Genomic DNA, 111,916 nt, shown 5'->3' on the forward strand with positions numbered 1-111,916 from the left:
CTCCGCAGGTGGCGGTGAAGGCGGCGGTAGCGGTGAGAACGGTGACCGTCCTTCCGGTGGCGGTGGTCACGGTGGCGGTGACGGTGGTGGCGAGGGTGGCGGCTCCGGTGGTGGCGGTGGCGGTGAGGGCGGTGGCAGCGGTGAGAACGGTGACCGTCCTTCCGGTGGCGGTGGTCACGGTGGCGGTGACGGTGGTGGCGAGGGTGGCGGCGGTGGCGGTGAGGGCGGCGGCAGCGGTGAGAACGGTGACCGTCCCTCCGGTGGCAGCGGCCACGGTGGCGGCGAAGGCGGTGGCGGTGAAGGCGGCGGCAGCGGTGAGAACGGCGACCGCCCCCAGGGCGGCGGTGGCGAACCCGGCGACGGCGAGAACGGCGGCCGTGGCCGTGTGACCATCGGCGGCTCCGAGACCGTGCGCGGCGGTGTGAACCTCCCCGGTGCCTCCCACATCGGCGACGTCGCCACGCACCTGTCGCCCGCCGCGCCCGGCGCCGACACGGACGGCGGCTTCTCCGACGGGACGTTCATCAGCGGCTCCGGGGCGGGCTGACCCGTCCCATGCTCTGCCACGCCTGTCGCGTCCACGTGCGGCGCGACTTCCCGTACTGCCTGCACTGCGGCACGCTCCGTCGCGGTGCGGCACCGACGTCGTACGCCGCGCCGCACCTGCGCGGCCTCGACGACCCGGACCTGCTCGTCCCGCTCACCGGCCCGGTCACCACGCTGGGCCGGGGCGCGGACAACGACGTGGTCCTGCCCGACGCCAGCGTGTCCCGCAGCCACGCCCGGATCGTCCGCACCGAGTCGGGCTTCCGGGTCGAGGACCTGGACTCGTTCAACGGCACCGCCGTGGCCGGCGTCGACCTGCACGGCGGCGCGGCCCACCTCGCCGACGGCACCGAGCTGTCCGTCGGCGACGTACGCCTGCTGTTCGAGCAGCCCCGCGAGGCCCACATCGGCCAGCGCACCCAGGTCGTCGGCACTCAGCTCACCCAACTCCCCACCGCCGTACAGGAGGAGGCGCCGGAGGCGAACGGGCCGCTCACCGCGCGCCCCCGCCGCCGTTCCGGCTGGGCGCTCAAACAGGTGCCCTCCGACCGCGGCGAGGCCCGCTGGGTGCTGAACAACACCCGCACCGGCATGTACCTGGAGCTGGACGAGCGCGAGGTCTTCCTCTGGCACGCCGTCGACGGCGAGAACACCGTACGGGACCTGCTGTTCGCCTACGCCGACCGCTACGGCGAGCTGGCCCTGCCCCGGATCGAGGCCGCGCTGGCCGCCTTCGCGGACGCGGGACTGCTGCGCGGCCTGCCCGGCCGCTCGGAGGAGGCCGAGCTCAAGGGCTGGCGCCGGGCGGGGCGGGCCCTGTACCGGGCGCTGCTGAAGCTGGAGGTCTCGGTGCCCGGCCTGGACCGGGTCGTCACCCGCGTCTACCACGCCTTCGGCTGGCGGTTCTTCACCCGGACCGGCGTGACGCTGGTCTGGCTGTCGGTGGTCGGCGGGCTCGGCGCGTTCTTCGTCGCACAGGGCAGGCAGCACCTGCTGGACTTCGGCGGGGCGGGCGTCTGGGGCCCGGTGCTGCTCGCCGCCGGATACATATCCGCCCTCGTGGTCCACGAGTTGACGCACGCCCTGGCCGTGAAGTCGTACGGCCGCAAGGTCCGGCGCGGCGGCTTCCTGCTCATGATGGGCATGCCGTTCGCGTTCGTGGACACCAGCGACATGTGGTTCGGCACGCGCCGGTCGCGGGTCGTGGTGGCGCTGTCCGGTCCGCTGTCCACGGCCGCCCTGGCCGGCTGGTGCGCGACGGGAGCGGCCCTCCTGCCCGCCGGACCGGCCTCGGCCGTCCTCTTCCACCTCGCCTTCGGGCTGTACCTGAACACCCTCTACAACTTCAACCCCCTGATGCCGCTGGACGGTTACCAGGCCCTCACCGACGCGCTGCGCGTGCCGCGCCTGCGCGAGGAGGCGAGCGCCTACTTCCGCAAAGGGCTCTGGCAGGACCTGCGCGCGGGCAAGCGGCCCGGACCGCGCCAGGCGGGCATGGCCGCCTACGGCCTCGCGATCGTCGTCGGCACCTACGGCTTCCTGGTCCTCGCCCTGCTGGCCTGGCACTCCCGGATCGGGGACCTGTTGGCGGGGCGGGTGGCCGCGCCGTGGGACGCCGTGATCGAGGGGGCCGTGGTCGCCCTGGTCGCGTTCCCCGTGTGGGCCGCGCCGGTGCGCTGGCTGATACGGCGCGTGCGGCGCCGGCAGGACAAGGCCGGGCAGCCGGCGGCGGCGGTCGCCACGGCCGTGGAGGGGACGGCATGACACAGCACACGCCCGGCACGGAATCCGAGTGGACCGTGCCCGGCTACCAGGCCGTACGCCTCCTCGGCGAGGGCGCCGGAGGCCGGGTCGTCCTGGCCCGGCACACCGCGACCGGCGTACCCGTCGCGATCAAGTACCTGAGCCTGCGCCTGCGGGACGACCGCGAGTTCGTCGCCCGCTTCCGCGCCGAGGCCCGGCTGCTGGGCGAGTTGCGGCACCCGTGCGTGGTGGCGCTGTACGAGTACGTCGAGGCGCGCCGCGGCGCCGCGATCGTGATGGAGGCCGTGGACGGCGTCAGCCTGCGCGCGCTGCTGCGCCGGCACGGGTCGACCGGTCCCGAGGCCGCCCTCGTCCTGCTCAAGGGCTCCCTGCTGGGGCTCGGCGCGGCCCACGCGGCCGGGGTGGTCCACCGCGACTACAAGCCGGAGAACGTCCTGGTCCGCGCCGACGGCACCAGCGCGCTCGCCGACTTCGGCATCGCCGTCCGCACCGGACGCGAGACCGAGGCCGCCGGCACCCCCGCCTACATGGCGCCCGAGCAGTGGCGCGGCGAACCCGCCGGACCGGCCGGCGACGTGTACGCCGCCGCGGCGGTGTTCTTCGAGTGCCTGACCGGACGGCGGCCGTTCCCCGGCGACGACGTGACGGCGCTGCGGCTCCAGCACCTGCGGGCCCCCGTCGCGCTGGACGACGTACCCGCGCCGGTCCAGGGGCTGCTGCGCGAGGGCCTGGCCAAGGACCCGGCCGAGCGGCCCGGCGTCGAGGAGTTCCTCGCCGACCTCGAACGGTCCGCCGTCGAGGGGTACGGCGCCGACTGGGAGGAGCGCGGACGGCGCCGGCTCGCCGAACTCGCCGCGCTGCTCTCCCTGTTGTTCCCGTTCACCGCCACGGCCACGCTCGACGGGTCGGCGCGGGCCCTGACCCTGCTGGGCCGGGTGAAGCGCGGTGGCTGGAAGGCCGCGGCGGGGGCCGCCGCGCTGGCGGTCGTCGTCGGCGGGGTGACGTCCGCGACGGCCCGGCCGCACGACACGGCGACGACGGCGGCCAGTTCGGTGCCGTCGGTCTCCGGCGCGCCCCTGCCGTCCGGCACGCTCGGCACCTCGGCGGCCGCGACGCCGACCTCCGCGCCGCCCACGACCGGTACCCCGTCCTCCGGCACCCCGTCCGAGAGCCCGACGACCACGCCCTCCGAGAGCACCGCCGCGCCGGTGGGGTCACCCACGCCGACGACCCCGAGCACCGTCGCGACCACGCCCACGGACTCGCCCGGCACCATCACGATCACCATCGGCTCCTGGCAGCGCGGGTCGGCCCCGGGCACGCTGATCGCCCAGGCCACCGTCGACACCACCGGCACCGGGCCCCTGACGGTCACCGCCGACTTCTACGTCGACACGCCCGCCGACCCCTACGGCAGCCAGACGCAGCCGCTGTCCGGCAGCACGCACTACCCGGTGACCTTCACGGCCGACTTCTCGAACCACCCGTGCCGGGGCACCTGGATCGTCTCCCTCACCAGCACCCCGGCGCCCGCCGGCGGGCCCCGGACGGCGTCGCTCGACGCGCCGCCGTGCTGAGCGCCGTACCGAGCCGGAACGAGAACGGATCGACATGACGACAGTCACCACGGTCGCCGGGCGACCCCTGTCGGACTGGTCGCGGGACACGCGCCACGGCACCTGGCACGCGCTGCTGCCGGCCCGATCCGGCGACCCCGCGCTCGGCGTGCTGCGCGTCGACCGCGCCCTGCTCGCCCCGGAGGGCACGCGCGAGCGGCTGGCCGTCGCGGTACTCGCCGTGGGCAGGCTCCGCCTGCCCGGCGTCCTCGGCACGGTCGACCTCGTCGCGGAGGCCGGGGAGGTGTGGCTGCTCACCAGCCGCCCACCGGTACCCACGGTGGCCGACCTGCTGGACGCCACCGGCGCTGCCACAGGCGACGCCTCCGGTCCGGACGCCGGCAGCGTGGCCAGCGTGCTCAACGAGACCGCGCAGACGCTGCTCGCCCTGCACGCGGCCGGCCTCACCCACGGGGCGCTGGGCACGGACACCGTCGTCTGCGCACCGGACGGCGTCGCCCTGCTCGCCGAGTCCGCGCTGGGCACGGTCCTCGGCGACGCGCGGGCCGCCGCCGGGCGCGAGGCCGACGTCCTGGCCTGGGCCGCCCTGGCCCGCACCCTCGCCGACGCGTGGACGGGCGCCGGCACCCCCGCGGCCGACCTGTTCGCCCGCTGCTCCGCCACCGCCGAGTCCGAGGGCCTCGCTGCGGCCCGGGACGCACTGGTGGCCGGCCGCGCGGCGCTCCCGGCGGACTTCCTGCGCCGTACGGCCCTGCGCGCGGCGGTGACGGCGACGACTCCGGAGCTGACCGCGGCGCCGACGGTGGTCGAGCCGACGGCGGTCGAGCCGACGGCGGATGAACCGGGAGCGCCGGTCCAGAGCGACCGTCCTGAGGACCGGGGTCCCGGGGCTGCGGGCCCCGACCCCACCGTCCTCGTTCCCGCGGCGGACCAGGGCGCCCCGGCCGACGCACAGCTCACCATGCCCAGCCGTGCCCGTCGCGCCCGTACCCCCGACCCCGCCCTCCCGGACGAGCAGGCCACCGTCCTCGGCAAGCGTCACCGGACCGGGCCCGTCCACCCCGCACCGGAACAGCACGACCTCGTACCGACCGCCACCGGAGCGGACGCCGACGAGATTCTGCTGCGGTTCGGTCCGGGTGTTCCCGTCGAGGGGCAGGAGGCGCTCAGGGGCCGGTGGAGCGCCGCGGCCCCGCCGCCCGACCCGCGCGAGCGAAGACGCCGGGGCTGGATCGCCACGACCGCGCTCCTCACCGTCGTGGCCGTCCTGCTGTGGCTGCTGCTGCGTCCGGACCCCGCCCCCACCGTCACCGCCGTCGAAGTCCAGGCACCCACCGGGAAGTTGCACTGCGGTCAGACCGCCGACATGGTCGGCGTGGTGCGCACCGACGGCCGCGGCGGCCCCGTGACCTACCGCTGGCTGCGCAGCGACGGCCACGACACCGGCGAGTTGGTCCGTACGGCCCACAGCGGCGAACGCCGGGTCACCGTGCACCTGCGCTGGACGGTCCGCGGCCCCGGCACCTTCCACGGCACCGCCCGTCTGCGCGTCGCGCACCAGCGGACCCCGGTCGAGGGGGAGGCGACCTTCACCTACGTCTGCTCCTGAGCCCGGCGACCTACGTGTCGGATTCTCGCCAGCGGCCGTCCCCGCCCGTGGTCGATGCTGGACGCATGCAGACAGGGATGCACCTCGAACGGGAGCGCTGTGTACGTGCCGTCCAGTCCAAGGACGCGCGGTTCGACGGATGGTTCTTCACGGCCGTCCTGACGACCCGCATCTACTGTCGGCCCAGCTGCCCCGTCGTACCCCCCAAGCCCGAGAACATGACGTTCTACCCGAGCGCGGCCGCCTGCCAGCAGGCCGGCTTCCGGGCCTGCAAGCGCTGCCGGCCCGACACCAGCCCCGGCTCCCCGGAGTGGAACCAGCGCGCCGACCTGGTGGCTCGCGCGATGCGGCTGATCGCCGACGGCGTGGTCGACCGCGAGGGCGTGCCCGGACTCGCCGCCCGCCTCGGCTACAGCACCCGCCAGGTCGAACGCCAGCTGCTCGCCGAGCTCGGCGCCGGCCCCCTCGCGCTCGCCCGCGCCCAGCGCGCCCAGACCGCCCGGCTCCTCGTCGAGACGACCCCGCTGCCGATGGCCGAGATCGCCTTCGCGGCCGGCTTCTCCTCGATCCGTACCTTCAACGACACCGTGCGCGAGGTCTTCGCCCTCTCCCCGAGCGAGCTGCGCAGCCGGGTCCCGCGGCGGTCCGCCCCGAGCACCACCCCGAGCGCCACCCCGGGGACGCTGTCCCTGCGCCTCCCCTTCCGCGCCCCGCTCAACCCCGACAACCTCTTCGGGCACCTGGCGGCGACCGCCGTACCGGGGGTGGAGGAGTGGCGGGACGGCGCCTACCGGCGGACGCTGCGCCTGCCGTACGGCCACGGCATCGTGGCCCTGACCCCCCGGCCCGACCACATCGCCTGCCGTCTCACCCTCAGCGACCTGCGCGATCTCACCGTCGCCATCAGCCGCTGCCGCCGCCTGCTCGACCTCGACGCCGACCCGGTCGCCGTCGACGACCAGCTGCGCACGGACCCGCTCCTCGCGCCGCTGGTCGACAAGGCGCCGGGCCGGCGCGTGCCACGTACCGTGGACGAGGCCGAGTTCGCGGTGCGCGCGGTGCTCGGCCAGCAGGTCTCCACGGCCGCCGCCCGTACCCACGCCGCCCGCCTGGTCACCGCGCACGGCAAGCCGGTGGACGATCCGGAGGGCGGTCTGACCCACCTCTTCCCGGCACCGGAGGCGCTCGCCGGCCTCGACCCGGAGCGGCTGGCGATGCCGCGCACCCGCCGGGCCACGTTCACCACACTCGTCGGTCGGCTGGCCGGCGGCACCCTTCATCTGGGGGTGGAGAGCGACTGGGCACAGTCCCGCGCCCAGCTGCTGTCGCTGCCCGGCTTCGGTCCCTGGACGGTGGACGTCATCGCCATGCGCGCGCTCGGCGACCCCGACGCGTTCCTCGCCACCGACCTCGGCATCCGGCGGGCCGCCCAGGAGCTGGGCCTGCCCTCGACCCCGGCCGCGCTCACCGCCCGCGCGGCGGCCTGGCGGCCCTGGCGGGCGTACGCGGTGCAGTACCTGTGGGCGACCGACAGCCACCCGATCAACTTCCTGCCCGTGTAAGGACGTAGGACACCCGATGAGCCCGACGAAACAGCACACCGTCACCGACAGCCCGTACGGCCCCCTGACCCTCGTCGCCGACGACGGCGTCCTGTGCGGCCTCTACATGACCGACCAGCGACACCGCCCGCCCGAGGAGACCTTCGGCGAGCGCGACGACACCCCGTTCGCCGCGGCCGAGGCGCAGCTGGCGGCCTATTTCGCGGGCGAGTTGACGGAGTTCGGCCTCGAACTGAGGCTGGAGGGAACGCCGTTCCAGCGCCGCGTCTGGGAGGGGCTGACGAAGATCCCGTACGGCGAGACCCGGACCTACTGCGAACTCGCCGAGTCCCTGGGCAATCGCAACGCTTCCCGCGCCGTCGGCCTCGCCAACGGCCGCAACCCGGTCGGCATCATCGTGCCCTGCCACCGGGTCATCGGCTCCACGGGCAGCCTCACCGGCTACGGCGGCGGCCTGGACCGCAAGCGCCGCCTGCTGGACTTCGAGCGGGGTACGGCACTGTTCTAGCCCCTGCCCAGGCGCTGTCCGTGCTCTGTCCGGGCCCTGCCCAGGCTCTATGCGGCGTACTCCGTGGACAGCTGGGACAGCAGCGCCGGCAGCGCCGTGCCGATCGGCTCGCGCACGACCTCCTGTGCGCGGTCGTCGTACGGCGTCGGCTCGGCGTTGACGATGATCAGTCGGGCGCCGTGGTCGGCGGCGACACCCGCGAGGCCGGCGGCGGGCTGGACCTGGAGGCTGCTGCCCACGGCGATGAACACCGTGCAGGCCTTGGTTATCGCGAGGGCCTCACCGAGGACCACGGGATCGAGCCGCTGGCCGAACATGACGGTGGCCGACTTGAGGATCCCGCCGCACTCCAGGCACGCGGGGTCCTCCTCCCCGGCCTCGACCCGCGCGAGCGCGTCCTCCATGGGCCCCCGGGCATGGCACTGGGTGCACACGAACTGCCGTGCGGTGCCGTGCAGTTCCAGCACCTTGCGGGCCGACAGGCCGACGAGCTGATGCAGCCCGTCCACGTTCTGGGTGATCACCCGGACCGGGATCCCGGACTTCTCCAGCTCGGCGACGGCCCGGTGCGCGGCGTTCGGCTCGGCCTTCAGCGTCCTGTTCCTGCGCCGCATCTGCCACGACCGCCGCCGGATCTCCGGATCGCCCATGTAGTACTCGTACGTCACGAGCTTCTCGGCCTCGGGATCCTTGCGCCACAGCCCGTTGGGACCGCGGTAGTCGGGGATGCCGGAATCGGTGGAGATCCCTGCGCCACTGAGGATGGCGACGAGTGGCCTGTTCATAGGCCCGAGAGTAGGACGTGTGCCTGCTCGGAGCGAGCGGATATCCGAGCGAGCGGATGCCGGGGCGTGCCCCACCTGTCGGCTCCGCCGGACGGCCGCGGTTCATGTGTCGTTGCGTCGGTACACCGTCACCCTGCGGCCCCGGACCTGCTCGTCCGCCACCGGCGTGAAGTACTTCCTCAGTACCGAGGTCTTCATCCGGTCTCGCTTCGCCGACACCGGTCTCGCGACCTTCGGTGCGTCCGTCACCAGGAGGATCCGTCGCTGGGCCAGCATCGCGGCGCGGATCCGGGCCGGGCCGGCCTCCACGCCCTTGAGGGTTCCGGACTTCCGCGGGCTCTCGGCCAGCGCTACGTCCCCCAGGCCGGTGAAGGCGTGCGGAGAGACCGACTTGGTGTCGCGGCGCGCTGCCGGTACGAAGAGGACCGCGTCTCCGGGCTCCTTGAGCCGCCGTACGTCCGCCGCCACGGCCAGGACGTCGTCCACCCGGCTCGCCGCGGAGCGCTTGGCCAGCGACTGGGGCAGCAGTGCCGTCATCGCCACGGCGATGGTCACGGGGAGGATCCACGGGGCCGCCCTCGGGAAGCGCGGCGCGGCCGCCCGTATCGCCGTGCCCAGTGCCGTACCGATCAGCAGCGCCAGACCCAGCAGACTGAACAGGACGTACCGGTCCAGGAACAGCGGCTGGACCAGGGAGAGGCCGATCAGGATGAGCTGAGGCACCACGTCGGCTTGTACAACGGTCTCGCCCGGCTGGGGCTGTACGCCTCGCTGGCCGCGGGCATCGCCGCCCTGCTCGGCGCCCTGGCGCTGGCCACGCACGCGGCCGCGCTGGCCCTGACGTACAAGGTCGACGTACTGGGCGCCCTCAAAGGCGAACTGCCCGCGCGAGCGGCGTCCATCAGCGTCTACCTCGTCCGTGTCCCCGCGCTGCTGCTCGCTCTCGGTATCGCCACGGATGTCACCCTCGCGAGCCGGGACGTACTGACACGCCAGGAGAACCGGGACATCTACAGCACCGTGGGCGACGCGGTCTCGATCCGTCTCAACGGCGCTTTCGCCATGCACATGGACCAGTTGGCCGCGCGTTGCCGATGGGGGCGGGTCCGGCGGTGCCGGGCTCAGGCGGCGCGGTGGCCGTTTTCCAGTTCGGCCGTTCCGGAGCCGTCCGTCAGGGTGTCCAGGGCGGCCAGGACGCGGCGGCCCAGGGCGCCCGGCAGGTGGTCGGTGATCTCCTCGCGGGCCACCAGGCGCCAGGACAGGAGTTCCTCCTCCTGCAGCCTGATCGCCGCGAAGTCGTCCTCGCCGAGGACGCCGCCGTCGTACAGGTACGCCACCAGCGGCGGCCGCCCCGTGCCGTGCACCCAGTCCACCGCGAGGAGCCGCCCGAGCTCACGGTCGAGGCCGATCTCCTCGGCCGTCTCCCGGCGCGCGCCCTGGCGCGGGGTCTCCCCGTCGTCGGACTCGATGGTGCCGCCCGGCAGCGCCCACCCCTCGCGGTAGTTGGGCTCGACGAGCAGCACCCGGCCCTCGGCATCGCGGAACAGGGCGGCGGCCCCGGCGAGCACGCGGGGGAGGCCCGCGATGTACGTGGCGAAGTCTTGAGTGGTGGTCACCCGGGAAGAGTAACCAGCCCGTGCGACGCCGACGGGCCCTAGACCGCCGTGTGCGTCGGCTGGAGCGCCGCCCCCGCCAGCCGCAGTGTCCGTTCCGCCAGGTCGCTGATCCGTACCCCGTCGAAGCCGAACACGGCGCTGCGGACCGTGTCCTCCAGCGGATCCTTCCACTGCGCCGGGATCGCCTCCGCGCCCGTCAGCACCCCGGCCACCGAGCCCGCCGTAGCACCGTTGGAGTCCGTGTCCAGGCCTCCGCGCACGGTGAGGGTGATGGTGCGGGTGAAGTCGCCGTCGCCGTAGAGCAGCCCCGCGGTGAGGACGGCGGCGTTCGGGATGGTGTGGATCCAGCCCAGCCCGGCCGTCTCCTCGGACACCGTGGCCAGCGTGTCTTCCCAGCTCATCCGGGTCTCGTGCAGCGAGATGACCCGGCGCACGGTACGCGCCAGACGGCTGCTCGCCGGTACGACGGTGAGCGCGGTGTCGATCGCGTGCCGGATCGTCGGCGCCGCGAACGCCGCCGAGATCAGCGCCGCCGCCCACATCGCGCCGTACACGCCGTTGCCGGTGTGCGACAGCACGGCGTCCCGGCGGGCCAGCGAGGCGGCACGGCCCGGGGCGTCCGGGCAGGTCCAGCCGTAGACGTCGGCGCGGATCAGGGCGCCGATCCACTCCTGGTACGGATTGTCGAAGGTGGCCGTCAGGGGTGGCTTCAGTCCGTTGGCGAGATTGCGGTAGGCGGCCCGCTCCGCCGTGAAGGTCTGCAGATACGGCAGCCGCAGCAGCCACAGGTCGCCGACCTGCTCGGTGCTGAAGCCGAAGCCGTGGGTCTCCAGGAGGTGCAGGCCGAGAATCGCGTAGTCGACGTCGTCGTCGCGGCAGCTGCCGTGGATGTGGCCGCGCACGCACTGGCGCCACTCCGGGCGCAGCTCGAAGCCGTCGTTCTCGTCGGCGGGCTCGGGGAGGTAGTCGGTGAGCGGCAGGGCTGCGGCCTGCCGCAGATAGCGGTCGATCCGATCGCGCGTCCACAGGTCGCCCTGCTCGACCGGTTTGCCGAGCATGTTGCCCGCGATCCGGCCGAGCCAGCCCCCCAGGATGCGGTCGGCGAGCTCTGGCTCAGTGCCCACAGGGGTCATAGCAGAAGGTTTACCCAATTCCGGGCGCCCGTGCGCGCGGTTCGGCGCTCGGGCGCACAACGGGTTCGCGGGCCCTTCCCAGGGTTCGGGCGGGGCATGACGGCGGGGGCGTGCTCCGGTTAAGGTCGCAGCGGCGCGACTGGCCCTGACGTGCGCAGGGCCCGGAGAGCAAGGGGTAAGCAAGGTGGCGGACGCTGCAGTGAACGAGACCCGACGGGTGCTCATCGCCGCGGACAAGTTCAAGGGCTCGCTGACGGCCGTGCAGGTCGCCGAGCGGGTGACGGCCGGGTTGCGCCGGGTCGTGCCGGGCCTGGAGGTGGAGTCGCTGCCGGTGGCCGACGGCGGCGACGGGACCGTGGACGCGGCGGTCGCCGCCGGGTTCGAACGGCGGGAGGTCCGGGTCGCGGGGCCGCTGGGGCAGGAGGTCACCGCCGCGTTCGCGCTGCGCGGCGACACCGCGGTGGTGGAGATGGCCGAGGCGAGCGGGCTGCAGCGGCTGCCGGCCGGTGTCTTCGCGCCGCTCACCGCGTCGACGTACGGCTCGGGCGAGCTGCTGCGCGCCGCGCTGGACGCCGGCGCGCGGACGATCGTGTTCGGCGTCGGCGGCAGCGCCACGACGGACGGCGGGGCCGGGATGCTCTCGGCGCTCGGCGCGCGCTTCCTGGACGCGGACGGCGAGCCGGTGCCGCCGGGTGGCGGCGGGCTGGCGGAGCTGGTGCGCGCGGACCTGTCCGGTCTGGATCCGCGACTGTCCTCGGTCGATCTGGTGCTCGCGAGCGACGTCGACAATCCGCTGACGGGGCCGAAGGGCGCGCCGGCGGTGTACGGCCCGCAGAAGGGTGCCTCGCCGGACGACGTGGCGGCGCTGGACGCCGCGCTGGCTCACTTCGCGACGGTGCTGGAGGCGGCCGTCGGTGCGCGTGCGGCGGAGTTCGCGGCCTCGCCGGGGGCCGGGGCGGCGGGGGGTATCGGGTACGGGGCGCTGCTGCTGGGGGCGCGGTTCCGGGCCGGCATCGAGGTCATGCTGGACGTGCTCGGGTTCGGGCCGGCGCTGGAGCGGGCCGATCTGGTGATCACCGGTGAGGGGTCGCTGGACGAGCAGACGCTGCACGGGAAGGCTCCGGCGGGGGTCGCCGCGGCGGCTCGGGCCGCGCGCAAGGAGGTCGTCGCGGTGTGCGGGCGCCTGGCGCTGTCCGCGGAGGTGTTGGAGCGGGCCGGGATCGGGCGGGCGTACCCGCTCACCTCGGTCGAGTCGGACGTCGCCCAGTGCATCGCGGATGCGGGGCCGATCCTGGAGCGCGTCGCCGCCCACATAGCCGAGGACCACTTGCGCTGAGGCCCACTCTCTCCCACCCATCCCCCCACCCACCGGCCTTGGCCAACTGACAAGCGCCCGTCGCGCAAGGGCGCGGAGCACCCCGTACATCCAAAAGGGGCCCCGGACCGTTCCCGGTCCGGGGCCCCTTTGGTGTGGCTTCAGCGGCCGGCGTTACGGCAGCTGCGCGGCCCGCGCCTCGCGGCGGTTGTCGCGGAAGTTGTTCACTCGGCGGGCCGTGGCGAACAGGGGGATCACCGCGCCCATGACCAGCTGCAGGGCGCAGCCGGTCTGGAGGAGGAGCTGTCCGCTGGGGGCGTCGAAGGCCCATGCGGCCAGGAGGCCCATGGACAGGACGATCCAGGCGAGCATCGCCCCGGCGAGCCGGCCCCGCGGCTTCGGGTACTCGACCCGGCTGACCATCAGCCACGCCGTGCCCAGGATCGCCAGGAGTGTCGCCACGAAGGGGAGCTCCAGGAGCACGATGGAGACCACCGTCAGCGCTCCGAACGGGCTCGGCATGCCCTGGAACATGCCGTTGGTCGGTGTCACGCAGGAGAAGCGCGCCAGACGCAGGACGACGGCCAAGAGCACCACGATTGCCCCGAGCGCCGCCATTCTCTGGTGTGCGTCGTCCGCCACCATGCCGTAGACCAGGACGAAGTACGCGGGCGCCAGCCCGAAGCTGATCAGGTCGGACAGGTTGTCCAGCTCCGCGCCCATCGGCGAGCTGCGCAGCTTGCGCGCCACCAGGCCGTCGAACAGGTCGAAGACCGCCGCGCAGAGCATCAGGATGACCGCGGTGGCGGCCGAGTGGCGGGCCATGCCGGCCGACGCGTCGTCGCCCGTGAGGTGCGGGATCAGGATGCCGGTGGTCGTGAAGTACACCGCCATGAAGCCGCACGTGGCGTTGCCGAGGGTGAGGGTGTCGGCTATTGAGAGGCGGAGAGAGAGGGGCATCTCCTCCTCGTCGTCCACCTCGTCGGCCTCGGGCACCCAGCCCGCCTGTGTCTCCGGATCAATCACGGTCAATGCGAGTCACCCCAGCCACGGTCTTCTGACCGACCTCGACCGCGACCTCCACGCCCTCGGGCAGGTAGAGGTCGACACGCGAGCCGAAGCGGATCAGACCGATCCGGTCGCCCTGCTCGACCTTCGTGCCCTGGGGGATGTAGGGCACGATACGGCGGGCCACCGCGCCGGCGATCTGGATCATCTCGATGTCGCCGAGTTCGGTGTCGAAATGCCAGACTACGCGCTCGTTGTTCTCGCTCTCCTTGTTGAACGCGGGAACGAAGCCACCGGGGATGTGTTCGACGGACGTCACGGTGCCCGCGAGGGGCGCCCGGTTGACGTGGACGTTGAGCGGGCTCATGAAGATCGCGACGCGGGTGCGCCCGTCCTTCCACGGCATGATGCTCTGCACCACACCGTCGGCGGGCGAGATGACCCGGCCCGTGGCGATCTCGCGCTCGGGGTCGCGGAAGAACCACAGCATGCCCGCCGCGAGCGCGGTGGCGGGCACGGCGACGGCCTTGGCCGCGCCGGAGCGGCGTGCGCGGGCCAGGCTGAGGGCTGCGGTGGCGACGGTCGGGAGAAGCCACGGCGATGCTCCGCGCGCGAGGCGTACGCCGACCCGGCTGTCTCGTGGTGCAGAGGTTTGGCTGTGGGGCATGGATGACCTTCGTAGCGGATGATGCCGCGCAATGACGGGGGACGGCGGCTTTCCCGGGATCGTACCGGTCGCGGGCCGCAACTCGGCAAGCCAGGAAGCCGAGTCGGAAGCCGAAACGTGCCTACGGGGTGTGATCTTCTTCTCGAAGAAAACACCCCGTATCCACACAATCAGCCCTGGAACCGATACTCTTCGAGCAGTCGGCGCCCGATGATCATTTTCTGGATCTCGGCGGTACCTTCACCGATCAGCAGCATCGGCGCCTCGCGGTAGAGGCGCTCGATCTCGTACTCCTTGGAGAAGCCGTAGCCGCCGTGGATCCTGAAGGCATCTTCCACGACCTCCTTGCAGTACTCGGAGGCGAGGTACTTCGCCATCCCCGCTTCGAGGTCGTTTCGTTCCCCGGAGTCCTTTTTGCGAGCCGCGTTGACCATCATGGCATGCGCGGCCTCGACCTTGGTGGCCATCTCCGCGAGCTTGAACTGGATGGCCTGGTGCTGGGCGATCGGCTTACCGAAAGTGTGACGCTGCTGGGCGTACTGGACGCCGAGCTCGAACGCACGCTGCGCGACACCGCAGCCACGGGCCGCCACGTTGACCCGGCCGACCTCCACGCCGTCCATCATTTGGTAAAAACCTCGGCCGGTGACGCCGCCGAGCACCCGGTCGGCCGGAATGCGCAGGCCGTCCATGATGAGCTCGGTGGTGTCGACACCCTTGTAGCCCATCTTGTCGATCTTGCCGGGGATGGTCAGACCCGGGCGGACCTCGCCGAAGCCGGGCTCCTTCTCCACCAGGAAGGTCGTCATGGACTTGTGCGGGGCCGTGCCCTCGGGGTGTCCTTCGTCACTTCGGACCAGAACGGCCACCAGTGACGAGGTGCCACCGTTGGTCAGCCACATCTTCTGACCGTTCAGGACGTACTCGTCGCCGTCCTTGACCGCCTTCGACGTGATCGCCGACACGTCCGAGCCGAGGCCCGGCTCCGACATCGAGAAGGCGCCGCGGATGTCGCCGGCCGCCATGCGGGGCAGGAAGTGGTCCTTCTGCTCCTGCGTGCCGTGCTGCTTGAGCATGTACGCCACGATGAAGTGCGTGTTGATGATGCCGGAGACCGACATCCAGCCACGGGCGATCTCCTCGACGCACAGGGCGTAGGTGAGGAGCGACTCGCCCAGGCCCCCGTACTCCTCGGGGATCATCAGACCGAAGAGGCCGAGTTCCTTCAGGCCGTCCACGATCTGCTGCGGGTACTCGTCGCGGTGCTCCAGTCCGGTCGCGACCGGAATGATCTCCTTGTCGACAAAGTCCCGAACGGTGGAGATGATCTCCTGCTGGACGTCGGTCAGACCAGCGGTCTGGGCGAGACGGGCCATGGCCTACTTCTCCGTCTTTTCCGTGGGTGCGTTCAGTTCCGGGCGGCCCGGCTGCTCGCCGCCGCGCTCCTTGATGTACGTCTCGGTGGGCACCATGACCTTGCGGCGGAAGACGCACACCAGGGTGCCGTCCTGCTTGTAGCCCTTGGTCTCGACGTAGACGATGCCGCGGTCGTTCTTCGACTTCGACGGCCACTTGTCCAGCACCGTCGTCTGACCGTAGATCGTGTCGCCGTGGAAGGTCGGCGCCACGTGCTTGAGCGACTCGATCTCCAGGTTGGCGATCGCCTTGCCCGAGATGTCCGGCACGGACATGCCGAGCAGGAGGGAGTAGATGTAGTTCCCCACGACGACGTTCTTGCCGAAGTCCGTCGTCTTCTCCGCATAGTTGGTGTCCATGTGGAGCGGGTGGTGGTTCATCGTGAGGAGACAGAACAGGTGGTCGTCGTACTCGGTGACCGTCTTGCCGGGCCAGTGCTTGTACGTCGCCCCGACCTCGAACTCCTCGTAGGTGCGTCCGAACTGCATCGCGCTCAGGCCTCCGGGATCTCGAACGTGCTGGTGCGCCGCATGCCGGCGGCCCGGCCCTTGCCCGAGATGACCAGGGCCATCTTGCGGCTGGCCTCGTCGATCATCTCGTCGCCGAGCATCGCGGAGCCCTTCTTGCCGCCCGCCTCGGACGTGTAGTAGTCGTACGCGTCCAGGATCAGCTCGGCGTGGTCGTAGTCCTCCTGGGAGGGCGAGAAGATCTCGTTGGACGCCTCGACCTGGCCCGGGTGCAGCACCCACTTGCCGTCGAAGCCGAGCGCGGCGGCGCGCTGGGCGACCGCGCGGTAGCCGTCGATGTTGCGGATCTGCAGGTAGGGACCGTCGATCGCCTGGAGGTTGTTGGCGCGGGCGGCCATCAGGATCTTCATCAGGATGTAGTGGTAGGCGTCCGCCGGGTAGCCGGGCGGCTGCTCGCCCACGACCAGGGACTTCATGTTGATGGACGCCATGAAGTCGGCCGGGCCGAAGATGATCGTCTCGACGCGCGGCGAGGCCTGGGCGATCGCGTTGACGTTGTTGAGGCCCTGCGCGTTCTCGATCTGCGCCTCGATGCCGATCTTGCCGACTTCGAAGCCCATCGTCTTCTCGATCTGCGTCAGCAGCAGGTCCAGGGCGACGATCTGCTCGGCGTTCTGGACCTTCGGCAGCATGATGCAGTCGAGGTTCTGGCCGGCGCCCTCGACCACCGTCACGACGTCGCGGTACGTCCACTCGGTCGTCCAGTCGTTGACGCGCACGACGCGCGTCTTGCCCGTCCAGTCACCCTCGTTGAGGAATTTGACGATGGTGTGCCGCGCCTCGGGCTTGGCCAGCGGCGCGCACGCGTCCTCCAGGTCCAGGAAGACCTGGTCGGCGGGGAGGCCCTGCGCCTTCTCCAGGAAGCGGGGGTTGCTTCCCGGGACCGCGAGGCAGGAGCGTCGCGGACGCAGACGGTTGACGGGCGTGGTCATGCGGGGACCTCCAGGGGGTCGAGCTTGTTCGCTTTCCGGATCTCGTCGACGATGCGCCCGATGATGCCGGTGATGTCGAAGTCCTTCGGGGTGAAGACCGCGGCGACTCCGGCGGCCCGCAGCTCTTCGGCGTCGCCATTCGGGATGATGCCACCGGCGATCACCGGTATATCTGTGGCACCCGCCACACGGAGGCGTTCCAGCACGTCCGGCACGAGCTGGGCGTGCGAGCCGGACAGGATGGACAGGCCGACCGCGTGCACGTCCTCGGCGAGGGCCGCGTCCACGATCTGCTCAGGGGTGAGCCGGATTCCCTGGTAGACCACCTCGAAGCCGGCGTCACGGGCCCGCACGGCGATCTGCTCGGCGCCGTTGGAGTGCCCGTCCAGGCCGGGCTTGCCGACCAGGAAGCGCAGCTTGCCGGTGCCCAGGTCGCGGGCGGTGGCGTCCACCTTGGCGCGGACCTCGGCCAGCGCCGAGCCCGCCTCCACCGGGACGGCGATCGGCGCGGACGACACGCCCGTCGGAGCGCGGAACTCGCCGAACACCTCCCGCAGCGCGCCCGCCCATTCGCCGGTCGTGACACCGGCGCGAGCGCACTCCAGGGTGGCCTCCATGAGGTTGTCGGTGCCCTTGGCGGCCTCCTTCAGCCGGTCCAGCGCCTTGCACGGGCGCGGGTGGTTGAAGGGCGGCTGGTAGCGCGTGTCGCGCCAGCGGCCGATCGCCTCGACGACCTGCGCCTCCACGGCCGGGTCGACGGTCTGGATCGCGGTGTCCAGGTCGGCGGTCAGCGGGTTCGGCTCGGTCGTCTCGAAGATGTTGACGCCGACGATCTTCTCCTGGCCGGACTCGATACGACCCCGGCGCTCGGCGTGCGAGGAGACCAGCTGCGACTTGAGGTAGCCGGACTCGACGGCGGCCATCGCGCCGCCCATCTCCTGGATCCGGTCGATCTCCGCGAGGGACTCCTCGACCAGCTCGGCCACCTTCGCCTCGATGACGTGGGAGCCCTCGAAGATGTCCTCGTACTCCAGCAGGTCGCTCTCGTGCGCCAGCACCTGCTGGATGCGCAGGGACCACTGCTGGTCCCAGGGGCGCGGCAGGCCGAGGGCCTCGTTCCAGGCGGGCAGCTGGACGGCACGCGCGCGTGCGTCCTTCGACAGCGTCACGGCCAGCATCTCCAGGACGATGCGCTGGACGTTGTTCTCCGGCTGCGCCTCGGTCAGCCCGAGGGAGTTGACCTGGACGCCGTACCGGAAGCGGCGCTGCTTGGGGTTCTCGATGCCGTACCGCTCGCGGGTGATCTTGTCCCAGATGCGGCCGAACGCCCGCATCTTGCACATCTCCTCGACGAATCGGACGCCCGCGTTGACGAAGAAGGAGATCCGGGCGACGACGTCGCCCATGCGCTCCTGCGGCACCTGGCCGCTGTCGCGCACCGCGTCGAGGACGGCGACGGCGGTGGACATCGCGTACGCGATCTCCTGCACCGGTGTGGCCCCGGCCTCCTGCAGGTGGTAGCTGCAGATGTTGATCGGGTTCCACTTCGGGATGTGGGAGACCGTGTACGCGATCATGTCCGTCGTCAGGCGGAGCGACGGTCCCGGCGGGAACACATGGGTGCCCCGGGACAGGTACTCCTTGACGATGTCGTTCTGGGTCGTGCCCTGGAGCTTGGTGATGTCCGCGCCCTGCTCCTCGGCGACGACCTGGTAGAGCGCCAGCAGCCACATGGCGGTGGCGTTGATCGTCATCGAGGTGTTCATCTGCTCCAGGGGGATGTCCTGGAACAGCCGGCGCATGTCACCGAGGTGCGAGACCGGCACGCCGACCCGGCCGACCTCGCCGCGGGCGAGGATGTGGTCGGGGTCGTAGCCGGTCTGCGTCGGCAGGTCGAACGCGACCGACAGGCCGGTCTGGCCCTTGGCGAGGTTGCGCCGGTACAGCTCGTTGGACGCCTCGGCCGTGGAGTGGCCGGCATACGTGCGCATGAGCCACGGCCGGTCCTTCTCCCGCTTCGCCTCGGCGGGCTGACGCTCAGTCATCTGTGACCTCGGGGTGCTCGGGGGGCGCTCAGATGTTGCGGAAGCGGTTGATGGCGTCGATGTGCTTGGCGCGCAGTTCCTCGTCGCGCACGCCGAGGCCCTCCTCGGGGGCGAGGCACAGCACGCCGACCTTGCCCTGGTGGAGGTTGCGGTGCACGTCGAACGCGGCCTGGCCGGTGTCCTCCAGGGAGTACACCTTCGACAGCGTCGGGTGGATCTTGCCCTTCGCGATGAGGCGGTTGGCCTCCCAGGCCTCACGATAGTTGGCGAAGTGGGAGCCGATGATCCGCTTCAGCGACATCCACAGGTAGCGGTTGTCGTACTCGTGCATGTAGCCCGAGGTCGAGGCGCAGGTGGTGATGGTGCCGCCCTTGCGGGTGACGAAGACCGAGGCGCCGAAGGTCTCGCGGCCGGGGTGCTCGAAGACGATGTCGATGTCCTCGCCGCCGGTGAGCTCCCGGATGCGCTTGCCGAAGCGCTTCCACTCCTTCGGGTCCTGGGTGTTCTCGTCCTTCCAGAACTTGTAGCCCTCGGCGTTGCGGTCGATGATCGCCTCGGCGCCCATCGAGCGGCAGATGTCCGCCTTCTGGTCGCTGGAGACGACGCAGATCGGGTTGGCGCCGCCGGCCAGCGCGAACTGGGTGGCGTACGAGCCGAGGCCGCCGCTGGCGCCCCAGATCAGGACGTTGTCGCCCTGCTTCATGCCGGCGCCGTTGCGGGAGACCAGCTGGCGGTACGCGGTCGAGTTGACCAGGCCCGGGGCGGCGGCCTCCTCCCAGCTGAGGTGGCCGGGCTTCGGCATCAGCTGGTTGGACTTGACCAGGGCGATCTCGGCGAGACCGCCGAAGTTGGTCTCGAAGCCCCAGATGCGCTGCTCGGGGTCGAGCATCGTGTCGTTGTGGCCGTCGCTGGACTCCAGCTCGACGGACAGGCAGTGCGCGACGACCTCGTCACCGGGCTTCCAGGCGTTGACGCCCGGGCCGGTGCGCAGGACGACGCCCGCGAGGTCGGAGCCGATGATGTGGTACGGCAGGTCGTGGCGCTTGGCCAGCTCGTTGGTGCGGCCGTAGCGCTCCAGGAACCCGAAGGTGGACAGCGGCTCGAAGATCGAGGTCCACACCGAGTTGTAGTTGACCGAGGAGGCCATGACGGCCACCAGGGCCTCGCCCGGGCCGAGCTCGGGCACGGGGACCTCGTCGAGGTGGATCGACTTGCGCGGGTCCTTGTCGCGGGTCTGAAGACCCTCGAACATCTCCGTCTCGTCCTTGTGCACGGTGATCGCGCGGTAGGACTCGGGGAGCGGCAGGGCGGCGATGTCGGCCGGCGTCGATTCCGGCGACTGGATCGCGGCGAGGATGTCCTTCACGGTCACGGTGTTGCCTCCGGCGATGAGCGCCCTGAGGGAGGGGCGCTGAGGGTTGCGTCGGTGCTGCTGAGGGTGGTGATGAAGGTGCCGTCGGTTCGGCTGGGTGGTGCTTCGGCAGCGCTTTGTGGCGCGGGAGGTTGCCTGTGACGCAGGCGTCCGGGCGCGCAGGCCATCGGCTTGCGGGGACAGCCGACGTGCGAATGGTCTCTGCACGCCGGCCGCCCGGACTCCTTCAACGTATGACACCGCGTGTCACCTCGCAAGGCACTGAGTGCCAGAACTTGCTCTCAGGTGAAATCTTTACGTAACAAATGAGCGATGATCGATCGAACAGGCTCTTAAATCTGCTCGAAAAGGTGCTCTGACATGCCAAAACGGCCACCCGGTGGGGTGGCCGTCATCACAGCGCGGCGTAGGGTCGCGCGGGGTGGTCGAGGGGCGTCTCAGCGGTCCTTGAGCGCCTGCTCGATGGTCCGCATCACCTCGTCGAGCGGGGCGTCGGTGCGGGCCACCGTCACCAGCACGTCGCCCATCTCGGAGACCGCCGCCGGGGTGGTCGCCGCGGGCTTGGGGGCCGAGGAGCGCCCGGCGCCGATCCCGTTGCCGAAGGTCTTGCGGACGATCGCGAAGGCGTGGTCGAGCTGCGCCTCCACGTCGCCCTGGCCGCCGGCCCGCAGCCAGCGCCGCAGGACGTGGTTGTGGGCGGTGACGACCGCGGACGCGGCGACCTCGGCCAGCAGCGGGTCGTCGTTGGCGTCGTCGTCGTGGGCGTGCTCGTCGAAGTGGCCGAGGAGGTAACGGGTGAAGAGGCGCTCGTAGCGGGCCACCGACGCGATCTCGGCCTCGCGCAGGGTGGGCACCTCGCGCGTGAGCTTGTAGCGGGCGACCGAGATCTCCGGCCGGGCCGCGTACATCCGCATGACTTCCTTGATGCCGCGGCACACGGTGTCGAGCGGATGCTCGTGCGCGGGGGCGGCGTTGAGCACGGCCTCCGCCCGGATCAGGGTGTCGTCGTGGTCCGGGAAGATCGCCTCTTCCTTGGAGCGGAAGTGGCGGAAGAAGGTGCGGCGCGCGACCCCGGCCGCGGCCGCGATCTCGTCGACGGTGGTCGCCTCGTACCCCTTGGTAGCGAACAGCTCCATCGCGGCGGCCGCCAGTTCTCGGCGCATCTTGAGCCGCTGGGCGGCGGCGCGACCGCCTGCGGCACTTTCCGGCGCGTCGGGCGTAGCTGGTGTACGGGAGGACTTGGCGGGCTGGGACATGACCCGAACGTACTGCATGTGCGCAGCGTGATGCGCATGTCCAGGGTTTCCCCCGCCCGGGTGGGGCGGGGGTCCGCCGCTGGGGCCGAGCAGCCCGCCCCAGTCCGCGTCGTCGTCGAACCAGTCGCCGGATGCCTCAGCGGCGCGCATATTCGCGGAAGCCGCGGCCGGTCTTGCGGCCGAGGCAGCCCGCGGCCACCAAGTGCTCCAGGAGCGGCGCCGGGGCGAGGCCCGGGTCGCGGAACTCGCGGTGCAGGACCTTCTCGATCGCCAGGGAGACGTCGAGCCCGACCACGTCCAGGAGCTCGAACGGGCCCATCGGGTAGCCGCCGCCCAGCTTCATCGCCGCGTCGATGTCGTCGAGGGACGCGTAGTGCTCCTGCACCATCTTGATCGCGTTGTTCAGGTACGGGAACAGCAGCGCGTTCACGATGAACCCGGCACGGTCGCCGCAGTCGACGGCGTGCTTCTTGATACGGCCGCAGACCTCGCGGACCGTGGCGTGGACGTCGTCCGCCGTCAGGACCGTGCGGACGACCTCGACCAGCTTCATGGCCGGCGCCGGGTTGAAGAAGTGCATGCCGATCACGTCCTGCGGACGCGAGGTGGCGCGGGCGCAGGCGACGACGGGCAGCGAGGACGTCGTGGTGGCCAGGACCGCGCCCGGCTTGCAGACCTTGTCCAGCGTCGCGAACAGCTGCTGCTTGATCTCCAGGTCCTCGGCCACGGCCTCGACGGCCAGGTCGACGTCGGCGAAGGCCTCGTAGGAGCCCGCCGGGGTGATCAGGTCCAGGGTCTGCGCGGCCGCCTCGGCGGTCATCCGGCCCTTGTCCACGGAACGGGCCAGGGACTTGCCGATCCGGGCCTTGGCGGTCTGCGCCTTCTCCTCGCTGCGCGCGGCGAGGACCACCTGGTAGCCGGCCTTGGCGAAGACCTCGGCGATGCCGGAGGCCATCGTGCCGGAACCGGCGACACCGACCGAGCGGACGGTGCGGCCCGGGGTGAGGGAGGCGCCCTCCAGCGGGGTCAGCGCGTCCCGCACGACGGTGGCGCTGCCCGGGGCCTCGTACGAGTAGAAGCCGCGACCGGACTTGCGGCCGGTCAGGCCCGCCTCGCTGAGCTGCTTGAGGATCGGCGCGGGGGCGTGCAGCCGGTCGCGGGACTCGGCGTACATGGCCTCCAGGACCGTACGGGCGGTGTCGACGCCGATCAGGTCCAGCAGGGCCAGCGGGCCCATGGGCAGGCCGCAGCCGAGCCGCATCGCCGCGTCGATGTCCTCGCGGGAGGCGTACTTGGCCTCGTACATCGCGGCGGCCTGGTTGAGGTAGCCGAACAGCAGACCGTCCGCCACGAACCCGGGGCGGTCGCCGACCGCGACCGGCTCCTTGCCCAGCTCGATGGCGAGGTCGGTGACCGCGGCGACGGCCTGGGGCGCGGTCAGCACGGAGGAGACGACCTCGACGAGCCGCATGGCCGGCGCGGGGTTGAAGAAGTGCAGTCCGAGCACGCGCTCGGGGCGCGCCGAGTCGGCGGCCAGGCGGGTCACCGAGAGGGCGTTGGTGCCGGTCGCGAGGATCGTCTCCGGACGGACGATGCCGTCCAGCTCGCGGAAGATCTGGTGCTTGATCTCGTACGACTCCGGGGCCACCTCGATGACGAGGTCGGCCTCGGCCGCGGCCCGCAGGTCGGTGGAGGTACGGATCCGGGCGAGGGCGTCGGTGCGCTCCTGCTCGGTGAGCCGGCCGCGCTGCACGGCACGGGCGGTGGAGGACTCCAGGACGGCGACCGCGTGGGCGGCGGCGGCCTCGCTGATGTCGATGCCGACGACCTCGCGGCCGGCCTTCGCGAGGACCTCGGTGATGCCGGTGCCCATGGTGCCGAGACCGACGACGGCAATGGTCTTGAGGTGGGACAGAGAGGTGTCGGACAGGGGAGTGGCCATCGCGGGACTCCAGAAATGAGGGGTGGTGACGACAAGAACGGCGCGCCGAGCGCGAGATCCGCACGGGTGCGCCGAGGGCGCACGCCGAGCGTGCTGAGTGCGGGTGTTGTTGCCGGGCTGCTTGCGCACACGCCCGGTGCCGTCCGCCGCGGGCGCGCACACGCCCGGGAAACGGCCTGGACCGACCGGCTCTGTCCCGGAGCCGAGCCGTACTGGTGGTACACGTGAGGTACCGAACCGACCTGCACTCACGACGGCTGCGTCACCAAACCGTCGTAAGCAAGCGCGAGTGGGTGACTCGCTCGAATGAGCTTAACCGGTGGGTAACGAGCGCGCTAGTCCCGAGTTTGTGATGAAGCTCCCCGGCTTCGCGCGACACCCCTAATCTGGGCTTCGTGGACGAAGAGTTGCGATCGCTCACGGAGCGTCTACGACAGGAGTCGCGCGGCACGTCGGCGTACGAGCGGCTGCTGGCGACCGAGGACCCCGACGAACTGGCGGACGTGCTCACGGCGGCCGGACAGCCGCTGTGGGCCAGGGAGTTGGCGGCGTTCCGGCTGGGCGTGGCCGGCGACCGGCGCGCCTTCGAGTCCCTCGTCCTGCTGCTCAACCACCGCGACCCGCCCCGCTGCGCCTCCGCGGCCCACGCGCTGGCCCGGCTCGGCGACCCCCGCACCGCCCGCGCGGCCGCCGCCCTCGCCACCAACGAACTGCGCGTCGCCTACGCGCTGCACCCCGTGCGGCTCCTGGTCGTGCTGCGGGCCCCCGAGTCCGTGCCGGCGCTGATCACCACCCTGGAGCGGCGGCTGCGCCCGCACGACCCCTATCGCCGGGTGGCCCTCGCCTGTGTGGAGGGGCTCGGCACGCTCGGCGACGCCCGGGCCCGGCGCGTCCTGAACGAGGCGCTGGCCCACCCGACGCTGGCCGAGGCGGCGGTGCACGCGCTGACGCGGATCCCCAGGCCGCGGTGACGCGTCAGCCGAGTGGCTCCTTGACGTAACGGACCTCGGGCACGTCGATGCCCTCCACCTCGAAGGGCTCCTCCGCGCCGTCCGCGCGGAAGCCCGCTCGCTCGTAGAAGCGCCGGGCGCGCGTGTTCTCCTTCAGGACCCACAGGAACATGCGCGGCTGCACGAGGCACTGCCGGACGGACCGCTCCAGCAGGGTCCGGCCGACCCCGCTGCCGAGGTGCGCGGTGTCGACGTAGATCGCGTACAACTCGGCGTCCTCGGTGCGCACTTCGCCGTCCCGGTACGGTCCGTGCGCCGCCCAGCCGACGATCTCGCCGTCCCGCTCGGCGATCAGGTTCACCACGCCGTTCGTGGGGCGCGGAGAGAAGTGGGAGCGTCGCCACTCGGCGTCCCGCGCCACGCTGAGTCCGTCCAGATAGGACTGCGGCATCATGCCCCGGTAGGCGTGCTGCCAGCCACGGATCCGTATCTCGGAGACGCGGTCGCAGTCGGCGGGGGCCATCGGCCGCACCGTCAGCCCGGTCATGCGCCGACCACCGCGAACGCCTCGACCTCCATGAGGAACTCGGGTCGGACGAGCCCCGCCACCTGTACGGCCGAGGACGCCGGCAGCCGGTCCTCGGGTATGTGCGCGGCGCGGGCCGCGCGGAGGGCCGGCAGGTGGGCCATGTCCGTCACGAAGTAGGTGAGTTTGACGACGTCGGCGAAGCCGGCCCCAGCGGCGGCCAGGCAGCGCCTGAGGTTCTCGAAGACCTGGCGGGCCTGGGCCGCCGGGTCGCCCGCGCCGACCAGTTGTCCGTCCTCGTCCAGGGCGAGCTGGCCGGAGACGGCGACGAAACGGCCGGTGGCCGCCACGACATGGCTGTACTGGGCGGCGGGGGCGACCCCGTCGGGGGCGGGGATCCTGGTCGGCTCACTCATGCGCCCATCGTGGACCATGGTCCGACGACGCGGCCAACGCATTCGAGGCGGCCGACACCCCCGAGGGGCCGTCAGGCGGTGGGTGGTCAGCCGTGGTGGCCCAGCAGGCCGTGCAGGGCCGAACCACGGGACGAGGTGGACGCCGCCTTTCCGGTCAGCGGCTTCGGGTCGGGGGTCCGCACGCAGACCGCGTCGGCCTCGCCGCCGTCGCCGCGCGGCACCGTGCCGTCGGTCAGGTAGGCGGCCAGGTATTCGTCGAGGCAGGCGTTGCCGCTCAGCGTGATGCCGTGGTTCCCGCCGCCCTGCTCGACGACCAGGCTGGAGCCGGCCAGCAGCCGGTGGACCGCCGCGCCGCCCGGGTACGGGGTCGCCGCGTCGTCCGTCGCCTGGAACAGCAGCACCGGCGGCAGCTCGGCGTTGGCGATGTTCAGCGGCTGCCGCGACGGGGTCGGCCAGAACGCGCACGGCGCGTTGTACCAGGTGTTGTTCCAGCTGATGAACGGCGCCTTCTCGTGCACCGCCCAGGCGTCCTTGCGCCACTGGTTCCAGTCCCGCGGCCAGGAGGCGTCACGGCACTGCACCGCCGCGTAGACGCTGTAGCCGTTGTCGCCCGCGGTGTCGACGGCGCCGAACCGGTCGTACGCCTGCACCAGGAGGTCGGCCTTCTTGTCCCGGCTGTAGGCGGCGAACGCCTCGGCGAGGTAGGGCCAGTAGCCGTTGTAGTAGCCGCCGGGCATGAACGTGTCGTCCAGTTCGGAGGCCCCGACCTTCCCGCCCGCCGGCCTCTTGGCCAGCGCCGCCCGCATCGCGTACCACTTGGCCTCGACCTGGCTCGGGTCGTCGCCGAGGTGGTACGTCGCGTCGTACTGCGCGATCCAGGTCATCAGGGCCCGGTGGCGGTCGTCGAAGGCGTAGTCCTGGCCGATGTTGTCGTCGTACCAGACGCCGGTCGGGTCGACGATCGAGTCCAGGACCAGTCGGCGCACCCGCTGGGGGAACAGCTTGGCGTAGACCGCGCCGAGGTAGGTGCCGTACGAGTAGCCGAAGTAGTTGACCCGCTCGGCGCCGAGCGCCGTGCGGATCGCGTCGATGTCCCGCGCGGAGCTGACGGTGTCGATGTACGGCAGGACGCTCGCGTACTTCTTGCCGCAGGCGTCGGCGAAGGCCTTCACGCGCGTGAGGCCGGCCTGCTCCAGCTCGTCCGTGTCCGGCACGGAGTCGGGGCGCACCGCCTTGAAGTACTGGGGTTCGCAGGTGAGGGCAGGCGTGCTCCTGCCCACGCCGCGCGGGTCGAAGCCGATGACGTCGTACTGCGCGGCCACGTCCTTGGGCAGCGCGGCCGCGACGAATCCGGCGAGGGTGCGGCCGCTGCCGCCGGGGCCGCCGGGGTTGACCAGCAGCGGGCCCTGGTAGGTCTGGGCGGTGTGCGGGACGCGGGTCAGGGCGAGCGTGATCTGCCGCCCGCCGGGGTTCGCGTGGTCGAGCGGCACCTGGAGCGACGCGCACTGCAGCGTCGGATAGTCGGTCGTGCCGCACTTCTGCCAGGCGAGCCCAGCGGCCCCCGCGGTCTGCGCGGTCGGTGCGGTCCTTCGGATGACGGCGTCGGCGGGCGCGGCCGTGAACGACCCGGCCACGACGACGGCGGCACCGCACAGCACGGCTGCGCGTGATCTCATGGGTCCTCCCGGGACGGAGGGTGATCGGACCGCGAAGGTCACGGTCCTCGCCGCATCGTCCCGAAAAGAGGGCCGGGAAAAACCGTTCTGTCAACACTTGACCCAATTGGGCCGGAAGATGCCCCCGAACGCTCTCAGATCAGCGTGAGTTGGGTAGGTTCGGAGGTTCCGTCGGCGGGCGCCGGTGCCGCCGTCGGTTGCGTGGCCTCCGGCGGGCGGATCCGCCGCGGCATCCCCGGGCGCGAGGGCCCGATGCCGTACTCCTGGGCCAGCTCGTGGACCTGACGGGTGATCCGGCGCTGGTACCACTTGGGCGCGTAGGCGCCGTCCGCGTACAGCCGTTCGTAGCGGCGCACCAGGTAGGGGTGGTGTCGGCCGAGCCAGGCCATGAACCACTCCCGGGCGCCCGGCCGCAGATGCAGCACGAGCGGGGTGACGGAGGTGGCCCCGGCGGCCGCGATCGCCCGTACGGTGGCCCGCAGTTGGGCCGGGTCGTCGCCGAGGAAGGGGATCACCGGCGCCATCAGCACGCCGCAGCCGATGCCGTGCTCGCCCAGGGTTCGTACGACCTCCAGGCGCCGCTCCGGCGCGGGCGTGCCCGGCTCGACGGTGCGCCACAGGCCCGGGTCGGTGAAGCCGACGGAGACCGAGATGCCGACGTCGGTGACCGCGGCGGCCTGCTTGAGCAGGTCGAGGTCGCGCAGGATCAGCGTGCCCTTCGTCAGGATCGAGAAGGGGTTCGCGTGGTCGCGCAGGGCGGCGATGATGCCCGGCATCAGGCGGTAGCGGCCCTCGGCGCGCTGGTAGCAGTCGACGTTCGTGCCCATCGCGATGTGCTCGCCCTGCCAGCGGCGGGAGCCGAGCTGGCGGCGGAGCAGTTCGGGCGCGTTCACCTTGACCACGATCTGGGTGTCGAAGCCGATCCCCGTGTCGAGGTCGAGATAGCTGTGCGTCTTGCGGGCGAAGCAGTACACGCACGCGTGCGAGCAACCCCGGTAGGGGTTGACCGTCCAGTCGAAGGACATGCGTGAGACGCCCGGTACCCGGTTGATGATCGAGCGGGCCCGGATCTCGTGGAAGGTGATTCCGGCGAATTCGGGCGTGTCGAAGGTGCGGGTGGTGACCGCGTCCGCGCCGAACAGCGCGGCATCGGCCGCCCGGCTGTGACCGCCGGACTCCACGGTGAGGTTTTCCCAGCGCATGACGCCTCCTCGGTAGCGCTGGCCACAGAATAGAACATACGTTCCCATGATCGTGCGACCTCGATTTGGGCGGCCGGGTCGCGGGGTGGTTGGCTTTGCCCAACCCCGAGAGTTCAGGTCCCTTAAGGAGTCCCATGGCGCAGGTCGAGGCCACTACGGAGCGGGTCGTCGCGGCGGACGCGGAGAAGGTGTTCGACGCCCTCGCCGACTACAGTGGCACGCGCGCGAAGCTGCTGCCCGAGCACTTCAGCGAGTACGAGGTGCGCGAGGGCGGCGACGGCGAGGGCACCCTCGTGCACTGGAAGCTTCAGGCCACCAGCAAGCGGGTCCGCGACTGCCTCCTGGAGGTCACCGAGCCCACCGACGGTGAACTGGTCGAGAAGGACCGCAACTCCTCCATGGTCACCACCTGGCGCGTCACCCCCGCCGGCGAGGGAAGCTCCCGGGTCGTGGTGACCACCACCTGGACCGGTGCCGGCGGCATCGGCGGCTTCTTCGAGCGGACCTTCGCCCCCAAGGGCCTCGGCCGGATCTACGACGCGGTGCTCGCCAAGCTCGCCGCCGAGGTCGAGAAGTAGCCCAAAGGGCAATCGGGGAAGGTGCGTTGATCCCCTCACCGGTTCGAGTGGATCTCCGCGCCGACCGACCTCGTGCCGTAACTCGTCGTGCCTGCCCGCAGTTGTCGATTTACGCGTGATACGCGTGGATTTAGGCGGAAATCGTGCGGCAGCGCGACGAGGGGAGCGGTACGTGGGCGGGACGACCCTGGTGGAGTACGAGCCGGCGGTGGCGCCACCTCCTGAGGCCCCCGTCCCGCCGGCCGGGCCGGCCGGCGAACTCGGCGCGCGCCGGATCGTGTTGGTCTTCTTCGCGCTGATGCTCGCGCTGCTGCTGGCCGCCCTGGACCAGATGATCGTCGCCACCGCGCTGCCGAGGATCGTCGGCGAGCTGCACGGCCTGGACCGGATGTCCTGGGCGATCACCGCGTACCTGCTCACGGCCACCGTGGGACTGCCGGTCTACGGCAAACTCGGCGACCTGATCGGCCGCAAGGGCGTCTTCCAGTTCGCGATCCTCGTCTTCGTCATCGGCTCCGCGCTGGCCGGACGGGCGCGGACCATGGACCAGCTGATCGCCTTCCGCGCGGTCCAGGGCGTCGGCGCGGGCGGACTCATGATCGGCGTACAGGCGATCATCGCCGACATCGTGCCGCCCCGCAGGCGCGGTCGCTTCCTCGGCCTGATCGGCGCCGCGTTCGGCCTCGCCTCGGTCGCCGGACCGCTGCTCGGCGGCTACTTCACCGACCACCTCTCCTGGCGCTGGTGCTTCTACGTCAACGTGCCCTTCGGGCTGGTCACCCTGGCCGTCGTCACACTGGTGCTGAAGCTCCCCAAGCCCGCCGTCCGGGGCCCGCTCGACCTGCTCGGCATCCTGCTGCTCGCGGCGGCCTCCACCTGCCTGGTGCTGCTCACCAGTTGGGGCGGCACCGAGTACGCCTGGGACTCGCGCCCGATCCTCTGCCTCGGTGCGGGCGCGCTGGCCGCCACCGTCCTCTTCCTCGCCGCCGAGCACCGCGCCGCCGAACCCCTCATCCCGCTCCGGCTGTTCAGGGACTCCGTCTTCGTCGTCACCGGACTGGTGGGCCTGGTCATCGGCGTCGCCCTGTTCGGCGCCGCCAGCTATCTGCCCACCTTCCTGCAGATGGTCGACGGCGCCTCCGCCACCGAGTCCGGCCTGCTGATGCTGCCCATGATGGCCGGGATCGTCGGCGCCTCGATCGTCGCCGGACAGCTCATCACCCACACCGGCCGCTACAAGGTCTTCCCCGTCCTCGGCGGACTGCTGTCCGCCATCGGCATGTGGCTGCTGTCCCGGCTCGCCGTCGACACGCCCCGGCTGCACTACAGCGTCTGGATGGCCGTCCTCGGCGCCGGCATCGGCATGGTGATGCCCGTCCTGATCCTCGCCGTGCAGAACTCCGTCCGCCCCGCCGACCTCGGCACCGCCACCAGCGCCAACAACTACTTCCGGCAGATCGGCGGCAGCGTCGGCGCCGCCGTCTTCGGTACCCTCTTCGCCGGCCGGCTCGCCGACGCCCTGCACGACCGTCTTCCCGCGCGCGCGGGCACCCGGCTCCCGGACCCCGAGTCCCTCACCCCGCGGCTCGTCCACGCGCTGCCCCCGCAGCTGCGCGACGCCTACATCCGCGCCTACGCCGACGCGATGCCCCGGATCTTCCTCTACCTCGTCCCGGTGCTCGTCCTCGGCCTGCTCATCGCCTTCTTCCTCAAGGAGAAACCCCTGGTGCCCCACAACGCCCCCGTCGCCGACCAGGAGACCGTGCCGGGCAACGCCGCCATCCCGCAGGCCCGCCCCCAGCCTTCGGCCGGGGGGACCCCGCTCTCCCCTCGCTCGCCCCTCGCCGCCGGAAGCCCCGTCTGCGGGATGGTGCAGCACCCCGACGGGACCGTGGTGCCCCGCGCAGCCCTCACCCTCATCGACGTCGCCGGGCGGCAGATCGGGCGGGGCGCCAGCGGCGAGGACGGGCGGTACGCGCTGTCCACGCCCGGCTCCGGGTCGTACGTGCTGATCGCCGCGGCGGGCGGCCACCAGCCGCAGGCGGTCTCGGTGACCGTCGGCGAGCGGCCCGTCGAGCTCGACGTCGTCCTCGGCGGCGCCGGACGCCTCGCGGGCACCGTGCTCACCGCCGACGGCTCGCCCGTCCGGGACGCCACCGTCACGCTCACCAACGTGCACGGCGAGGTCGTCGCAAGTACCCGCAGCGGGCGCGAGGGCGGCTATGTCATCACCGAACTGGTGGCCGGGGAGTACACCCTCGCCGCCGGCGCGCCCGCCTTCCGCCCGGCCGCCCTGCCCGTCACCGTGCAGGCGTCCCGGGAGACCCGGCAGGACGTCGAACTCGCGGGCGGCGCCGTGCTGCGCGGGACCGTGCGGGCCGGTGGCGGACGGCCCGTCCAGGACGCGCGGGTGACCCTGCTCGACGCGGCCGGCAACGTCGTGGACACGCTCACCACGGGCACCGACGGAACCTTCCGGTTCGTCGACCTCTCCTCCGGCGAGTACACCGTGATCGCGGCCGGATACCCGCCGGTGGCCACGGTTCTGCACGTGGCGGGCGGCGGACGCACGGAACGGGACCTGCTGCTGGGGCACCACGACTGACGCAGCCTGACGCAGCCTGACGCAGCCTGACCCAGCAACCGGCTCACCGCCCTGGCGGGGCGCGGACCTGCGGGCCGAGGCGATCAAGTGAAACCAATTCCAGGATTGCCACACATCGCAACCGGACGTCCCCGTACGGTAGTGACGGGCGGCACAGATCTATGCGGAGCCGTGGGGAGAGAGGGCCTTGGCCATGGACCGTGGCAACGAGAGGGACGTACCTCCCAGCCGCGGAGCTGGGGACGGCGCGGGGGACGCCGCGACGGCCGGGCGTATCCCGCTGGCCGTGGTCGTCGTGGACCGGGACGGTCTGGTGTCCCACTGGAGCAGCGGCGCACGCCGGCTGTTCGGCGTGACGAGGGAGGACGCCGTGGGGCGTCCGGCGGGCGATCTGCTGCCGGTCTCCGGCGCGCTGCCCGACGGCCTCGACGCCGAACCGCGGCCGGACGCCTACGGACCCTACGAGGCGTACGACGGCCTGGGCCCCGATCTTGAGGCCTCGCTCGGCGGACGGACCGCCTACGCGACGGCGGGCCGGGCCCGGATCTCCGAGGACTCCAAGGACAGGGACGAGACCCGGCTCGACGTCCTGTGGTGGGCCTATCCGCTGGTCGGCCCGGGGCCCGAACGGCTGCTGGTGCTCGCCGCCGACGCCGCGCGACTGCGTGTCGAGCGCGGCTACACGGAGGAGGCCGTCGAGCGGATCGCGCCAGGCTTCGCCCGTTACACCGAGCTGCCCGCGTTCGACGAACTCGCCCGTCGGCTGCCCGAGATCCTGCCCAACATGGGCCCGGGCCTGAGCGGCCGCGTCGTCTCCCAGGTGCTTGAACTAGGCTACCCCGTCCTGGAGTTCAGTCAGTACGACCGGGTGCCGGTGACACCCGACTGGGGCGTGCCGCGCCGCGCGGGACGCCCGCGCCCGCACACCGTGCCGCAGCAGCGGACCGCGGTCGACGTCCCGGTCGGCGCCGAGCACGACCTGGAGTACGTGGCCGTGCGCGAGCGGCTGGAGTTCCTCAACGAGGTCAGCTCCGGCATCGGTTCCTCGCTGGACCTGGGGGAGACCATCCGCGAGGTGACCAGCGCCGCCGTGCCCCGCTTCGCGGACTTCGCCGGCACCCATCTGCGTTCGGCGGTGCTGGCGGGCGAGGGCTTCCCGGACGGCCCGCCCGACGCGACGACCGTGATGCACCGCGTCTGGGTCGAGCACAACGACGAACCCGGCCGCTGGGACGACACCGTGCCGGTCGGCGAGACCTTCGCCTTCCCCGAACACACCCCGTTCTTCCAGTGCATGGTCACCGGCGAGCCGGTCCTCATCCCGAGGATCAGCGAGGAACTCGGCAACCGCATCTCCGGCGAGTTCGAGAAGCGTGACCTCAGGCCGCTGATCAACGGCCGCTCCCTGCTGATCGTCCCGCTCAAGGCGCGCAACGTCGTCCTCGGCTTCATGGTGCTGATGCGCCGCCCGGACCGCGAGCCCTTCGACGGCATGGACCGCACCACGGGAGCCGAACTCGCCGCCCGCGCCGGTCTCGTGCTGGACAACGCCCGCATGTACACGTACCAGGAGAACGTCGCCGAGACCCTCCAGGACAGCATGCTGCCGCAGGTGAGCCCGCGCATGGCCGGGTGCGACGTCGCCACCCGGTATCTGCCCGGCACCCGGCTCGGCCGGATCGGCGGCGACTGGTTCGACACGATCAAACTGCCCGGCTCGCGCACCGCGCTCGTGGTCGGCGACGTCATGGGCCACGGCCTCAACGCGGCCGCCATGATGGGCCAGTTGCGCACCGCCGTGCAGACCATGGCCACCATGGAGACGCCGCCCGCGCAACTGCTGCGCAACCTCGACGACCTGGCCCGGCGGCTCGGCGAGAACTACCTCGCCACCTGCCTGTACGCGGTGTACGACCCGATCCGCGGCGAGGTACAGCTCTCCAACGCCGGACACATCCCGCCCGTCCTGGTGCGGGCCGAGGACGGCCGCAGCGAACTGCTCGACCTGCCGACCGGCGCCCCGATAGGAGTGGGCGGCGTCGCCTTCGAGTCCGCCGTCGTCCGGGTCTCGCCCGGGGACCGGCTGGTGCTGTGCACCGACGGACTGGTCGAGGTGCGCGGGGCCGACATCGGCGACGGACTCGCCGCGCTCTGCGAGTCCGCCGCGCACCCCGCGGCCTCGATGGACGCCGCATGCGACACGATCATCCGGGCCCTCAACACGCACGGCGGACGCAAGGACGACGTCGCGCTGCTCATGGCCCGGCTCAACGGCATCCGGGCCGGCGATGTCGCCGAGTGGCAACTCGCCCGGGACGCACGCGAGGTGGGCCAGGCCCGTCGGCTGGTCCGCGCACAACTGCTGGAGTGGGGTCTGTACGACGCCGTGGACACGGCGGAGTTGCTGGTCAGTGAGGTCGTCTCCAATGCCGTACGGCACGGGGGCGGTGACCGGATCGGGCTGCGGCTGGTGCGCACCGACGCGCTGCTGTGCGAGGTCACGGACGACGAGCCGGCACTGCCCACCCTGCTCGGCGCGGGCACCCACGACGAGTCGGGCCGCGGTCTGCGGGTGGTCAGCCGGTTGGCCCGCGAATGGGGCGCCAGCGCCGCCGGACACCACAAGACCGTCTGGTTCGAGCAGGCCCTGACGCCGTCCCGCGGGTTCTGAGAGAGGGCGCGCGGAGCGTGTGTGCGCGCCTCCTGGCGTGCGCTGGCCGGAACTTCTGGTGAAGGAGGGCGCCTTCCTCTTGCCGTGCTCTCCGGGACCGCGATACTCCGAGCACGGAACCGACTTGGGGAGGGGCATGAACATTTCGGAGGAGTACCGCAATGCCTGGGAGAGCTTTTGGCGGGATACCTCGGACGCGCCGGGTGAGGCGATCTGGGACTCGGATCCGTCGCTGACCGCCGTACCGCACAGCGAGTTGCTGCTGCCGTTCGCGGACACCACGCGCACCATCGTCGACCTCGGCTGTGGCAACGGCACACAGACGCGCTATCTCGCCACCCGGTTCGCGCGCGCCGTCGGCGTCGACCTCTCGCACGCCGCCGTCGAGCACGCCCGCCGCGCGGCCGCCGATGACGGCGGCGACGAGGCCGTCGAGTTCGAGCAGCTCGACCTGACCGACGCCGAGGCCGTGCGTGCCCTGCACAGCCGCGTCGGCGACAGCCACGTGTACATGCGTGCGGTCATCCATCAGAGCGAACCGCAGGCGCGGGCCCTGGTGGCCGGGGCGGTCGCCGAGATCATCGGCTCCGGGGGCCGGGCCTTCGTCGTCGAACTCACCTCGGGCTCGCGCCAGGTGCTGCGCCGCGCGGCGGCCGACCCGGACGGGCCGCCGCCCAAGCTGCGCCGGGTGTTCCACCACGGGCTCAAGCCGGCCGGCGCGGACGACGAGGAGATCCCGAAGCTGCTGCGCGAGGCCGGACTCGACATCCTCGCCACCGGCGAGACGACCCTGCCGCAGACGGAGTACCTGGCGGACGGCACCCGCATAGACCTGCCCGCACGCTGGTTCGTCCTGGCGGGCGCCGGCGCGGCAGGCTGAGCGACGGCGCGGCCGGGAGCGCGGTCCTGGTCCGAGGGTGGCGCACCGCGTAGCGTGCGGTTTTATGAAAATCCTCATCAGTGCGGACATGGAGGGGGCCACGGGCGTCACCTGGCCGGCCGATGTGCTGCCCGGGACGCCCCAGTGGGAGCGGTGCCGGGCGATGTTCACCTCGGACGTCGATGCCGCGGTGCGGGGGTTCTACGACGGCGGCGCCGACGAGGTCGTCGTCAACGAGGCTCACTGGACCATGCGCAACCTGCTGCTGGAGCGGCTGGACGAGCGGGCGGCGATGCTCACCGGGCGGCACAAGTCGCTGTCCATGGTGGAGGGCGTGCAGCACGGGGACGTGGACGGCCTCGCGTTCGTCGGCTACCACGCGGGCGCCGGCATGGAGGGCGTCCTCGCCCACACCTACCTCGCGAACTCCATCACCGGGGTGTGGCTGAACGACGTACGGGCCAGCGAGGGGCTGCTCAACGCGCACGTGGCCGCCGAGTACGGGGTGCCCGTCGTGCTCGTCACCGGGGACGACGTGGCCTGCGAGGACGCGCTCGGGTACGCGCCGGAGGCGCTCAAGGTCGCGGTGAAGGACCATGTGTCGCGCTACGCGGCGGTGTGCCGTACGCCGGCCAGGACCGCCGCCGACATCCGCGCGGCGGCGAAGGAGGCGGCCACGCTGGCGGTGCGTCAGGAGCCGTTCGCCGGGGGCCCGTTCACCATCGCGCTGGAGTTCGACGCCGAGCACCTCGCGCTCGCCGCCACCGTGGTGCCGGGCGTGGAGCGGATCGGGGAGCGGAGGGTGGCGTACACCAACGGCACCATGTACGAGGGGATCCGGACCTTCAAGGCGGTCACCACGATCGTCTCGGCCGCCGTGGAGGAGCAGTATGGCTGACGATCTGGCGCTGGACGAGGTCGTGCGGTTCACCTCCGACCTGATCCGGATCGACACGACCAATCTGGGCGACGGGGAGTGCCGGGAGCGGCCGGCCGCCGAGTACGCGGCCGAGCGGCTGGCCGGGGCGGGGCTGGAGCCCCTGATGCTGGAGCGCACCCCGGGGCGGACCAACGTCGTCGCCCGGATCGAGGGCACCGACCCGTCCGCCGACGCGCTGCTCGTGCACGGTCACCTCGACGTGGTGCCCGCGCGCGCCGAGGACTGGCGTGTGCACCCGTTCTCCGGCGAGATCCTGGACGGGGTCGTGTGGGGCCGGGGCGCGGTCGACATGAAGAACATGGACGCGATGATCCTCGCGGTCGTCCGGTCCTGGGCCCGCGAGGGCGTACGGCCCCGGCGTGACATCGTCGTCGCGTTCACCGCCGACGAGGAGGCCAGCGCGGCGGACGGCTCCGGGTTCCTGGCGGACGAGCACGCCGGGCTCTTCGAGGGCTGCACGGAGGGCATCAGCGAGTCGGGTGCGTACACCTTCCACGACGGGAGCGGCCGTCAGCTCTATCCCATCGCCGCCGGCGAGCGCGGCACCGGCTGGCTGAAGCTCACCGCCCGCGGGCGGGCGGGGCACGGCTCCAAGGTCAACCGGGAGAACGCGGTGACCCGGCTGGCCGCCGCCGTCACCCGGATCGGCGAGCACGCGTGGCCGCTCCGGCCGACCCCGACGGTGCTGGCCGCCCTCACCGAACTCGCCGCCGTGTACGGCGTCGAGGCGGATCCGGCCGACCTGGAGGGGCTCCTGCACAAGCTCGGCCCGGCCGCCCAGCTCGTCGAGGCCACGCTCCGCAACAGCGCCAACCCGACGATGCTGGAGGCCGGTTACAAGCTCAACGTGATCCCCGGGGAGGCGATCGCCTACGTCGACGGGCGCTATCTGCCCGGCGGCGAGGAGGAGTTCCGCGCCACCCTCGACCGGCTGACCGGGCCGGACGTGGACTGGGAGTTCGCGCACCGGGAGGTCGCGCTCCAGGCACCGGTGGACACGCCGACGTACGCCAGGATGCGGGCAGCCGTAGAGGAGTTCGCGCCCGAGGGCCACGTGGTGCCGTACTGCATGTCGGGCGGCACCGACGCCAAGCAGTTCTCCCGGCTGGGCATCACCGGCTACGGCTTCGCGCCGCTGAAGCTGCCGGAGGGCTTCGACTACCAGGCCCTGTTCCACGGCGTCGACGAACGCGTCCCGGTCGACGCGCTGCACTTCGGCGTCCGCGTCCTCGACCGGTTCCTGCGGACGGCCTAGGGTCTGTCCTCCGGTTCGGTTCGCCCGGTGGCGGCGATGACGGATCACCGGCCGTGTGCTGGGCATGATCCGGGAGGACAGTGCCCCGGAAGGTGGGAGACGACGTGCGGACCCTGGCGTACGGTTCCTGGCCCTCGCCCATCGACGCGGCGCTGGCCGCCGCGCACGACGGGCACCCCGAGTGGGTGGGCTTCGTCGGCGACGAGACGTGGTGGACCGAACCCCGGCCCGAGGAGGGCGGCCGTCGCACGCTCGTGCGGTGCCGCGCGGACGGCACCGAGGAGTCGGTGCTGCCGGCGCCGTGGAACGTGCGCAGCCGGGTCATCGAGTACGGCGGGCTGCCCTGGGCCGGCACGGTGGTGGACAGCCGGCCCCTGGTGGTGTTCACGCACTTCGCCGACCAGCGGCTGTACCGGTACGAACCCGGAGGCCGGCCGCGCCCGTTGACGCCCGTGTCCGAGGTGGGCGGTGGACTGCGCTGGGCGGAGCCGCTGTTGGACCTGGAGCGCGGTGAAGTGTGGTGCGTCCTGGAGGAGTTCACGGGCGAGGGACCCGGGGACGTGCGCCGCGTCCTGGCGGCGGTGCCGCTGGACGGATCGGCGGCATCGGATCGGGACGCCGTGCGGGAACTCACCGACGCACGGCACCGGTTCGTGACCGGCCCGCGGATCTCGCCCGACGGGCGCCGGGCCGCCTGGCTGGCCTGGGACCACCCGCGGATGCCCTGGGACGGCACGGAGCTGGTCCTGGCCGACGTGGGCGCCGACGGCAGGCTGCACGGGGCGCGGACGGTCGTCGGCGGCCCCAAGGAGTCCGTCGCGCAGGTCGACTGGTCGGCCGACGGGCGGCTGCTGTACGCCAGCGACCGCAGCGGCTGGTGGAACCTGTACCGCGACGGCCGGCCGCTGTGCCCGCGCGAGGAGGAGTTCGGCGGACCGCTGTGGAAGCTCGGCCACCGCTGGTTCGCCCCGCTGGACAACGGACTGATCGCCGTCGTGCACGGCCGCGGGGCCACTGCCCTCGGGATACTGGATCCCGAGACCGGCGAGGTCGTCGACGCGGCCGGCCCCTGGACGGAGTTCGCGCCCACCCTCGCGGCCCACGGCGAACGGGTCGTCGCCGTCGGCGCCAGCCCGCGCACCGCCCACGAGGTCGTCCAGCTCGACACTCGCACCGGCCGGGCCCGGGTGACCGGCGCCCGGCACACCGACCCGGTCGACCCCGCCCACTACCCGGAACCGCAGATCCGCGTCTTCACGGGCCCCGCCGGACGCGAGGTGCACGCCCGCGTCTACCCGCCGCACCACCCCGGCTGCGTCGCCCCCGGCGACGAGCTGCCGCCGTACGTCGTGTGGGCGCACGGCGGACCCACCAGCCGGGCGCCCCTGGTGCTGGACCTGTCGATCGCCTACTTCACCTCGCGCGGCATCGGGGTCGCCGAGGTCGACTACGGCGGCTCGACCGGGTACGGCCGGGAGTACCGGGACCGGCTGCGCGAGCAGTGGGGCGTCGTCGACGTCGAGGACTGCGCGGCGGTGGCGCAGGCCCTCGCCGCCGAGGGCACCGCCGACCGCGCCCGGCTCGCGATCCGGGGCGGCAGCGCGGGCGGCTGGACCACCGCCGCGTCCCTGACCACCACCGACGTCTACGCCTGCGGCACGATCATCTACCCCGTCCTCGACCTCACGGCCTGGGCCTCGGGGGAGACCCACGACTTCGAGTCGCGGTACCTGGAGAGCCTGGTCGGACCGCTCGCCGAGGTCCCGGCACGGTACGCGCAGCGGTCGCCCGCCGCGCACGCCGACCGGATCACCGCGCCCTTCGTCCTGCTCCAGGGCCTGGACGACGTCATCTGCCCGCCCGCTCAGTGCGAGCGCTTCCTCGCCCGGGTCAAGTGCCGGCAGGTGCCGCACGCGTACCTCGCCTTCGAGGGCGAGGGGCACGGGTTCCGGCGGGCCGGCACCCTGGTGCGCGCGCTGGAGGCAGAGCTCTCGCTGTACGCTCAGGTGTTCGGGCTGACCCCGCCCGGAGTACCGACGCTGGAGCTGGCCCCGTGAAACCCCTCGTACGACCGTCCCGGCTGGCTCCCGGCGCCCGGGTGGCGGTCGTCGCCCCCAGCGGACCCGTCCCCGAGGAGCGGCTGCAGGCCGGACTCGACGTGCTGCGCGGCTGGGACCTCGACCCCGTCGTGGCCCCGCACGTGCTCGACCGGCACGGCACGTTCGCGTACCTGGCCGGGACCGACGCGGACCGCGCCGCCGACCTGCAGAACGCCTGGTGCGATCCGTCCGTGGACGCGGTGCTGTGCGCCCGGGGCGGGTACGGGGCGCAGCGGATCGTGGACCTGCTCGACTGGACGGCGATGCGGGCGGCCGGGCCGAAGGTGTTCGTCGGCTTCAGCGACATCACGACGCTGCACGAGGCGTTCGCCACCCGCCTGGGACTCGCCACGCTGCACGGGCCGATGGCGGCCGGGATCGACTTCATCAAGAACGCGCGGGCCCAGGAGCACCTGAAGGCCACCCTCCTCGCCCCGGAGACGGTCCGGGTGATCGCCTCCGGCGGCACGGCCCTGGTCCCCGGCCGGGCCCGGGGCGTCACCCTCGGCGGCTGCCTGGCCCTGCTCGCGTCGGAACTCGGCACCCCGCACGCCCGGCCGTCGGCGCGCGGCGGGCTGCTGTGCCTGGAGGACGTGGGCGAGGAGACGTACCGCCTGGACCGCTACCTCACCCAGCTCCTGCGCGCGGGCTGGCTGGACGGGGTGCACGGCGTGCTGCTCGGCTCCTGGGAACAGTGCGACGCCCTGGACCGGGTGCGCGCCCTGCTCGTCGACCGCCTCGGTCCGCTCGGCGGCGTGCCCATGGTGGAGGAGTTCGGCTTCGGGCACTGTGCGGGGGCGCTGACCATCCCCTTCGGCGCCGCGGCCGAACTGGACGCGGACGCGGGCACGCTGACCCTAGACGAGCCGGCACTGCGCTGACCCGCCCGCCGCGCAGGACCGGTGCGGCGTAGGGTGGCCGGATGCCGCACACCACGTCCCGCTTCCTCGCCGAAGGCCCCCGTGTGGGCATACGCCACTTCACCTACGCGGACGGCGCCGAGTTCACCGCCCGGGCCCGGGAGTCCAAGGACCTGCACCACCCGTGGCTCTTCCCGCCGGCCACCGAGGAGGCCTACGCCGCGTACGCGGAGCGGCTGATCGAGGACCCCGAGCGGGCCGGGTTCCTGGTCTGCGAGAAGGACGACGGGGCCGTCGCCGGGTTCATCAACATCAACAACATCGTCCGGGGCGGCTTCCAGAGCGGGGCCCTCGGCTACGGTGCCTTCGCGCACGCGGCCGGGCGCGGGCTGATGCGCGAGGGCCTCGACCTGGTGATCGGGCACGCCTTCGGGCCGATGCGGCTGCACCGGCTGGAGATCAACGCGCAGCCCGGCAACGCCGCCTCCGTCGCCCTCGCCCGCGGCGCCGGCTTCCGGCTGGAGGGCTTCTCGCCGAACATGATCTACATCGACGGGGCCTGGCGGGACCACGAGCGGTGGGCGATCACCGCCGAGATGCGGGCTTGACGTTGATCTTCATGGTGTCGAGGTCGGTGACGGTCGACTTCAGACCGGTGAAGCCGTAGCCCAGTGTGCGCAGCGCGGTCTCGGCGCGGTCCTCCGCGATCGCCGCCGCCATCTCCTCGCCGTCGGCCGCGTCCGACACCACCACGTACCGCATCGAGAAGTGCTTCAGCGGCGACGGCTCGTAGGACAGCGAGCCCTCCTCGGTGAACCGCATGCTCGTCAGCCCGTGGTCCGCCGCCTCGGCCAGCAGCCGTGCCCGCGCCTCGTCGGTCAGCCCGTCCCAGGTGCCCCGGACGATGACCCGGTAGGTGTGCCGCTCGCTCATGCGCCGTTCCGTTCTTCACGCGATCCGATGGACGATCGACTCTACGGCCGGGTGTTGCGGCCGCACACCGAATTACTCCCCGCCCCGCCGCGTCGCGCCCCGCCCCACCGGCCCGCCCGGAGCCCGCCCGCACGGCGGCCTTTGCGCAATCCTGACCGGCAGATCCCCTGGCCGGTTCGCCGGGCAGCGGTTTCCATGGTGATCGTGACGACGATCCGACGTGAGGTACTGACGCTGCCGGCAGCGGAGTTGGGCACGGACAACCCCCTGCCCGCGCTGCGGCCGCTCGACGAGGTCCACCGCATCGAGGACCGGGACCGGGAGGACCTGCCGCGCGACATGGCCCGGCAGCTCTCCTGCGCCCCGCTGCGCAGCCTGCTGCCGGTCCGCGTGCGGGACGGCTACGGCAGGACCCGCGCGCCCCGCCCCGTCGACGCGCTGGTGATCGAGAACGACCGGCTGCGCGCCACCGTCCTGCCCGGCCTCGGCGGCCGGATCGCCTCCCTCGTCCACCTGCCGACCGGCCGCGAACTCCTCTACCGCAACCCGGTGTTCCAGCCCGCGAACTTCGCCCTGAACGGCGCCTGGTACTCCGGCGGCGTCGAATGGAACATCGGCGCCACCGGCCACACCACCCTCTCCTGCGCCCCGCTGCACGCCGCCCGCGTCCCGGCCCCCGACGGCGGCGAGATGCTGCGCCTGTGGGAGTGGGAGCGGCTGCGCGACCTGCCCTTCCAGGTCGACCTGTGGCTGCCGGAGGGATCCGACTTCCTGTACGCCGGCGTCCGCGTCCGCAATCCGCACGAGCGGCCGGTGCCCGCCTACTGGTGGTCCAACATCGCCGTGCCCGAGGACCGCCGGGTCCTCGCCCCCGCCGACGAGGCGTGGCACTTCGGGTACGAGCGCAGGCTGCGCCGGGTGCCGGTCCCCTCGGACGACGGCATCGACCGCACCCACCCGATCGACAGCCCGTACGCCGCCGACTACTTCTACGAGGTGCCCGACGGACGGCGCCGCTGGATCGCCGCGCTCGACGCGGACGGGCACGGGCTGGTGCAGACCTCCACCGACGTGCTGCGCGGCCGCAAGCTGTTCATCTGGGGCGCCGGGCCGGGCGGTCGGCGCTGGCAGGAGTGGCTCACCGAGCCCGGCACCGGCGGCTACTGCGAGATCCAGGCCGGGCTCGCCCGCACCCAGCTGGAGCATGTGCGGCTGGAGGCGGAGAGCGAGGTGTCCTGGCTGGAGGCGTACGGACCGCTCGACGCGCCCTCGGCGGGGGAGTGGGCCGAGGTCGTCGGCGCGGCCGAGGAACGGCTGGCGGCGGTCCTGCCGCGGGCCGCCGTCGAGGCCGCCCACGCGGCCTGGAAGCCGTACGCCGACACCGAACCCGGCGAGACGCTGGCCACCGGATCCGGCTGGGGCGCGCTCGAAGTGCTGCGCGGCGGCTGGAAGCTGCCCGGCACCCCCTTCGACGAGGCCACGCTCGGCGACGCCCAGGAGCCCTGGCGGGAGCTGCTGCGCTCCGGGTCGCTGCCCGAACCGCGCCGGGTGCGGCCGCCCGGGGAGACGCTGGTCGCCCCGCACTGGCGGGACATGCTGGAGACCGCGCCCGCCACCCCGCTCACCGAGTACCACCTCGGCGTGGCCCAGTGGCACGCCGGTGACCGCGCCCAGGCCGTGCGCAGCTGGGAGCGGGCCCTTGCCCTCGCCCCCTCGCTGTGGCCCCTGCTGCGCTGCCTGGCCGTCGCCGACCAGGCGTCCGGCCACCACGAGCGGGCCGCCGACCGGTACACGGAGGCCTTCGACGACCTGTGCCACGAGCGGCGCGACGACGGCGAGCTGTGGACGGCCGCCACCGCCGCCCTGGGCCGCGAGACGCTGGAGGCGCTGCTCAGGGTCCGGCGTGCGGCGGACGCGCGGTCCGTGTGGGAGCGGCTCCTGCCCGCGGTCCGGCGGCGGGGCCGGTTCCGGCTCCTGGAGGCCGAGTTGCTGCTCGCGGAGGGCCGGTCCGAGGCGGCCCGGGCCGTCTTCGACGACGGCTTCGAGGTGGCCGACCTGCGCGAGGGCGCGGAGACGGTCGGACGGCTGTGGGCCCGCCTGAGCGACGCGCCGCTGCCCGACCGCTACGACTTCCGCATGCGGCCGGACGCGCCCTGAGACGTAGGGGAGTTGGTACCGCTCCGGGCGAACCGGACGCCCGCCCCATCACGTCGCCGACAGCACCCGGGACATCCGGGACCGGCGGGAACATCCGGGGCCGGCGGGGAGGGACCGTCATGGGGGAACCGACGCAGAACTGCCCGCAGTGCGGGGCGCCCCAGCCCGTCGACGAGGGCTACCCGGCGTGGTGCGCCGCCTGCGACTGGAACGTGGCGCCCGAACTGTTCGTCTACGGCGTCGGCGGCACCGCGACCCTGCGCCGCGAACTCGCCGGCCGCGGTGCGGCCGCCGTGTTCGAGGAACTGGCCCGCGACGGGACGGTGGGACGACGCCCCCGGCTGACAGCGGCTCATGTCGCCTCGTACGCACTGGCGTTGCTCGTGCACGGCTCCTCGTCGGCGCTGCTCGCCCTCGGCGCCTGGCTGATCGCCCGCGGCTGGCCGAACCCCCTCGCGGTCGTCGCCGGCGCCGTGCCGGTCCTGCTCTTCCCGGTACTGCGGCCCCGGTTCCCCCGGCTCACCACGGCCCTGCCCCGGCTGCACCGCGCGGACGCGCCCCGGCTCTTCCGGCTCGTCGACGCGGTCGCCGGTGAGCTGGGCACGCGGGGCGTCGACGTGGTGGTCGTCGACCCCTGGTGCAACGCCGCCGTCACTTCCTACGGCGTGCGTCGCCGCGTCCTGCGCCTGGGGCTCGGGCTGTGGTACGTGCTCACGCCGCAGCAGCGGGTCGCGCTCCTCGGGCACGAGCTCGGTCACTTCGCGAACGGCGACACACGGCACGGCCTCACGGTGGGCACCGCGCTGCACACCCTGCGGGTGTGGGAGTACCTGCTGCGCCCCGAGCGCGCCCGCCACCATCCGGTCCGGGCCCTGCTCACCGTCCCGCACCACGCGGCCCGGTCGGCGCTGCGCCTCCTCGACCGCCTCGCGGTGCACGGCTTCCCGCGCCGCGAGTACCTCGCCGACGACCTGGCCGCGCGCGTCGCCTCCACCGAGGCGGCGCTCGGACTCACCGAGACGCTGCTGCACGCGGGGCGGGTGGAGGACGAGCTGCGGCGGCTGGCACGGGAGGGCGGGGCGCCGTACGACGAGCGGCTGTGGTCACTGCTGGCCGACCGAGTGGCCGCCGTCCCCGCGCGTGAACGCGAACGGCTGCGCCGGGTCAGCGAGTTGACCTGGACGCAGGTCGACGACACCCATCCGCCCACGCATCTGCGCCTGGCCCTGCTCGCCCGGCGCGGCCCCGGCGCGCCGGGCGTCGTCTGCGAGGCCCGGACCGCTCGAGCCGTCGAGCGCGAGCTGCGGCCGGCGGCACGGAGCCTGGCGCGCGCGGTCGCGCGGGGCGCCTGATCGCGCTCCCGTCAGCCCCGCTGGTCGACGTACTCGAAGACCGCCCCGTCCGGATGCATCGCCAGCAGATTGCGGCCCACCGGCGTGGGAACCGGCCCCGCGAGAATGTGCGCGCCGAGCTCGGTGAGCGTGCGGTGCGCCTCCTCGACGTCCTGCACGGCGATCGTCGCGGCCACCTTGCGCAGCACCTCCAGCTCCGCCTTTGGACCGCTCATCAGCAGGAACGAACCGACCGCGGCGACCTGCACACCACCACGGTCGAATCGGAGGGCTCTGCCGCCCGCGAGGCGTTCGTAGAAGGGGATCGTGGCTTCGAGGTCGTCGACGCAGATGCGCAGCGAGGCGCCCAGAATCTCCATGCGGACGAGCCTAGACCGTGGCCGCGCGCGGGCCACGGGTCGGTGCACCACCGGGACGCCTCGCGTTATGCATAGCTATGTGCGGGTACGCGGGGAGCATGAAGCCCTTGGATCATCTTGAGCATCTGGACAAGGAGCTGGTCGACGAGCTGGCCCAGGTGGCACGGGAGACCGTGCGCGACGAGCTGCGTGAGCAGACCCGCAAGCAACGCCGTACGGCCATGCTGTACGGCGCGTCCGGCGCCGTCGCCCTGTACGCGGGTGGGGCCCTCGCGCTCGCCCTGGGGCTGGCCCTGGCGACCGGCCTCCCCGGCTGGGCGGCGGCGCTGATCACGGCGGCCATCCTCGGCGTCGTGGCCTACGCGCTGCGCAGCGCGGCCCGCCCGAAGCACGCGCACGCCCCGGCCCACGTCATCGGCGGCACCCCGCCCGCCGGACCGCCCGGCGGACTGGGCACGCCGTACCCGCCCATGCCGACGATGGCCCCGCGCGAGGACGGCATCGACCCCGAGTCCCCGCACCACCGGGCCTGAGGAGGACCCTCTCCAGCACGACGGCGGGCCATCGGCCCGCCGTCGTCGTGTCTCGGCGGGCCGGGGCGCCCGCCGCCGCGCCGAAACAGCCCGCTTCGCGGCGTTTGGAGGTTCGGACCAGGGGGACGCGGTAGGCCTCGGACGAGCCACACCGCCGGAGGCGTCCTGTGAGTCGACCCCGCATCGTGATCGTCGGTGCCGGCTTCGCCGGGTACCGGACGGCTCGCGCCCTGGCGCGGGCGAGCCGGTACAAAGCCGACCTCACCCTGCTGAACCCGACCGACTACTTCCTGTATCTGCCCCTGCTGCCCCAGGTCTCCGCCGGGATCCTGGAGCCGCGCCGGGTCACCGTCTCCCTGAGCACGCTGCGCGGCGTACGCCTGCTGCTCGGCGAGGCGGACCACGTCGACCTCGACGGCCGCACCGTGCACTACACGGACCCCGAGGGCGCGAGCGGTACCCTGCCGTACGACCGGCTGGTCCTCGCCGCGGGCAGCGTCAACAAGCTGCTGCCGATCCCCGGTGTCGCCGAACACGCGCACGGCTTCCGCGGCCTGCCCGAGGCGCTGTACCTGCGCGACCACGTGACCCGGCAGATGGAGCTCGCCGCCGCGGCCGACGACCCCAAGGGCGCCGTCGCGCGGTGCACCTTCGTCGTGGTCGGCGCCGGCTACACCGGCACGGAAGTGGCCGCTCAGATGCAGTTGTACACCGCCGAAATGGCCCGCAGACGGCCTCTGCCGGGCGGCGTGCGGCCACGCTGGATGCTGCTCGACATCGCGCCGCGCCTGCTGCCCGAGCTGGACGAGCGGCTCTCGCGCACCGCCGACCGCGTGCTGCGCCGGCGGGGCGTCGAGGTGCGGACGGGGACGTCCGTGCGGGAGGCAACCCACGACGGAGTGCTGCTCTCCGACGGCGAGTTCGTCGAGACGCGGACGCTCGTGTGGTGCGTGGGCGTACGGCCCGATCCGCTGGTGGAGGCCACCGGACGGCCACTGGAGCGGGGACGGCTGATCGTCGACCCGTACCTCCAAGTGCCCGGCAGCCCCGAGGTGTTCGCCTGCGGTGACGCGGCCGCCGTGCCCGATCTGAACCGGCCCGGGACGTTCACCCCGATGACCGCCCAGCACGCCTGGCGGCAGGGCCGGGTCGCGGCGCACAACGTGGCCGCCTCGCTCGGCATCGGCGAGCGCCGCCCGTATCGCCACCGCGACCTGGGCTTCCTCGTGGACCTCGGTGGCGTCCAGGCCGCCGCCGACCCGCTCGGCATCGCCCTGTCCGGCCCGCCGGCCGGCGTCGTCACCCGCGGCTACCACCTCGCGGCGATGCCGGGCAACCGCGTACGCGTCGCCGCCGACTGGGTCCTGGAGGCCGTACTGCCGCGCCAGGCCGTCCAGTTGGGACTCGTCCGGTCCTGGTCGGTGCCCCTGGACACGGCGTCCCCGGAACTGGCCCGGGTGGCGGGCGGGCCGTGGCGGTCGGACCGGCAGCCCGCGCCCACCCCGACCCCCACCGAGCACCATCGCGGCCCCGGGCCCGTGAAGCGCTCCGACATCCCCGCCGAAGGAGACTCATGAACACCGACAAACTCGCGGAACTCGCCCAGCAGTTGCGCGTGGACAGCGTGCGGGCCGCCGCCATGGCGGGGTCCGGGCACCCCACGTCCTCGATGTCCGCCGCGGAGCTGATGGCCGTCCTGCTCGACCGCCACTTCCGCTACGACTTCGAACGCCCCGCCCACCGGGCCAACGACCGCTTCGTCCTCTCCAAGGGACACGCCTCACCCCTGCTGTACGCCGTGTACAAGGCGGTCGGCGTCATCGACGACGCCGAGTTGAACACCTACCGCAAGCTCGGCAGCCGGCTGGAGGGGCACCCGACCCCCCGGCGGCTGCCGTGGGTGGAGACCGCCACCGGCTCGCTCGGTCAGGGCCTCCCGGTCGGCGTCGGCATCGCGCTGGCCGGCAAGCGGCTGGACCACATCGCGTACCGCGTATGGGTGCTGTGCGGGGACAGCGAGCTGGCCGAGGGCTCCGTGTGGGAGGCCGTCGAGCACGCCGCGTACGAACACCTCGACAATCTGACGGCCATCGTGGACGTCAACCGGCTCGGCCAGCGCGGCGCCACCCGGCACGGTCACGACCTGGACGCCTACGCCCGCCGCTTCCAGGCCTTCGGCTGGCACACCGTGGAGATCGACGGGCACGACGTGGACGCCGTCGACCGCGCCTACGGCGAGGCCCGGTCCACCCGCGGGCAGCCCACCGTGATCCTCGCCCGCACCCTCAAGGGCAAGGGCGTCGCCGCCGCGCAGGACCGCGAGGGGCTGCACGGCAAGCCGCTGCAGGATCCCGAGGAGGCGATCGCCGAGCTCGGCGGCTCGCGCGACCTGCGCATCCGGGTGCAGGAACCGCCCGTAGCCCGCCTGCTGCACTCCGTGCCCACCAACGCGCTCGTCCTCCCGCCGTACGAGAAGGGCGACGAGGTCGCGACCCGCGACGCCTTCGGCGCGGCGCTCGCCGCGCTCGGCAACGCCCGCGGCGACATCGTGGCCCTGGACGGCGAGGTCGGGGACTCCACCCGTACCGAACTCTTCGCCAAGGAGCACCCCGACCGCTACTTCGAGTGCTACATCGCCGAACAGCAGCTGGTCGCCGCCGCCGTCGGCATGGCCACGCGCGGCTGGGTGCCCTACGCCGCGACGTTCGCCGCCTTCCTCACCCGCGCCCACGACTTCGTGCGCATGGCCGCGATCAGCGGCTCCGGCATCAACCTCGTCGGCTCCCACGCGGGCGTCGCCATCGGCCAGGACGGGCCCTCGCAGATGGGTCTGGAGGACCTGGCGATGTTCCGGGCGCTGTACGGCTCGACCGTGCTGTACCCGTGCGACGCCAACCAGACCGCGAAGCTCGTCGCCGCCATGTCCGGCCTGGACGGCATCCGCTACCTGCGCACCTCGCGCGGCAAGAGCCCGGTGATCTACGGCCCGGACGAGGAGTTCCCGGTCGGCGGCTGCAAGGTGCTGCGCTCCTCCGAGGAGGACCGGCTGACCGTGGTCGCGGCCGGTGTCACCGTGCGCGAGGCCCTGGCCGCCGCCGACCTCCTCGCGGAGGAGGACATCGCGATCCGGGTCATCGACCTGTACTCGGTCAAGCCCGTCGACCGGTCCACGCTGCGGCAGGCCGCCGAGGAGACCGGCTGCCTGGTCTCCGTCGAGGACCACCATCCCGAGGGCGGCCTCGGGGACGCCGTCCTCGACGCGTTCCTCGACGGCGGGCCCGTCCCCCGCCTGGTCCGGCTCGCCGTCCGGACGATGCCCGGTTCGGCCGCCCCCGACGAGCAGATGCACGCCGCGGGCATCGACGCCGACGCCATCGCGACGGCCGGCCGGCTGCTGGTGGAGGAGGCGATCGTGCGGTGACGACCGAGGCGGCGCGGCCCTCGGATCCGGCCTGATGCCGAGCGTGCGCGTTGCGTGGTTGGGCCACGGACGAAGGTTTGAGCAGGGGCCTGATGGCCACTCGCACACAGAGGTGGCCATGACGAACACAAGGAACACACCACAGACACAGCGTTCACGGAACGCGCAGGAACCGACGCGGGAAAAGGAACCGACGCGGGAAAAGGAACCGACGCGGGAAAAGGAACCGACGCGGGAACCGCGCAAGAGTGGCGAGACCCAGGCGGCAAAGGACCGGCCGAGCCCGACGGAGGTGCTGCGCCAGGCGCGCGGCCAACTCGCGGAGCTGACCGGCATGGCCGCCGAGTCCGTGTCGTGCTTCGAGCAGACGGAGGACGGCTGGGCGCTGGAGATCGAGGTCCTGGAACTGCCCAGGGTCCCCGACACGATGAGCCTGATGGCGAGCTACCAGGTCGAACTGGATCCGCGCGGTCAGCTCACCGGATACCGGCGTGTTCGCCGCTACGAACGCGGTCGCGCCGAGGCACACAGGCCCGGCGGCCGCTAGGCCGCCCACCCGCGGCGACACCCGCGGCAGACACATCCACGGAAGAGGAGGCGTGAGCGGCATGACCGTTGTCCCGGCACAGCAGGCCGGCGGTGGAGGCAGTGGAAGCCTCTACGACGTTCTGGAACTCGTCCTCGACAGGGGTCTCGTCATCGACGCCTTCGTGCGGGTTTCCCTGGTCGGCATCGAGATCCTGAAGATCGACGTACGGGTCGTCGTGGCCAGCGTCGACACGTACCTGCGCTTCGCCGAGGCGTGCAACCGGATGGACCTGGAGGCAGGTCCGCACAAGACCCCGGGGCTGCCGGACATCGTCGGGGAGGTGACCGAGTCCGGCGCCCGAGGCAAGTCCAAGGGGGCGCTGTCCGGCGCCGCGCAGACCGTCTCGGACGCCTTCCGGCAGGCACGCGAGGAAGGCGAGGCCGAGTCCCGGCCGCGGCCTCGTAAGACGTCCGCGCGCAGGAGGGAGGAGCAGGAATGAGCACGTACGTCTACGGAATCACGGCGCACGCGCATCCCGCGCTTCCGAAGGACATGGGCGGCGTCGGCGATCCGCCGCGTCCGGTGCGCTTCCTGGAGGAGGCCGGCCTGGTCGCCCTCGTCAGTGACGCCCCGGAGGACCTGCGCGCCAAGCGCCGGGAACTGCTCGCCCACCAGAACGTGATCGCCGAGGCGGGCGCGGCCGGTTGCGTGCTGCCGATGCGTTTCGGCAGCGTCGCCCCGGACGACGCCACGGTCACCGGCGTGCTCGCCGAGCGCGCCGAGCACTACCGGGAACGCCTGGACGCGCTGGAGAACAAGGTCGAGTACAACGTCAAGGCGAGCCACATCGAAGAGGCCGTCCTGCACCGCGTGATGGCCGACAACCCGGAGATCCGCGCCCTGACCGAGGCCAACCGGCAAGCCGGCGGCGGCACCTACGAACAGCGCCTGCGGCTGGGCGAGATGGTGGTGGCCGCCGTACAGGCCAAGGAGGCCGAGGACGCCACCGCGGTGGAGCGCGCGCTGGAACCGGTGGCCAGCGCCGTGAGCGTGGGCCCCGGCTCCACCGGCTGGCTGGCCAATGTGTCCTTCCTGGTGGACCGGGGGTCCGCCGAGGACTTCATGGCCGCCGTGCAGCGGGCCCGCGAGAGCCTGAGCCACCTGGAGCTGCGGGTCAACGGACCGCTGCCGCCGTACAGCTTCGTGGAGCCCGGCCCGGCCGAGCCCGCGGGCACCACGGCGGGCGGCGGCCTGGAGCACGAGGAGAAGTGAGATGGCTGGGCTGTTCGGCGAGATCCTGCTGCTGCCGTTCGCTCCGGTGCGCGGCGCCGGCTGGGTGATCGAACAAGTGATCCGGGAGGCGGAGCGGCTGTACTACGACCCGGCCGCCGTGCGGGCCGAACTCGCCCAGCTCGAAGAGCGGTTGGCGGCGGGCGAGATCGACGAGGAGGAGTTCGACCGGGTGGAGGACGAATTGCTCGACCGGCTGGAGATCGCTCTGCGCCGGGGTACGGAGACGGACCAGGGGACGTGACACATGAATCGCATGGGACTGGGCCTCGCCGTAGGGGCCGGATACCTGCTCGGACGGACGAGGAAGATGAAGCTGGCGTTCGCGCTCGGCACGCTGGCGGCCGGTAAGCGGCTGCGTCTGAGCCCCGGCGCGCTCGCCGAGGTGGTTTCACAACAGCTGCGGGACAACCCGCAGTTCAAGGAGATCGGCGACCAGCTGCGCGAGGACCTGCGGGGCGTCGGCAAGGCGGCCTCCGGCGCCATGGTCGAGCGGCAGATGGACGCCCTCGCCGACCGGCTGCACGGGCGCACCGCCGAGGTGCGCGACCAACTCGAATCGGTCACGGGCCTCGCGAGCCCGGACGGGTCCGCGGACGAGGCGGAAGAGGACGGCGGCCGCGAGGACTCGCAGTCCGAGGAGGACGAGACGCGGCAGGGTGCCGATGGCGAACGGTCGGGCGAGTCCCGCCGGGCCTCCAAGGGGAGCGCGCGTAAGGCGGCCGACAGGTCCCCCGCCGGCAAGGCGACGAAGAAGGCCTCGGCCAAGAAGGCCCCCGCCAAGAAGGCGGCGGCGAAGAAGACGTCGACGGCCAGGAAGACGACGTCCGCGGGTGGTAGCGCGGCCCGCGGCGGCCGGAACCGGCTGCCGAAGGGAGGCGAGGAGTCATGACCGACACCCTCGGAACCGCGCGCTCCACCGCGTCGTCCGCGGCGGGTGGCGCCACCGACGGCGGGCTCGGCCGGCTGGCGCAGAGCGAGGCGGCCGACCGCCTGAAGGAGGAGGCGCAGGAGTACCTCGCCGCCCAGGCCCAGCGCCTGCTCGTGGGCGTCGGCCACAAGCTCGGCGAGACCACCGGGAAGCTCAACGACATCGCGGAGGGCAACAGCCCCGGCTTCGCCCAGCTCGCCCTCGACGCCGGCCGCAAGTTCGCCGAGGGCAAGGGCCCGCTGCGCTCCGCTCTGGAGCTCGGCGCCTCCCGGGCGAAGGACAACGTGGTCGGCGCGCTGAAGAACCTCGGCGGCGGCAAGGGCAAGCGCAAGCGCGGCGCGGGCCACAAGCCCACCGTCATCATCGAGTACATCGACGTCGGCGTACCGCTGCGCACGGCCTATGACCAGTGGACCCAGTACCAGGACTTCAGCACCTTCGCCAAGGGCGTCAAGAGCGCGAGCCGCGCCGACGACACGACGTCGGACTGGCAGCTGAAGGTCTTCTGGTCCAACCGCAGTTGGAAGGCCCGCACCACGGAGCAGGTCCCCGACTACCGCATCCAGTGGTCGTCGGAGGGTGCCAAGGGAACCACCAAGGGCGTGGTCTCCTTCCACGAGCTGGAGGAGAACCTCACCCGCGTCCTGCTGGTCATGGAGTACTACCCCAGCGGCCTGTTCGAGAAGACCGGCAACATCTGGCGCGCCCAGGGCCGCCGGGCCCGGCTCGACCTCAAGAACTTCGCCCGCTTCATCACCCTCAAGGGGGAGGCGGAGGACGGCTGGCGCGGCGAGATCCGCGACGGCGAGGTCGTCCGCAGCCACGAGGACGCGGTCGCCGAGGAGGAGGACGAGGCGCGCGCCGAGGACGCCGAGGACGCCGAGGACACGGACGAGGACGAGGAGCCCGAGTCCGACGAGCCGGAGGAGTACGAGGACGAGGAGGGCGCAGAGGAGCCTGAGGAGGACGAGGAGGCAGAAGAAGACGAGGACACGGAGTACGACGCCGAGGACGAGGAGCCCGGGCGGTACCGGGACGAGGACGAGTCCGCTTACGAGGACGAGGACCGGGACGAGGAGGAGGAGGAAGGCGCCTACGCCGAGAGCGGGAGCCGTCGTCGATGACCACGCCCGGTCGGCTGCCCCAGCCCTACGGTCACGACGGGAGCGCCAACCTCGCCGACATCCTGGAGCGCGTCCTCGACAAGGGCATAGTCATCGCCGGCGACATCCGGATCAACCTGCTCGACATCGAACTGCTCACGGTCAAGCTGCGGCTCGTCGTCTGCTCGGTGGACAAGGCGAAGGAGATGGGCATCGACTGGTGGGAGACCGATCCGGCGCTGTCCTCGCACGCCCGTCGCGAGGAACTCGCCCGGGAGAAGCGCCGCGACGAACTCGCGCGGGAGAACGCCGAGCTGCGTGAACGCCTGGCCCAATTGGAGCCGGGGCGCGGGCAGGAGGAGGACCGATGACGGCGATGACCGGCCTGCGGTACGTCTACGCGATCTGCCGCCCGTTCGAGGCGGCCCTGCAGTCCCAGCTGACGGGCGTGGCGGGCGCCCCGCCGGGACTGCTGCGCCACCACGGGCTGGTCGCCGTCGTCAGTACGGTCCCGGAGCGGGACTTCGCCGAGGAACCGCTCCGCGCCCATCTGGAGGACCTGGACTGGCTGACCGACACGGCACGGGCCCACCAGGGGGTGATCGACGCACTCACCACCGTGACCACGCCGCTGCCGCTCCGGCTCGCCACCGTCTTCCGGGACGACAGCGGCGTACGCGTCATGATGGAGACGGGCGAGGCCGACTTCCGGCGCACCCTCGACCGGCTGGACGGCCGGGTGGAATGGGGTGTCAAGGTCCATCTGGATCCGGTGCGGGAGCCCGAGACGGTGGAGGACGAGCCCACCGACGCCGCGGGCCCGGAGAGCCGGCCCACCAGCGGCCGGGAGTATCTGCGCCGGCGCCGGCAGAGTGTCCGGTCCGACGAGGACAGGTGGCGGCAGGCCGAGGAATTCGCGAGCCGACTTCATACGGCGCTCTCCGGGTTCGCCGAGGAATCCCGCCTGCACGCCCCGCAGAACTCGGCGCTTTCCGGAGTGCCGGGACAGAATGTACTGAACGCTGCCTATCTGGTGCCGCGCGCGGAATCCGAGGAATTCGTGGAACTGGTGGACCGTACGAAGGACGATGTTCCCGGAGCTCCCGGAATTCGGGTGGAACTCACCGGACCCTGGGCCGCGTATTCGTTCACCGGCGAGCTGTCCGGGGAGGAGCGGTGACCGTCGTCGAACGACGTGAGATCGCCCTGGTGGACCTGCTCGACCGGCTGCTGGCCGGCGGGGTCGTCATCACCGGGGACATCACGCTGCGCATCGCCGACGTCGACCTCGTCCGGATCGACCTGAACGCGCTGATCAGCTCCGTGGGCCGGCGGGTGCCCGCGCCCTGGGTGGAGCCGCGGGGCGAGGTGACGTCATGACCCGGCACGGCAACCGGCTGGACCTCGATCCCGACACGGTCGAGCGTGACCTCGTGAAACTCGTGCTGACCGTCGTGGAGTTGCTGCGCCAGCTGATGGAGCGGCAGGCGCTGCGCCGCGTCGACACCGGCGAGCTGAGCGAGGACCAGGAGGAGCGGATCGGGCTCACCCTGATGCTCCTGGAGGACCGTATGACCGAGCTCCGCGAGCGCTACGGCCTGCGGCCCGAGGACCTGAATCTGGACCTCGGGCCGCTCGGGCCGCTGCTGCCGCGGAACTGACGTCATCACGTGTACCGGGCGGACGTCACCACCTGTACCAGCGACTCCTGCCGCCGCCCGCGGTGGTGCCGCGCACCAGGAATCCCAGCAGCCAGATCACGAGAACTATCAACGCGATCCACCAGAGTAGTTTCACTGCAAATCCGGCACCGAAGAGAAGAAGCGCCAGAAGCAGTACCAGCAGGATGGGAACCATAATGTGAACCTCCTGCCCTTCGTATTTCCCGAAAGGCGCGGATCAGGCTTCCTTACGGCACAGAATTTCTCCGTGCAGTACGGCGAACCAGCCGTCCTCCCGCTGTCCCCACTCCCGCCACGCCCGTGACACGGCCGCCAGTTGCGCGGTGGTCGCGTGCCCGCCCTCGGTGGCCCGCTCGGCGTACGCCGAGGCGAGCGTGCGGTCGGCCCACAGGCCGCTCCACCAGGCCCGCTCCTCGGGCGTGGCGAACGTCCAGGTGCTGGAAGTGGCCGTGACGTCCGTGAGCCCGGCGGCCAGCGCCCAGGACTTCAGCCGCCGCCCGGCGTCCGGCTCACCGCCGTTGGCCCGGGCGACCCGGCGGTACAGGTCCAGCCAGTCGTCCATCCCGGGCACCGGCGGGTACCAGGTCATCGCGGCGTAGTCCGAGTCGCGGGCGGCGATGAACCCGCCCGGCCTGGTGACCCGGCGCATCTCGCGCAGCGCCCGCACCGGGTCGCCGACGTGCTGCAGCACCTGGTGCGCGTGCACCACGCAGAACGAGTCGTCCGGATAGTCCAGCGCGTGCACGTCGGCGACCGCGAAGTCGACGTTGGTCAGCCCGCGTTCGGCTGCCGTGGCGCGGGCCCGGTCCAGGATGCCCGGGGCGTGGTCGACGCCGGTGACGTGCCCGTCGGGGACCAGCGCCGCCAGATCGGCGGTGATGGTCCCCGGGCCGCATCCGATGTCCAGGATCCGCATCTGGGGTCGCAGTGAACCGAGCAGATACGCAGCGGAGTTGGCGGCGGTCCGCCAGGTGTGCGAGCGCAGCACCGACTCGTGGTGCCCATGGGTGTACACGGCGGTCTCCCGCTGCTCCGGCATGGCTGTGCCCCCTCGTCGTTCTTCGTTTTCCCGCATCGGTCCACGGGGCCCGCGGTCCCGTCCTGCGGTACGCACCACCCTACGCACGCATGTCGAATAATGAGACCGGCGTTTCACGATGTGGACAACAATGGCCGGGGAGCCGGCGGGCGGCGACGTCAGCCACGGGGCAGCGGCCGGTAGACCGTCAGCGCCTCGGGCAGTTTCTCCACCGTCACCTCGCCCGAGACCTCGGTGACTTCACCGTCGTACGCCAGGGGCGTGCCCGGCTCGACACCGGCCAGGCGCAGCCGGCCCACCCGCACCGCCGCGTGCACGGGGGAGCGGGTCAGCGGGCCCGCGACGGCGGCGGCGAGCAGCCGCAGCGCCGGCCCCTTGCCGCCGTGCACGACCCGTACGTCCAACCGCCCGTCGGCCAGGTCCAGTCGGCGGCCGGAGGCGAGGCCCAGGCGGTGATAGGTGCAGTTGCCGACGAACAGCAGCCACAACGGGTGCCTCCGGCCGCCGAGTTCGAGCTCCAAGGGGTGCTCGCCCCGGCGCAGCACGCGCACGGCCGCCCGTACCTCGGCGGGCCAGCCGCCGATCCGGTGCGACCAGCGGTCCCGCTCCCGCACCAGCTCCGGATAGACGCCCAGGCTCAGGGTGTTGAGGAAGATGCCGTCCCGGCCGCCGCAGGCGAACCGGCCCACGTCCACGCGCACCGCCTCGCCCCGCCGGACCGCCCCGGCGAGGGCACGTACGTCCTCCACGCCCAGGTCGTAGGCGAAGTGGTTGAGCGTTCCGCCGGGCAGCACCGCCAGCGGCAGGCCGTGGCGCAGGGCGGCCGCGGCGGCCGCGTTCACGGTGCCGTCGCCACCGCACACCCCCAGCACCCGCGCCCGCGTCGCCGCCTTGTCCAACTCGGCCTTGACGTCCGCGGGTTCCGCCTCGACGATCTCCGCCCCGGGCAGCGCGGCGCGCAGCGCGCGCACCCGGTCGGCGGTGCCCGCGGCCCGGTTCGTGACGAACACCAGACCCTCGCCGTCGGGCAGCGCGGGCGCGACGGCGCGCGGCCGGGCGGGCGGGGTGACCTGGGCGCGCGTCGGCACCAGCCCCCGTACGGCGAACGCGGCACCCGCGCCCAGCGCGGCGCCCGCGAGCACGTCGCTCGGGAAGTGGACGCCCGTGTAGACGCGGGACATGGCGACCGAGAACGCCAGCGGGGCCACCGCCGCGCCCCAGGCCGGCGACTCCAGCGCGACCCCGGTCACGAAGGCGGCCGCCGAGGCGGCGTGACCGGACGGGAACGACGTGGTGATCGGCTGCCGCTTCAGATGCCGTACCGCCGGCACCGGGTCCAGGACCGGGCGGGGGCGGCGCACCGAGCGTTTGCCGACGGTGTTGATGGTCAGGGAGGCCAGGCTCAGGGAGGCGATGCCGCGGGCGGCGGCCCGGCGGGCGCGCGGGGTGCGGACCGCCGCCATCGCGGCGGCCGTCGCGAACCACAGCACACCGTGGTTCGCGCTGCGGCTCAGCCGCGGCAGTACGGGCTCGGCGCCCGGCCAGTTCCGCTCGGCGGCCACCTCGAACAACCGGCTGTCGAGCGAGAGCAGCCAGTCGCGCAGGGCGTGGTGGCCGGGTTTCGGGGCGGTGAGGTCGACGTCTGGGCTCATGTCGGGGCGGGTACCCTGATGTGGCCGTTTTCTGTGCGTAGGCGGTGCGATCGAGTGAGAGGAACCTCCGAATGCGCCTGCTCCTCGTCCGCCACGGCGAGACTTTGGCCAACGTCGACTACGTGCTGGACACCGCCGTACCCGGCACCGGCCTGACCCCGCTCGGCGAGCGGCAGGCCGCCGCCCTGCCGGCCGCGCTGGCCGACGAGGACATCGAGGCGGTCTACGCCTCCACCCTGATCCGCACGCAGCTGACGGCCGCCCCGCTGGCCGCCGCCCGCGGGCTCGACGTGCTCGTCCGGGACGGCATCCGCGAGCTGTCCGCCGGCGACCTGGAGATGGCGCCCGGCGACTCCGAGCAGGGCAGGCTGTACATGCGGACGGCGTTCGCCTGGGCGGTCGGCGACACCGCGCTGCGGATGCCCGGCGGGGAGACCGGCACTCAGGCACTGGGGCGGTACGACGCCGTGATCGCCGAGGCCGCCGACAGCGGGGCCGGGACCGTCGCCATGGTCAGCCACGGCGCGGCGATCCGGATGTGGACCGCCGCCCGCGCCGACAACGTGGACGTGCCCTTCGCCGCTGCCCACCCGCTGCGGAACACCGGCGTGGTGGTGCTGGAGGGCTCGCCGTCCGACGGCTGGAAGGCGCTGTCCTGGGCGGGAGCGGCCGTGGCCCCCGCCGGGGAGGGCGGGCCGGCCGGGGAGGCGCTGGACGTGCAGGGGCGGCCGCTGGACGCCGGCGTACAGCCGTCGGGTGCGGCCGGACGGCCGGACGCCGAGTAGCCGGATATCGGTTTGCCGCAGGTCGGGGGCGCCCCGCAGAATGCGTCCCCATGGGACATCTGGAAGCCGCGCACCTCGAGTACTACCTCCCCGACGGGAGGGCGCTGCTCGGCGACGTGTCCTTCCGGGTGGGCGAAGGGGCCGTGGTGGCCCTCGTCGGACCCAACGGCGCCGGCAAGACCACCCTGCTGCGGCTGATCTCCGGCGAGCTGAAGCCGCACGGCGGCACGGTCACCGTGAGCGGCGGCCTGGGCGTGATGCGCCAGTTCGTGGGGTCCGTACGGGACGAGACGACCGTACGCGACCTGCTGGTGTCCGTCGCGCCGCCCCGGATCCGGGAGGCCGCGCGGGCCGTCGACAAGGCCGAGCACGGCATCATGACCGTCGACGACGAGGCCGCCCAGCTGCGCTACGCGCAGGCCCTCGCCGACTGGGCCGAGGCGCGCGGCTACGAGGCCGAGACCCTGTGGGACATGTGCACCACGGCCGCGCTCGGCGTGCCCTACGAGAAGGCGCAGTGGCGGCAGGTGCGCACGCTCTCCGGCGGCGAGCAGAAGCGGCTGGTCCTGGAGGCGCTGCTGCGCGGCACCGACGAGGTGCTGCTGCTCGACGAGCCGGACAACTACCTCGACGTGCCCGGCAAGCGCTGGCTGGAGGAGCGGCTGAAGGAGACCCGCAAGACGGTGCTCTTCGTCTCCCACGACCGCGAACTCCTCGCCCGGGCCGCCGAGCGGATCGTCTCCGTCGAGCCCTCACCCACCGGCGCCGACGCCTGGGTGCACGGCGGCGGATTCGCCACGTACCACGAGGCGCGGCGCGAACGCTTCGCCCGCTTCGAGGAGTTGCGCAGGCGCTGGGACGAGAAGCACGCCCAGCTGAAGAAGCTGGTGCTCAATCTCCGCCAGGCGGCCTCCATCAGCCATGAGCTGGCCTCCCGCTACCAGGCCGCGCAGACCCGGCTGCGCAAGTTCGAGGAGGCGGGGCCGCCGCCGGAGCCGCCGCGCGAGCAGGACATCACCATGCGCCTGAAGGGCGGCCGCACCGGAGTAAGGGCGGTCACCTGCACGGGACTTGGGCTGACCGGCCTGATGAAGCCCTTCGACCTGGAGGTCTTCTACGGGGAGCGGGTCGCCGTCCTCGGCTCCAACGGGTCCGGCAAGTCGCACTTCCTGCGCCTGCTCGCCGGTGACGACGTGGCGCACACGGGACAGTGGAAGCTCGGCGCGCGGGTCGTGCCCGGCCACTTCGCGCAGACGCACGCGCACCCGGAGCTTCAGGGGCGCACCCTGCTGGACATCCTGTGGAAGGAGCACGCGCAGGACCGGGGGGCGGCGATGTCCCGGCTGCGCCGCTACGAGCTGACCCAGCAGGCCGAACAGACCTTCGAGCGCCTCTCCGGAGGCCAGCAGGCCCGTTTCCAGATCCTGCTCCTGGAGCTCGCGGGCGTCACGGCCCTGCTGCTGGACGAGCCCACCGACAACCTCGACCTGGAGTCGGCCGAGGCGTTGCAGGAGGGCCTGGAGGCCTTCGAGGGTACGGTCCTCGCGGTCACCCACGACCGCTGGTTCGCCCGCTCCTTCGACCGTTACCTGGTCTTCGGCAGTGACGGCCGGGTCCGCGAGACGCCGGAGCCGGTGTGGGACGAACGCAGGGTGGAACGGGAGCGGTAGGCGCCGCACGGAGGGCCCGGGGGCCGGAATGTTCGTACAGTGGAGGCGGAAGAGCGAACACGACGAGCGGGGCACACCATGACCGGAGTCGACCCGGACCGTCTGGACGACCAGCAGCTCATGAAGGAGCTGGAGACGATCCACCGCACGCGCCACGACACCCTGCTGTACGGCTCGAACGACGCGCTGCGCACGCACAACGAGCGCATGGCGCAGTTGGAGGGAGAGTTCCTGCGGCGCAACCCGCGCCGCCTGGTCGTCGCGGGACGTACCCGCGACGGTGCCCGTGAGCGCAGCTGTTCGGAGACGGTGACTCCCGGCACCTGAGCGGACACGACGGGTCAGGCCGACGCGCACCGGCCCCGCACACCGTCACCCGCTCGTCGACCCAGGTGCCGCCCGCGTACGACATCGGCCTCGCCCACCACCGGTTCGGTCAGCTCGACCTGTTCGGCGCCCTGCGCAGCGAGAAATGCGATGCGCATCGTGTTCGGCGTCCTCTCCGTGTCGGTGAGGGGGTGCGCCGTGTCAGGGCGCGGCTATCCGGCCGCCGCGCTGGTGGCGGCGGCCGGGTGGCGTCGGTGCTGACGCCGTCGCGGCGATCCCGTCGCGACTGGGGGGTGTCGTTTGGATCATCCCGGCGTCGCGGGGTCTGGCACGCACTCCCCCAAGCTCTTCGAGCAGGGGGGACCCCCAGCCGCGTTGTCGTCACTCGCCGACTCCCCCAAGTTCTCGTCGACTCCCTCCTCCGCCTTGCAGCTGCACGCTCCCCCAAGCTCTCGGCTTCGCTCGAACAGGGGGCACCCCCATGACCCGCTCGGAGTCGGCCAGACCGCACCGCTCGTCACAGCCGGCCTGATCCAAACGACCCCCCTAGGAGGCGGCCGTCACCGTCTCGGCCAGTTGCTGGATGTTGTCGTAGCGTGCGTGGCGCGGTAGCCGTCGTACCGCCTCGACCAGGTCGTCGGGCGCGTTGTCGTGGCGCAGGACGCCGGCCAGCTCGCCCGGCCCCGCCGGGAAGGCGGTGCGTCCCAGGTGCCGCGCCAGCTCCAGCCGTACCGACTCCAGAATCGACATCCGGGAGTGCCCCGCCACCACCGGACCGCGAAAGACGCGGGGGTCGTCGTCGGCGGGGGGCTCCGGGTCCTGCCAGTCCTCGGTGCGGGTGGGGTGCCCGGACCGCAGCAGTTCCTGGAGCTCGTGCTTCATCTCGTCGTCCCGGTGAACGCTCAGCCGGTCACTGCCTCGCTGCATGTCTCCCTCCAGATCATTCGGGATGCGCACCGCGTACCCGAAGACCGGGGGCCGACACACGAACGGTCCGGTCCGGGGCTGCGGTGGCAGCCCCGGACCGGACCGTCGGGAACGTCAGGCCGACGCCGGGATCAGACGAGGTCGAACCGGTCCAGGTTCATGACCTTGACCCAGGCCGCGACGAAGTCCGTGACGAACTTCTCCTTCGCGTCGTCGCTCGCGTAGACCTCCGCGAGCGCGCGCAGCTCGGAGTTCGAACCGAAGACGAGGTCGGCACGGCTGCCGGTCCACTTGACCTTGCCGGAGGCGTCACGGCCCTCGAACGTGGTCTGGTCCTCGGAGGTCGACTTCCACGTCGTGCCCAGGTCGAGCAGGTTGACGAAGAAGTCGTTGGTGAGCCTGCCGGGGGTGTCGGTGAACACGCCCAGCGACGACTGCTTGTGGTTGGCGCCCAGCACCCGCAGGCCGCCGACCAGGACGGTCAGCTCGGGCGCGCTCAGGGTCAGCAGGTTCGCCCGGTCCAGCAGCAGGTACTCGGCCGGCAGGCGGTTGGCCTTGCCGAGGTAGTTGCGGAACCCGTCGGCGGTCGGCTCCAGCGCCGCGAACGACTCGGCGTCGGTGTGCTCGTCCGTCGCGTCGACACGGCCCGGGGCGAAGGCCACCTCGACGTCGTACCCGGCGTCCTTGGCGGCCTTCTCCACGGCCGCGGAGCCGCCGAGGACGATCAGGTCGGCCAGGGAGACCTTCTTGTCACCGGCGGACTCGAACTCCCGCTTGACGCCCTCCAGGGTGCGCAGCACCGTGGCCAGCTCGTCGGGGTCGTTGGCCTCCCAGCTGCGCTGCGGCTCCAGGCGGACCCGGCCGCCGTTGGCGCCGCCGCGCTTGTCGCTGCCGCGGAACGTCGAGGCCGACGCCCACGCGGTCGAGACCAGCTGCGCGACGGACAGGCCCGAGTCGAGGAGCTTGGCCTTCAGGGCCGCGACGTCCGCGGCGTCGAGGGCCGCGCCCTCGGCCTCGGGCAGCGGGTCCTGCCACAGCAGGGTCTCCTCCGGGACCTCCGGGCCGAGGTAGAGCGACTTCGGACCCATGTCACGGTGCGTCAGCTTGTACCAGGCACGCGCGAAGGCGTCCGCGAACTGGTCGGGGTGCTCGTGGAAGCGGCGGGCGATCGGCTCGTAGATCGGGTCGAAGCGCAGCGACAGGTCCGTCGTGAGCATCGACGGGGCGATCTTCTTCGAGGAGTCGTGGGCGTGCGGGACGGTGCCCTCGCCCGCGCCGTCCTTCGGCTTCCACTGGTTGGCGCCGGCGGGGCTCTGGGTCAGCTCCCACTCGTAGCCGAACAGGATGTCGAAGAAGTCGTTGCCCCACTGGGTGGGCGTGGGGGTCCAGGTGACCTCCAGGCCGGACGTGATGGCGTCCGCGCCCTTGCCGGTGCCGTACGTGCTGCGCCAGCCGAGGCCCTGCTCCTCGATCGGGGCGGCCTCGGGGTCCGGGCCGACGTGGTCCGCCGGACCCGCGCCGTGGGTCTTGCCGAACGTGTGACCGCCCGCGATCAGGGCGACCGTCTCCTCGTCGTTCATCGCCATCCGGCGGAACGTCTCACGGATGTCGCGCGCCGCCGCGATCGGGTCCGGGTTGCCGTTCGGACCCTCCGGGTTGACGTAGATGAGGCCCATCTGGACCGCGCCGAGCGGGTTCTCCAGCTCGCGGTCACCGGTGTAGCGCTGGTCGTCGAGCCAGGTGGTCTCGGGACCCCAGTACACGTCCTCCTCGGACTCCCACACGTCCTCGCGGCCACCGGCGAAGCCGAAGGTCTCGAAGCCCATCGTCTCCAGGGCGACGTTGCCGGCGAGGATCATGAGGTCGGCCCACGACAGGTTCTTGCCGTACTTCTTCTTGACCGGCCACAGCAGACGGCGGGCCTTGTCGAGGTTGCCGTTGTCGGGCCAGCTGTTGAGCGGGGCGAAGCGCTGCTGGCCGGCGCCCGCGCCGCCGCGGCCGTCGCTGATGCGGTAGGTGCCCGCGCTGTGCCACGCCATCCGGATCATGAACGGGCCGTAGTGGCCGAAGTCGGCGGGCCACCAGTCCTGCGAGGTGGTCAGCACCTCGGCGATGTCCTGCTTCACGGCCGGCAGGTCGAGGGACCGGAACGCCTCCGCGTAGTCGAACTCCTCGCCGAGGGGATTGGCCACGGCGGGGTTCTTGGCAAGGATCTTCAGGTTGAGCCGCTCCGGCCACCACTGGCGGTTGCCGCCACCCTGGGTCGGGTGCGGGGCGCGCCCATGTGCGACGGGGCAGCCACCGGTGCCCTCCGCCTTGGCGTCGGTGACGATTGCATCAGGGTTCTCAGCCATGGGAATCCTTCCGGATCAGGTGGATCACTTTGCTCAAGAACTGCGAAGGTCAAGCACTGCGAGGGGTGGAGCAGTCGGGGCAGACGCCCCAGTAGACGACCTCGGCCTCGTCGATCGAGAAGCCGCGGTCGTCGGACGCGGTGAGACAGGGCGCGTCACCGACGGCACAGTCCACGTCGGCGACGACACCGCACGAGCGGCACACGACGTGGTGGTGGTTGTCGCCGACGCGTCCCTCGAACCGGGCCGGGCTGCCGGCCGGCTCGATGCGGCGTATGAGCCCCGCGGCGGTCAGTGCGTGCAGGGCCTCGTACACGGCTTGGAGCGAGACGTGGCCCACGCGCTCGCGCACGCCGGAGGCGATGGCCTCGACACCGAGGTGATCACCGTGCCGGACGGTCTCCAGCAGTGCGACGCGTGCGGCCGTCACCCGCAGGCCGGCACCGCGCAGCTCCTCGGCGGTGGTCGGAGTCGGGGATGCGGTCATGGCGCCAACCTACCGCCCCAAACCCGAATGATTCAAGAAAACGAGTTATCCAAGTTTGGCGGCTGAATCAGGGGTCTTTTGTCCCGTTACGGCGTGATATGCCGGTCGGCAGGCTACTCCCTCTCCCGCCCCGGCGGGAACTCCCGCACCGTCCACCGAAGCAGGGGGATCGTGCCCGGCCCCGCTCCCGGAAAACGCTCACCGCGCAGACTCGTGTTTGTGCCCGAAGGCGGCGGGCAGGCGCACCGGCAGTGCTTCGGACCGGAGGCACACCCGTGGGAGCGGTGATCCGTCGCCCCGGGTGCATCCGTCCGGCACGCGGACGCACTCCCACGGTGACCGTCGAATCGAGCACCTCCAGGGGAGTTGCCAGACACATGCCGAAACGAGCGAGCACCAGGCACCCGCACGACGACGCGCCCGACACCGCGGGGGCCTTCCGCAGGCTGGCCGCGCTCGCGCCGGGACCGGAACGCGACGCGCTGCGCGGCGAGATCGTCGAGGCCTGGCTGCCCATGGCCGAACGGCTCGCGGGACGCTTCCGCGGCCGCGGCGAGAACTTCGACGACCTGCGCCAGGTCGCCGCCCTCGGTCTGGTCAAGGCCGTCGACCGGTACGACCCCGGGCGCGGCCACGCCTTCGAGAGCTACGCGGTGCCCACCGTCAGCGGCGAGATCAAGCGGCACTTCCGCGACCACCTGTGGACCCTGCACGTGCCGCGCCGGGTCCAGGAACTGCGCAACCGGGTGCGGATCGCCTGCCAGGACCTGTCGCAGACCGTGCCCGGGCGACGGCCCACCGTCGCGGAGATCGCCGAGCTGGCGAGGCTGAGCGAGGAGGACGTCCGGGTCGGCCTGGAGGCGCTGGAGAGCTTCACCGCGCTCTCCCTGGACGCGGAGCTGCCCGGCGGCGACGACGGCCACTCGCTGGGCGACACACTCGGCGGGCCCGATCCGGCCCTCGACACGGTCGTGGACCGGGAGGCCGTCATCCCCCGGCTGGCCGCGCTGCCCGAGCGCGAGCGGGCCATCCTCTACCTGCGGTTCTTCGACGACATGACGCAGAGCCGGATCGCTGAACAGCTCGGCGTCTCGCAGATGCACGTGTCCCGGCTGATCAACCGTTGCTGCGACCGGCTGCGCGAGCAGGTGATGCGGGACGCGGCGTAGGGGACGTCGCGTAGGGCACGCGGCGCAGGAGTCGCGGTGCCGTGAGCGTCCCGGACGTCACCCGATAGGCCGTTCGCGTTCGCGCGAATGGGGCCCGGCCGCGCGCGAGGGGCGGCGCGGCGGGCTGTGATGGCTGCGGGGGCACGACCTCGTGCTCCCGCAGCCGTCCGTCTGAGGAGCCCGTCCATGCGACGCACCGCTCGCGCCCTCGTCATATCCGTCCTGGCCGTCGGCCTCGGCACCGCCGTACCGGCCGCGGCCGCGGTCCCCACCGCGCGGGTGGGCCCAGGCAGCGAACGGCCGGGCGGCAGCGTCACCGTGTCCGAGACCTGTGCGGCGACCGACGGGACCCTCGGGATCGCCGGGACCGCGCCGGACACCGTCGGTGCGGGTGCGGGTGCGGGTGCGGGTGCGGGTGCGGAGAGCGGTGCGTCCGGGGCGTGCGGCGACGATCAGAAGAGCGCCCGGCCGGCGCCTCTGGCCGACGGCGGCGCGAGTGCGGCGCCGCAGTCGCTGCCCGACGGTCGGGACAGCGGTGTGCCGCTGCCGCTCATGGACGGGCAGGAGACCGGCCTGCCGGAGTTGCTCCCCGACGGTCGGGAGAGCGGTGTGCCGGAGCTGCTCGGTGACGGGCGGGAGGGCGGCGGTGTGTCGCAGCCGCCCGCCGATGGCCTGGACGGCACCGGCACCGGCACCGGCACCGGTCGGGAGAGCGGTGCCCGGGAGAGCCAGGGCGGGGAGGGCGGCGACCGGGGGACCGGTGATGCCACCGAGACGGGTGGGGGCCGGGAGAGCGGTGGGGGCCGGGACAGCGGCGCGTCGCAGTCGTACGGGGACGAGGGCGGGGCGTGTGACGACTCCCGGGGTGCATCCTGTGGTGACGGCCGTGACTGTGCCGAGCCCCGGCCCGGCTCCAGCTGCGGACAGGCCACCGTCGAGCACGGTGTGGAGGCTGGTGAGGGGGGTGCGTTCAACGGGTCCGTCCCGGCGCTGGTCCTCGGCGGTCTGCTGATCGCGGGCGCGGCCGGTGCCGCCGTACACCGGCTCTGGTACCGCAGGTCGGCCGGAGACGGCTGACGTCCCGCGCGCACCGCCCATGGAACGGCGCGACACCGGGTACGACGGAGCCGACGCACGGAGCAGCCGACGACAGAACACGGACCCGACCGGGACAGGACACGGAACCCCACGGACTGCGCGGAGGCTGACATGCGGCGGACGGACCCCCACGGTCGCCCCGGCGACCGCTCCGACGACCGTGCCCCCGAGGGGCACGGCCCCGTCCGCTACGGGCCACCCCTGCCCGGCGACGGACTGCCCGTGCTCCCCGAACTGTCCGCCGTGCTCGCCGCCGCCGCGGGCCGTGCCGGCCAACAGCCCGTCGGTGGCGGCCCCGCGCTGCTCGACGCGGCCCGCGCCTACTGGGCGCGACGCGGACTGACCGCCGAACCGGACCGCGTGGCGGCCGGCCCCGGCACCCCGTCCCTGCTGCTCGCCCTGACCGCCGCGCTCGGCGGCGACGTCCTGGTGCCCCGCCCCTGCGCCGCCTGGTGGGCGCCGTACGCACGCCTGTTGGGCCGGCCGTCCTTCCACGTGCCGACACCGGCCGAGTCCGGCGGCGTCCCGGACCCGTACGCCCTTCTGGAGACCGTCCGCCGGGTCCGTGCCGAAGGCGGCGACCCGCGGCTGCTCGTGCTGTCCGTGGCCGACGACCCGACCGCCACCGTCGCCCCGCCCGAACTGCTGCACGAGACCGTCGAGGCGGCCGAGGGCGAGGGGCTGCACCTGGTCAGCGACGAGACCTGGCGCGACACCCTGCACGACCCGCACGGCACGGTGCTGCTGAGCCCCGCCGAGATGCTCCCCGAACGCGTCACCGTCGTCACCGACCTGGCCGGCGCGTCGCTGCCGCCGGGCTGGCCCGCCGCCGTCGCCCGCTTCCCCGCGAGCGCCACCGGGGAGGCGCTGCACGCGCGCGTGCTCGACGTGCTCACCGCACTGGGGGCGCGCGTCGCCGAACCGGTCGCGGCGGCCGCCGCCTACGCGCTCGGCGAACCCGAGCCGGTCGTCCACCGCCGCGACCTGGCCGTACGCCTGCACGCGCGCGTGGCCGCCGCCGCGCACGCCGCCGTCGTCGCGGCCGGTGCCCTGTCCCGGCCGCCGCAGGCGGGGCGTCATCTGTACGTCGACCTCGGCCCGCTGCGTTCCGCGCTCGGCGCGCACGACGTCAGCGACGCCCAGGAGTTGGAGGACTTCCTCACCGCCCGGCTCGGCATGCCCGCGCCCGGTGGCCACCGTTTCGGCGACGACCTCGGGGAGCTGCGCGTGCGGCTCGCCACGGGTCCACTGCTGAGCGGTACGGACGAGGAACGCACGGAATGCCTCACGTCACCCTCACCGTTGGAACTGCCACACGTGCAACGCGCGTTGGTCACCCTGAGGTCGGTCTTCGACGATCTCCGCGACGACGCTCAGCGACGGGAGCCTCCTCGATGACGCAGCAGACGCAGCAGTTCGGGACCACCCCCACGACCGCCACCGTCCCTACGACCACAGCCATCACCGTCACGGCGACGACGACGGTCACCGCGGCCACGACCGACGCCATGACCACGATGGCCGCTAGGACCACCACCGCACCCACAACCACCACCGCCCCCCTGACCCCCCGGACCGGCAAGGCCGACGAGGCCCCGGCCCGTACCCCCCTCGCGCCCCCGTCCCCGCCGCTCGCCGAACCCCGGCCGCTGGGTGAACACCGGGTGTGGCCGCGGACGTTCCACGACCGGCTGACCGCCCCGCTGCCCGGCCTCAAGGCCCTCGCCCGGTTCGCCCGTGAGGGCTCCGTGCGGCCCGGACCCGAGGGGCTCGCCGACATCCCGCTGCTGCCCTTCGAACCCGGCCCGGTGCCCCGGGTCGACAGCCGCACGATCTCCGTCACCTGGGCGGGACACGCCAGTTGGGTGGTCCGGATCGGCGGGCTCACGGTTCTCACCGACCCCGTCTGGTCCCGCCGGATCCTCGGCACCCCGGCCCGGGTCACCCCCGTGGGCGTCGCCTGGGGCGCGCTCCCGCGCGTGGACGCCGTCGTCATCAGCCACAACCACTACGACCACCTGGACGCCCCCACGCTGCGCCTGCTCCCGCGCGACACACCGGTGTTCGTGCCCGCCGGACTCGGCCGGTGGTTCCGGCGCCGCCGGTTCACCGTGGTCACCGAGCTGGACTGGTGGGAGGCGGCCGAACTGTCCGGGGTCCGCTTCGACTTCGTGCCCGCCCACCACTGGTCCAAGCGCACCCTCACCGACACCTGCCACAGCCTCTGGGGCGGCTGGGTGCTCACCGATCCCGACCGGCAGCGCGTCTACTTCGCCGGGGACACGGGGTACGGGCACTGGTTCTCCCGCATCGGCCGCCGTTACCCCGGCATCGACCTCGCCCTGCTCCCCATCGGCGCCTACGACCCGCGCTGGTGGCTGAGCGACGTCCACTGCGACCCGGAGGAGGCGGTCCGGGCCGTACGGGATCTCGGCGCGCGGCGGATGGCGCCCATGCACTGGGGCACGTTCGTGCTGTCCGCCGAACCGGTCCTGGAACCGCTCACCCGGGTGCGGGTCGCCTGGGAGAAGGCGGGACTGGACCGCGAGAACCTGTGGGACCTGCCGATCGGGGCCTCCCGCGTCCTGACCCCGGACCTGATCCGCCCCTCCAAGCCGCCGCAGTCGCGGGCCCGTAAGCCGGTCTAGTCGAGGGCCCGCGCCGTTCCGCGCACCCTGCGCCACACGCTGGGCGTCGCGCTGATCAGTACGGTCAGCGCGACCGCCGCGACCACGCCCTGCCAGGGCCTTGGGAACAGCGAACCGCCGAGGATGCCGATCATCTGGTACGTCAACGCCCAGGCCCCACAGGCCGGCAGGTTGCCGCGGGCGAAGCGGCGCAGCGGCCAGTCCGCCAGCAGACAGGCGAGCATCACCGGGATGCGGCCCGCCGGAACCAGCCGGGACAGCACCAGCACCGCCACACCGTGCTCGGCCAGCTTGTCCTGCGCCTGGGCCAGCCGGTCCTCGGGCGCCCGCGACCGGATCGCCCCCAGCCAGCGCGAGCCGTTCTTCGATCCCATCCCACGCCGCCCCAGCACATACAGCGCCGCGTCCCCGAGGAACGCGGCCAGTGACGCCGTCACCAGCACCAGCACCAGCGCGAACGGGGCCGTCTGATGGAACGCCACCACCGCCGCCGAACTCACCAGGGCCCCGGTCGGCACCACCGGCACCAGCGCCCCGACCAGCACCAGCAGGAACAGCGTCGGATAGCCGATCGCCTGCTGCGTGGACTCCGGCGGCACGGTCGTCGCGGTGGCGGCCAGCCAGCTCACCGCGCGACCTCCGGGCGCACACTCTGCCCGTGCCCGAGCAGATGCACCGCGACCTCGGGCGCGAGGACGCCCGACAGGCGCACGAACTCGGTGCCCGGCGCATGGAATTCATGGGGGCGCACGGCGTCCATGCCCATCGGCCAGTACGTCCCGTAGTGCACCGGCACCGCGCTGCGCGGGGCCAGCCGGGCCAGCGCCTGCGCCGCCCGCCCCGCGTCCAGATGCCCCGGACCGAGGTACGGCCCCCAGCCGCCCACCGGCAGCAGCGCCACGTCCACCGGCCCCACCTCCTCGGCCATGGCGTCGAACAGGCCGGTGTCCCCGGCGAAGTAGGTCCGCGCCTCGCCCGTGACGACGTACCCCAGGGCGGGGGAGCGATGCGGGCCGACGGGCAGCCGCCGCCCGTCGTGCCGGGCGGGCACCGCCCGGACGACGAGGTCCCCGACCACGGTCTCGTCGCCGGGCGCCATCTCGGTCAGGCGCAGATGAGTCAGCCGGCGCAGCCCCGGTACGGCACGTGGCGCGCCCCGGGGCACGAGCAGGCGCGTGCCCGGGGCGAGCCGGGCCAGCGAGGGCAGGTGCAGGTGATCGGCGTGCAAGTGGGAGACGAGGGCGAGATCCGCGCGCCGGGCCTCGGGGGAGGGCAGCGCGCCCCGGCGGCGACGGAGATGCGCGAGCCGGCGCGCGAACAGAGGATCGGTCAGCACGCGTATGTTCGAGTCCGCGATCGTGCAGGTGGCATGGCCCCACCAGGTGATCTCCACCGGCACCTCTTTGCCTCCTTCGCGCGACTCCCCGAAGCCTACGGGCAGGAGTAGGGTCGGCGGCGAAACCCGGAGGTGAGGGGGACGCCATGGGACCGGTCCGTGTGACGGCGATCGCGAGTCTGACGCCGTTGGAGGAACTGGAGGCCGATCCCTTCCTGGTCGATTCCCGCAGCCAGCACGCGATGTGCGAGCGCTGGGCCGCCGAGCACGGATACGTCGTCGCGCGCGAGCTCCTGGTGCGCGGCCTGCGGCCGGACCACTGCGTGCTGTGGGACGGGGTGCGGCCCGGGGTGGACCTGTTCGTGGCTCCCAGCCGCCGGGTGCTGGAGAGCGCGCTGTCCTCCGTCGAGGAGTTCACCGAGGAGTGTGCGCGGCGCGGCGTGCGCGTAGAGACGGTCGGCCGCGCGGAACCCCTGTACGACGCCCAGATGAAGGCCCGCGTACACCGCCGCCTGTCCATGCCCACGGCCGGCTACGACGGGCGTTAGTCCCCCCGGTCCCGCGCCCCCGGTATGACAAGGTGGGACCCGGGCCCGCGGCGGCGAGGGGCCGGGACGTGAGGAGTGCGGGGCGTGCGTGGCGGGGGGCGGTGGCGGCGGATCGCCAGTCAGGTCGGGCGGAGCATCACCGTGTGGGCGGTCTCCACGGTCACCATGCTGGTGCTCGCCGGGCTCCTGCCCGACTTCCAGCTCCAGTCCGCCGACGGCGACAGCGCCACCCGGATCGCCGTCACCGCCGCCCTCGGCGCCGGCGCCTTCGGTGTGCTCTCGGCCGTCGTCTGGCCCCTTCTCGTACGGCTGCTGCTGCTCGTGCCCGCGCTCGTGCTCGGCCTGCTGGTCTTCTTCCTCAACGGCTCCCTGCTCCTCGTCGCCCTGCGCATCAACCCCTCCGGCAGCAGCGAGGCCGCCCCCGACACCGCCGTCATCGTGGCCGCCGTGATGTCCGCCGTCGCCTCCGCCACCGGCGGCGCCCTCGCCGTCCGCGACGACGACGCCTACCGGCGCAGGCTCTACCGGCTCGCCGACCGCCGCCGCCGGGCCCACCCGCCCTGCCCGAGCGCCCCCGGCACCGTCTTCATCCAGCTCGACGGCGTCGGCCACGACGTCCTGACCGAGGCCGTCGGCGGCGGCCTCATGCCGACCGTCGGCCGCTGGCTCGCCGCCGGCGACGGGCAGCGGCCCAGCCACCGGCTCACCCCCTGGCGCACCGACTGGTCCAGCCAGACCGGCGCCAGCCAGCTCGGCATCCTGCACGGCTGCACCTTCGACGTACCGGCCTTCCGCTGGTACGAGAAGGACAGCCGCGAGGTGATGGTGTGCAACCGGCCGACGAGCGCGGCCGAACTGCAGCGCCGCGCCGTCGCGCACACCGGCGACGGCGGACTGCTCACCCTCGACGGCGCCAGCCGCGGCAACCTGTTCAGCGGCGGCGCCGACGAGCAGGCCCTCGTCCTGTCCATCGCCACCCGCCGCCGGGGCCGCGAGAACCGCTCCCGGGCCGGCTACTTCGCCTACTTCTCCGACCCCGCCAACGCCGTCCGCACCGCCCTGTCCTTCGTCGCCGAGGCCGGCCGCGAGCTCGGCCAGTCCACCCGCGCCCGGATGCGCGGGCAGCGCCCGCGCGTCAGCCGCGGCGGCCTGTACCCCCTCGTCCGCGCCTTCGCGACCGTCGTCGAGCGGGACGTCGTCGTCGCCGCGGTGATGGGCGACCTGCTGGCCGGCCGCACCGCCGTCTACGCCGACCTCGTCGCCTACGACGAGGTGGCCCACCACTCCGGACCCCGGGGCCGGGACACCGAGCAGGTGCTGCGACGCCTGGACCGGTGCCTCGCCCTGATCGAGAAGGTCGCCGAACACGCCCCGCGCCCCTACCGGATCGTCGTCCTGTCCGACCACGGCCAGAGCCCCGGCGAGACCTTCCGCGCCCGCTTCGGCCTCACCCTCGGCGACCTGGTCCGCGCCGGCTGCGGACTGCGCCTGCCGCGCGCTGCCGAGCGCACCCTGCCCCGCGCCCTCGGCTTCGTCCGCCCGGGGGAGAACCCGACCGGCACCGAGGCCCGCGCGGCCGTCCGCGCGGCCCTGCGCCGCCCCGTCGAGGAGCACGGCGAGCGCCACCGCCCCTCCCGCGCGTCGGAGCCGATCGTGCTCGCCTCCGGCAACCTCGGCCTGATCTCCTTCCCGGACGTGCCGCACCGCATGTCCCGCGAGGAGATCGACGCCCGCCACCCCGCCCTGCTCACCACCCTCGCCAACCACCCCGGCATCGCCTTCCTGCTGGTGCGCAGCGAGGAGCACGGCGGTCTGGTCCTCGGCGCGCACGGCACGGAGATCCCCCTGGACCGGCTCGACCACGAACCCGGCCCGCTGGCCGGCCTCGGTCCCGGCGCCGCCGACGCCGTCCGCCGCACGCACTCCTTCCCGCACACCGCCGACATCATGGTCAACTCCTGGTACGACCCCGCCGCCGGCGAAGTCCTCGCCTTCGAGGAGCAGATCGGCTCCCACGGCGGCCTCGGCGGCGCCCAGGCCCACCCGTTCCTGCTGTCGCCCCTGAGCCTGTCCGCGCCCGTCGACGCGGGGCGGGACCTGGTCGGCGCCGAGCGGGTGCACCACGTCCTGCGCCGCTGGCTGCGCGAGGCCGACGGGCCCCAGGTACCGCTCACGGCCGAGGAGGCCGACCGGCGGGCCGCCTGAAATTCGGCTGCGCCCATCGGGCCCGGCGCCCACACTGTTCGAGTCGCTCACCTCTCGAACACCCCCAAGGAGCCCTGGGTTTGCAGGCCGCCGTCACCGTCACTCCCGCCCGTCTGCCCGACCTGCTGCTCGGCCTGGCCACCGTCCGGCCCGTCTTCCTCTGGGGCGCTCCCGGCATCGGAAAGTCCTCCCTGGTCAGGGAGTTCGCCGCCTCGCTCGGCCTGGAGTGCGTGAGCCTGCTCGGCACCCAGCTGGCCCCCGAGGACCTGATGGGCGTCCCGCAGATCCGCGACGGGCGCTCGGTGTTCTGCCCGCCGGAGGCGATCGCCCGCGACGAGCCGTACTGTCTGTTCCTGGACGAGCTGAACGCGGCCACCCCGGACGTGCAGAAGGCGTTCTACTCGCTGATCCTGGACCGCCGCATCGGCGGTTACGAACTGCCCAAGGGGTCCATCGTCATCGGTGCCGGCAACCGCGCCACCGACAACGCCCTCGCCCGCCCCATCGCCTCTGCCCTGGTCAACCGTCTCGCCCACGTCCACCTGGAGGCCTCCCCCAGGGACTGGCTCGCCTGGGCCGCCGGCAACGGCATCCACCCCTGGATCGTGGACCACCTCACCGACCGCCCCGACCACCTGTGGTCCAAGCCGCCCAAGACCGAGGAGCCGTTCTCCACGCCGCGTTCGTGGCACATGCTCTCCGACGCGCTGCACTCCTTCGGCCGGGACCTCGACGAGGCCACCCTGAAGGTCCTCGCCCACGGCACGCTCACCCCGGCCCACGCCACCGCGTTCTGCGGCTACGTCAAGATCGTGCGCAGCCGGTTCGGCATCGAGGCCGTCATCAAGGGGGACGCCCGCTGGCCGAACCGGCCGGAGGACCGCGACCTGCTGTACTACCTCGCCGAGTCCTTCCGCGGCCGACTCGTCAAGGAACTGCCGGCCAGCAAGGAGCACATGTCGGCGAACGGCCGGCAGACGGCGTACCGCGCCAAGTCCCTGCTGGTGCAGCTCGCGGAGATCTCCGTCGAGGTCGCGCAGACCGTGATCGCCTCGGACGCCGACGGCAATCCCGTACTGCCCTCCTGGTTCCTGATCGAGGCGGCCCGGGACATGCCCCGGCTCGTGGAGGCGCGCCGGTGAGCCGTACCCGGGGCAAGGGGCAGAAGAAGCGGGACCTCGCGGCCGAGGCGTTCGCCGAGGGGATGCGGCTGGTGAAGGCCAACCCGGCGCTGGCGGCGGTCGAGTTCGGCGTCTGCCGGCAGGAGGAGTGCAGGTTCGCGCCCCGCGACGGGCTCGTGGTCGTCGACTCGGACGCCGACCTGCACATCCACCCGAACCGCCTCGCCGAACCGGCCGCCTGGGCCTGGGCGCTCGCGCACGCCGTCCTGCACGTGGGCTTCGGGCATGTCCCCGCGGTGAAGGGCGAACGCACCCAGCCGGACCGGTTCGACCTCGCCGCGCGCTGCGTCGTCGTCAACCGCTTCCTGCTGAACTTCACCATCGGTACCACTCCCGAGGACCTCCCCGCCTCCTACCCCGACGGCGACGAGGAGCAGCTCGCCGCGCGCTGGCGCAGGGACGGGCTCCCGGCGGCGTACGAGCGCTGCGGCACGGCGGGCGACGAGCCCGACCAACTGCTCATGCCGTGGGTGGGCTGGCGGCAGCCCCCGGACCACCAACTGGCGTTCGCCACCGCGCTGACCCGTACGGTGTCGGCGGCGATGGACATGGCGGGCGGCCGCCGCGACTCCCTCGACGGTGAAGCGGCGCGGCTGCGCCCCTGGCAGCAGGCCCTGAGCTGGTTCATCGCCTCCTATCCGCTGCTCGGCGGCATCGCGGCCGGGATCAAGCTGGTCGCCGACGCCGAACTCGCCCGTGCCCACGGCATCTCCGTCGCCGCGGTGAACCCGGAGGCCGGCGAGATCTACGTCAATCCCGTGTGCCGACTCGACGACGAGGAGTGGCGGTTCGTCCTCGGCCACGAGATGCTGCACGCCGCCCTGCGCCACGGCGACCGCTGCGGCACCCGGGACCCTTACCTCTTCAACATCGCCTGCGACTACGTCATCAACGGCTGGCTCCGCGAGATGCAGATCGGCACCATGCCGGAGGGCCTGCTGTACGACCCGGCGCTCGCCGGCCTGTCCTCCGAGGAGGTCTACGACCGCATCGCCGGCGACCTGCGCCGCACGCGCCGCCTGGCCACCCTGCGCGGCAAGGGACTCGGCGACGTGCTCGGCGCCCCGCTCGGCCCGCCCGGCGACTACGTGGACCTCGACGAGTTCTACCGCCGCGGCCTGGCCCGGGGCCTGGACCTGCACCAGGAGCAGGACCGCGGTTTCCTGCCCGGCGGCCTGGTCGAGGAGATCCGCGCGCTCAGCCACCCGCCGCTGCCCTGGGACGCCCGGCTCGCCCGCTGGTTCGACGAGTTCGTGCCCCGCCCCGAGGCGGTGCGCTCGTACGCCCGTCCCTCGCGCCGTCAGTCGGCCACCCCCGACATCCCGCGCGCGGGCCGCTGGTTCCCGCCCGAGGAGGTGGCCCGTTGCACGTTCGGCGTGGTCCTGGACACCTCCGGCTCCATGGACCGCACGCTGCTCGGCAAAGCGCTCGGTGCCATCGCCTCGTACGCCGAGGCCCGTGACGTACCGGCCGCCCGGGTCGTCTTCTGCGACGCGGCCCCGCACGACGCCGGCTATCTGCCGGTCACCGAGATCGCCGGCCGGGTGCGGGTGCACGGCCGCGGCGGTACGGTCCTGCAGCCGGGGATCGACCTGCTGCAGCGGGCCGAGGACTTCCCGCCGGGCGCGCCCGTCCTGGTGATCACCGACGGCTGGTGCGACGTGCTGCGGGTGCGGCGCGAGCACGCCTATCTGATCCCCGAGGGCCGTCATCTGCCATTCACCGCCCGCGGGCCGGTCTTCAGGGTGCGCTGAGCCCGAATGTGATCGGATGGGACACCGAACCCGGGTCCACCCGCGAAAGGAAGAACCGTGGCAACCACGCGCACCGCTCACACCGTCTGGGAAGGCAACCTGATCGAGGGCAACGGTGTCGTCACCTTCGACTCCTCCGGCATCGGCCAGCAGCCGGTGTCGTGGCCGTCGCGCGCCGAGAAGGCGAACGGCAAGACCAGCCCGGAGGAGCTGATCGCCGCCGCACACTCCAGCTGCTTCTCCATGGCGCTGTCGCACGGCCTGACCGGCGCCGGCACCCCGCCCACCAAGCTCGTCACCTCGGCCGACGTCACCTTCCAGCCGGGTGAGGGCATCACCGGCATCCACCTGACCGTCGAGGGCACCGTCCCCGGCCTGGACGAGGACGGCTTCGTCGCGGCCGCCGAGGAGGCCAAGAAGAACTGCCCGGTCAGCCAGGCCCTGACCGGCACCACCATCACCCTGTCGGCGAAGCTCGCCTGACACCCCCGTGCCTTCGGATGCCGCGTCCCCCCGGGCGCGGCATCGCCGTTTCTGGGTACCCGGCATTGACAATGGACCACTCAAGTTTTGTGCTGGAGTCTGGGAAGGGCCCGGGCGGAAGGGGACGGAGATGGCACGTGCGGTCGGGATCGATCTCGGGACGACGAACTCGGTGGTGGCCGTACTGGAGGGCGGCGAGCCCACGGTCGTCGCCAACGCCGAGGGGGCGAGGACCACACCGTCGGTCGTGGCCTTCGCCAAGAACGGCGAGGTGCTGGTCGGCGAGGTCGCCAAGCGGCAGGCCGTCACCAACGTGGACCGCACCGCGCGCTCGGTGAAACGGCACATGGGCGACGCCCACTGGCGTTTCCCGGACAGCGGTTCGATCGACGGCACCCGCTACCGCGCCCAGGAGCTGTCCGCGCGGGTGCTGCAGAAGCTGAAGCGGGACGCGGAGTCCTACCTCGGCGAGGACGTCACCGACGCGGTGATCACCGTGCCGGCGTACTTCGACGACTCCCAGCGGCAGGCGACCAAGGAGGCCGGGGAGATCGCCGGCCTCAAGGTGCTGAGGATCATCAACGAGCCGACGGCCGCCGCCCTCGCCTACGGCCTCGACCGGGGCGAGGAGCAGACGGTCCTCGTCTTCGACCTCGGCGGCGGCACCTTCGACGTCTCCCTGCTGGAGATCGGCGACGGCGTCATCGAGGTGAAGGCCACCAACGGCGACACCCACCTGGGCGGCGACGACTGGGACCAGCGGATCGTGGAGTACCTGGTCAAGCGGTTCAAGGGACAGAACGGCATCGACCTGAGCAACGACAAGATGGCGGTGCAGCGGCTGCGCGAGGGCGCCGAGAAGGCCAAGATCGAGCTGTCCTCCTCGTCGGAGACGAGCATCAACCTCCCCTACATCACCGCCTCCGCCGAGGGCCCGCTGCACCTGGAGGAGAAGCTCACCCGCGCCCAGTTCCAGGAGCTCACCGCCGATCTGCTGGACCGCTGCAAGACCCCCTTCCACCAGGCCGTCAAGGACGCCGGCGTGAAGCTCTCCGCCATCGACCACGTCATCCTCGTCGGCGGTTCGACCCGGATGCCCGCGGTCACCGACCTGGTCAAGGAGCTCACCGGCAAGGACCCACACAAGGGCGTCAACCCCGACGAGGTGGTCGCGGTCGGCGCCGCCCTGCAGGCCGGTGTCATCCGCGGCGACGTCAAGGACGTCCTGCTGCTGGACGTCACCCCGCTGTCCCTGGGCATCGAGACCAAGGGCGGCATCATGACCAAGCTCATCGAGCGCAACACGACCATCCCGACCCGCCGTTCGGAGATCTTCACCACCGCCACCGACAACCAGCCCTCGGTCGGCATCCAGGTCTACCAGGGCGAACGCGAGATCGCCGCGTACAACAAGAAGCTCGGCGTCTTCGACCTGACCGGCCTGCCGCCCGCCCCGCGCGGGGTGCCGCAGATCGAGGTGGCCTTCGACATCGACGCCAACGGGATCATGCACGTCTCGGCGAAGGACCTGGCCACGGGCCGCGAGCAGAAGATGACGGTCACCGGTGGCTCGGCCCTGCCCAAGGACGACATCGACCGCATGATGCGGGAGGCCGAGCAGTACGCCGAGGAGGACCGGGGGCGCCGCGAGGCCGCCGAGACCCGCAACCAGGCCGAGCAACTCGTCTACCAGACGGAGAAGTTCATCCGGGACAACGAGGACCGGGTGCCGTCCGACACCAAGGCCGAGGTCGAGGCGGCGGCCGGCGAGCTCAAGACCCTGCTGGAGCAGAACGCCGACACGGCCGCCCTGCGCGGCGGCGTCGAGAAACTCGCCTCCGTCAGCCAGAAGATGGGCCAGGCCATGTACGCCCAGGCCGCCGGGAGTTCAGCCGAGGGACACACGGCCGACGCGAACGGCACCCCGGAGGAGGAGGGCGTGGTCGACGCGGAGATCGTCGACGACGAACGCGACACGAAGGGCGGCGCGGCCTGACACGGCGCCGCCTAACCCGGCACGGCGGCGCACACCGCGTCCAGGACGGTCGCGTACGGTGTGCCGAACTCGGCGAGGCGGCGGCGGAGTTGCTCCAGGGCGTCGCGGTGCTCGGTGAGCAACTCCGTCTCGCCGGTGCGGGAGGTGAACTCCAGGACCGCCGGCAGGAAGTCGGGCGGCTTCTCGCCGCTGCACTCCAGGCCGTGCGCCTTGAAGGCGTCCGCACAGCGCGTGAGCGGTCTCCCGCGCCGCCGGGCGTCACCCTCGTACCACCGGCTGAGCCGGAGGCTGCGGCGGTCCTCGGCGTCGAAGACCCGCACATAGTGCGCGGCCAGCTCCGGCAGCGGGGTCGCGGTCGCGTGGTCGGTGAACTCCCGCAGCTGCGGGGCCGCTTCGCGCAGCAGCGGCAGCCGGGCGACGAAGTCGTCGTCCGGATGGGTCAGGCACAGCGCCGCCGCCTGGTACAGCACCGCGTCCGTGGGCATCACGCCTCCCGTGGGCGGTGCGGGCCGGGCGCCGGCCGGTCGGGCCGGACGATCCGTGCGGTGTGCGGCGGCTGCCCGACCGGCTCGGCGGGCGGCGCGGACGATATCCGGGTGTCGGTCACGTGCGCTCCCTTGCTCGCCCCCGGTTTCGAACCTAGGGGCGAGCGCGGAAGCGCACCTGTTCACCGCACCCGTCCGGGTCAGGCCTTGCGCGCGACCCCGGCGTACACGGGCACGACACCCTCCGCCTGGGCCGCCACGTCCTCCGGCTCCGGCCGCCACCCGTACACCGGGATCACACCGGGGCCGAGCAGTTCGAGGCCGTCGAAGAACCGGGTGAACTCGGGCAGCGTGCGCGGGTAGAAGGGCGTGCCGCTGCGCCGGAACAGCTCGGTCGCCTGGGCCACGCCCTCGGGGCTGAGGTCCGGGGTGACCTGGGAGAGGATCAGGTAGCTGCCGGGGGCGAGCAGGGAGACGTACCGCCCGACCAGGCCGTACACGTCGTCCTCCGCGTCGCCCAGGTAGTGGGTGAGCGCCACCAGGGACAGCGCGACGGGCTGCGCGAAGTCGAGGGTCTCGCCGGCCAGCCGCAGGATGGTGTCGGGGTCGCGGACGTCGGCGTGGACGTACTCCGTGGTGCCCTCGGCGGAGCCGTGCAGCAGCGCCTCCGCGTGCCGCAGGACGATCGGGTCGTTGTCCGCGTACACCACCTTGGCTTCCGGGGCCGCGCCCTGGGCCACCTGGTGCAGGTTGGGCTCGGTGGGGATGCCCGTCCCGATGTCCAGGAACTGGCGGATCCCGGCCTCGGCGGCCGTGCGTACGGCCCGGTGCATGAACCGGCGGTTGGCGCGCGCCCCCCGCACCGCCGTGCCGTCCGCGGCCAGGATCTTGCGGGCCAGCTCCTCGTCCACCGGGTAGTTGTCCTTGCCGCCCAGCCACCAGTCGTACACCCGGGCCGGGTGCGGACGGCTGGTGTCGATCTGGACGGGCGCGGCGTCGGATCCTGTCATGCGGTGTCGTCTCCTAGGCGATCGAAGGGTCTTCGAGGGATGTCGATGGGGGTGCCGCCCGCTGCGGGCGTGCTGCGTGCGTGCCCCGCGGCCGGGCGCGGGCGCCGTGGGCGGTCTCAGAGGTTCTCGCGGTGCTCCCGCAGGATCTTCCGGGTGCGCTGGGCCGACGCGGCGCGAGCGGTCATGTGGTCCAGGACCTCCAGGTGCGCGGAGACCTCCTTGCGGGAGTCCAGGTACAGGGCACCGGTCAGGTACTCGGTGAAGACCATGTCCGGCAGCTCCGGCTCGGCGAACCGGAACAGCGAGAAGGGCGCGTACGTCCCAGGGTGCGGGCCGCTCGCGAACTCCGCCAGCTGCAGTGTCACCTGGTCCCGTTCTGCGTACTCCAGCAGTTTGTCCAGCTGGTCGCGCATGACCTCGCCGCGGCTGCTCACCGGGCGCCGCAGCACCGTCTCGTCCATGATCACCCACAGGTGCGGGGCGTGCTCCCGCTCCAGCAGCCGCTGCCGCTCCATGCGCAGCGACACATGCCGTTCGATCGCCTCCGTGCCGGCCTGCCCGATCGTGCCGGCCTCCAGCACGGCCCGCGCGTAGTCCTCGGTCTGCAGCAGGCCGGGCACGAAATGCGGCTCGTAGGAGCGGATGATCCGGGCGGCGCCCTCCAGGCTCACGTACAGGCTGAACCAGTCCGGCAGCACGTCGTGGAACCGCTGCCACCAGCCCGGCTGATTGGCGTCCTCGGCCAGCTCCACGAACGCGGCGGCCTCGTCGGCGGGCACACCGTACGTCGTCAGGAGCACCTGTACGTAGGGAATCTTCAGCGCGACCTCGGCCATCTCCATCCGCCGTACGGTCGCCGACGCCACCCGCAGCACCCGGGCCGCCTCGTCGCGCCCCAGGCCGGCCGCCTCGCGCAGCTCCTGAAGCCGCTTGCCGAGCACCACCTGGCCGACGGTGGGCGCAGCCCGCCGCTCACTCACGCCACGCCCTCCCCTACGCGCCGTCGTACGCGAGCAGTGTGTCACGGCACGCCGTGTCGCACACGTGGTCGAGGGGACTGACGTGTCAACTCGTCAATTCCCGCAGGTACTTGGCGGTCGCCGGGTCCGCCGGCAGGAACGTCTCGATGGCCAACTCGGCGACCGTCACGTCCATCGGCGTGTTGAAGGTGGAGATCGACGACACGAACGACAGGATCCGGCCCTCGTGATCGATCCGCATCGGCAGCGCGAAGTAGGCGACGGATCCGGCCGGTTCCTCGTCGTCCGCGCCCGGCGGCACCGGGTACGCCGCGACCTCCTCGTACAGCGTGCGCAGGGCGTCCGAGCGGTGCAGGGCGATCTGCCGCTCCATCTGCGCGAGCAGGTGCCCGCGCCACTCGCGCAGATTGCGGATGCGCGGCGCGAGCCCGTGCGGGTGCAGGGTCAGCCGCATCGCGTTCGGCGCGGGCGCCAGCAGGGACTCCGGTACGCCGTCGAGCAACATCGCGATGCCCCGGTTGGCGGCGACGACCGTGTACGTGGCGTCGACGATCAGCGCCGGATACGGCTCGTAGCCCTGGATCAGCCGTTCCATGCCGTCGCGCAGCGCGTCGAGGGCCGGATCGTCCAGCGGGGTCTCGGGGTAGTGCGGGGCGTAACCCGCCGCCAATAGCAGGGCGTTGCGCTCCCGCACCGGCACGTCCAGGTGCTCGGCCAGCCGCAGCACCATGTCCTCGCTCGGCCGCGAACGGCCCGTCTCGATGAAGCTGATGTGCCGGGCCGAGGAGTCGGCACGCAGCGCCAACTCCAGCTGGCTGACCCGGCGTCGCTCCCGCCAGGCGCGCAGCAGCGGGCCGACGCGCTTGTCGGCGGGGGTGGCGGCGGACACGGCGGAGCCGGCGGCGACAGTGGTCATGCGGACGACCGTAGTCGAGGAGCGCGCGCATGAACGAGCCGTGGCAGTAGTCCTGGGCGGCCGCGGCGGTGTACCGGGCCAGAGTCCGCGGCTGCCTGCTCGGTGGTGCGCTGGGCGACGCCCTCGGATACCCCGTCGAGTTCTCCTCCCTGGACCGGATCCGGGCCGCGCACGGCGAGCGCGGGGTGACCGGGCTGGTGCCAGGAGCACACGGCGCGGCCGGCCGGATCAGCGACGACACCCAGATGACCCTGTTCACCGCCGAGGCCCTCGTCCATGCCCACGCACGGGAACGGCACAAGGGCATCGGCGGCGACTGGGTCCTGCTGCTGCGCCGGGCGTAAGAGCGCTGGCTGGAGACCCAGACGAAGCCGGGCCCCGAACAGGCCGCACCGCCCGCGAGCGGCGCCCCGGCCGGCGGCCTGGTCACCGAGCCTGGCTGCACACCCCCAGAGGGGGCACCCCCAGCCGCGCCCCCGGCAACGCCTGCCTGTCCGGCGTCGCCCAGATGTACGCCCCCGACGCGGGGACTTCCGCTCGACGGCACTCCCGGAGAGGTCAACCCCGACGCCAAGGGCTGCGGCGCGGTGATGCGCTCGGCGCCCTTCGGCCTCGTCAACCCCGCCGACGCGGCGTTCGCCATGGCCGCCCGCGGCGCCCAGATCACCCACGGCCACCCCACCGGCCACTACGCGTCGGGCGCGCCGGCCGCGATCCTGGCGTACCTCGTCGCCGGGGACTCCCTGGAGGGCTCGGTGCTGCGCGCTGCGCGTGCCGGAGTTCCCCCAAGTTCTCGGCTCCGCTCGAACAGGGGACCCCCGTCCCGGCCACGAAGAGACCTCGACCGACCTGCGCCGGGCCGTCGACCCGGCCGCGCAAGGGTCGCCGACGGCCGAGAAGGTCGAGTCCCTGGGCGCGGGCTGGGTCGCCGAGGAGGCCCTCGCCATCGGCGTCTACTGCGCGCTGGCCACGCCCCGGGTCGAGGACGCCCTGCTGTTGTCCGTCAACCAGTCGGGCGACAGCGACTCCACCGGCTCCCTGTGCGGCAATCTGCTCGGCGCCCGCCACGGCGACGTCGGCCTGCCGCACTCCTGGGTCGAGCGGGTCGAGGGCCGCGCCCGGATCACCGCACCGGCGGACGACCTGGCGGCCGAATGCGGCCGTCGCTGACCCCTTCGGTCAGGGCCGCGGCGGCTCTCCTGTGGCAGGCTGAACGGGTACGCGACCCGTAGGAAGGGAACCGTCCCATGCCCGTCGAACCGTTGTCGCAGAAGGAGATCGAGGACCGGCTGGCCGAGCTGCCGGGCTGGTCGCTCGAAGGGAACCGCATCGCCCGCTCCTACCGGCTCGGCTCGCACTTCGCGGCGACGGCACTGGTCGTGCACATCGCCCAGATCCAGCAGGACCTCGACCACCACTCCGACCTGACCCTCGGCTACCACTCGGTGTCCCTCACCGTGAACACCCACAGCGTCGGCGGCGCCGTCACCGAGAAGGACTTCGAGCTCGCCCGCAAGGTGGAGGACATCGCCGCAGGTCACGGAGCACACTGAACCGTGTGCTGGATTACGACAAGGAAGCCGACGCCTACGACGCCTCCCGGGGCGGCGAACCACGCGCCGAGGCGGCCGCCGACGCCGTCCTCGGCCTGATACCCGACCACGCCCGGCGTCTCCTCGACGTCGCCTGCGGCACCGGCATCGTGACCCGCCGGCTGGCGGCCGCCCGGCCCGGAACCCGGGTCACGGGCGCCGACCTCGCCCCGGGCATGGCCCGGATGGCCGAAGCCCGGCTGCCCGGCTCGGTCCTGCTGGCCGACAGCCGCCGGCTGCCGTTTCCGGGCGCCACCTTCGACGCCGTCACCAGCGTGTGGCTGCTGCACCTGATCGACGAACCGGCCGACGTCCGGGCCGTCGTCGCCGAGTGCGCGCGGGTGCTGCGCCCCGGCGGGGTGTACGTCACCACCGTCGACAAGGCCGCCGCGCACGACGTCGGCAGCGACATCGACGTCGTCCTCGCGCCCCGCCCGCGCCGCCCCGCCCACGACGCGGCCGCGACCGTCGCCGCGCACGCCGCCGACCACGGACTCCTCCCCGCGGGCCGGGCCACCTTCCCCGGCCTCGGCCAGGGCCGCACTCCCCGGGGCACCATCGCCGACCTGCGCCGCGGCTGGTTCACGGTGCTGCGCCCCGACAACCCGCTCACCGAGCGCCTCGCCGAGCGGCTGGCGGCCCTGCCCGACCAGGACCGCCCCCGCCCCGACCCCCGTTTCAGCGTCCGCGCGTTCAGGAAGCCGCGGGCCGACTGAAGTCCATCGTCCAGTTGGTCACCCAGGTCTCCCCGCCGTCCACCGAGAACGCCTGCTCCCAGCGCGCCGCGGTGGGGGAGACCCCGGACCACACGAACCGCACCCGCACGTCCTTCCCGTCGTGCGTGTCGGTGCCGTGGAACTCGCCGCGGCCGCCCTCGAACCGGCCCACCACCGGCGGGAACAGCTTCCCGCTGCGGCTGGAGGACCAGTACAGCGACCACCGTTCGCTCTCCCGGTCGAACAGCCGCAGCGTCAGACCCTTGGACCCGAGCCGGGGCAGGTCGATCTCGTCGATGTTCGCGCCCCCGTCGAACAGCGGCCAGCAGCGGCTCGTCGACGGGAACTCCTCCCAGTCGCCGTCCGGGTCGAGGAAGTCGGCGCGGCGGCGGTGGCGGACCTCCCAGTCGCCGTGGAAGAAGTCGAAGTCGTGCGGGCTGCTCATGAGCGGTCTCCTGTGGTTCCCTCGGGCAGGGTGTCGGTCACATAGGCCTCCAGGTCGGGGACTTCGGGGGCGAGCAGATGCCGCACCCAGGCGTCCCGTTCGTGCTGGATCGGCGGCAGCTCCCACACACAGCCGATCCACGGCAGGGCCGGCACGACGAAGTGGGTGGGGTCGGTGTCCGTGCAGCCCAGCACCGGCTGGCCCGCCGCCGCGTTGCGGTAGTGCAGCACGTTGTCCCACACCCAGCTGTACGCGTTGAGGTAGGCGCCGCTGTCCCCGCCCCGGTGCAGCACGACGAACGTCGCCGGCGGTGTGCCGTCCGGCTCCGGCAGCAGCTCGGGCAGGATCGCGTACGCCGCCCGCTCCACCTCGGGCGCGATGCCCGCGGGGTCGGTGGTGACGTGGTAGCGCTTGACGCGCCGGCCGGCCACCACGATCGGCGGCGGCACGGTCAGCAGTTTCTCCTCGAAGGCCATGGACGGGACGCTAGGCCCGCTTCACTGACATCCTGTGTCAGTGAAGTCCAGCCGTCTCGTCTCGATCCTGCTGCTGCTCCAGACCCGGGGCCGGATGACCGCCGCCCGGCTCGCCGAGGAGCTCGACGTCTCCGTGCGCACCGTCTACCGGGACGTCGAGGCGCTGAGCGCGGCGGGGGTGCCGCTGTACGGCGACGCGGGCCACGCCGGTGGCTACCGCCTCCTCGACGGCTACCGCACCCGGCTCACCGGCCTGACCACCGAGGAGGCCGAGGCCCTCTTCCTCGCGGGCGCCCCGGGACCTGCCGCCGACCTCGGGCTCGGCCCGGTGCTGGCCGCCGCCCAGCTCAAGGTCCGCGCCGCCCTCCCGGCCGAACTGCGCGCCCACGCCGACCGCGTCAGCGGCCGCTTCCACCTCGACGCCCCCGGCTGGTACGCCGACGCCGACGACACCCCGTACCTCGCCGCCGTCGCCGACGCCGTCTGGAACGGCCGTGTGCTGGACGTCCTGTACCGGCGCTGGCGCGAGCCCACCGACGTGCGGCGCCGCCTGGAACCCTACGGGCTGGTCCTGAAGGCGGGCCGCTGGTACGTCGTCGCCGGACCCGGGCCCGGGCTCGCACCACGGACCTTCCGCGTCGACCAGATCCTCCGGCTCGCCGCCACGGACGAGGAGTTCACCCGCCCCGCCGACTTCGACCTGGCCGCCTACTGGACGGCGTACCAGCGCGACTTCCACGACCGGCTGCACGGGGCGCAGGCGGTGATCCGGCTGGCCCCGGGCGCCCGCCTCACCGGCCCGGCGGGCGAGGCGGTACGAGCCAACGGCCGCACTGACCCAGACGGTTGGACCGTGGCGACCGTCCCCATCGAATCCGTCGACCACGCCCACGGCGCATTCCTGAGCCTGGGCGCCGACATCGAGGTCCTGCGCCCCGCCGAGCTGCGCGACCGAATCAGCCGCACCGTCTCCGAACTGGCCCGGATCTACGGCAACTCCCTTGCGGGCGGCGGCTGAGGGAGGAACCACGGCCCGGGACGACGTGCGGTCCCCAGTGCGGGTGGGGACCGCCCGAAGAAGCGCCCGGGAGGTGCCCCGGCGGATCGCGTCCCGCACCGCCCGGGTCGGCGCCCGGCCGGCGCCTTGCTGTCGCGCATCACGAATTTGCCGTACCGGCAACAGAACTGGCCCGCGCGCGGTGCGTCGGCGCACTCTGGGCGCACCTGGACGAGAGGCTGACCACCATGGCGCACCACCACCACGACCACACCGACATCGACTGGGCGCAGATGGCCGCGCACCTGGAGACGCAGGCGGAGCTGTTCGCGCCCGTCTACGAGCGGGCCATGGCCTGGCTGGCGAAGGAGGTGACCGAGCCGGGGCTGATCGTCGACGCGGGCAGCGGGCCCGGCGTCGTGTCGTGCCTGTTCGCCGAGGCCTTCCCGGGCGCGCGGGTCGTCGCGGTGGACAGCACCGAGCCGCTTCTCGACCGGGCCCGCGCCCGCGCCGCCCGCCAGGGCGTCGCCGACCGCTTCGGCGTCCTCGCCGGTGAACTCCCCATTGTGCTCGACGAGTTGGACTACCCCGCCGACCTGCTGTGGGCCAGCCGCAGCCTGCACCACCTCGGCGACCAGCGCGCCGCGCTCGCCGCCTTCGCCGCCCGCCTGGCTCCCGGCGGCACCCTCGCCCTGCTGGAGGGCGGCCTGCCGTCCCGCTTCCTGCCCCGCGACCTCGGCATCGGGCGGCCGGGGCTCCAGGCCCGGCTCGACGTGCTGCAGGAGGAGTGGTTCGCGCAGATGCGGGCCGACCTGCCCGGTGCCGTCGCCGAGACCGAGGACTGGCCCGCCCTGCTGACGTCCGTCGGCCTGAAGCACACCCGCACCCGCAGCTTCCTGCTGGATCTGCCCGCCCCCGCGTCCGAGCGGGCCCGCGCCTATGTCGCCGCGCAGTTCTCCCGCTTCCGCGACGACCTCGGCGACGCCCTCGACGCCGACGACCGCGCCACCCTCGACCGCCTCCTCGACCCGACCGACCCGGCGGGCGTGCACCGGCGCCCGGACGTGTTCGTCCTGTCCGCGTACACCGTGCACACGGCGGTACGACCCGTCTGACCGGCCCGCTCAGCGCTGGGATTCACCTTCGACGGCGGCGAGTTGCGTCTCGTCACGCCCCATCTCCGCGACCGCGCAGCCGTGTTGGATCCCCGGCGGGCCGTCGTGGCGGTGTGCGCACGGGCCGGGGGCGGCGCGACCCGGGCCGATTGGCACCGGTACCTGCCGTCCGTGCCCTGCCGCGACACCTGCGTTCCTTGACTTCGAGAGCGCTTCAAGTGATGGACTCCCCGGCGTTCACCGAAACACAGGGGGTACATCATGACCGACTCTCCGGTCGCGCTCATCACCGGTGGCGGCAGCGGCATCGGCGCCGCCGTCGCCCGGCAGCTGCTGGAGGCCGGGCACCGCGTCGCCGTCACCGGCCGCGGCGAGCGGCGGCTGCGCGACTTCGCCGCCGAACTCGGCGAGCCCGACGGCCTGTTGACCGTCGTGGGGAACACGGCCGAGTACGACGACGTGCGGGCGGCGGTCGACGGCACCCTCAAGGCGTTCGGGCGGCTCGACATCGTGATCGCCAACGCCGGTTCCGCCACCCACGATTCGGTCGCGGAGGGCGACCCGGCCGGCTGGACCGACATGGTGCTGACCAACGTGCTCGGCCCCGCGCTCCTCATCCGGGCGTCGATCGACGCCCTGAAGGAGACCCGGGGCCGGATCGTCCTGGTCGGCAGCGTCGCCGGCTTCGTGCCCACCCCGGGCAACCTCTACGGGGCCACCAAGTGGGCGGTGACCGGTCTCGCCGAGAACACCCGCCGCCAGGTCACCGAATGGGGCGTCGGGGTGACCCTGATCGCGCCGGGCCGGGTGGAGACCCCGTTCTGGGACGGCAACGGACTGCCGCCCGGGCAGCTGCTCACCGCCGACCAGATCGCCGACTCGGTCGTGTGGGCCATCCGGCAGCCCGCCGGTGTCGACGTCAACACCGTCGTCGTACGGCCGCTCGGACAGCCCAACTGACCTCCGGGCCGGCTCAGTTGTTCCTCAGGAACTGCTGGGCCAGCTGATCCCCGAGAGTCACCGCCGCGCTGTGGCTCTCTATGGGGGACACCTTGGAGTTCTTGAACAGGATGTAGGTCACGCCGGAGTCGACCCCGCCGGTTTCCGGATCGGGGTCGATGCCGAGCGCCTTGGCGGTGGCGTACGAGGCCTCGCCGATGATCTTCGTCGGGCCGGTGTCGCCGACCACGGCGTACTCGACCTTGTTGTTGTAGATGACGGCGACCACGCCGCCGCCCTTGATGCCGGCACTGGAGTAGTTCCAGATGCCGCTGGAGCTGGGCACGACGACATAGGGCAGTGAATCCGCCTTCAGCGGCTTGCCGTTGGACTGGTGGAAGGCAGTGTCGTCCTGGTACCAGGGGTCGGTGTCCTCGTTGCACTTCGAGGTGCGCTGGCCGTCGCAGTCGACGTCCATGTCGGCCTTCCAGAACACGGCACCGTTCTTGCCGCACACGGGAATCGTGGCCGACGTCTCGTCATCGGTCTTGTACTTGCCGTTGGAGATCTGCGAACAGGACGTCACCTTGGCGAGCAGGTCGGCCGCGCTGACCGTGCCCTCCTGTGCGGAGGTTGGGGAAGTGGTGCCGGAGGCGTTGGCGGGGAGCACTCCGGCGGCGAGCAGTGCGGCCCCGGAGGCCGCGGCGAGGGTCAGTGTTCGGATGCGCACTGTGGGGGACCCTTCTGTTAGGAAAGTTTCCTTACCGGGTGCGTTACAAGGTGGCCCCTTTGCGTGGCCCCGTCAAGTCCGGTGGACCGAACGTGCGCACCGTGCGTCGTTTGCGGCCCTCAGTGCCCCAGAGAAGACTGGTCGTAGCGAACATTTCGGATTCCACCCCGGATGTTCACATCCGGCTCCCGGGAGGCGAGGCGGCATGTTCGTACGCACCGTGTACTCGACCGGCGATCCCACGAAGATCGACACGGCCGTCCGGGCCCTGAACACGCAGGGGCGCGACCTGCTCGAAGAGCGCCCCGGATACCGCGGGGCGGGCGTCTTCGTGGATCACCGGCTGGGCAAACTCTTCGCGGTGAGCTGGTGGGACACCGAGGAGGCCCGGCACAACAGCGACGAGGTGATGCGTGAGCGGCGCTCGTCGCTGCTCGATCCGTTCGCCGGGACCGTGGCGGTCGACAACTACGAGGTGGCGGTCTTCCACGCGATCCAGCATCCGCGGGTGGGCGGCGGAATGCGGCTGACCAGGCTGGAGTTCGATCCCCTGGACGCGGACCTGGTCGCCGACACGTTCCGGGCCACCGAGGTGCCCCGGCTCGAATCCCTCGCGGGGCTGGCCCGGACGTCCCTGTTCGTGGACCGGGAACGCGGGCGCGGCATGGTCGACACGCTGTTCGTGGACCGCGAGTCGATGGCGGCCACCCGCGCCGCCCAGGCACCGATCCGCCGCGCGGGCGCGGCCAAGGCCCATGTGACCGTGACCGCGCTGGAGGAGTTCGAGGTCGTACACGCGGACGTGCGTGCGGACTGACACCGGTTGGCGAGGCGGGCGGGGTCGGGTGCCTGCCCGGCAAGGCTGTCACGGGGCGTGTCTCAGGTGCGGGCCCCCGGTCGGGTCGTGTGCGTACGCCCCGCCGCGAGGAGGCCGTGCGGCGGGGTGTACGGGTGTGTGGGCGGGGGGGTTCAGCCCATGTCGAAGGCGGCCGGGTCGGGACCCAGGCGTCGGTCCTCGTTGAGCGCGCTGATCGCCGCGAGGTCCTCGGTGTCCAGGCTGAAGTCGAAGACGTCGATGTTCTCGCGGATCCGGGACGGGGTCACCGACTTCGGGATCACGATGTTGCCCAGCTGCAGGTGCCAGCGCAGCACGATCTGGGCCGGGGTGCGGTTGTGCTTCTGGGCGATGGCGACGATCGCCGGCACCTCCAGCAGGCCCCTGCCCTGGCCGAGCGGCGACCAGGCCTCGGTGGCGATGCCCTGCTCCGCGTGGAAGTCACGGGAGCCGTGCTGCTGCAGGTGCGGGTGCAGCTCGATCTGGTTGACCGCCGGGATGACCGACGTCTCGGCGATCAGCCGCTCCAGGTGCTCCGGAAGGAAGTTGGAGACGCCGATCGCACGGACCCGGCCGTCGGACAGGAGCTTCTCGAAGGCCTTGTAGGTGTCGACGTACTTGCCCCGGGACGGCAGCGGCCAGTGGATCAGGTACAGGTCCAGGTACTCCAGGCCCAGCTTCGCCAGGGAGGTGTCGAAGGCACGCAGCGTGGCGTCGTACCCCTGGTCGCTGTTCCACAGCTTGGTGGTGACGAAGACTTCCTCGCGGGGCAGGCCGGAGGCGGCGATGGCCTTGCCGGTGCCCTCTTCGTTGCCGTAGATCGCCGCTGTGTCGATGCTGCGGTACCCGGCCTCCAGCGCGGTGGCGACGGCCTGTTCGGCCTCGTCGTCCGGCACCTGCCAGACGCCGAAGCCCAGCTGGGGCATCTCCACGCCGTTGTTGAGGATTTTCGGGGGGACCTTGCTGCTCACGAGCTCTTGATCCTTCGGTTGACGAACAGGTGGTGCTCTTATCGTCAACGATCACGGGCCGTGATGCATTCCTGACTGCCGAATCCGCCGAATCCGCCAGAACTGACTGACGAGTCAGTCACGGGAGGGGGTTGGCCGAAGAGCATCCGATGTTTTCAGGGTTTTCGGTCCGGACCATTGACCGCGGCCCGTCCTCTCGGGACTCTGTATCGCGCCACCGAACGCGTCGCTGAATCAAATGCACACATGTGAACGACGCGCATATCGGCGCCTGTCTGCGCTCCGAGACCCCCCACCCTCAGGAAAGCAGGTACGTACACATGAACGAGACCCTGCCCGAGGCCCTCCCGGCGGAACGAACCGTTCTGGAGACATCGGATGACAATGCCTGGCAAAGCCCTGGATACACGGTCGTCGAGACCGCGCTCGAGGTGACCGCCTACGCCCTCGGCGACCTCCCGGGCGCCGGCGGCTCCGCCCGGGCCGGGGCGACCCCCGCGCCCGCCGCCCGGCGCCCCGCGCCGTGACCGCGCCCGTCCGCGCCGAGAGCACCGCGTCCCCCTGGCCCGCAGCCGAGTTCACCGCCCGACTGCGCGCCGTCACCGCCGAGCGCTATCACGACCGGCACCCCTTCAACCTTCGTATGCACCAAGGTGAGTTGACCCCGGCCGAGGTGCGCCGCTGGATCGCCAACCGGTTCCACTACCAGCGACACATCCCGGTGAAGGACGCGCTGATCCTCGCCAAGCTGGAGAGGCCCGTGCTGCGCCGCGCCTGGCTGCGCCGCATCCGTGACCACGACGGCTCGACCGAGGGCGAGGGCGGCATCGAGCGCTGGCTGCGGCTCGGCGAGGCGGCCGGTCTGGCCCGGGACGAACTGTGGGACACCTCCCGGGTGCTGCCCGGGGTGCGGCTCGCGGTCGAGCGGTACGTCACCTTCTGCGCCCGGCGTCCCGCGCTGGACGCGGTCGCCGCCTCCCTCACGGAGCTGTCCGCGCCCGACCTGATGCGCACCCGCATCGCCGCGTTCGAACGCCACTACCCGTGGATCGACCCGGCCGGTCTCGCCTACTTCCGCACCCGCGTCGGTCAGGGCGCGCGGGACGGCGAGGAGGCCCTCGCCCTGGTCCTGGCCTGGGCCCGCACCCGCCCGCAGCAGGAACGGGCGGTGGCCGCGCTGGCCTTCAAGTGCGAAGTGCTGTGGGCGCTGCTCGACTCCGTCGACCGGGGCGACGGCGTTGCCGGAGGCCTGCCATGACCTGGCGTCCCGCCCTGTCCCGCGGGGTCGTCCTGCGCCGGGACCGGGTGCGCGGCACCGACCTCCTGCTGCTGCCGGAACGGGTCGTCGTCCTGCACGGCGGGGCGGGCGGCGTGCTGCGGCTGTGCGACGGCAGCCGGAACGTGCCGGAGATCGTCGCCGAGCTGCGCGCGGCGTTCCCCGGAGCCCCCGTCGGCGCCGACGTCCCCTGGTTCCTCGCGGCGCTGCGGAAGGAGGGCTGGCTGACATGACCCCGGACCCCCCGTGGGCCCTGCTCGCCGAGCTCACGCACGGCTGCCCGCTGCGCTGCGGGTACTGTTCCAACCCCGTCGAACTGATCGGTCGGTCAAGAGAGCTGATCGCCGCGCAGTGGGCGGACGTGTTCCGGCAGGCCGGTGACCTGGGTGTCGTCCAGACCCATCTGTCCGGCGGCGAGCCGCTGCTCAGACGCGATCTGCCGGAACTCGTCGCCGCCGCCGACACCGCGGGCCTCTACACCCAGCTGGTCACCAGCGGACTGGGGCTGAGCGAGCGGCGGCTGGCCGGGCTCGTGTCGGCCGGACTGCGCAGCGTCCAGCTCTCCGTGCAGCACGCGGAGCCGGCCGCCGCCGAACGCATCGCGGGCGTCCGCTCGTTCGCGGCCAAGGAGCGCGCCGCCCGGCTGATCCGCGCGGCCGGACTGCCCTTCGGGCTCAACATCGTCCTGCACCGCGCCAACCTCGACGCGCTGGACGAGCTGATCACCCTCGGCGTGTCCTGGGGCGCCGACCGGATCGAGCTCGCCCACACCCAGTTCCACGGCTGGGCCCTGCGCAACCGCGCGGCCCTGCTGCCCACACCGGCACAGGTCGAGCGGGCCCGCACCACGGTCGCCCGCAGGCGCCGGGAACTCGGCGGCACACCGGAGTTGGTCTGGGTCGCCCCGGACCTGGTGGACGCCACGGCGAAACCCTGCATGGGCGGCTGGGGCAGGATCTCGCTCACCGTCGCACCCGACGGCACGGTCCTGCCCTGCCCGGCCGCCGCCGCCCTGCCCGGACTCGACCCGCCGAACGTCACCGACCGCCGACTCGCCTGGATCTGGCACGAGTCCGCGGCCTTCAACGCCTTCCGCGGCGAGTCCTGGATGCCCGAACCCTGCCGTGGCTGCGCCCTGCGCGCCGCCGACCACGGCGGCTGCCGGTGCCAGGCGTACGCGCTCACCGGCGACGGGACGCGCACCGACCCGGCCTGCCGCCACGCCCCCGACCACCACCTCGTACGCGACCTCGTGCACGGACCGCGCGAGACGTCCGCGTACGCGTACCGAGAAGGAGGACCATGAGACGCCGACGCCTGCGGGCGGCGCTGACGGCCGTCGCGCTCGCCGCCACCGCCCTGGCCGCGCTGCCCTCGGTGACCTCGACGCCGGCCGCCGCCGCGCCCCGCCCGGAGGCCCCCGCGCCGGCCGTGCACGAGGCCGAGGACGGGGTCATCGGCCAGGGCACCGTCGACTCCGACCACACCGGCTACACCGGCACCGGATTCGTCAACTACGGCAATCTGAGCGGCAGTTACGTCGAGTTCACGGTCACCGCCGACCAGCCGGGCACCGAGCCGCTCGCGTTCCGCTTCGCCAACGGCAGCACCGCCGACCGGCCCCTGGACGTCACCGTCAACGGTGTCACGGTCGCGCGCGGCCTGTCCTTCCCGGGCGACGGCTCATGGACGAGCTGGCGGACCCGGACCGTCGACGCGGCGCTGCGGCAGGGCACCAACACGATCCGCGCGACCGCCGTGAGTACCGGCGGCGGACCCAATCTCGACTCGCTGACCGTGGGCCGGCCCACCGCCGTCACCGACTGGTCGGCCGCCATGGTCGACTCCACCACCGCCCGCTACACGCCGAGCACGATCGGCGGCTGGTCGTACCCCGTCGGCCTGTACCTCTACGGCCAGTACCTCGTCTACCGGCGCACCCACAACGCCCGCTACCTGTCCTTCATCAAGAGCTACGTCGACCGGTTCGTGGCGAGCGACGGCTCGATCGGCCAGAGCTTCAACAACCTCGACAGCATGCAGGCGGGACGGCTGCTGACGATCCTGCACCACGAGACCGGCCAGGACCGCTACCGGATCGCGGCCAAGAAGATCCGCGACCGCCTCGACAGCTACCCGCGCACCCAGGACGGCGGCTTCTGGCACGCCGACTCCAGCAGCCGCGCCCACCAGTTGTGGGCCGACGGCGTCTACATGGTCAACCCGTTCCTCGTCGAGTACGGCAGGGAGTTCCACGACGCGGGCTACGCCGATGACGAGGCCGCCCGGCAGCTCGCCGTCTACGGCGGTCATCTCCAGGTGGGCAACGGCCTGTTGAAGCACGCCTACGACGAGTCGGGCACCGCCTCCTGGTCCGACCCGGCCACCGGTCTCGCCCCCGAGCACTGGTGCCGCGCCGTCGGCTGGTACTCCATGGCGATCGTCAACGTGCTCGACGCCCTCCCGGCCGACCACCCGCGCCGGACCGCGCTGCTGGGCATCCTGAAACGACTCGCCGCCGGTCTGGAGCACTACCAGGACCCGGCCACCGGACGCTGGTTCCAGGTGATGGACAAGGGCGAGCGCGGCGACAACTGGACCGAGACCTCCTGCTCCAGCATGTTCACCTACGCCCTCTCGCGCGGCGCCCAGCAGGGCTACCTCGACGCGCACTACGCGAGCGTCGCCGAACGCGGCTACCAGGGCGTCCTGCAGCGGATCTCGCTCGGTCCGGACGGCCGTACCGACCTCACCGACATCTCGATCGGCACCAACGTCGGCGACTACGCCTACTACATCGGCCGCACCCGTGCCACCAACGACTTCCACGGCCTCGGCGCCTTCCTGATCATGAACGAACAGCTGCGCGCCCGGCCCCGCACGCCCACTTCTTCGGAGCAGCCATGACCTCCACCCGCAGGACCCTGCTGGGCGCGGCCCTGACCGGCGCGACCGCCGCCGCCGTCGGCCTGCCCGCCACCCCGGCGAGCGCCGCCTCCTGGCAGCTGAAGTGGTCGCCGTCCGCGAGCGTCGACGGTCTCGGCGCCTTCGAGACGATCGAGGACGACCGCGCGAACTCGCACCCCGCCGGACACCCCCACATCCGCCCCGAGGGCGACAACTGGAGGTTCACCATGCACACGGTGGACCGGGACACCATGACCGACCGGCAGCGCCAGGAGGTCACCGGGCTGCGCACCTCGCCCGGCAGCTATCTGAAATGGCTGCCGGGACAGACCTGGCGGCTGACCTACTCGATGTACATCCCGAGCTCGCTGAAGGCCACGACCACCTTCACGCACATCATGCAGATGAAGCAGCCCGGCAACGGCAGCTCGCCGATCGTCGTGCAGTCCCTGCGCCGGGTCAACGGGGTCCAGACCATCGAGCTCCGGCTGCCGGTCTCCGGGACCCTGGTCGGCCGTACCTCCCTGGATCCGCTGCACGACCGGTGGACCGACGTCGACTTCCAGATCAAGGTCGGCAACGGCACGTCCGGCTCGGTGCGCTGGATCCTGAGGAGCGGCGGCACGACCCTGATCGACAAGGCGCGCACCGGCGTCGACACCTTCCTGGCCGACCGCGTGCGCCCGAAGTGGGGCATCTACCGCTCCCTCGGCGACAGTTCCGGCTCGCTCCAGGACTGCCACCTGCTCCTCACCCATCTGCGCGGCTACCAACTCGTCTGAGAAGAAGGTCCGATGACACCCCCACGCGCCCCGCGCCGAGCCCTCTTACTCGCGTTCCTCGGCTTCCTCGTCGCGCTCGGCCTGTCCCACCCTCCGGCCGTGGCCGCCCCCGCGTCCCCCGCCGCCGCCTCCCCCGTCCACTCGACCGCGGCCGTCTACGACATCCGCTCCTACGGCGCCAAGGGCGACGGCTCGGCCAACGACACGCCCGCCGTGCAGAAGGCCGTCGACGCGGCGAGCGCCGCCGGCGGCGGAACCGTGCTGGTGCCCGCGCCGGGCACCTACAAGTCCAAGAACACGATCCACATGAAGAGCCGTGTGACGCTCCAGGTCGACAAGGGCGCCACCCTCCAGGGCTCCGACGCGGACACCTACGACCCGCCCGAGTCCAACCCGAACGACAAGTACCAGGACTACGGCCACAGCCACTTCCACAACGCGATGATCTACGGGGACCGGCTGACCGACATCGCCTTCACCGGCGGCGGCGTCATCGACGGCGGCGGCAGCCTGATCACCGGCAACCCGAAGTCCGGCGAGGCCGACAAGATCATCTCGCTGACCCGGTGCGACGGACTGAGCCTGGGCGACGGCCTGACCCTGCGTCGCGGCGGCCACTTCGCCGCCCTCGTCAACGGCTGCGCGAACGTCACCTCCGACCACCTGACCATCGACACCGCGAGCGACCGGGACGGCTGGAACATCATCAGCACCACGAACGTCACCGTCACAGGCGCCCACATCAAGGCGAACGACGACGCGCTGGTCTTCAAGAGCGACTACGCCCTGGGTGCCAAGCTCCCCAACGGCCATGTGCGGGTGAGCGACTCCTATCTGTCGGCGGTGTGCTGCAACGCCCTGATGTTCGGCTCGGAGACCTGCGGCGACTTCACGGACTACCAGTTCGCGCGGATCAGGATCGAGGGGTCGAACAAGTCGGGACTCGGCATGGTGTCGATGGACGGCGCGAAGATCTCCGACGTCCACTACCGCGACATCACCATGACCGACGTCCACGCGCCGATCACGCAGAAGATCGGCACCCGTAAACGCTGCGGCAACAACCCGGGCGTCGGCTCCATCAGCGACATCACCTACGACAACATCACCGCGACCGGATCCAGCCCCTCGTTCAGCCCGACGCTGTGGGGCGAGGCGGGTGCGCACCGGATCAGGAACGTCACCTTCACCCACGTCGACCTCACCGTGCCCGGCGGCAGCGGCACCATGGGCACCGGCGTGCCGAGCAACGACCCGAACAACTACAACCCCAACAGTATCGGCACCCGCCCGGCCTACGGCTGGTACCTGCACGACGCGGACGGCATCGTCTTCACGGACAGCTCCGTGCGCCTCGCCGCCGACGACGGCCGGCCCGCGGTCATCGCCAACTCCGCGAGCTCGGTGAAGTTCACCCGGTTCACCGCCCAGCGCGGTGGCAACGCGCCCTACGACATGGGCTTCCAGACGGTGACCGGCTACTGCGTGGCCGACAGCCACACCACCTCCGGAGGCGCGCTGCGGACGTCCGGCACCGGGTCCACGAGCGACTGCGGGGCCCCGGGCACGCGCTACGAGGCCGAGAACGCCGCCTCCTCGGCCGGCAGCACCGTGGACACCGACCACCCGGGTTACTCCGGCACCGGCTTTGTCAACACACCCAACGCCAGCGGCAGTTACGTCGAGTGGACGGCCGACACCGCGAGCGCCGGGACCCGGACGGTCTCCCTCGGCTACACCAACGGCAGCACCGCCGACCGCCCGATGGACATCGCCGTGAACGGCACGGTCGTCGCCGCGCACGTCTCCTTCCCGCCCACCGGCGACTGGACCGCCTGGCGCACCGTCGACGTCACCGTCCCGCTGACCGCCGGCGCCAACACGATCCGGACCACGGCCACCGCCTCGGGCGGCTGCCCCAACCTCGACTACCTGGACGTACCGGCATGAGCACACGCGGACGCACGATCCCGGCGCTGTTCGCGGCGGTGGGGCTGCTCCTGGCGGCCCTGCTGCTGCCGTCCCCGGCCCGGGCCGACCTGCAGAACCCGCGCCAGGACTTCCTGCGCGCCGCCACCGGCGGCCTCTTCCTGCACTGGGGCGAGCGCACCGCCCCGCAGCACACCAGCTGCGCCGCCTGGGAGAACGACGTGACCAGCGGCGGCTGGACCCCCGAGTACTGGGTGAACGAGGCGCAGAAGCTGCACACCCAGTACCTGGTCCTGGCCACCTTCCACAGCCGCCTCGGCTACGCCCGCCCCTGGCCCTCGGCCATTCCGGGCAGCTGCGCCACCCGGCGCGACTTCCTCGGCGAGCTGGTCACCGCGGCCAGGGCGAAGGGCCTGAAGGTCATCCTCTACATGACCGACGACCCGCAGTGGCACGACGAGGGCGGCCACGAGTGGCTCGACTCGGCCGCGTACTCCGCCTACAAGGGCCACTCCGTCGACCTGACGACCCGCGACGGCTTCGGCGAGTACTCCTACGACCTCTTCTTCGAGGTCATGAACCGCTACCCGGACCTCGGCGGCTTCTGGATCGACAACGACAACGCGTACTGGGAGAGCCACGACCTCTACGCGCAGATCTACCGGAAGCGCCCCCACTACACGATCAGCAACAACAATGAAGACACGTCGATCATGGACATGATCAGCAACGAGCAGAAGACGGGGATGACACCGGGGTACGACTACCCCCAGGCGGTCTACACGGCCCAACCCCGGCTCACCGAGGCCGACTTCAAGCTGCCCTCCACCGGAGCCTGGTGGTACGACGGTTCGAACCCGACCGTGGACCGGATGCTCACCCTCGGCCGCCTGATCACCAACGCGGGTTCCTCCGTGAAGGCGCTGATGGCGGAGACGGCGATGGTCAACGGGAGATTTCCGGCCAACCAGGAGGCCTTCAACAACTTCGCCAATGGCTATCTGACCCCGATCTGGGAGTCGCTGCACGGCGTCGAGGGCGGCGGCTACATGTACGGCGGACTCAAGCCCGGCTTCTGGAACGACGGCGCCCACGGCGTGACGACCATCGCCAAGGACGATCCCGACCGCCAGTACATCCACGTCCTGACCCCGCCCAGCACCGGCACCCTGCGGGTCCGGGACAACGGCTACCGGATCGCCTCCGTCACCAACCTCCGTACCGGAGCGCCCGTTTCGTGGTCCCAGTCCGGCGGCGTGCTCACGCTGACGGGGCTGGGCGGCTGGGACCCGTACGACACCGTCTTCAAGGTCGGCACGGCCGGGCGCCAGGGCCTGCTGCCCGCCTCCTCCTACACGATGACCGCGAGCGCCTCGGCGAGCGGACACGGCGCCCCGGCCGCAGCCGACGGGAACTACCTCACCTACTGGGACAGCGACAAGACCCTCCCGGTCACCCTGACCTTCGACCTGGGCTCGGCCAGGCGCGTGCAGTACCTCGGGCTCAACCAGCGCGAGGACTCGGTCGCCTACGCCCGTTCCGACACCGAGCAGTCCGCCCGGATCAAGGACTACAAGGTGTTCCTGAGCGACGACGGCTCCAGCTGGGGGAGCGCGGTCAAGTCCGGTCAGCTGGCAGGCCGGCGCGGCATGCAGGGCATCGACCTGCCCGCGACGAGCGCCCGCTACGTACGGCTGGAGGTCGACAGCACCTGGGCGGCCTCGACCGACACCACCCGCGCCAAGCGGCTGCGTGTCGACGAGGCCTGGATCGCGGCGTCGTACGCCACCCCGGCCACCGGGACACCGCCCCAGCGCCACGAGGCGGAGGACGCCGTGTACTCGGCGGGCGGGACCGTCGACACCGACCACACCGGATACTCCGGGACGGGCTTCGTCAACACGGCCAACGCGGCGGGCGCGTACGTGGAATGGACCGTCACGGCCTCCGGCGACGGCACCGCGCGACTCACCCTCCGGCACGCCAACGGCACGACCACGGACCGCCCGATGGACCTCAGCGTCGACGGCAAGGTGATCGCCGCCGCCAAGTCCTTCCCGCCGACCGGAGGTTGGGACAGCTGGGCCGATGTCACGGCCGATGTTCCGCTCACCGCCGGCACCCACACCGTCCGTGCCACGGCGACCACCGCCGCCGGCGCCCCCAACCTGGACTACCTGGAGGTGAGCGGGCCATGAGACCGACACGACGGAGCGGCCGCGCGCTGATCGCCGCCGTGCTGGGCGCGCTGTTGGCGAGCGTGCTCCCGTTGCTCGCCGCACCGCCCGCCGCCGCGTCCGGCAACGGACTCTCCCTGCGGCCCGCGATGGGCTGGAGCAGCTGGAGTTTCGTGCGCCGCCGGCCGACCGAGGACAAGATCAAGTCCCAGGCCGACGCCCTGGCCGCCAGTGGTCTGGCCGGACACGGCTTCGTGTACGTCAACCTCGACGACTTCTGGCAGAAGTGCGACTCCGACGGATTCGTCGTCGACTCCTACGGCCGCTGGGCCGTCGACACCGCCAAGTTCCCCTCCGGCATCAAGGCGTTGGCCGACTACGTGCACGCCAAGGGCCTGAAGTTCGGCTTCTACGTCACCCCGGGCATCGCCAAGAACGCCGTCCTGAAGAACACACCCGTCGAGGGCACCTCGTACCACGCGGCGGACATCGCGGACACGTCCACCCTGGAGAAGAACTACAACTGCAAGAACATGTACTACCTCGACTACTCCAAGCCCGGCGCCCAGGAGTTCGTCGACTCCTGGGCCGGGCAGTTCGCCTCATGGGGAGTCGACCACCTCAAGATCGACGGGGTGGGCAGCGCCGACGTCCCCGACGTCCAGGCCTGGGCGAAGGCCCTGCGGGCCACCGGCCGCCCGATCACCTACGCCCTGTCCAACAACCTCCCCGTCGCGAACGCCACGACCTGGCGCTCGCTCGCCAACAGCTGGCGCACCCAGGGCGACGTCGAGTGCTACTGCGGTCCCGGACCGAACGGCAGCGGCTATCCGTTGACCGACTGGAAGCACGTCTTTGCGCGCTTCACCTCGGCCGCCACCTGGCAGCAGTACGCCGGACCCGGTGGCTGGAACGACCTCGACTCCCTGGAGATCGGCAACGGCGACCAGGTCGGACTCACCGCCGACCAGCGGCGTTCCCACTTCACCCTGTGGGCGATGGCCGGCGCGCCCCTGCTGCTCGGCACCGACCTCACCCACCTCGACCCGGTCGACACGGCGATGCTCACCAACGACCGGATCCTCGCCGTCGACCAGGACGGATACGCGGCCAGGCGGATCGTCTCCAGCGGCGTCGACCAGGTGTGGAGCAAGCGCGAGGACTCCGGCGACCACGTCGTGGCGCTCTTCAACACCGGTACCTCCGGCAGCTCGACGGTGAGTGTCACCTGGTCGCAGCTCGGCTTCACGGGCTCCGGCGAGGTCACCGACCTGTGGTCGGGGGCGCACCAGGGCGCCGTCGCCGACTCCTACAGCGCCACGCTGCGGCCGGGGGAGACGCGGCTGATCCGGGTGACTCCGCTCGGCGCGACGACCGTACGGCACCAGGCGGAGGGCGCCGGCACCTCGGCGGGCTCGACCGTCGACACCGACCACCTCGGCTACACCGGCACCGGCTTCGTCAACACGGCCAACGCGGCGGGCGCGTACGTCGAGTGGACGGTGAACTCGGCGAGCGCGCGGAGCGCGTCGGTGAACCTCCGGTACGCCAACGGCGCCTCGACCGGCCGCCCGATGGACGTCAGCGTCAACGGAAGGGTCGTCTCGGCGAACCGCGCCTTCGATGCGACCGGTTCCTGGGACACCTGGGCCTCGTCGACCCTCACCGTGCCGCTGGTGGCCGGCCCGAACACCGTCCGGGTGACGGCGGCGACGGCGAACGGCGCGCCCAACATCGATTCCCTCGACGTGAGTTGAAGGCGCCTCACTCCACACCCCGATCACGTCCTCCCCGTTGTGCTGTCGGCGGGGAGGCACGACCTTGAGTGTTAGGAACCCTTCCTAACACTCAGCCTCCCTCCCCACCCCACTCCTGGAGGTCGACCCCGTGCACGTCCTCGCACCCGCACGCCGCCCCCGTCCCGGCGTGATCCTCGCCGCCCTCTGCGGCCTGCTGCTGTCCCTGCTCTTCGCCGTCTCCCCACCGTCCCGCGCCGCCGGAACCGGAGCCGCGGTCACCGACTACCAGGCCGAGAGCGCGACGCTCTCGCAGGGCACGGTGGCGACGAACCACATGGGCTTCACCGGTTCCGGGTTCGTCGACTACACCAACGTCGCCGGTTCGTACGTGGAGTTCACGGTGGACGCGGTCGTGTCCGGTCAAACAGCGCTCAGCTTCCGGTACGCCAACGGGACGACCGCCGACCGGCCGATGGACATCTCCGTGAACGGCAGTGTCGTCGCCTCCGGTGTGTCCTTCCCGCCCACCGCGAACTGGGACACCTGGGCGACGAAGACGGTCAGCGTCACGCTGAACGCGGGCAGCGACAAGGTCCGCGCCACCGCGACCGCGGCCACCGGCGGCCCCAACCTCGACCGGCTCACCGTCGACGGCTCGACCGGCACAGGACCCGGCATGGCGGTGGCGCCCTACGAGTACTTCGGCTGGGGCAGCCCGCCGAACCCCACCGCCGTGATGTCCGCGACCGGCGTGAAGTGGTTCACCCTCGCCTTCGTCCTCTCCGACGGCGGCTGCAACCCGGCCTGGGACGGCTCGCGCCCGCTGACCGGCGGCGACGACCAGGCGAAGATCAACTCCATCCGCTCGGCCGGCGGTGACGTGATCGTGTCCTTCGGCGGCTGGAGCGGCGCCAAGCTCGGCGAGAAGTGCTCCAGCGCGTCCGCCCTCGCCGGGGCCTACCAGAAGGTGATCAACGCCTACGGCCTGAAGGTCATCGACATCGACATCGAGAACACCGAGTGGTCGAGCGCCACGGTCCGCCAGCGCGTCGTCGACGCCCTGAAGACCGTCAAGGCCAACAACCCCGGCCTCAAGACCATCGTCACCTTCGGCACCACCACCAGCGGCCCCGACTCCACCGGCGTCGACATGATCAACCGGGCCGCGAACTCGGGGCTGGCCAACGACATCTGGTGCATCATGCCGTTCGACTTCGGCGGCGGCGTCGGCAACATGGGCACCCTGACCACGCAGGCCATGGAAGGACTCAAGGCCCGGGTCAAGTCGGCCTACGGGTACAGCGACTCCGTCACCTACGCGCACATCGGACTGTCGTCGATGAACGGCAAGACCGACGACGCCGGCGAACTGGTCCGTCTCACCGACTTCCGGACGATGCTCGCCTACGCCCAGCAGCACCACATCGCCCGCCTGACCTACTGGTCCGTCAACCGCGACCGGGCCTGCGGCTCCGGCACCGACGCCGACTCCTGCAGCGGCGTGTCGCAGCAGCCGTACGACTTCCTCAAGGTCTTCGCCCAGTACACGGGCTGAGAAGGGACACGCAGCGATCATGAGATTCCCCAGATACGGACGCGCCCTCGCCCCCTGCGCCGCGCTGGCGCTCGCGCTCCCGCTGCTCGGCCTGAACGCGGGCACGGCCTCGGCCGCGACCGACCTCCAGGCGGAGGACGCCACCCTCTCGCAGGGCACGGTCGCGACGAACCACACGGGCTTCACCGGTTCCGGGTTCGTCGACTACACCAACGTCGCCGGTTCGTACGTGGAGTTCACGGTGGACGCGGTCGTGTCCGGTCAAACAGCGCTCAGCTTCCGGTACGCCAACGGGACGACCGCCGACCGGCCGATGGACATCTCCGTGAACGGCAGTGTCGTCGCCTCCGGTGTGTCCTTCCCGCCCACCGCGAACTGGGACACCTGGGCAACCAAGACGGTCAGCGTCACGCTGAACGCGGGCAGCGACAAGGTCCGCGCCACCGCGACCGCGGCCACCGGCGGCCCCAACCTCGACCGGCTCACCGTCGACGGCTCGACCGGCACGGGACCCGCCGTGCCCTTCGGCAGCCATCAATTTCCCTATGCGGCGGGGACGTTGAAACCCAGCGGTGACCAGTCGGCCCTCGACCGGGCGGTGATCGCCAAGTACACCGCGTGGAAGTCCGCCTTCGTCAAGCAGAACTGCGGCAACGGCTGGTACGAGGTCATCTCGCCCGACGCCGACCACCCCTACGTCGCCGAGGGACAGGGCTACGGCATGGTCGTCACCGCGCTGATGGCCGGCGCCGACCCCGACGCGAAGAAGATCTTCGACGGCATGGTCAAGTACATGCTGGCCCACCCGTCCGTGCACAACTCCGACCTGCTCGCCGCCGAACAGGACTCCTCCTGCCGGAGCGTGGACGGCTCGGACTCGGCGACCGACGGCGACCTCGACGTCGCGTACGGCCTGCTGCTCGCCGACAAGCAGTGGGGGAGCGCGGGCACGTACGACTACAAGAACCTCGCCGTCCGCCACATCAACGCCATCAAGGCGAACGAGGTCAACCCGAGCACGCATCTGATGAAGCTCGGCGACTGGAGCTCCTCCGGCGACCAGTACTACTACATCAGCCGGTCCTCGGACTGGACGGTCGACCACTTCCGCGCCTTCCGGCGGGCCACCGGCGACAGCGCCTGGGACACCGTCCGCACCGCGCACCAGAACCTGATCACCTCACAGCAGACCAAGTACGCCGCCGGCACCGGCCTGTTGGCGGACTTCGTGGTCAACACCAACACCACCCCGAAGCCCGCGAGCGGCCAGGTCCTGGAGAGCCCCAACGACGGCGACTACGGCTGGAACGCCTGCCGTGACCCCTGGCGCATCGGCGCCGACGCCGTCACCAGCGGCGACACCGCCTCCCTCGCCTCCGCCCGCAAGCTCACCTCCTGGATCAAGACGAAGACCGGCGGCAACCCGAACAACATCGTCACCGGCTACCACCTGAACGGCTCGACTTTCGACAGCGGGCACGACATGGCGTTCACCGCGCCGTTCGCCGTCGCCGCGCTCACCGACCCCGGCTCCCAGGCCTGGCTCGACGCCCTGTGGACCAAGCTCACGGGCACCGCGATCAACTCCTCGCTCTACTACGGCGGCAGCGTCCAGCTCCAGTCGATGATCGTCGCGTCCGGGAACTACTGGGTCCCCTGATGTCCCCCACACCCACCCCCACACCCACCCCCACACCCGCTCTGACGGAGGTTCGGATGAGCAGCAGGAAACCCTGGCCGAGAAGGCTCGCCACCGGCACCGTCGCGCTGCTGTGCGCCGGCCTGATCCAGGCCGTGCCGCAGACCGCGACGGCGGCCCCCACCCGGTACGAGGCCGAGAGCGCCGCCTACACCGCCGGCTCCACCGTGGACAGCAACTACGCCGGCTACTCCGGCACAGGCTTCGTCAACACCCCTAACACGGTGGGCAGTTACCTCGAATTCACGGTCAACGCGCCGAGCGCGGGCACCGCGACCCTCGCCCTGCGCTACGGCAACGGCACCACCGCGGACCGCCCGGCCGACCTCGCCGTCAACGGCACCGTCGTGAAGGCCGGTCACTCCTTCCCGTCGACCACCACCTGGGACGCGTGGACCACCACGAGCACGACCGTCCCCGTCACCGCCGGAACCAACAGGATCCGGCTGACCGCGACCGCTGCCGGCGGACTCGCCAACATCGACTACGCCGAACTCGAGTCCGTCACCGCCGCCACGGACTACCAGGCCGAGGACGCCACGATCGCGCAGGGCACGGTGGCCACGAACCACACCGGCTACACCGGCAGCGGCTTCGTCGACTACACCAACGTCACCGGCTCCTCCGTGGAGTTCACCGTCGGCGCGGCGAGCGCGGGCAGCGCCTCCCTCGCGCTCCGGTACGCCAACGGCACCACCGCCGACCGGCCGATGGACATCTCCGTCAACGGCACCGTCGTCGCCTCCGGCGTCTCCTTCCCGCCCACCACGAACTGGGACACCTGGGCCACGAAGACCGTCAACGCGAACCTGACGGCGGGCAGCAACAAGATCCGCGCCACCGCCACCACCGCGGGCGGCGGCCCCAACCTCGACCGGCTGACCGTCGGCGCGGCGGCCGACACCCAGGCGCCGAGCCGCCCCGGCCGGCCCAGCTGTTCCGCGATCACCGAGAACGGCCTGACCCTCGCCTGGGGCGCCTCGACCGACAACGTCGGCGTGACGGCGTACGACCTCTACGAGCACGGCAACAAGATCGGTGAGACGGCGGGCGACGCCACCTCCAAGGACCTCACCGGGCTGAGCCCCGACACCACCTACAACCTGACCGTCATCGCCCGCGACGCGGCCGGCAACGCCTCCCCGGCCAGCCCCGTCGTCGACTGCACCACCAAGCCCAGCACCGACACCACCCCGCCGACCACGCCGGGCACCCTCACGGCCGCCGACGTCACGGCGAACAGCGTCGACCTGAGCTGGGGCGCGTCCACGGACGACCGGGCGGTCACCGCGTACGACGTGCGCAGCGGCACCACCGTCTACAAGACCGTCACCAGCGGCACGTCGACCACCCTCACCGGGCTCGCCTGCGACAGCCCCTACGCGCTGACCGTCGTCGCCCGCGACGCGGCGGGCAACGTCTCCCAGCCGAGCAACACGGTGAACTTCACGACGAAGGCCTGCGCCACGGACGGCGGTGTCCCGTCCTCCATCGCCACGCTCTCCACCGGCTGGACCATCCCCTGGGGCACCTACTGGATGCCCGACGGGCAGTCCGCGCTGATCACCGAGCGGGACGACTTCCGCGTCTGGAAGATCACCAAGAGCGGCACCAGGACCCAGGTCGGCACCGTGCCCAACGCCGTCACCACCAACGGCGAGGGCGGCCTGCTCGGCGTCGCCGTCGACCCCAAGTGGGACACCGACCACTACGTCTACTTCATGCACACGGCGTCCGAGGGCAACCGGGTCGTCCGCATGACCTACAACGGCACCTCGCTCACCGACTACAAGGTCCTGCTCCAGGGCATCAAGAAGAACCGCTACCACAACGGCGGCCGCCTCGCCTTCGGCCCCGACGGCTATCTGTACGTCTCCACCGGCGAGGCCCAGACGCCCGACCTGGCGCAGGACAAGAACTCCCTCAACGGCAAGATCCTGCGCATGACGACGGACGGCAAGGCGGCCCCCGGCAACCCGTTCGGCAACTACGTCTACAGCTACGGCCACCGCAATCCGCAGGGCCTCGCCTTCGACCGCAGCGGACGGCTGTGGGAGGCGGAGTTCGGCAACAGCTCCAAGGACGAGCTCAACCTCATCAAGCCCGGCGCCAACTACGGCTGGCCGACCTGCGAGGGCAACTGCAGCGTCTTGGGCATGACCAACCCCAAGGCCACCTGGAACGTCTCCGAGGCCTCGCCCAGCGGGATCGCCATCGTCCGCAACGTCGTCTACATGGCGTCCTTGCGCGGCGAACGCCTGTGGCGCATCCCGATCAACGGTGACAACGAGAGCGTCGGCACACCGACCGCGTACTACGTCGGCACCTACGGCCGGCTGCGGACGGTCACCAAGGTGCCGGGCGCCGACCAGCTGTGGCTGTCGACCACCAACTGCGACAACAACGGAGGTGCGGCGGACGGATCCGACAAGATCTTCCGCGTGAGCATCAGCTGACGCGCGTCAGGCCCGGTACAGGGCCTCCACCTCGTTGGCGTAGGCGTTCTCGATCGCCTTGCGCTTCAGCTTCAGCGACGGGGTGAGCAGACCGTGTTCCTCGGTGAACGGCTGGGCCAGTATCCGGAACGTGCGAATCGACTCGGCCTGCGAGACGAGGGTGTTGGCGGCGACCACCGCGCGCCGCACCTCCGTCTCCAGGTCGGGGTCGCGCACCAGCTCGACCGGGGACAGCTGTGGCTTGTTGCGCATGTGCAGCCAGTGCTCCACGGCCTCGGTGTCCAGCGTGACCAGGGCGGCGATGTACGGGCGGTCGTTGCCGACCACGATGCACTGGTTGACCAGCGGATGGTCGCGGACCCGCTCCTCCAGCACCCCGGGCGAGACGCTCTTGCCGCCGGAGGTCACCAGGATCTCCTTCTTGCGGCCGGTGATGGTGAGGTAGCCGTCCTCGTCGAGGTTGCCGATGTCCCCGGTGGCCAGCCAGCCGTCGTGCAGGGTCGCGTCGGTGGCCTTCTGGTTGTTGAGGTAGCCCTGGAAGACATGGCCGCCGTGCAGCCAGATCTCCCCGTCGTCCGCGATGTGCACCGTCGTGCCCGGGACGGCCTGCCCGACCGTGCCGTAGCGGGTGCGCTCGGGCGGGTTGGCGGTGGCGGCCGCGGTCGACTCGGTGAGGCCGTAGCCCTCGTAGATCTGCACGCCGGCGCCCGCGAAGAACAGGCCGAGGCGGCGGTCCATCGCCGAACCACCGGACATCGCGTTGCGGATCCGGCCGCCCATCGCCGCGCGCACCTTCGAGTAGACCAGCTTCTCGAAGAGCTGGTGCTGCATGCGCAGACCCGCCGAGGGCCCCGGCCCGGTGCCCCAGGCCTTGGCCTCCACTGCCTCCGCGTACTTCACCGCGATGTCGACGGCCTTCTCGAACGGCCCGGCCTTGCCCTCCTTCTCGGCCTTGCGACGGGACGCGTTGAACACCTTCTCGAAGATGTACGGCACCGCGAGGATGAAGGTCGGCCGGAAGGCCGCCAGGTCGGGCAGCAGGGCGGCGGCGTTCAGCTGCGGCTGGTGCCCGAAGCGGACCCCGCCGCGGATCGCGGCCACCTCGACCATGCGGCCGAAGACGTGCGCCAGCGGCAGGAACAGCAGCGTCGACGCCTCGTCGCCCTTCTTGGAGTGGAACACCGGCTCCCAGCGGCCGATCATCGTGTCCGCCTCGAACATGAAGTTTCCGTGCGACAGGACACAGCCCTTGGGGCGGCCCGTGGTGCCCGAGGTGTAGATGATCGTGGCGATGGAGTCGGGGGTCACCGCCTGCCGGTGCCGGTGCACCGTCTCGTCGTCGAGGTGCGCACCGGCGTCGTACAGCTCTTGCACCGCGCCCGAGTCCAGCTGCCACAGCTGGCGCAGCTGGGGCAGCCGGTCGATGACGGTGGCGATCGTCATCGCGTGGTCCTCGTGCTCCACGATCGCGGCCGTGCACTCGGCGTCGTACAGCATCCAGAAGCACTGCTCGGCGGACGAGGTGGGATAGACCGGCACCACCTGGGCACCGATCGTCCACAGCGCGAAGTCGAACAGGGTCCACTCGTAGCGGGTACGGGACATGATGGCGACCCGGTCGCCGAAGCGGACACCGCGTGCCAGCAGGCCCTTGGCCAGGGCGAGGACCTCGTCCCGGAACTCGGCGGAGGTCACGTCGCGCCACTCGCCGAACTCGTCCTTACGGCCCAGCGCGACGTGGAGGGGGTCCTTCAGGGCATGGTCGAACACGACGTCGGCCAGGCCGCCCACCGGCGGCGCCGACGCCAACGGAGGGTTGGTGAACTCGCGCAAACCCCGCTCCCGCTCGTCGCTCCTCAGTGGCGCCCCCGGTCAGCGCCGTGAAAGCTACCCCACCGGAGGTCAGTACGGGAGGGGGTGCGAAATCGAGCAATCCTCACGTATAGTCCGGCCGCCGCCTGGAAAATGCGCTCACATACGGAAGGGTCGGACAGAATGCTTACGGTTCAGTAAGTTTCGCGGCCGTAATCTCCACTGAATCTGTACGACCCGATTACCCCGGTACGAGGCCGCCCGCCGACGGATTCCGCCCGGTCAGCCGCCGTGCGTGGTCGCCTTCCTCGGCGCGGCTGTCGGCTATCCGCCGCGCCGCCCCAGTCGCTCCCCGCCGGCCAGGATCGCCGCGGCCAGGGCGTCGGCCGGTGCCTGGGGCGAGGCCGGGCGCCGTCCGTGCACCAGCACGAAGTCGACCGTGCCCAGCTCCGGCAGCCCCGCCCGCTCCGGCACCCGGAACAGCCCGGGCGGGATCAGCTTGCGGGAGTGCGCCATCACACCCAGCCCGGCCCGGGCCGCCGCGATCAGGCCGTTGAGGCTGCCGCTCGTGCACACGACGCGCCACTGCCGGCCCTGCCGCTCCAGCGCCTCCAGGGCCAGGGCACGGGTGATGCCCGGCGGCGGGTAGACGATCAGCGGCACGGGACGGTCGGGGTCCAGGCGGAGCCGCTCCGCGCCGATCCACACCAGTTCGTCGTGCCAGACCGGCTCGCCGAGCGGATCCTCCGGGCGCCGCTTGGCCAGCACCAGGTCCAGCTTCCCGGCCGCCAGCTGCGCGTGCAGGGTGCCGGACAGCTCGACGGTCAGCTCCAGGTCGACCTCGGGGTGGTCGTACCGGAAGCCCTCCAGGATCTCCGGCAGCCGGGTCAGCACGAAGTCCTCCGACGCCCCGAAGCGCAGCCGGCCGCGCACCCTGGTGCCCGTGAAGAACGCCGACGCCTGCTCGTGCACCTCCAGGATCCGGCGCGCGAAACCGAGCATCGCCTCACCGTCCTCGGTCAGCTCCACCGAGTGGGTGTCGCGGGAGAACAGCTGACGCCCGGTCGCGTCCTCCAGGCGGCGCACGTGCTGGCTGACGGTGGACTGACGCAGGCCGAGCCGCCGCGCCGCCTGTGTGAAGCTCAGCGTCCGGGCGACCGCCAGGAACGTGCGCAGGTGAGATGGGTCGTACACACCGGCAGGTTATCGCGGAACGCGATGACAGTCAGAGTGGTGTGCGGGATTCCCGATCGGCAGGGTGAGGAGGACGATGGAGGAGGGCCCCGCGGCCCCGCACCCTCACCTGACGTACAGCAAGTGGAGCACCGTGAAACGCCTGCGCCGGCCGAGTCGGATGCCGATCGACCCGTACATCCTGCTGCTGCTCGGGACCGTGGGCCTCGCGGCGCTCTTCCCGGCCCGGGGCACCGCGGCCGACGTGGCCTCCGGCGCCTCCACGGCCGCGATCGCGTTCCTCTTCTTCCTCTACGGCGTCCGTCTGTCCACCCGGGAGGCGCTGGACGGACTGCGCCACTGGCGGCTCCACGTCACCGTTCTGGCCTGCACCTTCGTCGTCTTCCCGGTGCTCGGTCTGGCCGCCCGCGGGCTCGTGCCCGTCCTGCTGACCCACCCGCTCTACCAGGGGCTGCTGTTCCTCACCCTGGTGCCGTCGACGATCCAGTCGTCGATCGCGTTCACCTCGATCGCCCGCGGCAACGTGCCCGCCGCGATCTGCGCCGGCTCCTTCTCCTCGCTCGTCGGCATCGTCCTCACCCCGTTGCTCGCGGCCCTGCTGCTCGGCGGCGACGGGGCCGGCTTCTCCACCGACTCACTGGTCAAGATCGTGCTGCAGCTGCTGGTGCCGTTCCTCGCCGGACAGCTGCTGCGCCCCTGGATCGGCGGCTTCGTCACCCGGCACAAGAAGGTCCTCGGTCTCGTCGACCGCGCCTCGATCCTGCTTGTCGTCTACACCGCCTTCAGCGAGGGCATGGTCCAGGGCATCTGGCACCAGGTCAGCCCCGCCCGGCTCGCCGGACTGCTCGCCGTCGAGGCCGCGGTGCTGGCCGTGATGCTCGTGCTGACCTGGTACGGCGCCAAGGCGCTGCGCTTCGGCCGGGAGGACCGGATCGCCATCCAGTTCGCCGGCTCCAAGAAGTCCCTGGCCTCCGGGCTGCCGATGGCGAGCGTCCTGTTCGGCGCGCACGCCTCCCTGGCCGTGCTGCCGCTGATGCTCTTCCACCAGATGCAGCTGATGGTGTGCGCGGTCATCGCCAAGCGCCGGGCCCGCGACCCGCGGGAGGTCACGCCGCCGGCCGCGCCGGACGCAGGGTCACGAACCGCGGTCGGTAGCGGTCCACGTTCCCGCTGAGCCCCGCCGAGGCGGTCGTCGTCTCCAGCCAGTTCACGTCGTAGCTGAGCACCAGCCGTCCCCCGGCCGTGCCCAGGGCGGGATGCGCCTGCGGGTTGTACGCGGCCACCTGTCCGCCCGGCAGCGGCGGCGCGAAGCCCCTGCCCGGGCCGTGCCAGGGTCCGGTGGGGGAGCAGGCCCAGTACGAGGTGATCGTGGTCAGGCCCCGGGTGCCGGCCGCCATCGTGAACAGGACGTACGTCCGCCCGTCCCGGACCACCGAGAACGCGCTGCCCACCCCGGTGCGCCGCCCGCCCCCCAGCACCGGCCGCGCACGGGCGGCGGCCGCCCACCCCGAGCCGTCCCAGTAACGCCAGGCCGCCGGCTCGGCCAGCCGGCCCTCGGGCACCCGCGCGAGGTACGCCGACGCGGTCCGGCCCGCGGTCGCCTGCCCGTCGTCGCCACCGAAGACGTACGTCCAGCCGCCCCGCGCGAGAAGCGTCGTGCCGAACAGGACGCGCCGCGTCGGGTCCGGGACGGGCTGCTGGTCGAGGACCCGCACCACCGACTCGACGCGCAGGTCGGGCAGCGACAGCGTGGCGACCTCGGTGGCGGTGGGCAGGCCGTAGATCCACGGGTACGGTCCCGCGGTCCGCACCCACAGCAGCACCCGGACGACCCGCTCGGCGGAGCCGGGGGAGCGGGGCTCGACACGGGCGGCGACCGGCCAGCGCCACTGCTGCGGGGCCGGGTCGGGAAAGAGCGGGGCGGGCAGCGTGGCCGCGAGGCGGCCCCGGTCCATCACGACCGCGGAGTTGCGCACCAGCGGCGCCGAGCCGTCGC

Annotated in this window: 105 protein-coding genes and 3 pseudogenes (1 of these 108 cut by a window edge); 67 read left to right on the plus strand and 41 right to left on the minus strand. The window is 72.2% G+C overall.

Going from position 1 to position 111,916, the window contains the following annotated elements:
- Window positions 1–445: hypothetical protein (locus ACWGKT_RS25875; protein ID WP_453275577.1), on the minus strand; the 445-nt coding region annotated here is incomplete at its 3' end.
- Here ACWGKT_RS25875 and ACWGKT_RS25880 point away from each other — a divergent pair.
- The 6 genes from ACWGKT_RS25880 to ACWGKT_RS25905 all read left to right on the plus strand — a co-directional run bounded on the left by ACWGKT_RS25880 (window position 422) and on the right by ACWGKT_RS25905 (window position 7,566).
- Entirely contained in the window at window positions 422–547 is a 126-nt protein-coding gene (locus ACWGKT_RS25880; protein ID WP_356146402.1) for a hypothetical protein, read from the plus strand. The two genes, ACWGKT_RS25875 and ACWGKT_RS25880, sit on opposite strands and share 24 nt — an antisense overlap.
- A gap of 35 nt (window positions 548–582) precedes the next feature.
- Window positions 583–2,310, plus strand: a complete 1,728-nt coding sequence (locus tag ACWGKT_RS25885; RefSeq protein WP_453275578.1) for an FHA domain-containing protein — start codon at window positions 583–585, stop codon at window positions 2,308–2,310.
- Window positions 2,307–3,887, plus strand: coding sequence for a protein kinase domain-containing protein (locus ACWGKT_RS25890; RefSeq protein WP_453275579.1), 1,581 nt, complete (start codon window positions 2,307–2,309; stop codon window positions 3,885–3,887). Before ACWGKT_RS25885 ends, ACWGKT_RS25890 begins: the two co-directional genes overlap by 4 nt.
- Window positions 3,888–3,921: 34 nt before the next feature.
- The gene (locus tag ACWGKT_RS25895) at window positions 3,922–5,496 is read left to right on the plus strand and encodes a hypothetical protein (protein WP_453275580.1); all 1,575 of its coding nucleotides are present in this window, start codon (window positions 3,922–3,924) and stop codon (window positions 5,494–5,496) included.
- A 65-nt stretch (window positions 5,497–5,561) separates the two neighbouring features.
- Window positions 5,562–7,058, plus strand: coding sequence for an AlkA N-terminal domain-containing protein (locus ACWGKT_RS25900; protein WP_453275581.1), 1,497 nt, complete (start codon window positions 5,562–5,564; stop codon window positions 7,056–7,058).
- Between the two features lie 16 nt (window positions 7,059–7,074).
- Window positions 7,075–7,566, plus strand: a complete 492-nt coding sequence (locus ACWGKT_RS25905) for a methylated-DNA--[protein]-cysteine S-methyltransferase (protein ID WP_453275582.1) — start codon at window positions 7,075–7,077, stop codon at window positions 7,564–7,566.
- A 47-nt stretch (window positions 7,567–7,613) separates the two neighbouring features.
- Here ACWGKT_RS25905 and ACWGKT_RS25910 read toward each other — a convergent pair whose 3' ends face one another.
- The 4 genes and pseudogenes from ACWGKT_RS25910 to ACWGKT_RS25925 all read right to left on the minus strand — a co-directional run bounded on the left by ACWGKT_RS25910 (window position 7,614) and on the right by ACWGKT_RS25925 (window position 11,100).
- Window positions 7,614–8,351, minus strand: coding sequence for an SIR2 family NAD-dependent protein deacylase (locus ACWGKT_RS25910; RefSeq protein WP_453275583.1), 738 nt, complete (start codon window positions 8,349–8,351; stop codon window positions 7,614–7,616).
- Window positions 8,352–8,453: 102 nt separating this feature from the next.
- Window positions 8,454–9,074 (minus strand): annotated as a pseudogene (locus tag ACWGKT_RS25915) (glycosyltransferase family 39 protein); the annotation flags it as partial.
- A gap of 398 nt (window positions 9,075–9,472) precedes the next feature.
- A complete protein-coding gene (locus ACWGKT_RS25920; RefSeq protein ID WP_453275584.1) occupies window positions 9,473–9,967 on the minus strand; it encodes an NUDIX domain-containing protein in 495 nt (164 codons plus the stop codon).
- Window positions 9,968–10,005: 38 nt separating this feature from the next.
- A complete protein-coding gene (locus ACWGKT_RS25925) occupies window positions 10,006–11,100 on the minus strand; it encodes an ADP-ribosylglycohydrolase family protein (RefSeq protein WP_356146421.1) in 1,095 nt (364 codons plus the stop codon).
- Between the two features lie 199 nt (window positions 11,101–11,299).
- Here ACWGKT_RS25925 and ACWGKT_RS25930 point away from each other — a divergent pair, with 199 nt between their 5' ends.
- Complete coding sequence (locus ACWGKT_RS25930; RefSeq protein WP_453275585.1) at window positions 11,300–12,436, plus strand: glycerate kinase; 1,137 nt, start codon at window positions 11,300–11,302, stop codon at window positions 12,434–12,436.
- Window positions 12,437–12,589: 153 nt separating this feature from the next.
- On the opposite strand, the gene pssA is transcribed toward ACWGKT_RS25930, so the two are convergent.
- The 9 genes from pssA to ACWGKT_RS25975 form a co-directional block, all read right to left on the minus strand.
- Window positions 12,590–13,411: a CDP-diacylglycerol--serine O-phosphatidyltransferase gene (gene pssA, locus ACWGKT_RS25935; RefSeq protein WP_356146604.1), complete on the minus strand. Its 822-nt coding sequence runs from the start codon at window positions 13,409–13,411 to the stop codon at window positions 12,590–12,592.
- A 22-nt stretch (window positions 13,412–13,433) separates the two neighbouring features.
- A complete protein-coding gene (locus tag ACWGKT_RS25940) occupies window positions 13,434–14,090 on the minus strand; it encodes a phosphatidylserine decarboxylase (RefSeq protein WP_235457368.1) in 657 nt (218 codons plus the stop codon).
- Between the two features lie 170 nt (window positions 14,091–14,260).
- Window positions 14,261–15,466 (minus strand): acyl-CoA dehydrogenase family protein, encoded by a 1,206-nt coding sequence (locus ACWGKT_RS25945; RefSeq protein ID WP_235457369.1) that lies wholly within the window; start codon window positions 15,464–15,466, stop codon window positions 14,261–14,263.
- Window positions 15,467–15,469: 3 nt separating this feature from the next.
- Entirely contained in the window at window positions 15,470–15,994 is a 525-nt protein-coding gene (locus ACWGKT_RS25950; RefSeq protein WP_225827565.1) for a MaoC family dehydratase, read from the minus strand.
- Window positions 15,995–15,999: 5 nt separating this feature from the next.
- Window positions 16,000–16,965, minus strand: a complete 966-nt coding sequence (locus ACWGKT_RS25955; protein ID WP_453275586.1) for an HpcH/HpaI aldolase/citrate lyase family protein — start codon at window positions 16,963–16,965, stop codon at window positions 16,000–16,002.
- Window positions 16,962–19,010, minus strand: coding sequence for a protein meaA (locus ACWGKT_RS25960; RefSeq protein WP_356146426.1), 2,049 nt, complete (start codon window positions 19,008–19,010; stop codon window positions 16,962–16,964). Before ACWGKT_RS25960 ends, ACWGKT_RS25955 begins: the two co-directional genes overlap by 4 nt.
- Before the next feature lie 28 nt (window positions 19,011–19,038).
- A complete protein-coding gene (gene ccrA / locus ACWGKT_RS25965) occupies window positions 19,039–20,382 on the minus strand; it encodes a crotonyl-CoA carboxylase/reductase (RefSeq protein ID WP_356146428.1) in 1,344 nt (447 codons plus the stop codon).
- Between the two features lie 437 nt (window positions 20,383–20,819).
- Window positions 20,820–21,656 carry a TetR family transcriptional regulator gene (locus tag ACWGKT_RS25970; protein WP_453275587.1) on the minus strand — a complete coding sequence of 279 codons (837 nt, stop codon included), beginning with the start codon at window positions 21,654–21,656 and terminating at the stop codon, window positions 20,820–20,822.
- A gap of 118 nt (window positions 21,657–21,774) precedes the next feature.
- A complete protein-coding gene (locus ACWGKT_RS25975) occupies window positions 21,775–23,580 on the minus strand; it encodes a 3-hydroxyacyl-CoA dehydrogenase family protein (RefSeq protein ID WP_356146434.1) in 1,806 nt (601 codons plus the stop codon).
- 395 nt (window positions 23,581–23,975) lie between these two features.
- On the opposite strand from ACWGKT_RS25975, the gene ACWGKT_RS25980 reads away from it, so the two are divergent.
- Window positions 23,976–24,551: an adenylosuccinate lyase gene (locus ACWGKT_RS25980; RefSeq protein WP_356146437.1), complete on the plus strand. Its 576-nt coding sequence runs from the start codon at window positions 23,976–23,978 to the stop codon at window positions 24,549–24,551.
- Window positions 24,552–24,555: 4 nt separating this feature from the next.
- Here the strand turns inward: ACWGKT_RS25980 and ACWGKT_RS25985 are convergent, their stop codons facing one another.
- From ACWGKT_RS25985 to ACWGKT_RS26000, 4 genes are all read right to left on the minus strand, one after another.
- Window positions 24,556–25,077: an N-acetyltransferase family protein gene (locus ACWGKT_RS25985; protein WP_453275588.1), complete on the minus strand. Its 522-nt coding sequence runs from the start codon at window positions 25,075–25,077 to the stop codon at window positions 24,556–24,558.
- Window positions 25,074–25,472 (minus strand): RidA family protein, encoded by a 399-nt coding sequence (locus tag ACWGKT_RS25990; protein ID WP_235457379.1) that lies wholly within the window; start codon window positions 25,470–25,472, stop codon window positions 25,074–25,076. Before ACWGKT_RS25990 ends, ACWGKT_RS25985 begins: the two co-directional genes overlap by 4 nt.
- An 86-nt stretch (window positions 25,473–25,558) precedes the next feature.
- The gene (locus ACWGKT_RS25995; protein WP_453275589.1) at window positions 25,559–27,148 is read right to left on the minus strand and encodes an alpha/beta hydrolase; all 1,590 of its coding nucleotides are present in this window, start codon (window positions 27,146–27,148) and stop codon (window positions 25,559–25,561) included.
- Window positions 27,149–27,282: 134 nt separating this feature from the next.
- Entirely contained in the window at window positions 27,283–28,350 is a 1,068-nt protein-coding gene (locus ACWGKT_RS26000; RefSeq protein WP_453275590.1) for an Rv2578c family radical SAM protein, read from the minus strand.
- 134 nt (window positions 28,351–28,484) lie between these two features.
- Here ACWGKT_RS26000 and ACWGKT_RS26005 point away from each other — a divergent pair, with 134 nt between their 5' ends.
- The 9 genes from ACWGKT_RS26005 (at window position 28,485) to ACWGKT_RS26045 (ending at window position 40,846) form a co-directional block, all read left to right on the plus strand.
- Complete coding sequence (locus tag ACWGKT_RS26005) at window positions 28,485–28,928, plus strand: SRPBCC family protein (RefSeq protein ID WP_356146450.1); 444 nt, start codon at window positions 28,485–28,487, stop codon at window positions 28,926–28,928.
- Between the two features lie 172 nt (window positions 28,929–29,100).
- Window positions 29,101–31,533 (plus strand): MFS transporter, encoded by a 2,433-nt coding sequence (locus ACWGKT_RS26010; RefSeq protein ID WP_453275591.1) that lies wholly within the window; start codon window positions 29,101–29,103, stop codon window positions 31,531–31,533.
- Window positions 31,534–31,726: 193 nt separating this feature from the next.
- Window positions 31,727–34,204, plus strand: coding sequence for a SpoIIE family protein phosphatase (locus ACWGKT_RS26015; protein ID WP_453275592.1), 2,478 nt, complete (start codon window positions 31,727–31,729; stop codon window positions 34,202–34,204).
- 136 nt (window positions 34,205–34,340) lie between these two features.
- Entirely contained in the window at window positions 34,341–35,084 is a 744-nt protein-coding gene (locus ACWGKT_RS26020) for a class I SAM-dependent methyltransferase (protein WP_356146459.1), read from the plus strand.
- Between the two features lie 64 nt (window positions 35,085–35,148).
- Window positions 35,149–35,982: a M55 family metallopeptidase gene (locus ACWGKT_RS26025; RefSeq protein WP_453275593.1), complete on the plus strand. Its 834-nt coding sequence runs from the start codon at window positions 35,149–35,151 to the stop codon at window positions 35,980–35,982.
- The gene (locus ACWGKT_RS26030) at window positions 35,975–37,279 is read left to right on the plus strand and encodes a M20/M25/M40 family metallo-hydrolase (RefSeq protein WP_453275594.1); all 1,305 of its coding nucleotides are present in this window, start codon (window positions 35,975–35,977) and stop codon (window positions 37,277–37,279) included. The genes ACWGKT_RS26025 and ACWGKT_RS26030 overlap by 8 nt, the downstream gene beginning before the upstream one ends.
- A gap of 104 nt (window positions 37,280–37,383) precedes the next feature.
- Complete coding sequence (locus ACWGKT_RS26035) at window positions 37,384–39,336, plus strand: prolyl oligopeptidase family serine peptidase (RefSeq protein ID WP_453275595.1); 1,953 nt, start codon at window positions 37,384–37,386, stop codon at window positions 39,334–39,336.
- Window positions 39,333–40,259, plus strand: a complete 927-nt coding sequence (locus ACWGKT_RS26040; RefSeq protein ID WP_453275596.1) for a S66 peptidase family protein — start codon at window positions 39,333–39,335, stop codon at window positions 40,257–40,259. Before ACWGKT_RS26035 ends, ACWGKT_RS26040 begins: the two co-directional genes overlap by 4 nt.
- 41 nt (window positions 40,260–40,300) lie before the next feature.
- Complete coding sequence (locus tag ACWGKT_RS26045) at window positions 40,301–40,846, plus strand: GNAT family N-acetyltransferase (RefSeq protein ID WP_356146474.1); 546 nt, start codon at window positions 40,301–40,303, stop codon at window positions 40,844–40,846.
- On the opposite strand, the gene ACWGKT_RS26050 is transcribed toward ACWGKT_RS26045, so the two are convergent.
- Window positions 40,824–41,171 (minus strand): DUF6204 family protein, encoded by a 348-nt coding sequence (locus tag ACWGKT_RS26050; protein WP_453275597.1) that lies wholly within the window; start codon window positions 41,169–41,171, stop codon window positions 40,824–40,826. The two genes, ACWGKT_RS26045 and ACWGKT_RS26050, sit on opposite strands and share 23 nt — an antisense overlap.
- A gap of 195 nt (window positions 41,172–41,366) precedes the next feature.
- Here ACWGKT_RS26050 and ACWGKT_RS26055 point away from each other — a divergent pair, with 195 nt between their 5' ends.
- Window positions 41,367–43,328, plus strand: a complete 1,962-nt coding sequence (locus ACWGKT_RS26055; protein ID WP_453275598.1) for a DUF5107 domain-containing protein — start codon at window positions 41,367–41,369, stop codon at window positions 43,326–43,328.
- A gap of 119 nt (window positions 43,329–43,447) precedes the next feature.
- Window positions 43,448–44,680, plus strand: coding sequence for a M48 family metallopeptidase (locus ACWGKT_RS26060; protein ID WP_453275599.1), 1,233 nt, complete (start codon window positions 43,448–43,450; stop codon window positions 44,678–44,680).
- Between the two features lie 11 nt (window positions 44,681–44,691).
- Here the strand turns inward: ACWGKT_RS26060 and ACWGKT_RS26065 are convergent, their stop codons facing one another.
- Window positions 44,692–45,039, minus strand: coding sequence for a VOC family protein (locus ACWGKT_RS26065; protein ID WP_453275600.1), 348 nt, complete (start codon window positions 45,037–45,039; stop codon window positions 44,692–44,694).
- 98 nt (window positions 45,040–45,137) lie between these two features.
- Between ACWGKT_RS26065 and ACWGKT_RS26070 the strand changes: the two genes are divergently transcribed.
- From ACWGKT_RS26070 to ACWGKT_RS26130, 13 genes are all read left to right on the plus strand, one after another.
- Window positions 45,138–45,572 (plus strand): phage holin family protein, encoded by a 435-nt coding sequence (locus ACWGKT_RS26070; RefSeq protein ID WP_453275601.1) that lies wholly within the window; start codon window positions 45,138–45,140, stop codon window positions 45,570–45,572.
- Between the two features lie 167 nt (window positions 45,573–45,739).
- Window positions 45,740–47,149 (plus strand): NAD(P)/FAD-dependent oxidoreductase, encoded by a 1,410-nt coding sequence (locus tag ACWGKT_RS26075; protein WP_453275602.1) that lies wholly within the window; start codon window positions 45,740–45,742, stop codon window positions 47,147–47,149.
- On the plus strand, window positions 47,146–48,993 hold the full coding sequence (locus ACWGKT_RS26080) for a transketolase (protein ID WP_453275603.1): 1,848 nt from the start codon (window positions 47,146–47,148) through the stop codon (window positions 48,991–48,993). Before ACWGKT_RS26075 ends, ACWGKT_RS26080 begins: the two co-directional genes overlap by 4 nt.
- A 118-nt stretch (window positions 48,994–49,111) precedes the next feature.
- Window positions 49,112–49,540 carry a gas vesicle protein GvpO gene (locus ACWGKT_RS26085; RefSeq protein WP_453275604.1) on the plus strand — a complete coding sequence of 143 codons (429 nt, stop codon included), beginning with the start codon at window positions 49,112–49,114 and terminating at the stop codon, window positions 49,538–49,540.
- 61 nt (window positions 49,541–49,601) lie between these two features.
- Window positions 49,602–50,021, plus strand: coding sequence for a gas vesicle structural protein GvpA (locus tag ACWGKT_RS26090; protein WP_453275605.1), 420 nt, complete (start codon window positions 49,602–49,604; stop codon window positions 50,019–50,021).
- A complete protein-coding gene (locus ACWGKT_RS26095) occupies window positions 50,018–50,794 on the plus strand; it encodes a GvpL/GvpF family gas vesicle protein (protein WP_453275606.1) in 777 nt (258 codons plus the stop codon). The genes ACWGKT_RS26090 and ACWGKT_RS26095 overlap by 4 nt, the downstream gene beginning before the upstream one ends.
- A gap of 1 nt (window position 50,795) precedes the next feature.
- Complete coding sequence (locus tag ACWGKT_RS26100; RefSeq protein ID WP_453275607.1) at window positions 50,796–51,056, plus strand: gas vesicle protein GvpG; 261 nt, start codon at window positions 50,796–50,798, stop codon at window positions 51,054–51,056.
- Between the two features lie 3 nt (window positions 51,057–51,059).
- Window positions 51,060–51,704, plus strand: a complete 645-nt coding sequence (locus tag ACWGKT_RS26105) for a DNA primase (protein WP_453275608.1) — start codon at window positions 51,060–51,062, stop codon at window positions 51,702–51,704.
- Complete coding sequence (locus tag ACWGKT_RS26110) at window positions 51,701–52,867, plus strand: SRPBCC family protein (protein WP_453275609.1); 1,167 nt, start codon at window positions 51,701–51,703, stop codon at window positions 52,865–52,867. Before ACWGKT_RS26105 ends, ACWGKT_RS26110 begins: the two co-directional genes overlap by 4 nt.
- The gene (locus tag ACWGKT_RS26115; RefSeq protein ID WP_453275610.1) at window positions 52,864–53,217 is read left to right on the plus strand and encodes a gas vesicle protein; all 354 of its coding nucleotides are present in this window, start codon (window positions 52,864–52,866) and stop codon (window positions 53,215–53,217) included. Before ACWGKT_RS26110 ends, ACWGKT_RS26115 begins: the two co-directional genes overlap by 4 nt.
- A gap of 5 nt (window positions 53,218–53,222) precedes the next feature.
- Complete coding sequence (locus ACWGKT_RS26120; RefSeq protein WP_453275676.1) at window positions 53,223–54,026, plus strand: GvpL/GvpF family gas vesicle protein; 804 nt, start codon at window positions 53,223–53,225, stop codon at window positions 54,024–54,026.
- Complete coding sequence (locus ACWGKT_RS26125) at window positions 54,023–54,226, plus strand: gas vesicle protein (protein ID WP_453275611.1); 204 nt, start codon at window positions 54,023–54,025, stop codon at window positions 54,224–54,226. The genes ACWGKT_RS26120 and ACWGKT_RS26125 overlap by 4 nt, the downstream gene beginning before the upstream one ends.
- On the plus strand, window positions 54,223–54,507 hold the full coding sequence (locus ACWGKT_RS26130; protein ID WP_356146511.1) for a gas vesicle protein K: 285 nt from the start codon (window positions 54,223–54,225) through the stop codon (window positions 54,505–54,507). Before ACWGKT_RS26125 ends, ACWGKT_RS26130 begins: the two co-directional genes overlap by 4 nt.
- Window positions 54,508–54,532: 25 nt before the next feature.
- On the opposite strand, the gene ACWGKT_RS26135 is transcribed toward ACWGKT_RS26130, so the two are convergent.
- From ACWGKT_RS26135 to ACWGKT_RS26145, 3 genes are all read right to left on the minus strand, one after another.
- Window positions 54,533–54,703, minus strand: coding sequence for a hydrophobic protein (locus ACWGKT_RS26135; protein WP_453275612.1), 171 nt, complete (start codon window positions 54,701–54,703; stop codon window positions 54,533–54,535).
- A gap of 42 nt (window positions 54,704–54,745) precedes the next feature.
- Window positions 54,746–55,567: a class I SAM-dependent methyltransferase gene (locus tag ACWGKT_RS26140; protein WP_453275613.1), complete on the minus strand. Its 822-nt coding sequence runs from the start codon at window positions 55,565–55,567 to the stop codon at window positions 54,746–54,748.
- Window positions 55,568–55,725: 158 nt separating this feature from the next.
- Window positions 55,726–57,219 (minus strand): phosphatase PAP2 family protein, encoded by a 1,494-nt coding sequence (locus tag ACWGKT_RS26145; RefSeq protein WP_453275614.1) that lies wholly within the window; start codon window positions 57,217–57,219, stop codon window positions 55,726–55,728.
- 71 nt (window positions 57,220–57,290) lie between these two features.
- Between ACWGKT_RS26145 and ACWGKT_RS26150 the strand changes: the two genes are divergently transcribed.
- The 3 genes and pseudogenes from ACWGKT_RS26150 to ACWGKT_RS26160 all read left to right on the plus strand — a co-directional run bounded on the left by ACWGKT_RS26150 (window position 57,291) and on the right by ACWGKT_RS26160 (window position 60,001).
- Window positions 57,291–58,004 (plus strand): histidine phosphatase family protein, encoded by a 714-nt coding sequence (locus ACWGKT_RS26150; RefSeq protein WP_453275615.1) that lies wholly within the window; start codon window positions 57,291–57,293, stop codon window positions 58,002–58,004.
- 50 nt (window positions 58,005–58,054) lie between these two features.
- Window positions 58,055–59,674, plus strand: a complete 1,620-nt coding sequence (locus ACWGKT_RS26155) for an ABC-F family ATP-binding cassette domain-containing protein (RefSeq protein WP_453275616.1) — start codon at window positions 58,055–58,057, stop codon at window positions 59,672–59,674.
- Between the two features lie 28 nt (window positions 59,675–59,702).
- Window positions 59,703–60,001 (plus strand): annotated as a pseudogene (locus ACWGKT_RS26160) (DUF6158 family protein).
- Between the two features lie 14 nt (window positions 60,002–60,015).
- On the opposite strand, the gene ACWGKT_RS26165 reads toward ACWGKT_RS26160, so the two are convergent.
- The 4 genes from ACWGKT_RS26165 to ACWGKT_RS26180 all read right to left on the minus strand — a co-directional run bounded on the left by ACWGKT_RS26165 (window position 60,016) and on the right by ACWGKT_RS26180 (window position 63,769).
- Complete coding sequence (locus tag ACWGKT_RS26165) at window positions 60,016–60,159, minus strand: hypothetical protein (RefSeq protein ID WP_453275617.1); 144 nt, start codon at window positions 60,157–60,159, stop codon at window positions 60,016–60,018.
- Between the two features lie 388 nt (window positions 60,160–60,547).
- Window positions 60,548–60,928 (minus strand): DUF2795 domain-containing protein, encoded by a 381-nt coding sequence (locus ACWGKT_RS26170; RefSeq protein WP_453275618.1) that lies wholly within the window; start codon window positions 60,926–60,928, stop codon window positions 60,548–60,550.
- A gap of 131 nt (window positions 60,929–61,059) precedes the next feature.
- Complete coding sequence (gene katG / locus ACWGKT_RS26175; RefSeq protein ID WP_453275619.1) at window positions 61,060–63,282, minus strand: catalase/peroxidase HPI; 2,223 nt, start codon at window positions 63,280–63,282, stop codon at window positions 61,060–61,062.
- Window positions 63,283–63,331: 49 nt separating this feature from the next.
- Window positions 63,332–63,769: a Fur family transcriptional regulator gene (locus tag ACWGKT_RS26180; RefSeq protein WP_235457419.1), complete on the minus strand. Its 438-nt coding sequence runs from the start codon at window positions 63,767–63,769 to the stop codon at window positions 63,332–63,334.
- A 377-nt stretch (window positions 63,770–64,146) separates the two neighbouring features.
- On the opposite strand from ACWGKT_RS26180, the gene ACWGKT_RS26185 reads away from it, so the two are divergent.
- The 4 genes from ACWGKT_RS26185 (at window position 64,147) to ACWGKT_RS26200 (ending at window position 68,684) form a co-directional block, all read left to right on the plus strand.
- A complete protein-coding gene (locus tag ACWGKT_RS26185) occupies window positions 64,147–64,938 on the plus strand; it encodes an RNA polymerase sigma factor SigF (RefSeq protein WP_453275620.1) in 792 nt (263 codons plus the stop codon).
- A 186-nt stretch (window positions 64,939–65,124) separates the two neighbouring features.
- Window positions 65,125–66,015, plus strand: coding sequence for a hypothetical protein (locus ACWGKT_RS26190; protein WP_453275621.1), 891 nt, complete (start codon window positions 65,125–65,127; stop codon window positions 66,013–66,015).
- Window positions 66,016–66,147: 132 nt separating this feature from the next.
- Window positions 66,148–67,434 (plus strand): aminotransferase class I/II-fold pyridoxal phosphate-dependent enzyme, encoded by a 1,287-nt coding sequence (locus ACWGKT_RS26195; protein ID WP_453275622.1) that lies wholly within the window; start codon window positions 66,148–66,150, stop codon window positions 67,432–67,434.
- The gene (locus ACWGKT_RS26200) at window positions 67,431–68,684 is read left to right on the plus strand and encodes an MBL fold metallo-hydrolase (protein ID WP_453275623.1); all 1,254 of its coding nucleotides are present in this window, start codon (window positions 67,431–67,433) and stop codon (window positions 68,682–68,684) included. The genes ACWGKT_RS26195 and ACWGKT_RS26200 overlap by 4 nt, the downstream gene beginning before the upstream one ends.
- Here ACWGKT_RS26200 and ACWGKT_RS26205 read toward each other — a convergent pair.
- Complete coding sequence (locus tag ACWGKT_RS26205; RefSeq protein ID WP_453275624.1) at window positions 68,681–69,313, minus strand: DedA family protein; 633 nt, start codon at window positions 69,311–69,313, stop codon at window positions 68,681–68,683. The two genes, ACWGKT_RS26200 and ACWGKT_RS26205, sit on opposite strands and share 4 nt — an antisense overlap.
- The gene (locus ACWGKT_RS26210) at window positions 69,310–70,083 is read right to left on the minus strand and encodes an MBL fold metallo-hydrolase (RefSeq protein ID WP_453275625.1); all 774 of its coding nucleotides are present in this window, start codon (window positions 70,081–70,083) and stop codon (window positions 69,310–69,312) included. Before ACWGKT_RS26210 ends, ACWGKT_RS26205 begins: the two co-directional genes overlap by 4 nt.
- An 83-nt stretch (window positions 70,084–70,166) precedes the next feature.
- Between ACWGKT_RS26210 and ACWGKT_RS26215 the strand changes: the two genes are divergently transcribed.
- From ACWGKT_RS26215 to dnaK, 6 genes are all read left to right on the plus strand, one after another.
- Entirely contained in the window at window positions 70,167–70,568 is a 402-nt protein-coding gene (locus tag ACWGKT_RS26215) for a hypothetical protein (protein WP_235459908.1), read from the plus strand.
- An 84-nt stretch (window positions 70,569–70,652) separates the two neighbouring features.
- Window positions 70,653–72,773 (plus strand): phage holin family protein, encoded by a 2,121-nt coding sequence (locus ACWGKT_RS26220; protein WP_453275626.1) that lies wholly within the window; start codon window positions 70,653–70,655, stop codon window positions 72,771–72,773.
- Window positions 72,774–72,853: 80 nt separating this feature from the next.
- Entirely contained in the window at window positions 72,854–73,915 is a 1,062-nt protein-coding gene (locus tag ACWGKT_RS26225) for an ATP-binding protein (RefSeq protein ID WP_453275627.1), read from the plus strand.
- The gene (locus ACWGKT_RS26230; RefSeq protein ID WP_453275628.1) at window positions 73,912–75,708 is read left to right on the plus strand and encodes a vWA domain-containing protein; all 1,797 of its coding nucleotides are present in this window, start codon (window positions 73,912–73,914) and stop codon (window positions 75,706–75,708) included. The genes ACWGKT_RS26225 and ACWGKT_RS26230 overlap by 4 nt, the downstream gene beginning before the upstream one ends.
- 57 nt (window positions 75,709–75,765) lie before the next feature.
- Window positions 75,766–76,191 carry an OsmC family protein gene (locus ACWGKT_RS26235; protein WP_235459912.1) on the plus strand — a complete coding sequence of 142 codons (426 nt, stop codon included), beginning with the start codon at window positions 75,766–75,768 and terminating at the stop codon, window positions 76,189–76,191.
- A gap of 130 nt (window positions 76,192–76,321) precedes the next feature.
- Window positions 76,322–78,187, plus strand: coding sequence for a molecular chaperone DnaK (gene dnaK, locus ACWGKT_RS26240; RefSeq protein WP_453275629.1), 1,866 nt, complete (start codon window positions 76,322–76,324; stop codon window positions 78,185–78,187).
- An 11-nt stretch (window positions 78,188–78,198) separates the two neighbouring features.
- Here the strand turns inward: dnaK and narJ are convergent, their stop codons facing one another.
- From narJ to ACWGKT_RS26265, 5 genes are all read right to left on the minus strand, one after another.
- Window positions 78,199–78,672: a nitrate reductase molybdenum cofactor assembly chaperone gene (gene narJ / locus ACWGKT_RS26245; RefSeq protein ID WP_356146562.1), complete on the minus strand. Its 474-nt coding sequence runs from the start codon at window positions 78,670–78,672 to the stop codon at window positions 78,199–78,201.
- On the minus strand, window positions 78,672–78,794 hold the full coding sequence (locus ACWGKT_RS26250; RefSeq protein WP_268835699.1) for a hypothetical protein: 123 nt from the start codon (window positions 78,792–78,794) through the stop codon (window positions 78,672–78,674). Before ACWGKT_RS26250 ends, narJ begins: the two co-directional genes overlap by 1 nt.
- A gap of 78 nt (window positions 78,795–78,872) precedes the next feature.
- Window positions 78,873–79,682: an SAM-dependent methyltransferase gene (locus ACWGKT_RS26255; RefSeq protein WP_356146565.1), complete on the minus strand. Its 810-nt coding sequence runs from the start codon at window positions 79,680–79,682 to the stop codon at window positions 78,873–78,875.
- Window positions 79,683–79,798: 116 nt separating this feature from the next.
- Window positions 79,799–80,662, minus strand: coding sequence for a helix-turn-helix domain-containing protein (locus tag ACWGKT_RS26260; RefSeq protein ID WP_453275630.1), 864 nt, complete (start codon window positions 80,660–80,662; stop codon window positions 79,799–79,801).
- An 85-nt stretch (window positions 80,663–80,747) separates the two neighbouring features.
- Window positions 80,748–81,578 carry a helix-turn-helix domain-containing protein gene (locus ACWGKT_RS26265; protein WP_453275631.1) on the minus strand — a complete coding sequence of 277 codons (831 nt, stop codon included), beginning with the start codon at window positions 81,576–81,578 and terminating at the stop codon, window positions 80,748–80,750.
- A 68-nt stretch (window positions 81,579–81,646) separates the two neighbouring features.
- On the opposite strand from ACWGKT_RS26265, the gene ACWGKT_RS26270 reads away from it, so the two are divergent.
- From ACWGKT_RS26270 to ACWGKT_RS26290, 5 genes and pseudogenes are all read left to right on the plus strand, one after another.
- Window positions 81,647–81,922, plus strand: a complete 276-nt coding sequence (locus ACWGKT_RS26270) for an ADP-ribosylglycohydrolase family protein (protein ID WP_453275632.1) — start codon at window positions 81,647–81,649, stop codon at window positions 81,920–81,922.
- A 246-nt stretch (window positions 81,923–82,168) separates the two neighbouring features.
- Window positions 82,169–82,282: pseudogene (locus tag ACWGKT_RS26275) on the plus strand (ADP-ribosylglycohydrolase family protein); the annotation flags it as partial.
- Window positions 82,283–82,349: 67 nt separating this feature from the next.
- Window positions 82,350–82,748, plus strand: coding sequence for an ADP-ribosylglycohydrolase family protein (locus ACWGKT_RS26280; protein WP_453275633.1), 399 nt, complete (start codon window positions 82,350–82,352; stop codon window positions 82,746–82,748).
- Between the two features lie 77 nt (window positions 82,749–82,825).
- The gene (locus ACWGKT_RS26285; protein ID WP_235459919.1) at window positions 82,826–83,131 is read left to right on the plus strand and encodes a 4a-hydroxytetrahydrobiopterin dehydratase; all 306 of its coding nucleotides are present in this window, start codon (window positions 82,826–82,828) and stop codon (window positions 83,129–83,131) included.
- A 5-nt stretch (window positions 83,132–83,136) separates the two neighbouring features.
- The gene (locus ACWGKT_RS26290) at window positions 83,137–83,886 is read left to right on the plus strand and encodes a class I SAM-dependent methyltransferase (RefSeq protein WP_453275634.1); all 750 of its coding nucleotides are present in this window, start codon (window positions 83,137–83,139) and stop codon (window positions 83,884–83,886) included.
- On the opposite strand, the gene ACWGKT_RS26295 is transcribed toward ACWGKT_RS26290, so the two are convergent.
- Both ACWGKT_RS26295 and ACWGKT_RS26300 read right to left on the minus strand, forming a co-directional pair.
- Window positions 83,864–84,331: a hypothetical protein gene (locus tag ACWGKT_RS26295; protein WP_453275635.1), complete on the minus strand. Its 468-nt coding sequence runs from the start codon at window positions 84,329–84,331 to the stop codon at window positions 83,864–83,866. The two genes, ACWGKT_RS26290 and ACWGKT_RS26295, sit on opposite strands and share 23 nt — an antisense overlap.
- Entirely contained in the window at window positions 84,328–84,807 is a 480-nt protein-coding gene (locus tag ACWGKT_RS26300) for a hypothetical protein (protein WP_453275636.1), read from the minus strand. The genes ACWGKT_RS26295 and ACWGKT_RS26300 overlap by 4 nt, the downstream gene beginning before the upstream one ends.
- Before the next feature lie 40 nt (window positions 84,808–84,847).
- Between ACWGKT_RS26300 and ACWGKT_RS26305 the strand changes: the two genes are divergently transcribed.
- The 3 genes from ACWGKT_RS26305 to ACWGKT_RS26315 all read left to right on the plus strand — a co-directional run bounded on the left by ACWGKT_RS26305 (window position 84,848) and on the right by ACWGKT_RS26315 (window position 87,879).
- Window positions 84,848–85,825, plus strand: a complete 978-nt coding sequence (locus ACWGKT_RS26305) for a helix-turn-helix transcriptional regulator (protein WP_453275637.1) — start codon at window positions 84,848–84,850, stop codon at window positions 85,823–85,825.
- A 227-nt stretch (window positions 85,826–86,052) separates the two neighbouring features.
- Window positions 86,053–86,919 (plus strand): class I SAM-dependent methyltransferase, encoded by an 867-nt coding sequence (locus tag ACWGKT_RS26310; RefSeq protein WP_453275638.1) that lies wholly within the window; start codon window positions 86,053–86,055, stop codon window positions 86,917–86,919.
- Window positions 86,920–87,180: 261 nt separating this feature from the next.
- Complete coding sequence (locus ACWGKT_RS26315) at window positions 87,181–87,879, plus strand: SDR family oxidoreductase (protein WP_453275639.1); 699 nt, start codon at window positions 87,181–87,183, stop codon at window positions 87,877–87,879.
- Window positions 87,880–87,892: 13 nt separating this feature from the next.
- On the opposite strand, the gene ACWGKT_RS26320 is transcribed toward ACWGKT_RS26315, so the two are convergent.
- A complete protein-coding gene (locus ACWGKT_RS26320) occupies window positions 87,893–88,588 on the minus strand; it encodes a glycoside hydrolase family 75 protein (protein ID WP_356146600.1) in 696 nt (231 codons plus the stop codon).
- A 205-nt stretch (window positions 88,589–88,793) separates the two neighbouring features.
- On the opposite strand from ACWGKT_RS26320, the gene ACWGKT_RS26325 reads away from it, so the two are divergent.
- Complete coding sequence (locus ACWGKT_RS26325) at window positions 88,794–89,405, plus strand: hypothetical protein (protein WP_453275640.1); 612 nt, start codon at window positions 88,794–88,796, stop codon at window positions 89,403–89,405.
- A gap of 152 nt (window positions 89,406–89,557) precedes the next feature.
- Here ACWGKT_RS26325 and ACWGKT_RS26330 read toward each other — a convergent pair whose 3' ends face one another.
- Entirely contained in the window at window positions 89,558–90,394 is an 837-nt protein-coding gene (locus ACWGKT_RS26330) for an aldo/keto reductase (protein WP_453275641.1), read from the minus strand.
- 320 nt (window positions 90,395–90,714) lie between these two features.
- Here ACWGKT_RS26330 and ACWGKT_RS26335 point away from each other — a divergent pair, with 320 nt between their 5' ends.
- The 12 genes from ACWGKT_RS26335 (at window position 90,715) to ACWGKT_RS26390 (ending at window position 106,914) form a co-directional block, all read left to right on the plus strand.
- Window positions 90,715–90,921 (plus strand): hypothetical protein, encoded by a 207-nt coding sequence (locus ACWGKT_RS26335; RefSeq protein ID WP_453275642.1) that lies wholly within the window; start codon window positions 90,715–90,717, stop codon window positions 90,919–90,921.
- The gene (gene pqqC / locus ACWGKT_RS26340; protein WP_453275643.1) at window positions 90,918–91,652 is read left to right on the plus strand and encodes a pyrroloquinoline-quinone synthase PqqC; all 735 of its coding nucleotides are present in this window, start codon (window positions 90,918–90,920) and stop codon (window positions 91,650–91,652) included. The genes ACWGKT_RS26335 and pqqC overlap by 4 nt, the downstream gene beginning before the upstream one ends.
- Window positions 91,649–91,903, plus strand: a complete 255-nt coding sequence (pqqD, locus tag ACWGKT_RS26345) for a pyrroloquinoline quinone biosynthesis peptide chaperone PqqD (protein WP_235457701.1) — start codon at window positions 91,649–91,651, stop codon at window positions 91,901–91,903. The genes pqqC and pqqD overlap by 4 nt, the downstream gene beginning before the upstream one ends.
- Complete coding sequence (gene pqqE / locus ACWGKT_RS26350; RefSeq protein WP_453275644.1) at window positions 91,900–92,976, plus strand: pyrroloquinoline quinone biosynthesis protein PqqE; 1,077 nt, start codon at window positions 91,900–91,902, stop codon at window positions 92,974–92,976. Before pqqD ends, pqqE begins: the two co-directional genes overlap by 4 nt.
- A complete protein-coding gene (locus tag ACWGKT_RS26355; protein WP_453275645.1) occupies window positions 92,973–94,577 on the plus strand; it encodes a glycoside hydrolase family 88 protein in 1,605 nt (534 codons plus the stop codon). The genes pqqE and ACWGKT_RS26355 overlap by 4 nt, the downstream gene beginning before the upstream one ends.
- Complete coding sequence (locus ACWGKT_RS26360) at window positions 94,574–95,359, plus strand: Tat pathway signal sequence domain protein (RefSeq protein ID WP_453275646.1); 786 nt, start codon at window positions 94,574–94,576, stop codon at window positions 95,357–95,359. The genes ACWGKT_RS26355 and ACWGKT_RS26360 overlap by 4 nt, the downstream gene beginning before the upstream one ends.
- A gap of 12 nt (window positions 95,360–95,371) precedes the next feature.
- Window positions 95,372–97,309: a glycosyl hydrolase family 28 protein gene (locus tag ACWGKT_RS26365; protein ID WP_453275647.1), complete on the plus strand. Its 1,938-nt coding sequence runs from the start codon at window positions 95,372–95,374 to the stop codon at window positions 97,307–97,309.
- Window positions 97,306–99,486: a discoidin domain-containing protein gene (locus ACWGKT_RS26370; RefSeq protein WP_453275648.1), complete on the plus strand. Its 2,181-nt coding sequence runs from the start codon at window positions 97,306–97,308 to the stop codon at window positions 99,484–99,486. The genes ACWGKT_RS26365 and ACWGKT_RS26370 overlap by 4 nt, the downstream gene beginning before the upstream one ends.
- Window positions 99,483–101,222, plus strand: a complete 1,740-nt coding sequence (locus ACWGKT_RS26375) for a carbohydrate-binding protein (protein ID WP_356158503.1) — start codon at window positions 99,483–99,485, stop codon at window positions 101,220–101,222. The genes ACWGKT_RS26370 and ACWGKT_RS26375 overlap by 4 nt, the downstream gene beginning before the upstream one ends.
- A 130-nt stretch (window positions 101,223–101,352) precedes the next feature.
- The gene (locus tag ACWGKT_RS26380; protein WP_453275649.1) at window positions 101,353–102,759 is read left to right on the plus strand and encodes a carbohydrate-binding protein; all 1,407 of its coding nucleotides are present in this window, start codon (window positions 101,353–101,355) and stop codon (window positions 102,757–102,759) included.
- A 19-nt stretch (window positions 102,760–102,778) separates the two neighbouring features.
- On the plus strand, window positions 102,779–104,419 hold the full coding sequence (locus ACWGKT_RS26385; protein ID WP_453275650.1) for a glycosyl hydrolase family 8: 1,641 nt from the start codon (window positions 102,779–102,781) through the stop codon (window positions 104,417–104,419).
- Between the two features lie 56 nt (window positions 104,420–104,475).
- Complete coding sequence (locus ACWGKT_RS26390) at window positions 104,476–106,914, plus strand: PQQ-dependent sugar dehydrogenase (protein WP_453275651.1); 2,439 nt, start codon at window positions 104,476–104,478, stop codon at window positions 106,912–106,914.
- A gap of 6 nt (window positions 106,915–106,920) precedes the next feature.
- Here the strand turns inward: ACWGKT_RS26390 and ACWGKT_RS26395 are convergent, their stop codons facing one another.
- Window positions 106,921–108,747 (minus strand): AMP-dependent synthetase/ligase, encoded by a 1,827-nt coding sequence (locus ACWGKT_RS26395; protein ID WP_453275652.1) that lies wholly within the window; start codon window positions 108,745–108,747, stop codon window positions 106,921–106,923.
- 303 nt (window positions 108,748–109,050) lie between these two features.
- On the minus strand, window positions 109,051–109,920 hold the full coding sequence (locus ACWGKT_RS26400) for a LysR substrate-binding domain-containing protein (protein ID WP_356151925.1): 870 nt from the start codon (window positions 109,918–109,920) through the stop codon (window positions 109,051–109,053).
- Between the two features lie 160 nt (window positions 109,921–110,080).
- Here ACWGKT_RS26400 and ACWGKT_RS26405 point away from each other — a divergent pair, with 160 nt between their 5' ends.
- Window positions 110,081–111,094 (plus strand): bile acid:sodium symporter family protein, encoded by a 1,014-nt coding sequence (locus ACWGKT_RS26405; protein ID WP_453275677.1) that lies wholly within the window; start codon window positions 110,081–110,083, stop codon window positions 111,092–111,094.
- Here the strand turns inward: ACWGKT_RS26405 and ACWGKT_RS26410 are convergent.
- A protein-coding gene (locus ACWGKT_RS26410; protein ID WP_453275653.1) for a DUF4185 domain-containing protein crosses the window boundary here: on the minus strand, window positions 111,027–111,916 show its 3' portion. Its footprint extends 346 nt past the window's final position; the window shows 890 of its 1,236 coding nt (coding positions 347–1,236); its start codon lies off the right edge, out of view; its stop codon occupies window positions 111,027–111,029. The genes ACWGKT_RS26405 and ACWGKT_RS26410 overlap by 68 nt on opposite strands.

The sequence above is a fragment of the Streptomyces sp. NPDC054794 genome (genome assembly GCF_053611585.1).

What these genes read in the sequence shown, in the direction of transcription:
- ACWGKT_RS25890 (WP_453275579.1), top strand. Translation starts at nt 2,307, where the DNA reads ATGACACAGCACACGCCCGGCACGGAATCCGAGTGGACCGTGCCCGGC.
- ACWGKT_RS25895 (WP_453275580.1), top strand. Translation starts at nt 3,922, where the DNA reads ATGACGACAGTCACCACGGTCGCCGGGCGACCCCTGTCGGACTGGTCG.
- ACWGKT_RS25900 (WP_453275581.1), top strand. Translation starts at nt 5,562, where the DNA reads ATGCAGACAGGGATGCACCTCGAACGGGAGCGCTGTGTACGTGCCGTC.
- ACWGKT_RS25905 (WP_453275582.1), top strand. Translation starts at nt 7,075, where the DNA reads ATGAGCCCGACGAAACAGCACACCGTCACCGACAGCCCGTACGGCCCC.
- ACWGKT_RS25910 (WP_453275583.1), bottom strand. Translation starts at nt 8,351, where the DNA reads ATGAACAGGCCACTCGTCGCCATCCTCAGTGGCGCAGGGATCTCCACC.
- ACWGKT_RS25925 (WP_356146421.1), bottom strand. Translation starts at nt 11,100, where the DNA reads ATGACCCCTGTGGGCACTGAGCCAGAGCTCGCCGACCGCATCCTGGGG.
- ACWGKT_RS25940 (WP_235457368.1), bottom strand. Translation starts at nt 14,090, where the DNA reads ATGCCCCACAGCCAAACCTCTGCACCACGAGACAGCCGGGTCGGCGTA.
- ACWGKT_RS25945 (WP_235457369.1), bottom strand. Translation starts at nt 15,466, where the DNA reads ATGGCCCGTCTCGCCCAGACCGCTGGTCTGACCGACGTCCAGCAGGAG.
- ACWGKT_RS25950 (WP_225827565.1), bottom strand. Translation starts at nt 15,994, where the DNA reads ATGCAGTTCGGACGCACCTACGAGGAGTTCGAGGTCGGGGCGACGTAC.
- ACWGKT_RS25955 (WP_453275586.1), bottom strand. Translation starts at nt 16,965, where the DNA reads ATGACCACGCCCGTCAACCGTCTGCGTCCGCGACGCTCCTGCCTCGCG.
- ACWGKT_RS25960 (WP_356146426.1), bottom strand. Translation starts at nt 19,010, where the DNA reads ATGACTGAGCGTCAGCCCGCCGAGGCGAAGCGGGAGAAGGACCGGCCG.
- ACWGKT_RS25970 (WP_453275587.1), bottom strand. Translation starts at nt 21,656, where the DNA reads ATGCAGTACGTTCGGGTCATGTCCCAGCCCGCCAAGTCCTCCCGTACA.
- ACWGKT_RS25975 (WP_356146434.1), bottom strand. Translation starts at nt 23,580, where the DNA reads ATGGCCACTCCCCTGTCCGACACCTCTCTGTCCCACCTCAAGACCATT.
- ACWGKT_RS25985 (WP_453275588.1), bottom strand. Translation starts at nt 25,077, where the DNA reads ATGACCGGGCTGACGGTGCGGCCGATGGCCCCCGCCGACTGCGACCGC.
- ACWGKT_RS25990 (WP_235457379.1), bottom strand. Translation starts at nt 25,472, where the DNA reads ATGAGTGAGCCGACCAGGATCCCCGCCCCCGACGGGGTCGCCCCCGCC.
- ACWGKT_RS25995 (WP_453275589.1), bottom strand. Translation starts at nt 27,148, where the DNA reads ATGAGATCACGCGCAGCCGTGCTGTGCGGTGCCGCCGTCGTCGTGGCC.
- ACWGKT_RS26000 (WP_453275590.1), bottom strand. Translation starts at nt 28,350, where the DNA reads ATGCGCTGGGAAAACCTCACCGTGGAGTCCGGCGGTCACAGCCGGGCG.
- ACWGKT_RS26005 (WP_356146450.1), top strand. Translation starts at nt 28,485, where the DNA reads ATGGCGCAGGTCGAGGCCACTACGGAGCGGGTCGTCGCGGCGGACGCG.
- ACWGKT_RS26015 (WP_453275592.1), top strand. Translation starts at nt 31,727, where the DNA reads ATGGACCGTGGCAACGAGAGGGACGTACCTCCCAGCCGCGGAGCTGGG.
- ACWGKT_RS26020 (WP_356146459.1), top strand. Translation starts at nt 34,341, where the DNA reads ATGAACATTTCGGAGGAGTACCGCAATGCCTGGGAGAGCTTTTGGCGG.
- ACWGKT_RS26025 (WP_453275593.1), top strand. Translation starts at nt 35,149, where the DNA reads ATGAAAATCCTCATCAGTGCGGACATGGAGGGGGCCACGGGCGTCACC.
- ACWGKT_RS26030 (WP_453275594.1), top strand. Translation starts at nt 35,975, where the DNA reads ATGGCTGACGATCTGGCGCTGGACGAGGTCGTGCGGTTCACCTCCGAC.
- ACWGKT_RS26045 (WP_356146474.1), top strand. Translation starts at nt 40,301, where the DNA reads ATGCCGCACACCACGTCCCGCTTCCTCGCCGAAGGCCCCCGTGTGGGC.
- ACWGKT_RS26050 (WP_453275597.1), bottom strand. Translation starts at nt 41,171, where the DNA reads ATGAGCGAGCGGCACACCTACCGGGTCATCGTCCGGGGCACCTGGGAC.
- ACWGKT_RS26055 (WP_453275598.1), top strand. Translation starts at nt 41,367, where the DNA reads ATGGTGATCGTGACGACGATCCGACGTGAGGTACTGACGCTGCCGGCA.
- ACWGKT_RS26060 (WP_453275599.1), top strand. Translation starts at nt 43,448, where the DNA reads ATGGGGGAACCGACGCAGAACTGCCCGCAGTGCGGGGCGCCCCAGCCC.
- ACWGKT_RS26065 (WP_453275600.1), bottom strand. Translation starts at nt 45,039, where the DNA reads ATGGAGATTCTGGGCGCCTCGCTGCGCATCTGCGTCGACGACCTCGAA.
- ACWGKT_RS26070 (WP_453275601.1), top strand. Translation starts at nt 45,138, where the DNA reads ATGAAGCCCTTGGATCATCTTGAGCATCTGGACAAGGAGCTGGTCGAC.
- ACWGKT_RS26080 (WP_453275603.1), top strand. Translation starts at nt 47,146, where the DNA reads ATGAACACCGACAAACTCGCGGAACTCGCCCAGCAGTTGCGCGTGGAC.
- ACWGKT_RS26085 (WP_453275604.1), top strand. Translation starts at nt 49,112, where the DNA reads ATGACGAACACAAGGAACACACCACAGACACAGCGTTCACGGAACGCG.
- ACWGKT_RS26090 (WP_453275605.1), top strand. Translation starts at nt 49,602, where the DNA reads ATGACCGTTGTCCCGGCACAGCAGGCCGGCGGTGGAGGCAGTGGAAGC.
- ACWGKT_RS26095 (WP_453275606.1), top strand. Translation starts at nt 50,018, where the DNA reads ATGAGCACGTACGTCTACGGAATCACGGCGCACGCGCATCCCGCGCTT.
- ACWGKT_RS26100 (WP_453275607.1), top strand. Translation starts at nt 50,796, where the DNA reads ATGGCTGGGCTGTTCGGCGAGATCCTGCTGCTGCCGTTCGCTCCGGTG.
- ACWGKT_RS26105 (WP_453275608.1), top strand. Translation starts at nt 51,060, where the DNA reads ATGAATCGCATGGGACTGGGCCTCGCCGTAGGGGCCGGATACCTGCTC.
- ACWGKT_RS26110 (WP_453275609.1), top strand. Translation starts at nt 51,701, where the DNA reads ATGACCGACACCCTCGGAACCGCGCGCTCCACCGCGTCGTCCGCGGCG.
- ACWGKT_RS26115 (WP_453275610.1), top strand. Translation starts at nt 52,864, where the DNA reads ATGACCACGCCCGGTCGGCTGCCCCAGCCCTACGGTCACGACGGGAGC.
- ACWGKT_RS26120 (WP_453275676.1), top strand. Translation starts at nt 53,223, where the DNA reads ATGACCGGCCTGCGGTACGTCTACGCGATCTGCCGCCCGTTCGAGGCG.
- ACWGKT_RS26130 (WP_356146511.1), top strand. Translation starts at nt 54,223, where the DNA reads ATGACCCGGCACGGCAACCGGCTGGACCTCGATCCCGACACGGTCGAG.
- ACWGKT_RS26135 (WP_453275612.1), bottom strand. Translation starts at nt 54,703, where the DNA reads ATGGTTCCCATCCTGCTGGTACTGCTTCTGGCGCTTCTTCTCTTCGGT.
- ACWGKT_RS26140 (WP_453275613.1), bottom strand. Translation starts at nt 55,567, where the DNA reads ATGCCGGAGCAGCGGGAGACCGCCGTGTACACCCATGGGCACCACGAG.
- ACWGKT_RS26145 (WP_453275614.1), bottom strand. Translation starts at nt 57,219, where the DNA reads ATGAGCCCAGACGTCGACCTCACCGCCCCGAAACCCGGCCACCACGCC.
- ACWGKT_RS26150 (WP_453275615.1), top strand. Translation starts at nt 57,291, where the DNA reads ATGCGCCTGCTCCTCGTCCGCCACGGCGAGACTTTGGCCAACGTCGAC.
- ACWGKT_RS26155 (WP_453275616.1), top strand. Translation starts at nt 58,055, where the DNA reads ATGGGACATCTGGAAGCCGCGCACCTCGAGTACTACCTCCCCGACGGG.
- ACWGKT_RS26165 (WP_453275617.1), bottom strand. Translation starts at nt 60,159, where the DNA reads ATGCGCATCGCATTTCTCGCTGCGCAGGGCGCCGAACAGGTCGAGCTG.
- ACWGKT_RS26170 (WP_453275618.1), bottom strand. Translation starts at nt 60,928, where the DNA reads ATGCAGCGAGGCAGTGACCGGCTGAGCGTTCACCGGGACGACGAGATG.
- katG (WP_453275619.1), bottom strand. Translation starts at nt 63,282, where the DNA reads ATGGCTGAGAACCCTGATGCAATCGTCACCGACGCCAAGGCGGAGGGC.
- ACWGKT_RS26180 (WP_235457419.1), bottom strand. Translation starts at nt 63,769, where the DNA reads ATGACCGCATCCCCGACTCCGACCACCGCCGAGGAGCTGCGCGGTGCC.
- ACWGKT_RS26185 (WP_453275620.1), top strand. Translation starts at nt 64,147, where the DNA reads ATGCCGAAACGAGCGAGCACCAGGCACCCGCACGACGACGCGCCCGAC.
- ACWGKT_RS26190 (WP_453275621.1), top strand. Translation starts at nt 65,125, where the DNA reads ATGCGACGCACCGCTCGCGCCCTCGTCATATCCGTCCTGGCCGTCGGC.
- ACWGKT_RS26195 (WP_453275622.1), top strand. Translation starts at nt 66,148, where the DNA reads ATGCGGCGGACGGACCCCCACGGTCGCCCCGGCGACCGCTCCGACGAC.
- ACWGKT_RS26200 (WP_453275623.1), top strand. Translation starts at nt 67,431, where the DNA reads ATGACGCAGCAGACGCAGCAGTTCGGGACCACCCCCACGACCGCCACC.
- ACWGKT_RS26215 (WP_235459908.1), top strand. Translation starts at nt 70,167, where the DNA reads ATGGGACCGGTCCGTGTGACGGCGATCGCGAGTCTGACGCCGTTGGAG.
- dnaK (WP_453275629.1), top strand. Translation starts at nt 76,322, where the DNA reads ATGGCACGTGCGGTCGGGATCGATCTCGGGACGACGAACTCGGTGGTG.
- narJ (WP_356146562.1), bottom strand. Translation starts at nt 78,672, where the DNA reads ATGCCCACGGACGCGGTGCTGTACCAGGCGGCGGCGCTGTGCCTGACC.
- ACWGKT_RS26255 (WP_356146565.1), bottom strand. Translation starts at nt 79,682, where the DNA reads ATGACAGGATCCGACGCCGCGCCCGTCCAGATCGACACCAGCCGTCCG.
- ACWGKT_RS26265 (WP_453275631.1), bottom strand. Translation starts at nt 81,578, where the DNA reads ATGACCACTGTCGCCGCCGGCTCCGCCGTGTCCGCCGCCACCCCCGCC.
- ACWGKT_RS26285 (WP_235459919.1), top strand. Translation starts at nt 82,826, where the DNA reads ATGCCCGTCGAACCGTTGTCGCAGAAGGAGATCGAGGACCGGCTGGCC.
- ACWGKT_RS26295 (WP_453275635.1), bottom strand. Translation starts at nt 84,331, where the DNA reads ATGAGCAGCCCGCACGACTTCGACTTCTTCCACGGCGACTGGGAGGTC.
- ACWGKT_RS26300 (WP_453275636.1), bottom strand. Translation starts at nt 84,807, where the DNA reads ATGGCCTTCGAGGAGAAACTGCTGACCGTGCCGCCGCCGATCGTGGTG.
- ACWGKT_RS26310 (WP_453275638.1), top strand. Translation starts at nt 86,053, where the DNA reads ATGGCGCACCACCACCACGACCACACCGACATCGACTGGGCGCAGATG.
- ACWGKT_RS26315 (WP_453275639.1), top strand. Translation starts at nt 87,181, where the DNA reads ATGACCGACTCTCCGGTCGCGCTCATCACCGGTGGCGGCAGCGGCATC.
- ACWGKT_RS26325 (WP_453275640.1), top strand. Translation starts at nt 88,794, where the DNA reads ATGTTCGTACGCACCGTGTACTCGACCGGCGATCCCACGAAGATCGAC.
- ACWGKT_RS26335 (WP_453275642.1), top strand. Translation starts at nt 90,715, where the DNA reads ATGAACGAGACCCTGCCCGAGGCCCTCCCGGCGGAACGAACCGTTCTG.
- pqqD (WP_235457701.1), top strand. Translation starts at nt 91,649, where the DNA reads ATGACCTGGCGTCCCGCCCTGTCCCGCGGGGTCGTCCTGCGCCGGGAC.
- pqqE (WP_453275644.1), top strand. Translation starts at nt 91,900, where the DNA reads ATGACCCCGGACCCCCCGTGGGCCCTGCTCGCCGAGCTCACGCACGGC.
- ACWGKT_RS26355 (WP_453275645.1), top strand. Translation starts at nt 92,973, where the DNA reads ATGAGACGCCGACGCCTGCGGGCGGCGCTGACGGCCGTCGCGCTCGCC.
- ACWGKT_RS26360 (WP_453275646.1), top strand. Translation starts at nt 94,574, where the DNA reads ATGACCTCCACCCGCAGGACCCTGCTGGGCGCGGCCCTGACCGGCGCG.
- ACWGKT_RS26365 (WP_453275647.1), top strand. Translation starts at nt 95,372, where the DNA reads ATGACACCCCCACGCGCCCCGCGCCGAGCCCTCTTACTCGCGTTCCTC.
- ACWGKT_RS26370 (WP_453275648.1), top strand. Translation starts at nt 97,306, where the DNA reads ATGAGCACACGCGGACGCACGATCCCGGCGCTGTTCGCGGCGGTGGGG.
- ACWGKT_RS26375 (WP_356158503.1), top strand. Translation starts at nt 99,483, where the DNA reads ATGAGACCGACACGACGGAGCGGCCGCGCGCTGATCGCCGCCGTGCTG.
- ACWGKT_RS26385 (WP_453275650.1), top strand. Translation starts at nt 102,779, where the DNA reads ATGAGATTCCCCAGATACGGACGCGCCCTCGCCCCCTGCGCCGCGCTG.
- ACWGKT_RS26390 (WP_453275651.1), top strand. Translation starts at nt 104,476, where the DNA reads ATGAGCAGCAGGAAACCCTGGCCGAGAAGGCTCGCCACCGGCACCGTC.
- ACWGKT_RS26405 (WP_453275677.1), top strand. Translation starts at nt 110,081, where the DNA reads ATGCCGATCGACCCGTACATCCTGCTGCTGCTCGGGACCGTGGGCCTC.